At 67.4% G+C, this 115,343-nt stretch carries 100 protein-coding genes, 2 tRNA genes and 4 pseudogenes (2 of these 106 cut by a window edge); 79 read left to right on the top strand and 27 right to left on the bottom strand.

Features of this window, described 5'->3' with window-relative positions:
• From nrdI to nrdF, 5 genes are all read left to right on the top strand, one after another.
• A protein-coding gene (gene nrdI / locus MSM1_RS01035; RefSeq protein WP_213439800.1) for a class Ib ribonucleoside-diphosphate reductase assembly flavoprotein NrdI crosses the window boundary here: on the top strand, positions 1-159 show its final stretch. Its footprint begins 321 nt before the window's first position; only the last 159 of its 480 coding nucleotides appear in the window; the start codon falls outside the window, past its left edge; the stop codon is at positions 157-159.
• Positions 126-2,297, top strand: a complete 2,172-nt coding sequence (gene nrdE, locus MSM1_RS01030; protein WP_213439799.1) for a class 1b ribonucleoside-diphosphate reductase subunit alpha — start codon at positions 126-128, stop codon at positions 2,295-2,297. Before nrdI ends, nrdE begins: the two co-directional genes overlap by 34 nt.
• A gap of 216 nt (positions 2,298-2,513) precedes the next feature.
• Positions 2,514-3,278, top strand: coding sequence for a TetR/AcrR family transcriptional regulator (locus tag MSM1_RS01025; RefSeq protein ID WP_374101647.1), 765 nt, complete (start codon positions 2,514-2,516; stop codon positions 3,276-3,278).
• Between the two features lie 346 nt (positions 3,279-3,624).
• On the top strand, positions 3,625-5,175 hold the full coding sequence (locus tag MSM1_RS01020) for an NAD(P)/FAD-dependent oxidoreductase (RefSeq protein WP_213439797.1): 1,551 nt from the start codon (positions 3,625-3,627) through the stop codon (positions 5,173-5,175).
• A gap of 320 nt (positions 5,176-5,495) precedes the next feature.
• Positions 5,496-6,470, top strand: coding sequence for a class 1b ribonucleoside-diphosphate reductase subunit beta (nrdF, locus tag MSM1_RS01015; protein ID WP_213439796.1), 975 nt, complete (start codon positions 5,496-5,498; stop codon positions 6,468-6,470).
• Positions 6,471-6,783: 313 nt separating this feature from the next.
• On the opposite strand, the gene MSM1_RS01010 is transcribed toward nrdF, so the two are convergent.
• Complete coding sequence (locus MSM1_RS01010) at positions 6,784-8,073, bottom strand: hypothetical protein (RefSeq protein ID WP_213439795.1); 1,290 nt, start codon at positions 8,071-8,073, stop codon at positions 6,784-6,786.
• Positions 8,074-8,307: 234 nt separating this feature from the next.
• On the opposite strand from MSM1_RS01010, the gene MSM1_RS01005 reads away from it, so the two are divergent.
• Positions 8,308-8,703 carry a DUF3349 domain-containing protein gene (locus MSM1_RS01005; protein WP_307857248.1) on the top strand — a complete coding sequence of 132 codons (396 nt, stop codon included), beginning with the start codon at positions 8,308-8,310 and terminating at the stop codon, positions 8,701-8,703.
• Here the strand turns inward: MSM1_RS01005 and MSM1_RS01000 are convergent.
• Both MSM1_RS01000 and MSM1_RS00995 read right to left on the bottom strand, forming a co-directional pair.
• A complete protein-coding gene (locus MSM1_RS01000; protein ID WP_213439794.1) occupies positions 8,683-9,732 on the bottom strand; it encodes an NAD(P)-dependent alcohol dehydrogenase in 1,050 nt (349 codons plus the stop codon). The genes MSM1_RS01005 and MSM1_RS01000 overlap by 21 nt on opposite strands.
• A gap of 128 nt (positions 9,733-9,860) precedes the next feature.
• On the bottom strand, positions 9,861-10,925 hold the full coding sequence (locus MSM1_RS00995) for an iron-siderophore ABC transporter substrate-binding protein (protein WP_213441238.1): 1,065 nt from the start codon (positions 10,923-10,925) through the stop codon (positions 9,861-9,863).
• A gap of 266 nt (positions 10,926-11,191) precedes the next feature.
• Here MSM1_RS00995 and ctaD point away from each other — a divergent pair, with 266 nt between their 5' ends.
• From ctaD to MSM1_RS00955, 8 genes are all read left to right on the top strand, one after another.
• A complete protein-coding gene (ctaD, locus tag MSM1_RS00990) occupies positions 11,192-12,916 on the top strand; it encodes a cytochrome c oxidase subunit I (RefSeq protein ID WP_213439793.1) in 1,725 nt (574 codons plus the stop codon).
• 58 nt (positions 12,917-12,974) lie between these two features.
• Complete coding sequence (serB, locus tag MSM1_RS00985) at positions 12,975-14,210, top strand: phosphoserine phosphatase SerB (RefSeq protein WP_213439792.1); 1,236 nt, start codon at positions 12,975-12,977, stop codon at positions 14,208-14,210.
• 32 nt (positions 14,211-14,242) lie between these two features.
• Positions 14,243-15,103, top strand: coding sequence for an ABC transporter ATP-binding protein (locus MSM1_RS00980; protein ID WP_213439791.1), 861 nt, complete (start codon positions 14,243-14,245; stop codon positions 15,101-15,103).
• Positions 15,100-15,921: an NUDIX domain-containing protein gene (locus MSM1_RS00975; RefSeq protein ID WP_213439790.1), complete on the top strand. Its 822-nt coding sequence runs from the start codon at positions 15,100-15,102 to the stop codon at positions 15,919-15,921. The genes MSM1_RS00980 and MSM1_RS00975 overlap by 4 nt, the downstream gene beginning before the upstream one ends.
• The gene (locus MSM1_RS00970; protein WP_213439789.1) at positions 15,918-16,697 is read left to right on the top strand and encodes an enoyl-CoA hydratase; all 780 of its coding nucleotides are present in this window, start codon (positions 15,918-15,920) and stop codon (positions 16,695-16,697) included. The genes MSM1_RS00975 and MSM1_RS00970 overlap by 4 nt, the downstream gene beginning before the upstream one ends.
• Before the next feature lie 12 nt (positions 16,698-16,709).
• Positions 16,710-17,711, top strand: coding sequence for a class I SAM-dependent methyltransferase (locus MSM1_RS00965; protein ID WP_213439788.1), 1,002 nt, complete (start codon positions 16,710-16,712; stop codon positions 17,709-17,711).
• Positions 17,669-18,895, top strand: coding sequence for a class I SAM-dependent methyltransferase (locus MSM1_RS00960; protein ID WP_374101677.1), 1,227 nt, complete (start codon positions 17,669-17,671; stop codon positions 18,893-18,895). The genes MSM1_RS00965 and MSM1_RS00960 overlap by 43 nt, the downstream gene beginning before the upstream one ends.
• Positions 18,896-18,967: 72 nt before the next feature.
• Positions 18,968-19,651, top strand: a complete 684-nt coding sequence (locus MSM1_RS00955) for an esterase (protein ID WP_213439786.1) — start codon at positions 18,968-18,970, stop codon at positions 19,649-19,651.
• 122 nt (positions 19,652-19,773) lie between these two features.
• Here the strand turns inward: MSM1_RS00955 and MSM1_RS00950 are convergent, their stop codons facing one another.
• Positions 19,774-21,054, bottom strand: coding sequence for a PQQ-binding-like beta-propeller repeat protein (locus tag MSM1_RS00950; protein WP_213439785.1), 1,281 nt, complete (start codon positions 21,052-21,054; stop codon positions 19,774-19,776).
• A 269-nt stretch (positions 21,055-21,323) separates the two neighbouring features.
• Between MSM1_RS00950 and MSM1_RS00945 the strand changes: the two genes are divergently transcribed.
• Positions 21,324-22,061 carry an acyltransferase gene (locus MSM1_RS00945; RefSeq protein ID WP_213439784.1) on the top strand — a complete coding sequence of 246 codons (738 nt, stop codon included), beginning with the start codon at positions 21,324-21,326 and terminating at the stop codon, positions 22,059-22,061.
• A gap of 53 nt (positions 22,062-22,114) precedes the next feature.
• Here the strand turns inward: MSM1_RS00945 and MSM1_RS00940 are convergent, their stop codons facing one another.
• The 3 genes from MSM1_RS00940 to MSM1_RS00930 are packed head-to-tail and all read right to left on the bottom strand — an operon-like array spanning position 22,115 to position 25,780.
• Entirely contained in the window at positions 22,115-23,359 is a 1,245-nt protein-coding gene (locus MSM1_RS00940) for a glycosyltransferase family 4 protein (RefSeq protein ID WP_213439783.1), read from the bottom strand.
• A gap of 37 nt (positions 23,360-23,396) precedes the next feature.
• Positions 23,397-24,968 (bottom strand): glycoside hydrolase family 57 protein, encoded by a 1,572-nt coding sequence (locus MSM1_RS00935; RefSeq protein ID WP_307857246.1) that lies wholly within the window; start codon positions 24,966-24,968, stop codon positions 23,397-23,399.
• Positions 24,965-25,780: a bifunctional 2-polyprenyl-6-hydroxyphenol methylase/3-demethylubiquinol 3-O-methyltransferase UbiG gene (locus MSM1_RS00930; protein ID WP_213439782.1), complete on the bottom strand. Its 816-nt coding sequence runs from the start codon at positions 25,778-25,780 to the stop codon at positions 24,965-24,967. Before MSM1_RS00930 ends, MSM1_RS00935 begins: the two co-directional genes overlap by 4 nt.
• A gap of 221 nt (positions 25,781-26,001) precedes the next feature.
• Here MSM1_RS00930 and MSM1_RS00925 point away from each other — a divergent pair, with 221 nt between their 5' ends.
• From MSM1_RS00925 to mnmA, 4 genes are all read left to right on the top strand, one after another.
• Positions 26,002-26,802 carry an electron transfer flavoprotein subunit beta/FixA family protein gene (locus MSM1_RS00925; RefSeq protein ID WP_213439781.1) on the top strand — a complete coding sequence of 267 codons (801 nt, stop codon included), beginning with the start codon at positions 26,002-26,004 and terminating at the stop codon, positions 26,800-26,802.
• 63 nt (positions 26,803-26,865) lie between these two features.
• On the top strand, positions 26,866-27,822 hold the full coding sequence (locus tag MSM1_RS00920) for an electron transfer flavoprotein subunit alpha/FixB family protein (RefSeq protein ID WP_213439780.1): 957 nt from the start codon (positions 26,866-26,868) through the stop codon (positions 27,820-27,822).
• A gap of 100 nt (positions 27,823-27,922) precedes the next feature.
• Positions 27,923-29,104, top strand: coding sequence for a cysteine desulfurase family protein (locus tag MSM1_RS00915; protein WP_213439779.1), 1,182 nt, complete (start codon positions 27,923-27,925; stop codon positions 29,102-29,104).
• On the top strand, positions 29,101-30,186 hold the full coding sequence (mnmA, locus tag MSM1_RS00910; RefSeq protein ID WP_213439778.1) for a tRNA 2-thiouridine(34) synthase MnmA: 1,086 nt from the start codon (positions 29,101-29,103) through the stop codon (positions 30,184-30,186). The genes MSM1_RS00915 and mnmA overlap by 4 nt, the downstream gene beginning before the upstream one ends.
• Here mnmA and MSM1_RS00905 read toward each other — a convergent pair.
• Positions 30,183-30,752, bottom strand: coding sequence for a sensor domain-containing protein (locus tag MSM1_RS00905; RefSeq protein ID WP_213441234.1), 570 nt, complete (start codon positions 30,750-30,752; stop codon positions 30,183-30,185). The two genes, mnmA and MSM1_RS00905, sit on opposite strands and share 4 nt — an antisense overlap.
• A gap of 82 nt (positions 30,753-30,834) precedes the next feature.
• Between MSM1_RS00905 and MSM1_RS00900 the strand changes: the two genes are divergently transcribed.
• The 3 genes and pseudogenes from MSM1_RS00900 (at position 30,835) to MSM1_RS00890 (ending at position 33,973) form a co-directional block, all read left to right on the top strand.
• Positions 30,835-31,419: an IS607 family transposase gene (locus tag MSM1_RS00900; protein WP_213439777.1), complete on the top strand. Its 585-nt coding sequence runs from the start codon at positions 30,835-30,837 to the stop codon at positions 31,417-31,419.
• A gap of 1 nt (position 31,420) precedes the next feature.
• Positions 31,421-32,795 (top strand): annotated as a pseudogene (gene tnpB / locus MSM1_RS00895) (IS607 family element RNA-guided endonuclease TnpB).
• A 170-nt stretch (positions 32,796-32,965) separates the two neighbouring features.
• Entirely contained in the window at positions 32,966-33,973 is a 1,008-nt protein-coding gene (locus tag MSM1_RS00890) for a methionine synthase (RefSeq protein WP_213439776.1), read from the top strand.
• 192 nt (positions 33,974-34,165) lie between these two features.
• Here the strand turns inward: MSM1_RS00890 and MSM1_RS00885 are convergent, their stop codons facing one another.
• Positions 34,166-34,888, bottom strand: coding sequence for a type 1 glutamine amidotransferase domain-containing protein (locus tag MSM1_RS00885; protein ID WP_213439775.1), 723 nt, complete (start codon positions 34,886-34,888; stop codon positions 34,166-34,168).
• Positions 34,889-35,072: 184 nt separating this feature from the next.
• Between MSM1_RS00885 and MSM1_RS00880 the strand changes: the two genes are divergently transcribed.
• The 4 genes from MSM1_RS00880 to MSM1_RS00865 all read left to right on the top strand — a co-directional run bounded on the left by MSM1_RS00880 (position 35,073) and on the right by MSM1_RS00865 (position 40,454).
• The gene (locus MSM1_RS00880; protein ID WP_307857245.1) at positions 35,073-35,441 is read left to right on the top strand and encodes a putative quinol monooxygenase; all 369 of its coding nucleotides are present in this window, start codon (positions 35,073-35,075) and stop codon (positions 35,439-35,441) included.
• Between the two features lie 216 nt (positions 35,442-35,657).
• Positions 35,658-36,623 (top strand): AraC family transcriptional regulator, encoded by a 966-nt coding sequence (locus tag MSM1_RS00875; RefSeq protein ID WP_213439774.1) that lies wholly within the window; start codon positions 35,658-35,660, stop codon positions 36,621-36,623.
• Positions 36,624-36,763: 140 nt separating this feature from the next.
• Positions 36,764-38,848, top strand: a complete 2,085-nt coding sequence (gene ligA, locus MSM1_RS00870) for an NAD-dependent DNA ligase LigA (RefSeq protein WP_213439773.1) — start codon at positions 36,764-36,766, stop codon at positions 38,846-38,848.
• A 295-nt stretch (positions 38,849-39,143) separates the two neighbouring features.
• Positions 39,144-40,454, top strand: a complete 1,311-nt coding sequence (locus MSM1_RS00865; protein WP_213439772.1) for a sodium:proton exchanger — start codon at positions 39,144-39,146, stop codon at positions 40,452-40,454.
• A gap of 37 nt (positions 40,455-40,491) precedes the next feature.
• On the opposite strand, the gene MSM1_RS00860 is transcribed toward MSM1_RS00865, so the two are convergent.
• Entirely contained in the window at positions 40,492-41,151 is a 660-nt protein-coding gene (locus MSM1_RS00860) for an amino acid-binding protein (protein WP_213439771.1), read from the bottom strand.
• A gap of 147 nt (positions 41,152-41,298) precedes the next feature.
• Between MSM1_RS00860 and gatC the strand changes: the two genes are divergently transcribed.
• Positions 41,299-41,598, top strand: coding sequence for an Asp-tRNA(Asn)/Glu-tRNA(Gln) amidotransferase subunit GatC (gene gatC / locus MSM1_RS00855; RefSeq protein ID WP_213439770.1), 300 nt, complete (start codon positions 41,299-41,301; stop codon positions 41,596-41,598).
• Positions 41,595-43,076: an Asp-tRNA(Asn)/Glu-tRNA(Gln) amidotransferase subunit GatA gene (gatA, locus tag MSM1_RS00850; protein WP_213439769.1), complete on the top strand. Its 1,482-nt coding sequence runs from the start codon at positions 41,595-41,597 to the stop codon at positions 43,074-43,076. The genes gatC and gatA overlap by 4 nt, the downstream gene beginning before the upstream one ends.
• Positions 43,077-43,080: 4 nt before the next feature.
• Here gatA and MSM1_RS00845 read toward each other — a convergent pair whose 3' ends face one another.
• Both MSM1_RS00845 and MSM1_RS00840 read right to left on the bottom strand, forming a co-directional pair.
• Positions 43,081-44,994: a YhgE/Pip domain-containing protein gene (locus tag MSM1_RS00845; RefSeq protein WP_213439768.1), complete on the bottom strand. Its 1,914-nt coding sequence runs from the start codon at positions 44,992-44,994 to the stop codon at positions 43,081-43,083.
• 2 nt (positions 44,995-44,996) lie between these two features.
• On the bottom strand, positions 44,997-45,644 hold the full coding sequence (locus MSM1_RS00840; RefSeq protein ID WP_213441230.1) for an ATP-binding cassette domain-containing protein: 648 nt from the start codon (positions 45,642-45,644) through the stop codon (positions 44,997-44,999).
• A gap of 386 nt (positions 45,645-46,030) precedes the next feature.
• Here MSM1_RS00840 and MSM1_RS00835 point away from each other — a divergent pair, with 386 nt between their 5' ends.
• On the top strand, positions 46,031-47,062 hold the full coding sequence (locus tag MSM1_RS00835; protein ID WP_213439767.1) for an ATP-dependent 6-phosphofructokinase: 1,032 nt from the start codon (positions 46,031-46,033) through the stop codon (positions 47,060-47,062).
• Positions 47,063-47,184: 122 nt separating this feature from the next.
• The gene (gatB, locus tag MSM1_RS00830) at positions 47,185-48,696 is read left to right on the top strand and encodes an Asp-tRNA(Asn)/Glu-tRNA(Gln) amidotransferase subunit GatB (protein ID WP_213439766.1); all 1,512 of its coding nucleotides are present in this window, start codon (positions 47,185-47,187) and stop codon (positions 48,694-48,696) included.
• Positions 48,697-48,733: 37 nt separating this feature from the next.
• On the opposite strand, the gene MSM1_RS00825 is transcribed toward gatB, so the two are convergent.
• The gene (locus tag MSM1_RS00825) at positions 48,734-49,036 is read right to left on the bottom strand and encodes a DUF4193 domain-containing protein (protein ID WP_213441228.1); all 303 of its coding nucleotides are present in this window, start codon (positions 49,034-49,036) and stop codon (positions 48,734-48,736) included.
• Between the two features lie 343 nt (positions 49,037-49,379).
• On the opposite strand from MSM1_RS00825, the gene MSM1_RS00820 reads away from it, so the two are divergent.
• The 11 genes from MSM1_RS00820 to MSM1_RS00770 all read left to right on the top strand — a co-directional run bounded on the left by MSM1_RS00820 (position 49,380) and on the right by MSM1_RS00770 (position 59,611).
• A complete protein-coding gene (locus MSM1_RS00820) occupies positions 49,380-49,817 on the top strand; it encodes an HSP20 family small heat-shock protein (RefSeq protein ID WP_307857244.1) in 438 nt (145 codons plus the stop codon).
• Positions 49,818-49,847: 30 nt separating this feature from the next.
• Positions 49,848-49,988: a hypothetical protein gene (locus MSM1_RS00815; protein WP_213439764.1), complete on the top strand. Its 141-nt coding sequence runs from the start codon at positions 49,848-49,850 to the stop codon at positions 49,986-49,988.
• 88 nt (positions 49,989-50,076) lie between these two features.
• The gene (gene thiI / locus MSM1_RS00810; protein ID WP_213441226.1) at positions 50,077-51,330 is read left to right on the top strand and encodes a tRNA uracil 4-sulfurtransferase ThiI; all 1,254 of its coding nucleotides are present in this window, start codon (positions 50,077-50,079) and stop codon (positions 51,328-51,330) included.
• 5 nt (positions 51,331-51,335) lie between these two features.
• Complete coding sequence (locus MSM1_RS00805; RefSeq protein WP_213439763.1) at positions 51,336-52,004, top strand: hypothetical protein; 669 nt, start codon at positions 51,336-51,338, stop codon at positions 52,002-52,004.
• Positions 52,005-52,211: 207 nt separating this feature from the next.
• The gene (gene hypF / locus MSM1_RS00800) at positions 52,212-54,578 is read left to right on the top strand and encodes a carbamoyltransferase HypF (RefSeq protein ID WP_213439762.1); all 2,367 of its coding nucleotides are present in this window, start codon (positions 52,212-52,214) and stop codon (positions 54,576-54,578) included.
• Positions 54,579-54,679: 101 nt separating this feature from the next.
• Positions 54,680-55,426 (top strand): hydrogenase assembly protein HupF, encoded by a 747-nt coding sequence (locus MSM1_RS00795; RefSeq protein ID WP_213439761.1) that lies wholly within the window; start codon positions 54,680-54,682, stop codon positions 55,424-55,426.
• Between the two features lie 191 nt (positions 55,427-55,617).
• Positions 55,618-56,295, top strand: coding sequence for an SIS domain-containing protein (locus MSM1_RS00790; RefSeq protein WP_213439760.1), 678 nt, complete (start codon positions 55,618-55,620; stop codon positions 56,293-56,295).
• Entirely contained in the window at positions 56,295-57,407 is a 1,113-nt protein-coding gene (gene hypE, locus MSM1_RS00785; protein ID WP_213439759.1) for a hydrogenase expression/formation protein HypE, read from the top strand. The genes MSM1_RS00790 and hypE overlap by 1 nt, the downstream gene beginning before the upstream one ends.
• Positions 57,408-57,424: 17 nt before the next feature.
• Complete coding sequence (locus MSM1_RS00780; RefSeq protein WP_213441224.1) at positions 57,425-57,697, top strand: HypC/HybG/HupF family hydrogenase formation chaperone; 273 nt, start codon at positions 57,425-57,427, stop codon at positions 57,695-57,697.
• Positions 57,698-57,713: 16 nt separating this feature from the next.
• Positions 57,714-58,853 carry a hydrogenase formation protein HypD gene (gene hypD / locus MSM1_RS00775; protein ID WP_213439758.1) on the top strand — a complete coding sequence of 380 codons (1,140 nt, stop codon included), beginning with the start codon at positions 57,714-57,716 and terminating at the stop codon, positions 58,851-58,853.
• Entirely contained in the window at positions 58,850-59,611 is a 762-nt protein-coding gene (locus MSM1_RS00770) for a DUF6390 family protein (RefSeq protein ID WP_307857243.1), read from the top strand. Before hypD ends, MSM1_RS00770 begins: the two co-directional genes overlap by 4 nt.
• Positions 59,612-59,616: 5 nt before the next feature.
• On the opposite strand, the gene poxB is transcribed toward MSM1_RS00770, so the two are convergent.
• The 3 genes from poxB to MSM1_RS00755 all read right to left on the bottom strand — a co-directional run bounded on the left by poxB (position 59,617) and on the right by MSM1_RS00755 (position 64,246).
• The gene (poxB, locus tag MSM1_RS00765; RefSeq protein WP_213439757.1) at positions 59,617-61,353 is read right to left on the bottom strand and encodes a ubiquinone-dependent pyruvate dehydrogenase; all 1,737 of its coding nucleotides are present in this window, start codon (positions 61,351-61,353) and stop codon (positions 59,617-59,619) included.
• 19 nt (positions 61,354-61,372) lie between these two features.
• Positions 61,373-63,019, bottom strand: coding sequence for an NAD-dependent malic enzyme (locus MSM1_RS00760; protein ID WP_213439756.1), 1,647 nt, complete (start codon positions 63,017-63,019; stop codon positions 61,373-61,375).
• A gap of 105 nt (positions 63,020-63,124) precedes the next feature.
• On the bottom strand, positions 63,125-64,246 hold the full coding sequence (locus tag MSM1_RS00755) for a sorbosone dehydrogenase family protein (RefSeq protein ID WP_213439755.1): 1,122 nt from the start codon (positions 64,244-64,246) through the stop codon (positions 63,125-63,127).
• A 232-nt stretch (positions 64,247-64,478) separates the two neighbouring features.
• Between MSM1_RS00755 and MSM1_RS00750 the strand changes: the two genes are divergently transcribed.
• Entirely contained in the window at positions 64,479-65,330 is an 852-nt protein-coding gene (locus tag MSM1_RS00750; RefSeq protein ID WP_213439754.1) for a DoxX family protein, read from the top strand.
• A gap of 107 nt (positions 65,331-65,437) precedes the next feature.
• Here the strand turns inward: MSM1_RS00750 and MSM1_RS00745 are convergent, their stop codons facing one another.
• Positions 65,438-65,839, bottom strand: coding sequence for a PH domain-containing protein (locus tag MSM1_RS00745; protein WP_213439753.1), 402 nt, complete (start codon positions 65,837-65,839; stop codon positions 65,438-65,440).
• A gap of 426 nt (positions 65,840-66,265) precedes the next feature.
• On the opposite strand from MSM1_RS00745, the gene MSM1_RS00740 reads away from it, so the two are divergent.
• The 5 genes from MSM1_RS00740 to MSM1_RS00720 all read left to right on the top strand — a co-directional run bounded on the left by MSM1_RS00740 (position 66,266) and on the right by MSM1_RS00720 (position 72,690).
• Positions 66,266-68,149, top strand: a complete 1,884-nt coding sequence (locus MSM1_RS00740; protein WP_307857242.1) for an acetolactate synthase large subunit — start codon at positions 66,266-66,268, stop codon at positions 68,147-68,149.
• On the top strand, positions 68,149-68,652 hold the full coding sequence (gene ilvN / locus MSM1_RS00735; protein ID WP_213439752.1) for an acetolactate synthase small subunit: 504 nt from the start codon (positions 68,149-68,151) through the stop codon (positions 68,650-68,652). Before MSM1_RS00740 ends, ilvN begins: the two co-directional genes overlap by 1 nt.
• Positions 68,653-68,681: 29 nt before the next feature.
• Entirely contained in the window at positions 68,682-69,683 is a 1,002-nt protein-coding gene (ilvC, locus tag MSM1_RS00730) for a ketol-acid reductoisomerase (protein WP_213441221.1), read from the top strand.
• A gap of 245 nt (positions 69,684-69,928) precedes the next feature.
• Complete coding sequence (serA, locus tag MSM1_RS00725) at positions 69,929-71,515, top strand: phosphoglycerate dehydrogenase (protein ID WP_213439751.1); 1,587 nt, start codon at positions 69,929-69,931, stop codon at positions 71,513-71,515.
• A gap of 155 nt (positions 71,516-71,670) precedes the next feature.
• Entirely contained in the window at positions 71,671-72,690 is a 1,020-nt protein-coding gene (locus tag MSM1_RS00720; RefSeq protein WP_213439750.1) for a 3-isopropylmalate dehydrogenase, read from the top strand.
• Here the strand turns inward: MSM1_RS00720 and MSM1_RS00715 are convergent.
• Positions 72,649-73,878: an MFS transporter gene (locus MSM1_RS00715; protein WP_213439749.1), complete on the bottom strand. Its 1,230-nt coding sequence runs from the start codon at positions 73,876-73,878 to the stop codon at positions 72,649-72,651. The two genes, MSM1_RS00720 and MSM1_RS00715, sit on opposite strands and share 42 nt — an antisense overlap.
• Before the next feature lie 92 nt (positions 73,879-73,970).
• On the opposite strand from MSM1_RS00715, the gene MSM1_RS00710 reads away from it, so the two are divergent.
• From MSM1_RS00710 to MSM1_RS00695, 4 genes are all read left to right on the top strand, one after another.
• Positions 73,971-74,759: a fumarylacetoacetate hydrolase family protein gene (locus tag MSM1_RS00710; protein WP_213439748.1), complete on the top strand. Its 789-nt coding sequence runs from the start codon at positions 73,971-73,973 to the stop codon at positions 74,757-74,759.
• Positions 74,756-76,264 (top strand): glutamate--tRNA ligase, encoded by a 1,509-nt coding sequence (gene gltX / locus MSM1_RS00705; protein ID WP_213439747.1) that lies wholly within the window; start codon positions 74,756-74,758, stop codon positions 76,262-76,264. The genes MSM1_RS00710 and gltX overlap by 4 nt, the downstream gene beginning before the upstream one ends.
• Before the next feature lie 93 nt (positions 76,265-76,357).
• Positions 76,358-76,429 (top strand) — tRNA-Gln (locus MSM1_RS00700).
• A gap of 82 nt (positions 76,430-76,511) precedes the next feature.
• Positions 76,512-76,584, top strand: a tRNA-Glu gene (locus tag MSM1_RS00695).
• Positions 76,585-76,642: 58 nt separating this feature from the next.
• On the opposite strand, the gene MSM1_RS00690 is transcribed toward MSM1_RS00695, so the two are convergent.
• Together MSM1_RS00690 and MSM1_RS00685 are read right to left on the bottom strand one after the other, a co-directional pair.
• Positions 76,643-77,149 carry a PPOX class F420-dependent oxidoreductase gene (locus MSM1_RS00690; protein WP_213439746.1) on the bottom strand — a complete coding sequence of 169 codons (507 nt, stop codon included), beginning with the start codon at positions 77,147-77,149 and terminating at the stop codon, positions 76,643-76,645.
• A gap of 153 nt (positions 77,150-77,302) precedes the next feature.
• Positions 77,303-78,004: an IclR family transcriptional regulator gene (locus MSM1_RS00685; RefSeq protein WP_213439745.1), complete on the bottom strand. Its 702-nt coding sequence runs from the start codon at positions 78,002-78,004 to the stop codon at positions 77,303-77,305.
• A 73-nt stretch (positions 78,005-78,077) separates the two neighbouring features.
• Here MSM1_RS00685 and leuC point away from each other — a divergent pair, with 73 nt between their 5' ends.
• The 3 genes from leuC (at position 78,078) to MSM1_RS00670 (ending at position 80,951) form a co-directional block, all read left to right on the top strand.
• Positions 78,078-79,499 carry a 3-isopropylmalate dehydratase large subunit gene (gene leuC, locus MSM1_RS00680; protein ID WP_213439744.1) on the top strand — a complete coding sequence of 474 codons (1,422 nt, stop codon included), beginning with the start codon at positions 78,078-78,080 and terminating at the stop codon, positions 79,497-79,499.
• A 46-nt stretch (positions 79,500-79,545) separates the two neighbouring features.
• Positions 79,546-80,142 (top strand): 3-isopropylmalate dehydratase small subunit, encoded by a 597-nt coding sequence (gene leuD / locus MSM1_RS00675; protein WP_213439743.1) that lies wholly within the window; start codon positions 79,546-79,548, stop codon positions 80,140-80,142.
• Between the two features lie 209 nt (positions 80,143-80,351).
• Complete coding sequence (locus tag MSM1_RS00670) at positions 80,352-80,951, top strand: HU family DNA-binding protein (RefSeq protein ID WP_213439742.1); 600 nt, start codon at positions 80,352-80,354, stop codon at positions 80,949-80,951.
• A gap of 63 nt (positions 80,952-81,014) precedes the next feature.
• Here the strand turns inward: MSM1_RS00670 and MSM1_RS00665 are convergent, their stop codons facing one another.
• The 3 genes and pseudogenes from MSM1_RS00665 to cofC form a co-directional block, all read right to left on the bottom strand.
• Positions 81,015-81,983, bottom strand: coding sequence for an NUDIX hydrolase (locus MSM1_RS00665; protein WP_213439741.1), 969 nt, complete (start codon positions 81,981-81,983; stop codon positions 81,015-81,017).
• Between the two features lie 74 nt (positions 81,984-82,057).
• Positions 82,058-84,245, bottom strand: a pseudogene (locus MSM1_RS00660) (RNA degradosome polyphosphate kinase).
• A gap of 71 nt (positions 84,246-84,316) precedes the next feature.
• The gene (gene cofC, locus MSM1_RS00655) at positions 84,317-84,961 is read right to left on the bottom strand and encodes a 2-phospho-L-lactate guanylyltransferase (RefSeq protein WP_213439739.1); all 645 of its coding nucleotides are present in this window, start codon (positions 84,959-84,961) and stop codon (positions 84,317-84,319) included.
• A 69-nt stretch (positions 84,962-85,030) separates the two neighbouring features.
• Here cofC and MSM1_RS00650 point away from each other — a divergent pair, with 69 nt between their 5' ends.
• Entirely contained in the window at positions 85,031-86,041 is a 1,011-nt protein-coding gene (locus MSM1_RS00650) for an NAD(P)H-dependent glycerol-3-phosphate dehydrogenase (RefSeq protein ID WP_213439738.1), read from the top strand.
• Positions 86,042-86,100: 59 nt separating this feature from the next.
• Positions 86,101-87,228 (top strand): D-alanine--D-alanine ligase family protein, encoded by a 1,128-nt coding sequence (locus MSM1_RS00645; protein WP_213439737.1) that lies wholly within the window; start codon positions 86,101-86,103, stop codon positions 87,226-87,228.
• A 30-nt stretch (positions 87,229-87,258) separates the two neighbouring features.
• On the opposite strand, the gene MSM1_RS00640 is transcribed toward MSM1_RS00645, so the two are convergent.
• Entirely contained in the window at positions 87,259-87,801 is a 543-nt protein-coding gene (locus MSM1_RS00640; RefSeq protein ID WP_213439736.1) for a DUF3515 domain-containing protein, read from the bottom strand.
• Positions 87,802-87,935: 134 nt separating this feature from the next.
• Between MSM1_RS00640 and MSM1_RS00635 the strand changes: the two genes are divergently transcribed.
• Both MSM1_RS00635 and MSM1_RS00630 read left to right on the top strand, forming a co-directional pair.
• Positions 87,936-88,904, top strand: coding sequence for a thiamine-phosphate kinase (locus MSM1_RS00635; RefSeq protein ID WP_307857241.1), 969 nt, complete (start codon positions 87,936-87,938; stop codon positions 88,902-88,904).
• 50 nt (positions 88,905-88,954) lie between these two features.
• Positions 88,955-89,638: a uracil-DNA glycosylase gene (locus MSM1_RS00630; RefSeq protein WP_213439735.1), complete on the top strand. Its 684-nt coding sequence runs from the start codon at positions 88,955-88,957 to the stop codon at positions 89,636-89,638.
• 145 nt (positions 89,639-89,783) lie between these two features.
• On the opposite strand, the gene rpmB is transcribed toward MSM1_RS00630, so the two are convergent.
• Complete coding sequence (rpmB, locus tag MSM1_RS00625; RefSeq protein WP_213439734.1) at positions 89,784-89,978, bottom strand: 50S ribosomal protein L28; 195 nt, start codon at positions 89,976-89,978, stop codon at positions 89,784-89,786.
• A 252-nt stretch (positions 89,979-90,230) separates the two neighbouring features.
• On the opposite strand from rpmB, the gene MSM1_RS00620 reads away from it, so the two are divergent.
• Genes MSM1_RS00620 through MSM1_RS00610 form a run of 3 tightly spaced genes read left to right on the top strand, consistent with a single transcriptional unit; the run spans position 90,231 to position 94,997 of the window.
• Positions 90,231-91,970 (top strand): DAK2 domain-containing protein, encoded by a 1,740-nt coding sequence (locus MSM1_RS00620; protein ID WP_307857240.1) that lies wholly within the window; start codon positions 90,231-90,233, stop codon positions 91,968-91,970.
• Between the two features lie 2 nt (positions 91,971-91,972).
• Entirely contained in the window at positions 91,973-94,225 is a 2,253-nt protein-coding gene (gene recG / locus MSM1_RS00615; RefSeq protein WP_213439733.1) for an ATP-dependent DNA helicase RecG, read from the top strand.
• Between the two features lie 58 nt (positions 94,226-94,283).
• Positions 94,284-94,997 (top strand): HNH endonuclease family protein, encoded by a 714-nt coding sequence (locus tag MSM1_RS00610; RefSeq protein ID WP_213439732.1) that lies wholly within the window; start codon positions 94,284-94,286, stop codon positions 94,995-94,997.
• Here MSM1_RS00610 and MSM1_RS00605 read toward each other — a convergent pair.
• Complete coding sequence (locus MSM1_RS00605) at positions 94,994-95,839, bottom strand: aldo/keto reductase (RefSeq protein ID WP_213441218.1); 846 nt, start codon at positions 95,837-95,839, stop codon at positions 94,994-94,996. The genes MSM1_RS00610 and MSM1_RS00605 overlap by 4 nt on opposite strands.
• 5 nt (positions 95,840-95,844) lie before the next feature.
• Positions 95,845-96,024: pseudogene (locus MSM1_RS00600) on the bottom strand (oxidoreductase); the annotation flags it as partial.
• Between the two features lie 150 nt (positions 96,025-96,174).
• Here MSM1_RS00600 and MSM1_RS00595 point away from each other — a divergent pair.
• The 18 genes and pseudogenes from MSM1_RS00595 to MSM1_RS00510 form a co-directional block, all read left to right on the top strand.
• A complete protein-coding gene (locus tag MSM1_RS00595) occupies positions 96,175-97,248 on the top strand; it encodes an alpha/beta hydrolase (RefSeq protein ID WP_282100835.1) in 1,074 nt (357 codons plus the stop codon).
• Between the two features lie 69 nt (positions 97,249-97,317).
• Positions 97,318-98,076 carry a DsbA family protein gene (locus MSM1_RS00590; RefSeq protein ID WP_213439731.1) on the top strand — a complete coding sequence of 253 codons (759 nt, stop codon included), beginning with the start codon at positions 97,318-97,320 and terminating at the stop codon, positions 98,074-98,076.
• Positions 98,077-98,102: 26 nt separating this feature from the next.
• The gene (locus tag MSM1_RS00585) at positions 98,103-98,723 is read left to right on the top strand and encodes a vitamin K epoxide reductase family protein (protein WP_213439730.1); all 621 of its coding nucleotides are present in this window, start codon (positions 98,103-98,105) and stop codon (positions 98,721-98,723) included.
• Positions 98,724-98,742: 19 nt separating this feature from the next.
• Positions 98,743-102,126, top strand: coding sequence for a pyruvate carboxylase (locus MSM1_RS00580; protein ID WP_213439729.1), 3,384 nt, complete (start codon positions 98,743-98,745; stop codon positions 102,124-102,126).
• Positions 102,123-102,677 carry a 16S rRNA (guanine(966)-N(2))-methyltransferase RsmD gene (gene rsmD / locus MSM1_RS00575; RefSeq protein ID WP_213441216.1) on the top strand — a complete coding sequence of 185 codons (555 nt, stop codon included), beginning with the start codon at positions 102,123-102,125 and terminating at the stop codon, positions 102,675-102,677. The genes MSM1_RS00580 and rsmD overlap by 4 nt, the downstream gene beginning before the upstream one ends.
• A 118-nt stretch (positions 102,678-102,795) precedes the next feature.
• Positions 102,796-103,278 carry a pantetheine-phosphate adenylyltransferase gene (gene coaD, locus MSM1_RS00570; RefSeq protein WP_213439728.1) on the top strand — a complete coding sequence of 161 codons (483 nt, stop codon included), beginning with the start codon at positions 102,796-102,798 and terminating at the stop codon, positions 103,276-103,278.
• A 100-nt stretch (positions 103,279-103,378) separates the two neighbouring features.
• Positions 103,379-103,633, top strand: a pseudogene (locus tag MSM1_RS00565) (copper oxidase); the annotation flags it as partial.
• A gap of 145 nt (positions 103,634-103,778) precedes the next feature.
• A complete protein-coding gene (locus MSM1_RS00560; RefSeq protein WP_213439727.1) occupies positions 103,779-104,681 on the top strand; it encodes an alpha/beta fold hydrolase in 903 nt (300 codons plus the stop codon).
• A gap of 294 nt (positions 104,682-104,975) precedes the next feature.
• On the top strand, positions 104,976-105,713 hold the full coding sequence (gene sepIVA, locus MSM1_RS00555) for a cell division protein SepIVA (protein ID WP_213439726.1): 738 nt from the start codon (positions 104,976-104,978) through the stop codon (positions 105,711-105,713).
• 52 nt (positions 105,714-105,765) lie between these two features.
• The gene (locus tag MSM1_RS00550; protein ID WP_213439725.1) at positions 105,766-106,350 is read left to right on the top strand and encodes a DUF177 domain-containing protein; all 585 of its coding nucleotides are present in this window, start codon (positions 105,766-105,768) and stop codon (positions 106,348-106,350) included.
• Positions 106,347-107,027 (top strand): ribonuclease III, encoded by a 681-nt coding sequence (gene rnc / locus MSM1_RS00545; RefSeq protein WP_213439724.1) that lies wholly within the window; start codon positions 106,347-106,349, stop codon positions 107,025-107,027. Before MSM1_RS00550 ends, rnc begins: the two co-directional genes overlap by 4 nt.
• 5 nt (positions 107,028-107,032) lie before the next feature.
• Positions 107,033-107,914 carry a DNA-formamidopyrimidine glycosylase gene (gene mutM, locus MSM1_RS00540; protein WP_213439723.1) on the top strand — a complete coding sequence of 294 codons (882 nt, stop codon included), beginning with the start codon at positions 107,033-107,035 and terminating at the stop codon, positions 107,912-107,914.
• The gene (locus MSM1_RS22380) at positions 107,860-108,414 is read left to right on the top strand and encodes a TM2 domain-containing protein (protein WP_307857239.1); all 555 of its coding nucleotides are present in this window, start codon (positions 107,860-107,862) and stop codon (positions 108,412-108,414) included. Before mutM ends, MSM1_RS22380 begins: the two co-directional genes overlap by 55 nt.
• Before the next feature lie 600 nt (positions 108,415-109,014).
• Positions 109,015-109,428 (top strand): OsmC family protein, encoded by a 414-nt coding sequence (locus MSM1_RS00530; RefSeq protein WP_213439722.1) that lies wholly within the window; start codon positions 109,015-109,017, stop codon positions 109,426-109,428.
• On the top strand, positions 109,415-109,696 hold the full coding sequence (locus MSM1_RS00525; RefSeq protein WP_213439721.1) for an acylphosphatase: 282 nt from the start codon (positions 109,415-109,417) through the stop codon (positions 109,694-109,696). The genes MSM1_RS00530 and MSM1_RS00525 overlap by 14 nt, the downstream gene beginning before the upstream one ends.
• Positions 109,697-109,707: 11 nt before the next feature.
• A complete protein-coding gene (smc, locus tag MSM1_RS00520) occupies positions 109,708-113,319 on the top strand; it encodes a chromosome segregation protein SMC (protein ID WP_213439720.1) in 3,612 nt (1,203 codons plus the stop codon).
• A gap of 47 nt (positions 113,320-113,366) precedes the next feature.
• A complete protein-coding gene (ftsY, locus tag MSM1_RS00515) occupies positions 113,367-114,665 on the top strand; it encodes a signal recognition particle-docking protein FtsY (RefSeq protein WP_213439719.1) in 1,299 nt (432 codons plus the stop codon).
• Positions 114,666-114,841: 176 nt separating this feature from the next.
• A protein-coding gene (locus tag MSM1_RS00510) for an APC family permease (protein ID WP_213439718.1) crosses the window boundary here: on the top strand, positions 114,842-115,343 show its start. 977 nt of this gene lie beyond the right edge of the window; only the first 502 of its 1,479 coding nucleotides appear in the window; the start codon lies at positions 114,842-114,844; its stop codon lies beyond the right edge, outside the window.

The raw sequence follows: 115,343 nt of genomic DNA, 5'->3' as shown, positions 1-115,343 counted from the left end.
TATGCCGGCGAGGTGATCTCCCGCAAGTGCGGAGTTCCGTACCTCTACCGCTTCGAACTCATGGGGACCGACGAGGACGTGAAAATCGTTCGCGCGGGCCTAGCCGACTTCTGGAAGGACAAGACGTGTCACCAACAGCCATCGCTGCAGAGCCGGTAACGACCAGCGCGCGCCCTTTGGCGCCGGAGGAAACCGATTACCACGCCCTGAACGCCATGCTTAATTTGTATGGCCCGGACGGCAAAATCCAGTTCGACAAGGATATTCAGGCAGCGCACCAGTACTTCCGACAGCACGTCAACCAGAACACGGTGTTCTTCCACGATCTGGACGAAAAGCTCGATTACCTCATCCAGCAGGGTTACTACGAACCCGAGGTGCTCGAGAAGTACTCCCGGGCGTTCGTCAAGTCGCTGTTCGACCGCGCTTATGCCAAGAAGTTTCGCTTTCCGACCTTCCTCGGCGCGTTCAAGTACTACACCTCATACACGTTGAAAACCTTCGACGGGAAGCGCTATCTGGAGCGTTTCGAGGATCGGGTGTGCATGGTAGCGCTTACCCTGGCCGCCGGCGACACCGCACTGGCCGAGAAACTCGTCGACGAGATCATCGACGGCCGGTTTCAGCCGGCCACCCCGACGTTTTTGAACGCCGGCAAGAAGCAGCGCGGCGAGCCGGTGAGCTGCTTTCTGTTGCGCATCGAGGACAACATGGAGTCGATCGGCCGCGCTATCAACTCGGCGCTGCAGCTGTCCAAGCGTGGTGGGGGAGTTGCCTTGCTGCTAAGCAACATTCGTGAGCACGGTGCGCCGATCAAGAACATCGAGAACCAATCCTCGGGTGTCATCCCGATCATGAAGCTTTTGGAGGACGCGTTCTCCTATGCGAACCAGCTAGGTGCCCGCCAGGGGGCCGGTGCGGTGTATCTGCACGCGCATCACCCCGATATCTACCGCTTCCTGGACACCAAGCGCGAGAACGCCGACGAGAAAATCCGGATCAAGACGCTGTCGCTGGGCGTGGTGATTCCCGACATCACCTTCGAGCTGGCCAAGCGCAACGACGACATGTACCTGTTCTCGCCGTATGACGTGGAACGGGTCTACGGGGTTCCGTTCGCCGACATCTCGGTCACCGAAAAGTATTACGAGATGCTCGATGACCCGCGAATCCGCAAGAGCAAAATCAAGGCCCGGGAGTTCTTCCAGACGCTGGCCGAGCTGCAGTTCGAGTCGGGTTATCCGTACCTCATGTTCGAAGACACGGTGAACCGGGCCAATCCGATTGCAGGCAAGATCACCCACTCCAATCTGTGCTCGGAGATCCTGCAGGTGTCCACGCCGTCGGAGTTCAATGACGATTTATCGTATGCCAAAGTAGGCAAAGATATTTCGTGCAACCTGGGCTCGCTGAACATAGCCAAGGCGATGGATTCGCCGGACTTCGCGCAGACCATCGAGGTCGCGATCCGGGCTTTGACCGCGGTGAGCGATCAGACGCATATCTGGTCGGTGCCCTCGATCGAGCGGGGCAACAGTGAGGCGCACGCGATTGGGCTAGGGCAGATGAACCTGCACGGGTATCTGGCGCGTGAGCGCATCTTTTACGGCTCCGAGGAAGCGATCGACTTTACCAACATCTACTTCTACACGGTGTGCTACCACGCTTTGCGGGCGTCGAACAAGATCGCGATCGAGCGGGGCACGCATTTCACGGGCTTCGAGCGTTCCAAGTATGCGTCGGGGGAATTCTTCGACAAGTACACCAACCAAGTCTGGGAGCCCAAGACCGACAAGGTGCGCCGGCTCTTCGCCGGTGCGGGCATCCACATCCCGACGCAGGACGATTGGCGGCGGTTGAAGGCGTCGGTCCAGGCCCACGGGATCTACAACCAGAACCTGCAGGCGGTGCCGCCGACCGGGTCGATCTCCTACATCAACCATTCGACGAGCTCGATCCACCCGATCGTGTCGAAGATCGAGATTCGCAAGGAGGGCAAAATCGGGCGGGTCTACTACCCGGCGCCCTACATGACCAACGACAACCTGGAGTACTACCAGGACGCCTACGAGATCGGCTACGAGAAGATCATCGACACCTACGCGGCGGCTACCCAGCATGTGGATCAGGGGCTGAGCCTGACACTGTTTTTCAAGGACACCGCCACCACCCGCGACGTCAACAAGGCGCAGATCTACGCCTGGCGCAAGGGGATCAAGACGCTGTACTACATCCGGCTGCGTCAGATGGCGCTGGAGGGAACCGAGGTTGAGGGTTGCGTGTCCTGCATGCTGTGATGCTCCGCCGGCTTCAGCAAACGCCGACGGCACCGCGCGATGGCACATCGCCCATGGGTGCGCGGGGGCGGTGCACCAGCAGTCGATAGGCGGCGAGTCCGGGTGTTGGTTAACACCCGTCACACCGGGTAGCCCGGTCGCAAGCGGCGCCCGCCATGACGGCACAGTGCTTCCGCGTTGCCGGTCTGCCCAGCTCACAGCCTTCAACGGGGTAAGGTGCAGGATGTGCGCAGAGTTGCCCGACCCCGGTCCGTTCGACTCCGGCCCGGTGCGAGCCCCGAGCGAAAGGTCGACGCCCGCAGTGAACGCTGGCGCGAACACCGCGAGAAGGTGCGCGGCGAAATCGTCGAGGCTGCCTTTCGCGCCATCGATCGGTTAGGCCCGGACCTGAGCGTGCGTGAGATCGCCGAGGAGGCGGGTACCGCCAAGCCGAAGATCTACCGGCATTTCAACGACAAGTCGGATCTTTTCCAGGCGATCGGGGAACGCCTGCGTGACATGTTGTGGGCGGCAATCTTCCCCTCGGTGGACTTCGCCACTAACTCGGCGCGCGACATCATTCGGCGCAGCGTCGAAGAATACGTCAACCTCGTCGACCAGCATCCCAACGTGCTGCGGTTTTTCATCCAGGGCCGCTTCCCGGAGCAGTCCGAAGTGACGGTGCGGACCCTGAACGAAGGCCGGGAGATCACGCTGGCGATGGCTGAAATGTTCAACAACGAGCTGCGTGAGATGGAGCTGGACCGCGCCGCTATTGAACTTGCCGCATTCGCCGCTTTCGGATCCGCGGCGTCGGCGACGGATTGGTGGCTCGGCCCCACACCCGACAGTCCACGACGGATGCCACGCGACCAGTTCGTCGCGCACCTGACGACGATCATGATGGGCGTCATCAACGGCACCGCCGAAGTGCTGGGCATTCAGCTCGACCCCGAGCTGCCGCTGCACAACGCGGTGCCGCGCAAACCCGCCGCAAGCTGACCGGCGGCCGAGGACTGGCTGCGGTTACCCGATCCCCGCGGCGCACCAACAGCACGAGGAGTGCGCGGACGGCCACGTCCGCCGCCGCGACGATTACCATCGCGGTGTCCAACCCTGCGGAGCACGCCCAAACTCTGGTCGGCCGGCCACCGGCCGCAGTTCAGCGCCTTGATCAGCCCGAACCCGGCCAGGAACAGCCCGCCGCGCAGCGCGGTGGCGCCCCGCACCACCCGGGCCAGTCACTCGTGCCGCGCCGGTCTGATAGTGGCGTTGACAGTCCCGGCGGCGGCGGCCAGACTGAAGATGAGAATTACCCGGTACCGGCGTTCCCAGGAAGGATTGCGGCATGACTGTAACCGAGCAAGCCGCCAACAGCGGAGCGCAGCGAACGCCGGTGCATACCCGCGCGCTGATCATCGGCACCGGGTTTTCCGGCCTGGGCATGGCAATTGCGTTGCAGCGCCAGGGCGTGGACTTCCTGATCCTGGAGAAGGCCGACGAGGTCGGCGGCACCTGGCGGGACAACACCTACCCTGGCTGCGCGTGCGATATCCCGTCGCACCTGTACTCGTTCTCTTTCGAACCCAAGCCGGACTGGACGCACTTGTTCTCCTATTGGGACGAAATCTTGGACTATCTCAAGGGGGTCACCGACAAGTACGGCCTGCGCCGCTACATCGTGTTCAACTCTCTCGTTGACCGCGGACACTGGGACGACGAGGAGTACCGCTGGCACGTGTTCACCGCGGACGGGCGGGAATATGTTGCCCAGTTCCTGATCTCGGGGGCCGGCGCACTGCACATCCCGTGCCTACCGGACATCGATGGCCGTGACGAATTCCGTGGTGCAGCTTTCCATTCCGCGCAGTGGGATCACAGCGTCGATCTGACCGGCAAGCGGGTTGCGGTGATCGGGACCGGTGCCAGCGCCATCCAGATCGTGCCCGAGATCATCGAGAAGGTCGCCGAACTGCACCTCTATCAGCGCACCCCGCCGTGGGTGGTGCCGCGTACCAACGAGGAACTGCCGGTCTGGTTGCGGCGCGCCTTGACGAACGTCCCCGCTCTGGCGTGGGCGCTGCGAACCACCATCTATTGGGGCCAGGAGGCGCTGGCCTACGGCATGACCAAGCGGCCGAACACGCTGAAGGTCATCGAGGCTCTGGCCAAATGGAACATTCGCCGCTCGGTGAAAGACCGTGAGCTGCGCCGCAAACTGACCCCGCAGTACCGGATCGGCTGTAAACGGATCCTCAACTCGTCCACCTACTATCCGGCCGTCGCAAATCCTAAGACCACGCTGATCACCGACCGCATCACCCGGATCACGCCGGCGGGTATCGTGACGGCCGACGGCACCGAGCGCCCGGTCGACGTCATCGTGTTCGCCACCGGCTTTCATGTCACCGACTCCTACACCTACGTGCAGATCAAGGGACTGCACGGCGAAGACCTGGTCGACCGCTGGAATCGTGAGGGTCTAGCTGCGCACCGGGGGATCACCGTCGCCGACGTGCCCAACCTGTTTTTCTTGCTGGGACCCAACACCGGGCTGGGGCACAACTCGGTGGTGTTCATGATCGAGTCACAGATCCGCTATGTTGCCCAGGCGATTGCGACTTGTGACCGCCTCGGCGCGCAGGCGCTGGCTCCAACTCGCGAGGCGCAGAACCGCTTCAACGATGAACTGCAGCGCAAGCTGGCCGGCTCGGTGTGGAACACCGGGGGATGCCGCAGCTGGTACCTCGACGAGCACGGCAACAACCGGGTGTTGTGGGGTGGCTACACCTGGCAGTACTGGGCCGGGACGCGCAAGCTGAATCCCGCGGAGTACCGGTTCCTTGGGGTGGGCACCGGCTCGCCGGCCGCCCGTCCAGAGCTGGCCGTCGCCGATTAATGCTGGCGGCCGGGAAGGTTTCGGCCCGAAATTCGATGCCGCGGGGTTGTCGGCGTGGCTTCTCCTCGGCCGCTGCGCGGGCCGCATCGTCGCCACGGGGGTTGTCGGCGTGGCTTCTCCGCGGCCGCTGCGCGGGCCGCATCGTCGCCACGGGGTTGTCGGCGTGGCTTCTCCGCGGCCGCTGCGCGGGCCGCATCGTCGCCACGCGGCGGGGACACGCCGCAACACTAGGTGTTGTGTTGCGCCAGCTTGTCAGCCACCAGGGGTAGTGTTTGACATGTGATTGGGCACACGGCACGTCCTGATGAAGTGGGGTTCTGGTGAGTGAGAAACTGAAGCTGATCGATCGGGTTTCGGCGATCAACTGGAACAGGCTGCAAGACGACAAGGACGCCGAGGTCTGGGATCGGCTGACCGGGAATTTCTGGTTGCCCGAAAAGGTACCGGTATCCAACGACATCCCCTCATGGAGCACGTTGACGGCCGGCGAAAAGCAGCTGACGATGCGGGTGTTCACCGGGCTGACGCTGCTGGACACGATCCAGGGCACGGTCGGGGCGGTCAGTCTGATTCCTGATGCGCTCACGCCGCACGAGGAAGCCGTTTTGACCAACATCGCGTTCATGGAGTCGGTGCATGCGCGCAGCTATAGCAGCATCTTTTCCACGCTGTGCTCTACCGCCGAGATTGATGACGCTTTCCGCTGGTCGGAGGAGAACCCCAACCTGCAGCGCAAGGCCCAGATCGTGATGGAGTACTACCGCGGTGACGAGCCGCTCAAGCGCAAGGTGGCCTCCACGCTGTTGGAGAGTTTTCTGTTTTACTCCGGGTTCTACCTGCCGATGTACTGGTCGAGCCGGGCCAAGCTAACCAACACCGCCGACATGATCCGGCTCATCATCCGTGACGAGGCTGTTCACGGTTACTACATCGGCTACAAATATCAGCGCGGTTTGGCGCTGGTGGACGAGGCCAAGCGCCAAGAGCTCAAGGACTACACCTACGAGCTGCTCTACGAGCTCTACGACAACGAGGTGGAATACACCCAGGATCTCTACGACGAAGTCGGGCTGACCGAAGACGTCAAGAAGTTTCTGCGCTACAACGCCAACAAGGCGTTAATGAACCTGGGCTATGAGGCGCTGTTCCCCCGGGATGACACCAACGTGAACCCGGCGATCCTCTCGGCGTTATCGCCCAACGCCGATGAGAACCACGACTTCTTCTCCGGATCAGGTTCCAGCTATGTGATCGGCAAGGCCGTCATCACCGAGGATGAGGACTGGGACTTCTAGGACCGCAGGTCGTGTGGCAATGGATGGTCAGGGTTGTGGGACCCGGATAGATGGCTTGTTCTTCGCGGGTCAATCACACTAGCCGTCGCGGTCTTTTCCGCCGAGGCGGTTGGCCGTATAGGGCAGCAGGAACTCAGGAAGCGGCGGCATGTGGACAGTTGACAGCCCCCCGGTAGCACTTCTCAATGCAAATTACGTTGAGAAACAAGTGATTTGATGAACAATGGCCGTGCTGATGCTCGCCAAACGACCGTCAGCACGACGTGTGGTGCGTTTGCTGCACTGGTGACGTTTGGCTGGCCGCGGCGGGCAGTCAGGTGTGTGCTGCATATCCGCGACTGATCATCCAGGCGACAACGCCTGCCGCGATCGCCAACACTCCGTAGCCTAGCGCCATGGGCCACCAGGGTCGGGCGGGCTGGGTGGGCTCCTGATGAGCGGCCAGAGCCACTAAGAAAGTGCCATTATCGGTTGGCCCGACGCCCGGCAGCGGCTGGGTTTTGGTGACCCTGATCTGGGCGCCGCTGCCGGGATCATCGATCTGCCCCCATGCCAGGGTGGAGTCGTCGAGCAGGAACGTGTCCTGGCCGCCTGCGGGTTGGCTGTCGTCATGGCCCACCACCTCCACTTGGCCGACTTCCACCACCTGGTTGGCGGCGGGGATGTAGGCCAAGACGTCCCGGTGCACTTCGGGGGGCGCCTGCGGGGTGTAGGTCGGCGGCGGTGAACCGTTCCAACCGTCCGGCGGTATCCAGGCTCCGCCGTAGAAGCTGCCGGAGGCCAGGTAGCTGCCGCCGACCGCGGTGAACGGGAACAGGCCAACGGTGGCGACATCGAGCACAATCCGGCCTCCGGCAGGCACGTACACCTCCCGGTAGGCACCGGCGTAGAAGTAACGAAAGGTCATCGCCTGACCCAGGGGGTTGTACAGAGTCGGGCGACGGTAGTCGTCATAGTCGAGGTAGTCCCAATGCCGGGGATACACCAGCGTCCGGTTGTCGGCCTTGACCAGATCAACATTGCCGCCGGGGGCGTTGATCGCATTTTGCACCTGGTGGTTGAAATCCATGTGCGTCGGCGGCGCCGGTGGGGCGGCGGGGTTAATCCTGGTCTCCGGCGCCGCCTTGGCGGCAGCGACCGCCTGAGGCGGCGCATCCAGCTCCTTTGGCGGTGTCACCAGCGGGGCGTTTCTCGGCGCCCCGGAAGCCGGCGGATTGATCGTCGGGGCCCGCCCCGGGCTCGTGCTCGGGGGCGGAGGAGTCGGCGAGACAACCTGGGGGATCTGCGAAGGGGTCGTGATCGGCGGCACGGGCTCCGGTAGAGCGGACTCCAGCGGAACCTCCGGAGTCGGTGCCGGCATTCGGCTCGGCGGAGCCTGCGCCGGGTGGGGCGGCATCGCTTTCTCGCACACGTTCGAGGTGTGATACACCTGCACGAAAAGCAGACAGTTCTGACAGGACACGGGGTTTGCAAAAGCGCCGGCACATGGAGCCGCCAGTGCCGGTCCGGCTGCGGTGGCGACCACCGCCAGCGGCGCGAAGGCCATGGCGGTTGCCGCCGCAATCCCGAGTGCTCTCACCTCATGACCTTTCGGGAACCGCATCGGCCGGGATGGCTGCGGCCACCGGAATGCGGAGGGGTAGCGGCGGCTTTGCCGTTACTGAGACAGTGTCGCACTTTTGGGGTATCGATCAAATAGGCCGGACCCGACGGCTGGTCAACCGCAGCTGGTGGTCTCACCGGGCGGGCGGCAGATGATCTGTGAATGTCTTATGAGTTATCGGGAACGGGCACTGTCACCGTAGCGCCGGTGACCCGCTAACAGGACACTGATGGGGTGGCTGCCAACTCGTTTCTCGGTTCGGTGCTGCGCTGGCTCCAGGTCGGCTACCCCGACGGAGTGCCGGGGCCCGACCGGGTGCCGCTGCTGATGCTGCTGCGCGGCACCCCGTTGACCGAGGATCAGATCAAAGAGGTGGTCCATAAAATCACCGCGACCCAAGCCGCGACGGGGGCCGATGGTCAGGCGGGCCGGGATGAGATCGCCGAGTTCGTCTCCGACATGACTCACTACGATGCCGGTCCGGAGAACATCAGGAGAGTAGCCGCCACGCTTGCCGCTGCGGGCTGGCCGCTGACCGGCGTCGATCATCGCCTCACCGCGTCAGATCAGGATGCGGACTGTGGAGCGCCTCACGAAGACGTCGGGCGCTCAGGCGGTTCGCAAGGTTGAGGTGTCGATGACGAAGCGGTAGCGCACGTCGCTCGCCAGCACCCGCTCGTAGGCCTCGTTGATGTAATCCGGCTCGATGAGCTCGATTTCGGGTGTCACAGCATGCTCGGCGCAGAAGTTCAGCATCTCCTGGGTCTCGGCGATCCCGCCGATGTTCGAGCCGGCCACGCTGCGCCGCATCAGGACCAGCGGAAACGCCGGCACCGGCATGGGGTGCTCGGGGATGCCGAGTTCGACCAGCGTGCCGTCGACGTCGAGCAGCTCCAGATACCGGCCGAGGTCTAGGTTGGCCGAAACCGTGTTGAGAATGAGATCGAAGCCGTTGCGAAGCGTTTTGAACGTGTCAGGGTCGCTGGTGGCATAGTAGCGGCTCGCGCCCAGGCGCAGGGCGTCTTCCATCTTTTTCAGCGATTGCGACAACACCGTCACCTCGGCGCCCATCGCCTTGCCCAGCTTGACGCCCATATGCCCGAGCCCGCCCAGGCCGATCACCGCGATTCGCTTGTCGGGGCCGGCATTCCAGTGCCGCAGCGGTGAATACAGCGTGATACCCGCGCACAGCAGCGGTGCGGCCGCGTCGAGCGGCAGCGCGTCGGGTATGCGCACTACGTAGTTCTCGTCGACAACAATTGCGCCGCTATAGCCCCCGTAGGTGGGCTGACCATCCCTGCCGATGCCGTTGTAGGTCGTCGTCATGCCGAGCTTGCAGTACTGCTCCATACCGGCAAGGCAGTTGCTGCACTCGCGGCAAGAGTCGACGAAACAGCCCACCCCGACACGGTCGCCCACCCGGTGTTTGGTGACTTGTGAACCCACCGCCGTCACCACGCCGGCAATCTCATGGCCGGGAACCACCGGGTAGTTTGGTTGCCCCCATTCGGCTTTGACGGTGTGGATGTCCGAATGGCAAATACCAGCGAACTTGATCTCGATCTCGACATCGTGTGGACCGGGATCGCGGCGAGTGATCGTTGTCCTGGTCAGCGGTTCAGTTGCCGACGTGGCGGCGTACGCGGAAACGGTGCTCATGGCGGCCCTCTTCAGTGCGTTTGTCTCAGCGTCGGGTTTTACCGGAACGCTGCAAGGGTAGCACCCTGTGCGTGCCCAAAATCACAGCGCAAGCACCATACCCGGCGCGCAAGCCTCAATTGCACACCTCAATTGATGGGGGCGTTGATCCAGCGCAAGTCGTCAATGATGCCGCGGGCGGCGACCAATCCTTGCCCGGTCTGCCACACCTCGTTGTTGACAATGAAAACCCGGTTGTCGCGGTTGGCCGAGAGCTTGCGCCACGGGTCGCTGTCCAGCACGGCCGGGGCGCGCTCCTTGGCGGCCGGGGATGCGAACGACAGATAGATGATGTCGGCATCGGCCGCGGAGAAATCCGCCGCGCCCGACCGATTGGCGCCCGTGATGGCGATATCGATATACGGCTTGTCGGTGAACCGTTGTGATGCCGGCCGATCAACGCCGACGGCGGCCAGCACACTGGCGGGGAAGTTGTTGGCCCCGTAGACCCGAAGGGTGCCGGTGGTGAGTTGCACGATCGACACCTGGTAGTGGGCAGCGTCATGCGTGCTGCCGAGTTGGGCGGCTTGCCGGGAAAAGTCGTGCAGCAGCGCGTCCACGGTAGAGTTACGCGCCGTCGCGGCACCGACGGCGCGCAGGTTGTCCTCCCAGGCCGCACCGGGCGCCGCGGTGAACACGGTAGGGGCGATCGCCGCCAGCGCCGGGTAGAGCCCCGGCGTCAGCGCTACCGACCCCAAGATGAGGTCGGGGTGCGCCGCCGCGATACCCGCCAGATCGGGAGAGCGACGGGTGCCGACCGCCGGTAGCCGGTGTACGGCGGTGCCCAGGTAGGCGGGTTGACCCGGAGAGCCGTCGGGTAATGCGGCGGCGATGATCCGGTTCTGCAGGCCCAGCGCGCACAGGGCGTCGAGTTGATCGCCGGAAAGCACCACAATGCGCTGGGCATTCGCCGGTACCGCCACCAGCTCAGGTGCCAGCCCGGCCGCGTTGCGGGCCAGTCGCGTCGGCGGCCCCGGGTCGGCTTCCGCGGGCTGCGCCGGGCACGACTCGTCGGGCCGGCGCTGGTTGCCCAATACCCCCGCCCCGGCGATCTGGGTGGTGCTGGTGATCATCGGTCGGGTCGCCGACGGCAGCGCGACACCGCCGGGTGGCGCGGGCCGGCAAGCGGCGGCCCCGAACGTCGCGATCAACATGGTGGCTGCGGCCGCCACCACGTCTGGTCGCAGAGCCCCGAGCGGCACAGGTCCGACGCTAGCATCGCTGAGCCGGGCTATGCGTGACGCCGCGGGGGGACGTTTCACGCGCTGGTTGCGACAAGTTGCGGCACGTCGACTACGACGATTTGTAGGACTGGGGCGACCGCCGGTCCGAGGGGGGGTTAGGATTCCCCTGAGGATCTCGGTCCCGCGATCTCATCGGGTGCCCAGCCCGTATTTGCCCGTATTTGTTGGAGGAGCCCGTGACCACCGAAGCGCCCGCGCTGGGAGAACTCGAAGCCCGCCGCCCGTTCCCGGCCAGGCTGGGCCCCAAAGGCAACCTCGTCTACAAACTGGTGACCACCACCGATCACAAGATGATCGGCATCATGTACTGCGTCGCCTGCTTCATCTTCTTCTTCATCGGCGGGCTGATGGCGCTTTTCATGCGTGGCGAGCTGGCGGCGCCCGGGCTGCAGTTTTTGTCCAACGAGCAGTACAACCAGCTGTTCACCATGCACGGGACGGCGATGCTGCTGTTTTATGCCACCCCGATCGTGTTCGGGTTCGCCAACCTGGTGCTGCCGCTGCAGATCGGCGCCCCCGACGTGGCGTTCCCGCGGCTCAACGCGCTGTCGTTTTGGCTGTTCGTGTTCGGCGCGCTGATCGCGCTCTCCGGGTTCATCACCCCGGGCGGGGCCGCCGACTTCGGCTGGACCGCCTACACCCCGCTGTCCAACGCCGTGCATAACCCGGGTGTAGGTGGCGACCTGTGGATCCTCGGGCTGGCCGTCGGTGGCTTGGGCACCATCCTGGGGGCGGTCAACATGATCACCACGGTGGTGTGCCTGCGCGCGCCCGGGATGACGATGTTCCGGATGCCGATCTTCACCTGGAATGTCCTGATCACGTCGATCCTGGTGCTGATGGTGTTCCCGCTGCTGACCGCGGCATTGTTCGGGCTGGCCGCCGACCGCCGCCTAGGCGCCCACATCTATGACCCGTCCAACGGCGGCGTGATCCTCTGGCAGCACCTGTTCTGGTTCTTCGGCCACCCGGAGGTCTACATCATCGCGCTACCGTTCTTCGGCATCGTCAGCGAGATCTTCCCGGTGTTTTCCCGTAAACCCATCTTCGGCTACACCACGCTGGTGTACGCGACGCTGTCCATCGCCGCGTTATCGGTTGCGGTGTGGGCGCACCACATGTTCGCCACCGGCGCGGTGCTGCTGCCGTTCTTTTCGTTCATGACCTACCTGATCGCGGTGCCCACCGGGATCAAGTTCTTCAACTGGGTCGGCACCATGTGGAAGGGCCAGCTGACCTTCGAGACACCGATGCTGTTTTCGGTCGGCTTCGCGGTGACCTTCCTGCTGGGCGGTCTGACCGGGGTGCTGCTGGCCAGCCCGCCGCTGGACTTTCACGTCAGCGACACCTATTTCGTGGTCGCGCACTTTCACTACACGCTGTTCGGCACCATCGTGTTCGCCACCTTCGCCGGCATCTATTTCTGGTTTCCGAAGATGACCGGGCGGCTGCTGGACGAGCGGCTGGGCAAGCTGCATTTCTGGTTGACGCTGATCGGGTTTCACACCACGTTTTTGGTGCAGCACTGGCTCGGTGACATGGGCATGCCACGCCGCTACGCCGACTATCTGCCCAGTGACGGGTTTCAGCCGCTGAATATTGTTTCTACCATCGGGTCTTTCATTCTGGGCGCGTCGATGATCGTGTTCACCTGGAACGTGTTCAAAAGCTGGCGCTACGGCGAGCCGGTGACCGTCGATGACCCGTGGGGTTACGGCAATTCGCTGGAGTGGGCGACCAGCTGCCCGCCGCCGCGGCACAACTTCACCGAGTTGCCCCGCATTCGCTCGGAGCGTCCGGCGTTCGAGTTGCACTACCCGCACATGGTGCCCCGAATGCGCGCCGAGGCGCATCTAGGTCGCCGGGGACAGGAGCTCGCCGAGGAATCCTACGCGAGTTGACGGGGCGGCAGGCCATGGGCTGCCGACAGGGAGTTCCTGGGTCGGGTGATCTCCCCCGGTGAGCGCGCCTCGCAAGGCGTCGGTGTTGATCACCGTCACCGGCCGCGACCGTCCAGGTGTGACGTCGGCGCTTTTCGAGGTGCTCTCCGGGCGCAAGGTCGAGCTGCTCAACGTTGAGCAGGTGGTGATTCGGGGCCGGCTCACGCTGGGGGTGCTGGTGTCGGTGGTGCTGGACGAGGACGAGGGCAAAGCCCTGCGGGACGAGGTCGAAGCGACCATCCACCGGCTGGGTTTAGAGGTCGCCATCGAGCGCAGCGAGGACCTGCCGATCATCCGGGAGCCGTCGACGCACACCATCGTGGTGCTCGGCCGGCCGGTCACTGCCGATGCGTTCGGCGCGGTGGCCCGGGAGGTGGCCGCGCTCGGTGTCAACATCGATGTGATCCGCGGTGTGTCCGACTACCCGGTGACCGGTCTGGAGCTGCGTGTCTCGGTGCCGCCGGGCGCCGGCGGGCGGCTGCAGGCCGCCTTGACCCGGGTGGCGGCCGAGCAGAGCGTTGACATCGCCGTCGAGGACTACAGCCTGGAGCGACGCGCCAAAAGGCTGATCGTGTTCGACGTCGACTCGACCCTGATCCAGGGCGAAGTCATCGAGATGCTGGCCGCTCGGGCCGGCGCCCAAGATGCGGTCGCCGCGATCACCGAAAAGGCGATGCATGGCGAGCTGGATTTCGCGGAGTCGCTGCGGCAGCGGGTGGCGACGCTGGCGGGCTTGCCCGCCGAGGTGCTCGACGAGGTCGCCGGGCAGCTGCAGCTGACGCCGGGCGCCCGCACCACGCTACGGACACTGCGGAGGCTGGGTTTTTACTGCGGCGTGGTTTCCGGTGGCTTCCGGCAGATCGTCGAACCGTTGGCGCGGGAGCTGGCGCTGGACTTCGTCGCCGCCAACGAGCTCGAAATTGCCGATGGCAAACTGACCGGTCAGGTGGTGGGCCCGATCATCGATCGAGCGGGCAAGGCCCGAGCGCTGCGGGACTTCGCGCGCCGGGTCGGGGTGCCCTTGGAACAGACGGTCGCGGTCGGCGACGGCGCCAACGACATCGACATGCTGGCCGCCGCCGGCCTGGGCGTGGCGTTCAACGCCAAGCCCGCCCTGCGGGAGGTCGCCGACGCATCGTTGAGCTATCCGTACCTGGACACCGTGCTCTTTCTGCTGGGGGTGACGCGCGGCGAGATCGAGGCCGCCGACGCGGTCGACGGCGTGTCGCGGCGGGTCGAGATTCCGCCCGAGTAGGTGGTTGACCCCGCCGGGGCCGCGGCGCTTTGGTGCGGCACGATGGTCGAGTGCCTGAAACCGGAAGTGACGCAGTCGACCCCGACCTGCTGATCGACTTCAGAAACGTTTCGTTGCGTCGCGACGGGCGGGTCCTGGTCGGGCCGGTGGACTGGTCGGTGGAACTCGACGAGCGGTGGGTGATCGTCGGGCCCAACGGGGCCGGCAAGACGTCGCTACTGCGCATCGCCGCAGCGATGGAACACCCGTCGTCGGGGGTAGCCTATGTGCTGGGTGAACGGCTGGGCCGGGTCGACATGACGGAACTGCGTGCCCGCGTCGGGCTGAGCTCCTCGGTGCTGGCGCAACGGGTACCCGGTCACGAAGTGGTGCGTGACCTGGTCGTCTCGGCCGGCTACGCGGTGCTGGGCCGGTGGCGGGAGCGTTACGACGACATCGACTACACCCGCGCGATCGACCTGCTGGAAAGCCTGGGTGCCGAACACCTGGCCGACCGGGCCTATGCGACCCTGTCGGAAGGCGAACGCAAGCGGGTGTTGATCGCGCGCGCGTTGATGACCGACCCGGAGCTGCTACTGCTCGATGAGCCGGCCGCCGGCCTGGACCTGGGCGGGCGCGAGGAGCTGGTCATGCGCTTGACCGATCTGGCCGCCGACCCCGACGCGCCGGCGCTTGTGCTGGTCACCCACCATGTCGAAGAGATTCCGCTGGGCTTTACCCACTGCATGCTGCTCTCGGAGGGCCGGGTCGTCGCCGCGGGTTTGCTGCCCGACGTGCTCACCGCGGAAAACCTGTCGGCGGCGTTCGGGCAGTCTATAGCGGTGGACGTTATCGACGGGCGCTACTTCGCCCGGCGCACCCGAACCCGCGCTGCTCACCGCAGGCGATCATGAGTACGCCGACCGGAGACGCACCGCTGAGGCCGCGGCCCGCCGCGACCGTGATGCTGGTCCGTGACACGGCCGAGGGCATCGAGGTCTTTCTCATGCGGAGGCATTCCGCGATGGAATTCGCCGCCGGGGTGATGGTCTTTCCCGGCGGCGGTGTCGACGAGCGCGACTACCACCCCGGGATCGTCTGGATAGGACCGCCGCCGGGGTGGTGGGCGCAGCGATTCGGCACCGGAACCGACCTGGCCGAAGCCCTGGTCTGCGCCGCCGCCCGGGAGACCTTCGAGGAAACCGGGGTGTTGTTCGCCGGGCCGGAGCGCGACCCGCACGGGATCGTTCGCGACGCCTCGGTGTATCGCGACTCCCGCCTTGCCCTGGCCGAGCGCACGCTGTCCTTCGGGGACTTCCTGCGCCGGGAAAACCTGGTGCTGCGCGCGGATCTGCTGCGGCCGTGGGCAAACTGGGTGACCCCCCGGGCCGAACGCACCCGCCGCTACGACACCTATTTTTTTGTCGCGGCATTGCCGCAAGGGCAGCGCGCCGACGGTGAGAACACCGAATCCGATCACGCAGGATGGACGACGCCGCAGGCCGCTATCGACGATTTCACGGCCGGCCGGAGCTTCCTGCTGCCGCCGACGTGGACCCAGCTGGACTCCCTCGTCGGCCACACCGTTGCCGACGTTTTGGCGATGGAGCACCGCATCGTCGCCGTGCAACCGGAATTGCCGGCCAGCGGTGATCACCGGGAGATCGAATTTTCCGGCTCCGACCGCTACCGGCAGGCGCTTCGCCGGCGGCGGTCACGGGGGAAGTCATGAGGGAATTCGTCAGCGTGCACTCGGCGGCCGAGCACCCCGGGGTCGCCACCCTGGTGTTGTCGCGGCCGCCCACCAACGCGATGACCCGCCAGCTCTACCGGGAGATCGCGGCAGCGGCCTGCGAGCTGAGCAGCCGCGATGACGTCGCCGCGGTGATCCTCTTCGGGGGCCACGAGATCTTCTCCGCCGGCGACGACACCCGCCAATTGCGGACCTTGAGCCCGGCAGAAGCCCAAATCACCGCCCGGGTCCGCTGCGATGCCGTTGAAGCCGTCGCGGCTATCCCGAAGCCGACGGTCGCCGCCATCACGGGCTATGCCCTGGGCGCTGGCCTTACCTTGGCGCTGGCCGCCGACTGGCGGGTCAGCGGCGACAACGCGAAGTTCGGGATGACCGAGATCCTTGCCGGCCTGATTCCTGGGGGCGGCGGGATGGCGCGGCTGACCCGCGCGATCGGGGCCGCCAAGGCCAAGGAGCTGGTGTTCAGCGGGCGTTTTTTCGATGCTAAGGAGGCGTTGGCGCTGGGCCTGATCGACGAAATGGTGGGCCCCGACGACGTGTACGACGCCGCCATGGCGTGGGCATGCCGCTTCGTCGACAGTCCGCCGGAGGCGCTCGCTGCCGCCAAGGCCAGCATCGACGCCGTCTTCGAGCTGACGTCTGCCGCGTGGCTCACCGCCGAACAGCGCCGCTACGCCGAGGTGTTCGCCGCAGGATCCGATGCCCGGCTCTTGCTCAGGCCGCCGCACGACGGCGCTCCCGCGGATGGTCGTTAGGCTGGCACTGCCATGACGTCACAGACTTCCGCGAACCGGACACCCGGGAGCGACGCCGACCCCGCTCCGAGACCACATGCCACAGCCGAAGAGGTGGCGGCTGCCCGCTATGACACCAAACTGGCGCAAGTGCTCTACCACGACTGGGAAGCGGAAAACTACGACGAGAAGTGGTCGATCTCCTACGACAAGCGCTGCGTCGATTATGCGCGCGGGCGGTTGGACGCCATCCTCGCAGACGACGCGCTCCGCGACCTGCCCTATGATCGTGCACTCGAGTTAGGTTGCGGCACAGGATTTTTCCTGCTCAATCTGATCCAGGCGGGAGTGGCGCGGCGCGGGTCGGTCACTGACTTGTCGCCCGGTATGGTCCAAGTGGCCACCCGCAACGGACGGTCGCTGGGCCTAGACATCGATGGCCGGGTCGCCGACGCCGAGGGTATCCCCTACGACGACAGCACCTTCGATCTGGTGGTTGGGCACGCGGTGCTGCACCACATTCCCGATGTCGAGCTCTCGCTGCGGGAGGTGATCCGGGTGCTGCGGCCGGGCGGGCGGTTCGTATTCGCCGGCGAGCCGACTGCCGTTGGCGACCGCTACGCCCGCGCACTTTCGGCGCTGGCGTGGCGGGTTATCACCAACGCCACCAGGTTGCCCGGTTTGGCCGGGTGGCGGCGACCCCAGGCCGAACTCGACGAGTCCTCGCGCGCTGCCGCCCTGGAAGCGCTCGTTGACCTGCACACCTTCCGGCCCGCGGACCTGGAGCGGATGGCCGCGCGCGCTGGCGCGGTCCGGGTGGCGACCGTCACCGAGGAGTTCACCGCGGCGATGCTGGGCTGGCCGCTGCGCACCTTTGAGGCGGCGGTGCCGCCCGGTCGCCTCGGCTGGGGATGGGCGCGGTTCGCGTACGCCGGCTGGAAGACCCTGAGCTGGGCGGATGCCAACCTGTGGCGTCACCTGGTGCCGAAGGACTGGTTCTACAACATCGTGCTCACCGGGATAAAGCCGCTCTGAGCACCGGTCTGCGCTTCAGCAGGGACGATGTCGGCTACCTGCGGTCGGAGTCGGGCAGCGAGGCCCTGCGTGGGGTCGCCGGGTTCGCGCTGACCCGCGCCACCCACCTGGCCGACATCGCCGAGATACGCGCGCGGTATGGGGAGCGGGCACCGGTGCTGGTTGAGACGACGCTGCTGCGGCGGCGCGCCGGCGCCAAACTGGCTGAGCTGGGCGATGTGTCGCATTGGCTGTTCACCGACGAGGCGCTGCAACAGGCAAGCGTGGCGCCGGTGGCGCTGCATCGGGCGCAGCGGCTGGCCGGCTTGATGGTGCATGACGCCACCTGCTCCATCGGCACCGAGCTGGCGGCACTGCGCGGTTCAGCCGCCCGGGTGCTGGGCAGCGATACCGATCCGGTGCGGCTGGCGATGGCGCGCCACAACCTGGGTGCCACCGTTGACCTCTGCCGCGCCGACGCGTTGCATCCGGTGACGCGCACCATGACCGTCGTCGTCGATCCGGCCCGACGCCGCGGGGGCCGGCGACGTTTCAGCCCGCGCGACTACCAACCCGCTCTGGACGATCTTCTGGATGTCTATCGTGGCCGAAACCTGGTTGTAAAGTGCGCTCCGGGAATCGATTTCGGACAGGTCCGCAGTATGGGTTTCGACGGCGAAATCGAGGTGACGTCGTATCGCGGCTCGGTCCGAGAGACGTGTCTATGGTCGGCGGGGTTGACCGAGCACGGTGTGCGCCGTCGGGCGAGCATTCTTGATCGCGGCGAGCAGATCACCGACGCGGAGCCCGACGACTGTCCGGTGCGGCCCGTGGGGCGATGGATCATCGACCCGGATGGCGCGGTGGTGCGGGCCGGGCTGGTCCGCCACTACGGCGCGCGGCACGGGCTGTGGCAGCTCGACCCCGACATCGCGTACCTGTCCGGTGACCGGCTGCCGCCGGGGGTGCGGGGGTTCGAGGTTCTCGAGTGGTTCGGTTTTACCGAGCGGCGGCTCCGGCGGGCGTTGTCGGCGCTTGGCTGTGGGCCTCTGGAGATCCTGGTGCGCGGCCTGCGGGTCGATCCTGACGTCCTGCGGCGCCGGATGCGGGCGCGTGGCAGCCGGCCGGTGTCTGTGATCATCGCCCGCATCGGCGCCGGCGCCGCCGGCACCGCGACGGCGTTCGTTTGCCAGCCCTCTCGTTAGGGCCCCGGTAGGCTAGCGGCGGTTCCTGCTGTGGGCGTTCGCGCCCTCGTCCCCGGTGAGGGCGATTCGACGATGCGTAGGCTGATGGCGACCGCAGCGGCTGCGGTGTTGGTGGTTTGCCGGGGCGAGCCGGCGCTGGCCGCGCCAGCCGGCTGCGCCAGCCTGGGCGGCAGCGTCGAGAGCACCACGTGTCGGGTCCATGCCTCGACCCCCACCTACATACTGAACATGTCGTTTCCCATCGACTACCCCGACGAGCAGGCGCTGAGCGATTATCTGGCCCAGAATCGCGACGGCTTCATCAACGTCGCGCAAACATCAGGCCCGCGCGACATGCCCTACCAGTTGGACGTCACGTCCGAGCAGTACCGCTCCGGCCAGCCGCCCCGTGGCACGCGCAGCGTGGTGCTCAAGATTTTCGAGGATCTCGGCGGGCCGCGTCCGTCGACCTTCTACAAGGCGTTCAACTACAACCTGGACCCGCCACACCCCATCGGCTTCGACACCCTGTTCGCGCCCGGCAGCAAACCGCTGGAGGCCATTTACCCCATCGTTCAGCGCGAGCTGGGACGGGAGACCGGGCTGGGCGTCGCGATATTGCCCAGTGCCGGCCTGGATCCCGCCCACTACCAAAACTTCGCCATCACCGACGACGAGCTGATCTTCTTTTTCGCACCGGGTGAGCTGCTGCCACCGGTCGCCGGCGCCGCCCAGGCGCACGTACCCCGCAGCGCCATCCCGCCGCTCACGGTGTAGGCCGCCGGCCGGTCGGCGACGATCCAGACCGGAACGGGTTGGGCCCGCGGCATTCCGCTGCGGCGAGCGAAGGGCGCGGGCGAGAGCCCGGCAATCGCGGCCACCGGGCCTGCCGGAGGAGTCTACTGGGGCGCGAAGCTGTAGACCTGACCGTCGCTGGTGGCGGTGACGACCCGGCGATCATGGCCTATCGACACCCCGATCGGGTATCCGGTGGCTTCCGGAAGCGGATAGCTGTTGATGGTGCGCCCGGTCGCCGGATCAAAGACCAACAACGACAGTCCGGGCGCGTCACCCCGGGGCGGACCACTGACCACGGTGTAGCCAACGCCGGCGCCGGCCAGGCTCGAGGTTGACAGGGGGCTAAGGTCATCGCGGCGCCAGAGCTGTTCGCAGTGATCACCGGCGTCCTTGAAGGTGACCAGGCGGGCGTTGGGCCCGCCGCCTGCGATGATCACTCCGTTCGGGGTTACCGCGGGCGGTGTTTGCGACAAGAAGCGCAACGGCACAGACCATTTCGGTTTCCCGTCCGCGGCTCCCAGCGCCCACAGCCGCTCATCCCGGCCACCGACATACACCGTCGAGCCGTCGGCGGAGAGGACCGGGCTGCCCAGCACACCGGCGGCGACCGCGTCGCTGGACCATTCGCGGGTCAGCAACGGCGTCTGCCCCGGGTGATATTTGAGCCCCACCAGCACGGCCGCCTTAGCGCCCGGCTGCCACAGGCTTAGCACCACCGTCGCGCTCGCTGGGGCAAACGCCGGCGCGGCGGGCACCGGGCAACCCGGCATGGCCTGCCCGCAATCGGACAGCCCGCGCGTGGAGTCGGTGGGGTCTATGCCGTCCACCAGATCCAGCGGGTTGCCGACCACGGTTCCGCGGTGCGCGTCGAAAATCAGCACCTGACCCAGATGCGTGACCACGAGTAACTGCCCTCTATCGATAACCCTTGGGGTGGAGGGCATCCCGATCACCGGCGCACGCCAGCGGGTCCACTGGGTCGGCGGAAAGGAGAGCATCGCCCCCGGCTCGCCGACGTACAGGTTGTCAAAGCCGTCGAACAACGGCCCGGCGAACCCGCCGCCTTGAACCAGCCGGACGCACCAGCGCTGCCGGCCGTTGTCGTCGTTTTCCCACTCCATCAGCGAGCAGCCGTCCGCCGTCTGCGCGTTGAGCGCCAGCCAGCCGCGCGAGCCCAGCGCCGGCCCGGCTCCCAAGGCTCCTTTGACCGAGCGAGTCCACTGCAGCCTCAACGCGGTGGCCCCGGGCAAGGGCGTGTAGCTGCTGTTGGACGCGTCGCCGTATTGCGCCGGCCAGCCTTGCGCGGGCGCCGCCTTGACCCACGAGTCGGTGTTGCCGCAGCCGCCAGTCGGGATCACCGCGATGACCGCCGCCGTCGACATCCAACGCCACAGCGCACGAGGGGGATGTCGCCAGAACACGGTGCCGTCCCCCATCCTTTCCGGAGCGCGTCGGTGGTGTTGCAGCAGCGTCGGTCGAGCCGAAGTGAGGGTAACGTGTGCGTCCCGCATCGTCGTCAAGCTGGGTTGTTGGGCTTGACTCCTTCTCGGGACGCTGTGCGTCCCGCATCGTCGTCAAGCTGGGTTGTTGGGCTTGACTCCTTCTCGGGACGCTGTGCGTCCCGCATCGTCGTCAAGCTAGGCTTCGGGCCATGACGACCATGTGGGGCGCGCCGTTGCATCGCCGCTGGCGAGGCTCGAAGCTACGGGACCCACGCCAGGCCAAGTTCCTGACCCTGGCTTCGCTGAAATGGGTGCTGGCTCACCGCGCCTACACCCCGTGGTACCTGGTTCGCTACTGGCGCCTTTTGAAGTTCAAACTGGCCAACCCGCACATCATCACGCGGGGCATGGTGTTTCTCGGCAAAGATGTGGAAATCCACTGCACCCCGGAGCTGGCCCAGCTGGAGATCGGCCGCTGGGTGCACATCGGCGACAAGAACACCATCCGTGCCCACGAGGGCTCGCTGCGGTTGGGCGACAAGGTAGTGCTGGGCCGCGACAACGTCATCAACACCTACCTCGACATCGAGATCGGTGATTCGGTATTGATGGCCGACTGGTGCTACATCTGCGATTTCGACCACCGTATGGACGACATCACCGTCCCCATCAAAGACCAGGGCATCGTGAAAAGCCCGGTCCGGATCGGGCCGGACACCTGGATCGCGGCGAAGGTGACCGTGCTGCGCGGGACCGTCATCGGGCGGGGCTGCGTCGTGGGGGCGCACGCCGTGGTCAAGGGGGACATTCCCGACTACTCGATTGCGGTCGGCGCGCCGGCCAGGGTGGTTAAGAACCGGCGATTGGCGTGGGAGACGTCGGCGGCGCAGCGTGCCGAGCTCGCCGCGGCGCTGGCCGACATCGAACGCAAGAAGGCGGCCCGCTGACACGGGGACCTCGGGACCGGTGTCTTACCGGAAGCGCCAACCGCGCGTCCGGGCTAGCGGTTAGGCAGCGCGTGCTCGACGATGGGCAACCGCGGCAGCGGCTGACGTTCGCGCCGCTTGGCCGCCAGGTACACCTGCGCGGTTTCCCCCGCCACGGTGTGCCAGTCGAACTCGGAGCTCAGACGCCGGCGAGCGGCGTGGGCGCGGCGCTGCGCGGCGTCGGGGTCGTCGAGCACGGCGCGCACGGCGGCGGCCAGTCGCGCAACGTCACGGGGCGGACAGGACACCCCGGTCTGCCCGTCGATCACCGCCTCGCCCAGGCCGCCGATGTTCGAGGTCACCAGCGGGGCGCCGGCCGCGGCGGCTTCCAGTGCGACCAGGCCGAACGGCTCATAGTGGCTGGGCAGCACGGCGGCGTCGGCGCGATGCAACAACCGCAACAGGTCGGCGTGGTCTACCCGCCCGAGGAACGTCGTTGCCTTGAGCACCCGGTGCTTGCGCGCCTGTTCGACCAGCCAGTCTTGCTGGGTGCCCTCGCCGGCGATGGTCAATCTGGTGCCGGGATGGGCTCGTCGGATCCGGGGCAGTGCGGCGATGATGTCGTGCACGCCCTTCTCGTACTCCAACCGCCCCACGAAGAGCAATTCGGGTGGCTGGGTCCGGGGACGGCGTGGGGCGAACGGCCAACGGGCGGCGTCGATCCCGTTGCGGATAACGGTTATCTCTGCCAGACCCGGGCCGAAAAGCTCGGTGATCTCGTCACGCATCGACGCCGAACAGGTGATCAGCGAATCGGATTCACGTACCAGCCAGGATTCGATCGCGTGCACCTGACGGCTGAGGGCACCTGAGACCCAGCCGGAGTGGCGGCCGGCTTCGGTCGCATGAATGGTGGAAACGAGGGGTACATCATAGAATTCGGCGAGCGCGATGGCCGGATGAGCCACCAGCCAGTCGTGCGCATGCACCACGTCAGGACGCCAAAGGCCGGACGAGTCGGTGGTTTTCAGCGACAGGCCGGCACGGATCATGGCATGGCCCATCGCCAAGGTCCATGCCATCATGTCGTGGGTGAAGGTGAACTCGTGCGGATCCTGCGCGGCCGCGACAACTCTCACATCCTCGCGGATCTCGTCCGACGACGGATGCGTGCTCGGATCGGTGTCCGCGGGACGGCGGGACAGCACCACGACGTCATGACCGGCCGCAGCCAGGGCGGTTGACAGCTGGTGGACGTGGCGTCCCAGCCCGCCGATCACCACCGGCGGGTACTCCCAGGACACCATCATGATTTTCACGCCCGCCTCCGGCCCACGCGCTCGCCCCGGCACAGCCTCATCGCGGCAGCCTGCGGGCGTCCAGGGCGCCGAACAGCCCGTCGGCGCGGTTCCACCCGTCGGCCAGTCGCTGCGCGGTCTGCCGGTGCCCCGACGCCAGCGCATCGGCGATCTCCCGGGTGGCGTGGGCGTGCAGATGGGCACGGTAGCGGGCGTAATCGGCGGCGGACTCCTTGCTCACCATGAACGGCCAGTCACTGGAGACCGTGAGCAGCGTCTCGCGCAGGATCTGATCGGCGATCCGATCGCGCGGTGCTGGGCCGGCCGGCGCGGCCGGGTGCGCCAGCGCCTTGTCGACGGCGGTCAGCGCGGTATCAACCACTTCGGCGTTGAGCTGCACCAGATCGGCCACCTTGTCCCCGGTCCACACCCGCCAGTCCTTGCCGGAACCCCAGGAACTCGGTGGTAATTCGACTGGGGCTCCGATGAATCCGCCGGCGATCGCATCGGTCAGCGTACCGACGCGCACACCTGCGGCGGGCAGCGCCCGCAGCACCTGTTCCAGCCACATCGGACCTTCGTACCACCAGTGGCCGAACAGCTCGGTGTCGAAAGCGGCGACCACGTGCGCCGGACGCCCGATGCGCTGCGACTCGGCCGACAGCCGGTTGCGGACCACGTCGACGAAATCCGCGACATGCGCGCCAACCGCACGGGCGGCACGCTCGGGATCGTAGGGCGCCTTGGCGTGCGGTGGTATGTTGCGGCCGGTGACGCGGGCCGGCTTGAGACCCGTGCGGTGGTCATAGGTGTGGAAATCCCGGTAGGCGCCGTGGCCCGGGTAACCGGATTTCGGCGACCACACCCGGTAGCTCACCTGCAGGTCGCGCCCGAACGCGATCACCCCGGTGTCACCCACCGGCCGGCCCAGGGCCGTGTCGCCATGCAGCGCGGGGCCGTCGACGATGAAGTGCGAGACCCCGCCGGCCGCGTAGTCGTGTTCCATCCCCGGGGCGTACGCGCATTCGGGTGCCCAAATGCCGGCAGGGGCGCGGCCCAGCCGTAGCTGGGCGTCGGCCAGCCCTTCGCGCAACGCGAACTCCCGCAGCCGCGGCGCGAGCAGCGGCTGAAACGGGTGTGCCAGCGGTCCGCCGAGCAGTTCCACCGTGCCGGCGTCGACGAGGCCGCGCAGCAGCGGGCTGGCGCCGTGCCGCCACCACACGGCAAAGTCATCGATCGCCCGATCGGCCTCGATGCATTCACGAATCCCGAAGAGCCGCAGGGCTTCCGGTGAGCAAGCGCTGGGTGGATCCGAGGGGTAGCCGGAGCGCAACCCGGCAGCCTCGGTCGCACGCAGCCGCCAGTTTCCCAGCCAGTGATGCATGCCCTCGAGGCAGTACGGGTCGTCGAGCTGCGCGGTCACCACCGGGGTCATCCCGAGCGTAATCACCCCGCGCCTGCCCTCCCCGGCCAGGCGGCGCAGCAGCCGCAGCAGCGGAAGGTAGGCCGCCGACCAGGATTGGTAGAGCCATTCCTCACCGACGGGCCAGCGGCCGTGGTGGGCCAGCCAGGGGAGGTGGGTGTGCAGCACCAGGGTGAACAAACCCGGCACCCGGTCCCCGGCGCTCACGGGCGCACCGCCATCGCGAGCAGATCCAGGCTGGAGTCGATGTCGCGGCCATCATGTGCATCCTCGGCGTCGACGATGTCGAAGTCGGCGGTGGTGACCGCGGCGACGTCGGCCAGCAACTGCGGGGGCCAAGGTGCGCCGGCCAGCGCCCGCGCAATCTGCGCGTCGACGATCGAGCCGCCGTGGCGGGAGTCCATCTCCCGCAGGCGCGGCCCGTGGAATATCCCGCTCATCGATACCGGCGAAAACCCCACGCCGGCAAGCAGCGCCGTGAGTTCGTCGGCGTTGAGCTCGCGAGTGTGAAACGGGTTGATCGGGGTGTCACGGCCCGGGGAGAAGGTGATCCGGTTGGGGGTGGACACCATCAGCAACCCCGACGGGCGCAGCACGCGGAAGCACTCGCGGAGAAACCGGGCCTGGTCCCACAGGTGCTCGATGACTTGCAGGCTGACCACGGCATCCACCGAGCCGTCCGGGAGTGGCATCTCGGCGAGGTTGGCGTGGATGACGTCCACCTGCGGATAGTGGGCGCGGACATGGGCCACCGTGGCCTCGTCGTAGTCCAGCCCGATCACCCGGCGGGCGACGCCGGCGATCAAACGTGCGCCATAGCCTTCGCCGCACCCGGCGTCGAGCACCTCGCGACCCGCACATAACGGCGCGAGCCGCTGATACGCCACCCGGTGCCGGTGAAACCAGTAGTTCTCTACGGCCAGGCCGGGGACGGTGCGCTCGCCCGTCAGCGCCAATGCCGCGCCGGCCGCCGACGGCATGTCGATGTTGCGGGGAGCCCCGGGAACAAATGCGCTCATCGCTATGGCAGGCTATCCGAAGCGGCAGGTTGGCGAACGGCCCGCCGCAGTTGTCCACGGCATCGGCGGACACCGGCGGCCGAACTCGCCGGACCCGCTATGGTGTGAAGGCGAACGCACAAAGTTACCCGAGAGTAACACGAGTGTGCGGTTGCGAAGACCGTGACCGACGTCTTGCAGCCGGGGGCTGCGGGACTCCGTCGAGGAGGACGAACCCACTCATGACGAACATCGTCGTCTTGATCAAGCAGGTCCCGGACACCTGGTCGGAGCGCAAGCTCACCGAGGGTGATTTCACCTTGGACCGCGGGGCCGCCGACGCCGTGCTGGACGAAATCAACGAGCGGGCCGTCGAAGAGGCACTGCAGATCCGGGAGAAAGAGGCCGCTGACGGCATCGAGGGATCGGTGACGGTGCTCACGGCGGGCCCCGAGCGGGCCGCCGAGGCGATTCGCAAGGCCCTGTCCATGGGGGCCGACAAGGCGGTCCATCTCAAAGACGACGGGATGCACGGCTCCGATGTCATACAGACCGCGTGGGCGCTGGCGCGGGCGCTGGGCACCATCGAGGGCACTGAGCTGGTGATCGCCGGTAACGAGTCCACCGACGGTGTGGCCGGTGCCGTGCCGGCTATCATCGCCGAATATCTGGGCCTGCCGCAGCTCACCCACCTGCGCAAACTCTCGGTCGAGGGCGGCAAGGTCACCGGCGAGCGGGAGACCGATGAAGGTGTGTTCATCCTCGAGGCGCCGCTGCCCGCGGTCGTGAGCGTGAACGAAAAGATCAACGAGCCACGCTTCCCGTCCTTCAAGGGCATCATGGCCGCCAAGAAAAAGGAAGTCACCACCGTGACGCTGGCCGATATCGGGGTCGAGCCCGACGAGGTTGGGCTGGCCAACGCCGGTTCGACGGTGCTGTCGGCGACACCGAAGCCGCCCCGAAGCGCCGGAGTGAAGATTCGCGACGAGGGCGACGGGGGCATCAAGATCGCCGAGTACCTGATCGCGCAGAAGCTGATCTAGCGGGCTGTTCCCCCGCCGCACCCCACCCAAAAAGGCACAAGGCTCGTCTATGGAGGCTCATCTATGGCTGAAGTACTGGTGCTCGTCGAGCACACCGAAGGCGCGCTGAAAAAGGTCACCGCCGAATTGCTGACCGCCGCGCGCCGACTGGGCGAGCCGGCCGCCGTCGTGGTCGGGCGCCCGGGGGCGGCCGCGCCGCTGATCGACGGGCTCACGGCGGCAGGCGCCGAAAAGATCTACGTCGCCGAGTCCGAAACCGTCGAGAATTACCTGATCACCCCCTATGTCGATGTGCTGGCTGCGCTGGCCGAATCATCTGCTCCGGCGGCAGTGTTGCTGGCCGCCACCGCCACCGGCAAGGAAATCGCGGGCCGGGTGGCCGCCCGGATCGGCGCGGGGCTGTTGGTCGACGCGGTCGATGTGAAAGAGGGCGCCAAGGTGGTGCACTCCATCTTCGGCGGCGCATTCACCGTTGAGGCGCAGGCCAACGGCGACACCCCGGTGATCACCGTGCGGGCGGGCTCCATCGAGGCGCAGCCGGCCGACGGTAAGGGCGAGCAGGTCATGGTCGAGGTTCCCGCCCCCGCGGACAACGCCACCAAGATCATCTCGCGCCAGCCCGCGGTGGCCGGCGACCGGCCGGATCTGACCGAGGCGGCCATCGTGGTCTCCGGTGGGCGCGGTGTGGGCAGCGCGGAGAACTTCCGGGTGGTCGAGGAATTGGCCGACGCGCTGGGTGCCGCGGTCGGCGCGTCGCGCGCGGCCGTTGACTCCGGCTACTATCCGGGCCAGTTTCAGGTGGGCCAGACCGGCAAGACGGTCTCCCCACAGCTTTACATCGCGCTGGGCATCTCCGGCGCCATCCAGCACCGCGCGGGCATGCAGACCTCCAAGACCATTGTCGCGGTCAACAAGGATGAGGAGGCGCCGATCTTCGAGATCACCGACTTCGGCGTGGTCGGTGACTTGTTCAAGGTCGCTCCGCAGCTGACCGAGGCCGTCAAGGCGCGCAAGGGCTGAGCCGAGCGCCTGGACCCGCCGGCTCGGCCTGCCGGGTGTGCCGCCGCCCGGCCGGCATCACCGCCGGGTGGGGGCAATTGCCCGGTATCCTGAGCCCGTCATGGTGTACCTGGATCATGCCGCCACCACCCCGATGTATCCCGCGGCCATCGAGGCCATGGCGGCTGTGCTCGGCACGGTCGGCAATGCCTCGTCGCTGCACACCTCTGGGCGCGCGGCACGACGCCGGATGGAAGAATCCCGCGAACTGATCGCGGACAAGTTGGGCGCGCGCCCGTCAGAGGTGATTTTCACCGCAGGTGGCACCGAAAGCGACAACCTCGCCGTGAAAGGCATTTACTGGGCGCGCCGCAAGGCGCAGCCGCAGCACCGGCGCATCGTCACCACCGAAGTGGAACACCATGCCGTGCTCGACACGGTGAACTGGCTCACCGAACATGACGGCGCCGAAGTGACGTGGCTGCCTACCGCCCCCGACGGGTCGGTGTCGCCGGCCGCGCTGCGCGAGCTGCTGCAGCGCCATGACGACATTGCGCTGGTGTCGGTGATGTGGGCGAACAATGAGGTCGGCACCATCATGCCGATCGCCGAACTCGCCTCGATCGCTGCCGAATTCGAGGTTCCCATGCACAGCGATGCCATCCAGGCGGTCGGCCAGCTGCCGGTTGGCTTTGCCGCCAGCGGCTTGTCCGCGATGAGCGTGGCCGCGCACAAGTTCGGCGGCCCACCCGGTGCCGGGGCATTGCTGCTGCGGCGGGACGTCGCCTGTGTGCCGTTATCGCATGGTGGCGGCCAGGAACGCGACATCCGTTCCGGAACACCGGATGTCGCCGCAGCTGTCGGGATGGCGACGGCGCTGCAGATCGCCGTGGACGGCCTGGAGGCCAACGGCACACGGCTTCGTTCCTTGCGTGACCGGCTGATCGACGCGGTTTTGGCCCAGGTCCCGGGCACCCGTCTCAACGGCGCCGTCGGTGCCCGGCGTCTACCGGGAAACGCGCACTTCACTTTCGACGGCTGCGAAGGCGATGCGTTGTTGATGTTGTTGGACGCCAACGGTATTGAATGCTCAACCGGATCGGCATGCACCGCCGGAGTGGCCGAGCCCTCGCATGTCCTGGTCGCGATGGGCGCTGATGCGGCCAGTGCCCGCGGTTCGCTGCGACTGTCGCTGGGGCACACCAGTGTCGACGCTGACATCGATGCGGTGTTGGCGGTGCTTCCCGGCGCGGTGGCCCGCGCCCGCCGGGCTGCTGTGGCAGCCGCGGGGCCGGCTCGATGAAAGTGCTGGTGGCGATGAGCGGCGGTGTCGACTCGTCGGTGGCCGCCGCCCGGATGGTCGACGCCGGGCACGACGTGGTCGGCGTGCACCTCGCGCTGTCCGCTGCTCCGGCGACGCTGCGCACCGGGTCGCGGGGATGCTGCTCGAAAGAAGACGCCAGGGACGCCCGCCGCGTCGCCGATCTCCTCGGGATCCCCTTTTACGTTTGGGATTTTGCTGACAAGTTCACAGAGGATGTGATCGACGACTTCGTGTTGTCCTACGCACGCGGGGAGACACCGAACCCGTGCATCCGGTGTAACCAGCGGATCAAGTTCTCCGCGTTGTCGGCGCGTGCCCTGGCGCTGGGTTTTGATGCCGTGGCCACCGGTCATTACGCACGGCTCTCCGACGGGCGACTGCGCCGGGCTGTCGATCGGGACAAGGATCAGTCCTACGTGCTGGCCGTGCTCACCGCCGATCAGCTGCGCCACGCGGCGTTCCCGGTTGGCGACACACCGAAGCCGCAGATCCGCGCGGAGGCGGCGCGCCGGGGGCTGGCGGTCGCCGAGAAGCCGGACAGCCATGACATTTGCTTCATTCCCTCCGGAGACACCCGCGCTTTTCTCGGTGAGCGGCTTGGGGTGCGGCCCGGCCGGGTGGTCGATGCCCGCGGCACGGTGCTGGCCGAACACGGCGGGGTGCACAACTTCACCATCGGCCAGCGCAAGGGGCTGGGCATCGCCGGGCCCGGACCAGATGGCCGTCCGCGCTATGTGACCGCGATCGACGCCGACACCGGTACCGTGCGCGTTGGCGCTGCCTCTGAACTGGCGGTGTGGGCGCTGACCGGGCGCGCACCGGTGTTCACCTCGGGAACAGCGCCGTCGGGACCCGTCGAGTGCCAGGTTCAGGTGCGTGCGCACGGCGAAACCGTCGGTGCCATAGCGGAGTTGGTCGATGGTGAGCTTGTCGTTCGGTTGCGGTCTGCGCTGCGCGGGGTGGCGCGCGGGCAGACCCTGGTGCTCTACCGGCCCGACCCCGACGGCGACGAGGTGATCGGCAGCGCGACGATCGCGGGCACGTCGGCGCCCTCCCGTTAACCGGGTACGCGGGCGGCGAGGTTCGTCATCACGATCTCGGACACCGACTCCGGAAACCCGCAGGACGTGACTTCCAGCAAAACCACGGATTTAAGACGGTAGTCACGCCCGCAGCCGCCGGGCCGGGTATGCAGGGATTCGGCATCGGCGCTCCACGCGCCGACGAGAAGCTCCCCCGTGGGGCTGCCCGCGCAGCGCTGCACGACCGCCGCCAGGGAGTCGAAGGCGCGCCGCGCGGTGCCGGCATCGTGATAAGCCGCGGCGCCCTCGGAGATCAGCGCGCTGGCCGGCGGATCCTGGAAGGTTCTTTTGTGGAACCCGGCGATGTCCGACCCGAAAGTTGCCGTCTCCGAATAAACGAACTGGCATTGCGGTGGCGCCGTCTCGGCGAGGATGTTGAGATCCATCGGGTGCCTGGTGTCCATCGACGGGATGACGCTCAGGCTTTCGCCGGCTCTGGTAATCGCGCGCATCCGCGACTGATCCAGCAGGATCGTGTCGACGTCTACGGGTGACGTCGGGTAGGGCAAGCCGTTGAACACCGGGGTGCCGCCCACGACCCGCATACAGGCCGCGGCCAGCAGGGCTGCCAACTGTTGGGGGTTGAGTGGTCGGTAGTTGTCAGCGGTGTGCTGTAGGAACAGAAGTGTGAATCTGGCGGCGTGGGCTGAGCGCAACGGTGTTGCGCGGGTGACTGCGTATCGCTGGTTTAGCGCCGGGTTGCTGCCGGTGCCCGCCCGGCGAGTGGGTCGGCTGATTGTGGTGGATGAGCCGACCGGCGAGGCTGGCTCACGAGGGCGCACCGCCGTCTACGCGCGGGTGTCCTCGGCCGATCAGAAGGCTGATTTGGATCGGCAGGTGGCTCGGGTGACGGCGTGGGCCACCGCCCAACAGATCCCGGTCGACAAGGTGGTTGTCGGGGTTGGCTCTGCGTTGAATGGGCGCCGTCGCAAGTTCCTTGCGCTGCTGCGTGACCCGACGGTGAGTCGGATCGTGGTGGAGCATCGGGATCGGTTCTGCCGGTTCGGCTCTGAATACGTCGAAGCCGCTCTTGGCGCCCAAGGCCGTGAGCTGGTGGTGGTCGATTCCGCTGAGGTCGATGACGACCTGGTGGGCGATATGAGCGAGATCCTCACCAGTATGTGCGCTCGGTTGTATGGCAAACGCGCTGCGCAGAACGGGGCCAAGCGCGCGCTGGCGGCCGCGGCGTCCGACGAGGTGGAGGTGGCCTGAGATGCCGCGTTTCGAGGTGCCCGACGGCTGGTGTGTGCAGGCGTTCTGTTTCACCCTGGACCCGACCGCGGATCAAGCCAGGTCGCTGGCGCGGCATTTCGGGGCCCGCCGCAAGGCCTACAACTGGGCCGCCGCCACGCTGAAAGGCGATATCCGGGCGTGGCGCGCCGCCGGTGTTAAGACAGCGAGGCCCTCGCTGCCGGTGCTGCGGAAACGCTGGAATCAGGTCAAAGACGAGGTGTGTGTCAACGCCGAGACGGGCCAGCCGTGGTGGGGTGAGTGCTCTAAAGAGGCCTACGCGGGCGGGATCGCCGCCGCGGTGGACGCCTACTGGGACGCCACCCTCCCGATCGGGCAAACGTGAGGGCAAGCCGATGGGCTTCCCCCGGTTGAAGAAGAAGGGACGCGACGCCGACCGCGTGACGTTCACCACCGGGGCGATGCGCGTCGAACCGGATCGCCGGCATGTCGCCTTGCCGGTGATCGGCACCGCCCGCACCCACGAGAGCACCCGCCGCATCGAGCGACTCATCCGTGCTGGGCGGGCGCGGGTGCTGGCGATCAGCTTGCGCCGCAACGGCACTCGCCTGGATGTGAGTGCTCGGGTGCTGGTGCAGCGCCCGCTGCAACCCGGGGTCGCGCAACCAGGTTCGCGGGTGGGTGTCGACGTGGGTGTGCGTCGTTTGGCGACGGTCGCCAGCGCTGAGGGTCTGGTGATCGAACAGGTGGCTAATCCGCGACCGCTCGACGCGGCGCTGCGCGAGCTACGCCACGTGTGCCGGGCACGGTCGCGCTGCAGGAAAGGCTCACGGCGCTACCGTGAGCGCACCACCGAGATGTCTCGGCTGTATCGCCGGCTCAACGATGTCCGCACCCATCACCTGCACGTCCTGACAACACGATTGGCCAAAACCCACGGCCGCATCGTGGTGGAAGGTTTGGACGCCGCCGGGATGCTGCGGCAAAAAGGGCTGCCGGGGGCTCGTGCCCGGCGGCGCGGGCACTCCGATGCCGCCCTGGGCACACCACGCCGGCATCTGTCCTACAAAACGGGCTGGTACGGGTCGCAGTTGGTGGCCAACCGCTGGTTCCCGTCGAGCAAAACCTGCCACCTTTGTGGGCATGTGCAGGACATCGGATGGGACGAAAAGTGGCAATGTGCCACGTGTTTGGCGGTCCATCAGCGCGATGACAACGCCGCGATCAACCTCGCGCGCTACCAGGAAACCATTAGCGTCGTCGGCCCAGTTGGGGCCGCCGTCAAGCGTGGAGCCGACCGTAAGACCCGGCCTGGCCGGGCAGGTGGCCGTGAAGCGCGGAAGGGACGCGGCCGCAAGGCCGCCGAACAACCCCGAGACGGGGTGCAAGTCGCGTGACCACTAAAGATCACCCACTTGCAACGGCTCAGCACACCACCAGCGGCCGCAGCGCTACCGCTTTCGGCATCGTCGATGCAGCCTTTCCTCTTCCGAGGGTAGCCGGGGCTGGCCAAGCGGCAGCACACCCGGCGCCCGGCTCCCGGTGAGGCGTCGAATACGGTTGCCCGGTGAGTGTCTTCGCGACCGGCAGCGGCACCGGGTCGTGGCCCGGCACTTCGCCGCGGGAAGCCGCCGAGATCGTGGTCGGTGAGCTGGCCGGGGCGCTCGCCCACATCGTCGAATTGCCCGCCAGGGGAGTGGGCGCCGATGTGATCGGGCGCGCCGGCGCGCTGCTGGTGGACGTGGCCATCGACACGGTGCCGCGCGGCTACCGGATCGCGGCCCGGCCCGGCAAGGTGACGCGCCGAGCCGTCAGCTTGCTCGAGGAGGATGTCGACGCCCTCGAGGAGGCCTGGGAGCTGGCGGGCCTGCGCGGTGGCGGTCACGCGATCAAGGTGCAGGCGCCCGGGCCGATCACCCTGGCCGCGGAGCTGGAACTGGCCAACGGGCACCGGGCGATCACGGATCCGGGCGCGGTGCGAGACCTGGCGGCGTCGCTGGCCGAAGGCATCGCCGCGCACCGCGCGGCGGTAGCGCGGCGGCTGGACACCCCGGTGGCGGTGCAGTTCGACGAGCCGTCGCTGGCGGCGGCGGTGGGTGGGCGGCTGACCGGGGTGACCGCGCTCACCCCGGTGGAGCCGATCGAGGAGACCGACGCGCTGGCCATGCTCGACACCTGTGCCGCCGGAGGCGAGGTGCTGCTTAACGCCTGCGGGTCGGCTATTCCATGGGATCTGTTGCAGCGCAGTACTATTGGCGCGGTTTCGGTTCAGGCCGCCACGCTGCAGAACGCGGATTTGGACGGTATCGCGGAGTTTGTCGAATCCGGGCGCACCATCGTGCTGGGTGTGGTCGCCGCGACCGATCCGCCGCGGCGCCCTTCGGTGGAGCAGATCGCCGGCGCCGTGGCCGCGGTGATCGACCGGCTCGGCTTTGCCCGCTCAGCGCTGGCCGACCGCGTCGGCGTGACCCCGGCGGGCGGTCTGGCCGCGGCCACACCGCAATGGGCGCGCAACGCGATCCGGCTCGCCCGCGAGGCCGCCGAGGTGTTCGCGCAAGACCCCGACGCGATTTGAGCAGCGGCGGGCCAGCGCTGAAACGAGCCTCGGCGCCCGCATCCGGCGACCGTCACTTCGGCGGTAGCCAGGTGCCCCGCTGTCCCGGCGTGCGGTGCCCGCCCCGGCTGTGGCCGAGCCCCCTCGAACCCACTCGGGACGACCCCCCACCACCGCGCCCGGTATGGCGCGTTGTGCCGCCGCGCAGTGGGCTCAGCCGGTGCCCGTGGCCGCAGCGAACTTGGCCACCAGGGCCTTCGCCAACGGCTCCGAGGACGCCGGATTCTGGCCGGTGTAGAGGTTGCCGTCGACGGTGACGTGCGGTGACCACGGCGCGTCGCTCTGCTCATAAGAGCCGCCCTGGGTGGTGAGGCGGTCTTGGAGCAACCAGCACGCCTTGTCGGCGAACCCGACCTGTGCCTCCTCGGTGTTGGCAAAGCCGGTCACCTTACGCCCGGCGAACAACCACGCCCCGTCGGCGCCACGGGCGGGCAGCAGCGCGGCGGGGCCGTGGCACACCGCGGCGATTGGCTTGCCCTGCGCGGTGAAGTCAGCCAGTAAGGCGCCGAAGCGCTCCGACTCCGCGAGGTCCTCCATTGGTCCGTGCCCGCCGGGGATGAACACCAGGTCGTAATCGTCGGCTTTCACCGTGTCGAGGTCGGCCGGCGCGGCGAGCTGGTCCCCGATACTTTCCAGATAAGCGCGAAACCGCTCACCCGGTTCGCTTGCGCCACCGTTCATCTCGGGTGTGAACCCGGCCTCGTCGGCAACCGGGCGAACCCCTCCCGGGGTGGCGATGGTGATGTCGAAGCCCGCCTGCGTGAATACCTCGTGCGGGACCGCGAGTTCTTCCGGCCAGTAGCCGCAGGGGTGCTTAGTCCCATCGGCGAGGGTCCAGTGATCCGAACCCGAGACTGCAAACAGTACACGTGTCACGCGCATTCTCCGTTTCGTCGCTGCCGTCTATCTGGTATATCTGCGCAATTCAGGTTAGGTTCGCCGCCGAGCACCCGCCAGGCATCGAGCGACTTTGCGACACAAGTTTGTTGAAACGCGATATCGGCCGCTGGCCGAATCGGAATGGGCGCAGCATGGGCAGGAACGCGCTACCGTGACGGCCGTGCGGTGCGGTTTGCTAGGGGTAATACCCGAAGGTGGGTCGTCGCCGCGCAACGAGAGGGGTATCGCCACGGGATTCGTCGTCATTGCCACCTGGGTCGCCAACCCCGGGGAGGCCGAGCACATTCGCGCGCTCCTCGAGAAGATGACTCCCTTAAGCCGCGCCGAGCCCAAGGTGATCTGCTATCAAGCCCACGTCAGCGCCGATGATCCGAACACCTTTGTGCTCTACGAGCACTACACCGACCCGAGCGGGTATGAAGAGCATCGGGCCACCGAGGCGTTCCGAAGCTTGGTCCTCAACGAGGCGATTCCCCGCTTGGCGAGCCGCACGGTGCAGACGTTCACGACCATCGGCCCGGACACCTGACCGCCGCGTGGGGCCGCCGCGCGCTGTCGTCTGCGCCCCGGCCGGCACCCCGCCACGCGGTCCGGGTCCCTGACGCGCCTCGCCGCATGGGGCGCCGGGGCCATGCCAGGCGCACCTTGTCACCGCCGGAACGGCGAGCGGTCCAAGATGTGTTCAAGATGTGTTCCAAGATGTGTTAATGAAACGACCACACTGCGCGGGCTGGAGGTGTCGGCGGTGAGCCAGATCGAACATTCCGTGACAACGCGGGACTTGATTGCCGAGCTTGCTGCGCGCGCACCCCGCGCCGGCGCGAATTCAGGACTGTGGCCGGGGTTGACAATCTACCGGTTCACCAAGCCGCAGGCGCCGCAGTGGGAGGAAATCCAGTCATTGTCGCTCGGAATTGTGGCGCAAGGGCGCAAGGCGGTGACCGTTGGCGGTCAGCGGTACGTGTACGACCGGTCCAACTACCTGGTGTTAGGCAGCAACCTGCTTTTCCAGGCGGAGATCCTGGAGGCCTCGCCGCGAAAGCCGTTCCTGTCCCTGGTGCTGCAGATCGATCCGTCGCTGGTGCGCAAGGTGTCCGCGGACATGCTGGAGCGGCGGGTGGTGGCACTCCCGTCCGGGCGGCCGGGCACAAACACCGGTGATCCCGACACCACCTGCATGGTTTCGACTCTCGACCAGGAATTGATGAGCAGCGTGCTGCGGTTCCTGCGCTCGCTGGCGGTGGGCGCGGACCGAAGGGTCCTGGCGCCGCTATACGTCCAGGAAGTGGTGTATCGGGTATTGCAGCGTGAGCAGTTCGCCCGGATGCTGCGCATTGCCGCGCAACAGACGTTGGCTAATCCGATCGCCGCGGCGCTGAGCTACATCGACGAGCATCTGTCGGAACCGCTGACGGTAAGCCATCTGGCCGAGCAGGTGAGCTGGAGCCCGTCGGCGTTTTCGCACCTGTTCCGGGAGGTGACCGGTCGCTCACCGTATCGGTTCGTGAAGGAGACACGCCTGGACCGAGCCCGCGAATTACTGGTAGCGGGGCAGCTGGGCGTCACCGACGTCGCCCGGGCGGTCGGATATGCCAGCACGTCGCACTTCATCAAGGAGTTTCGGAGCCGTTTCGGCACCACGCCCAAAGACTATGCCAACGCCCAGTCTTTGGGTCAGGGGCTGCGCGCAATACGTTCAGATGCGAGCTGACGCCGGCGGTGACCAGCCCCGGCCGGGGGCAGGTTCCGGGTGGGCCCGAGCGGGACGCAATCGGTGAATCGCCGGCGCTCACAGCGTCGATCTGACGGCGGCATCGCCCCCGGCATCGCATCCTCGGATAACCTGCGGGAGTGAGCCCAGCAGAGGTTGAGTCCGTCGCGCCCGAGGTGCGGCGCCGGTGGCAGCAGCTGGCCGAAGAAGTCCGCAAGCACCAGTTCCTCTACTACGTCAAGGACGCGCCGGTCATCTCCGACGCGGAATTCGACCAGCTTTTCAACGAGCTGAACGCGCTCGAGGACGCCTACCCCGAACTGCGCACCCCGGATTCGCCGACGCAGTTGGTCGGTGGCGCGGGGTTCGCCACCGACTTCGCTCCCGTCGACCACCTTGAACCCATGCTCAGCCTCGACGACGTGTTCACCCCCGAGGAGCTGGACGCGTGGGCGGCACGTATCCAGCCGGTGGTGGGCGACAACGCCGCCTATCTCTGTGAGCTCAAGATCGACGGGGTGGCGTTGAGCCTGGTCTACCGGGACGGCCGGCTGACGCATGCCGCCACTCGGGGGGACGGCCGCACGGGCGAAGACGTGACGCTGAACGCCCGCACCATCGACGATGTGCCCGAACGTCTGCGCGGCAGTGCCGAGTTCCCGGTGCCCGCCGTGTTGGAGGTGCGCGGTGAGGTGTTTTTCTGGATCGCCGACTTCGAGGCGCTCAACGCCGGCCTGATCGAGGAGGGCAAGGCCCCGTTCGCCAATCCCCGCAACAGCGCGGCCGGGTCGCTGCGGCAAAAGAACCCCGCCGTCACGGCCCGGCGCAAGCTGCGGATGATCTGCCATGGCGTCGGCCACACCGAGGGATTCCGGCCCGCCACTTTGCACGACGCCTACACCGCGCTGAAGGCCTGGGGCCTACCGGTGTCGGAGCACACCACCCGGGTGCGCGGCATCGCCGCGGTGCAGGACCGCATTGCCTACTGGGGTGAGCACCGCTTCGACCTCGAGCACGAAATCGACGGTGTGGTGGTCAAGGTCGATGACATCGCATTGCAGCGCCGGCTGGGCTCGACGTCACGGGCGCCGCGCTGGGCGGTCGCTTATAAGTACCCGCCCCAGGAAGCGAACACCAAGCTGCTCGATATCCGGGTCAACGTCGGCCGCACCGGACGGGTCACCCCGTTTGCGATCATGACACCGGTCAAGGTCGCCGGCTCGACGGTAGGGCTGGCCACGCTGCACAACGCCCAGGAGATCAAGCGCAAGGGCGTGCTGATCGGTGACACCGTGGTGATCCGTAAGGCCGGCGACGTGATCCCGGAGGTGCTGGGGCCCATCGTCGACCTGCGTGACGGGTCCGAACGCGAATTCGTCATGCCCACCACGTGTCCGGAGTGCGGTGCGCCGCTGGCTCCAGCTAAGGAGGGTGACGTCGACATTCGCTGCCCGAACGCGCGGTCGTGTCCGGCGCAACTGCGCGAGCGGGTGTTCTACGCCGCCGGTCGCGGTGCTTTCGACATCGAGGGGCTGGGCTATGAGGCGGCCGTCGCGCTGCTGCAGGCGCACGTCATCACCGACGAGGGTGACCTGTTCAACCTGACCGAGGATGACCTGTTGCGCACCGAGCTGTTCCGGACAAAAGCCGGTACGTTGTCCGCGAACGGCAAACGGCTGCTGGAGAATCTGGAGAAGGCTAAAAAGCGACCACTATGGCGGGTGCTGGTGGCGCTGTCGATCCGTCACGTCGGGCCGACGGCCGCCCGGGCGCTGGCGAGCGAGTTCGGCAGCCTAGACGCGATCATGTCAGCGTCCGTCGAGCAGCTGGCCGCGGTAGCAGGGGTCGGACCGATCATCGCCGAGGCGGTCTCCGAGTGGTTCAGCGTCGATTGGCATCGCGCGATCGTCGAGAAGTGGCGGGCCGCCGGGGTGCGCATGGCCGATGAGCGCGACAGCGGTGTGCCGCGCACCCTGGAGGGCCTGTCGATCGTGGTCACCGGTTCGCTCCGAGGTTTTTCGCGCGATGGCGCCAAGGAGGCCATCGTGGCGCGCGGCGGCAAAGCCGCCAGCTCGGTGTCAAAGAAGACGGCGTACGTCGTGGTCGGCGATTCACCGGGGTCGAAATACGACAAAGCCGTCGAGCTGGGTGTCCCGATTCTCGACGAGGACGGGTTTCGGCGGCTACTTGCCGAGGGACCGCCGGGCGGTTCCAGGGTCGAATGACGGCCGGAACTCTGGGATCGCCGCGCGACCCGCAGGCTATGCACGGTTGGGCGCACTGGGCGTCCGGCGATTACGTGAAGGTTGCTGAAAAAGTCAAGTTAGGCGTGCCGAATAACTGCATTAGTGGCATCTGAGCAGCTATTTTGCTCGTAGTGATCCTAGGTTTTGCTAGCCCTACTATGTTGCTGTTTGGGAGTCGCCCGGTCTAAGCTGCCAGGCGGGCCGCTTTCGGCCCGACGCCCGCGGACCGTGACCACGGGCCGTGGCCGCGGGCCGTGACCAAAGGACGGTGCCCATGGCGATCGGCACACCCGTCAACGATCGGGTAGCCGCGTTAGCGCCGGCGCGCCCAGCGGCTCGCCGGCGACCGGCGACGCGCGTGCTGACGCGCTCAGCGCTGATCATCGCGGGGTGTGTGGCGCCCGCGCTGCTGGTGCGGTTGACCGGTGCTCACCCGAGTCCCGGCGCCGCGCTGGTGCTTGACGGGGCTGCCGTGGTGTCGGCCAGCTTTCTGCTGGCGTGGGCGGCCGAAGCGGCCCAACTCGACGTGTCCGGGGGGCTGGCCATCGCGGTGCTGGCCGTGGTCGCGGTGCTGCCCGAGTATTTCGTGGACCTGTACTATGCGTTTGCCGCCGGCCACGTTCCGGCCTACCTGCAGTTCGCGTCGGCGAACATGACCGGATCCAACCGGCTGCTGATGGGCCTGGGGTGGCCGGCGGTGGTCCTGGTCGCGGCCGTGGTGGCGCGCCGGCCCGGTATCGGCAATGCCACCCTGCCGTTGACGCCGGGTAACCGCGTTCAGATGGGGTTTTTGCTGATCGCCGGTCTCGTCGCGGTCGCGGTGCCCGTCAGCGGCCAGATCCACATCGTGCTTGGCGCCGCGCTGCTGGGATGGTTCGGCTTCTACCTGTACACCATGAGCCGTGACGAGGTCGAAGAGCCGCAACTGATCGGCACCGCCGCGGCGCTGGCCGCCCTTTCCAGGCGGACCCGTCGGGTGACCGTGATGACGTTGTTCGCCGCCGCCGGTACGGTGATCCTGCTGTGTGCCGCGCCATTCGCCAACAACCTGATCGCCGCGGGGACGCGGTTGGGCGCCGACCGCTTCTTGCTGGTGCAGTGGGTGGCGCCGGTGGCGTCGGAAGCGCCGGAGCTCATCGTGGCGGTCCTGCTGGCCGCCCGGGGCCGGGGCGCTAGCGCGATCGCCATGCTGATCTCGGCGAAAGTCAACCAGTGGACCTTGTTGGTCGGCTCGCTGCCGCTGTCCTACCTGATCGGCGGCGGCGGGTTGGCCCTGCGGCTTGACGCCCGCCAGATCGGCGAAGTGCTCCTCACCGCGACGCAAACCCTGATGGGGGTGGCGCTGATCCTGGCCTTGCGGTTCCCCCGCTATGTTGCCTGGGTGCTGCTGGGGTTGTTCGTGGCGCAGTTTCCGCTGAGTTCGATCCCGGACAGGCTGATGCTGTCCGGTCTGTATGCCGCGCTGGCGGCCACCGGGCTCATCGTCAACCGCCGCCACCTGCGGGCGACGGTGGCCGCCCCGTTCACTGGCCATCAACGACGGCCTGCCCGTGGCCACGCGGGGTTGTCCGCCCTGTCACGATGATGGGTGATCGCGCAGCCGTGCGCAGCATGGCCGGTGTTCAGCGGAGCATCGTGGCAACGATCCCGGCCAGATAACCCAGCCGCGCGACCTCCGAGGGCCGGAATGCCGGACCGCCGGGGCGGCCCACGACCACAGCCGTGTGCAGATCGCCCAACGGTGCCGCGGCCAGGGTGGTATCCATCTCACGCCACACCCGCGGGACCCACTCGGCGGTGCCGTCGAGCGCCGCCGCCCGCTCGATCGGCAGCCAGGGGACCGCAACGAGCCGGGTTTCCGGTGCGCCCGGGCTGCCGACCACCCGGTGCAACCCGGCTTCAGAACCGCGCAGCACCGTGCACCAGCCCACCCGCAGCACGCGGGGGGCTTCGTCGACGAGCACCTGCAGCTTTGCCGCCTTATCGGGGGCCACGGCGATGTGATCGAGGAGCTCCAGCTCCCGGTGCGCTTCCAGCAGCCCGGTATGGGGGCGGAGGCTATCCACCCGCACGCCGTTGAGCGCCTCCGCGGCGGTGATCAATGCGTCCGGCATCACCCCGGCGGGCAGGTCGACCACCAGATCGTCGATCGCGTACCCGCAGCAGCGCTCCACCACATCGAGCGACAAGATATCGGCGCCCGTCTTGCCGAGCGCCAGGGCCAGCGAACCCAGGCTGCCCGGCCGATCGGCCAGTTGCACGCGCAGGAGATAGGAGGGCACACGCACACTGTCGCACAGCGAGGCCCGCACGGCATGTCGGTGCGCCGAGCCCACACCGGGCCGGATCTGCTAGCCGCTGCCCGGGGAGGGATGCACATCTGATCCGAGCAAACCCCCGCCCGCCGACACGGTCTAGGCTGTTCGGTCGTGTCCCAGATCTCCCGTGACGAGGTGGCGCATCTGGCCCGGCTGGCTCGGCTGGCGCTGACCGATGCCGAGCTGGATAGCTATTCCGGGCAACTCGACGCCATCTTGACCCACGTCAGTCAAATCCAGGCCGTGGATGTCACCGGTGTCGAGCCCACCGGTAACCCGCTCCGGGATGTCAACGTCACCCGCGCCGACGAGGTCACGCCGAGCCTGAGTCGGCAGCGGGTGCTCGAGCAGGCTCCGGAGGCCGTTGACGGCCGCTTTGCGGTGCCCAAGATCCTCGGAGAGCCCCAGTGACTGACATTCTCCGGTTGGACGCGGCGACGCTGGCCACCAAAATTGCGGCCGGCGAGCTGTTGTCCACCGAGCTCACCCGGGCCTGCCTGGACCAGATAGCGGCGAGCGACGAGCGCTACCACGCCTTCCTTTATGTGGCGGCCGAGCAGGCGCTCGCGAGTGCGGCCGCGATCGACACGGCGCTGGCCGCCGGTGAGTCGCCGCCGTCTGCGCTGGCGGGGGTGCCCCTGGCGTTGAAGGACGTGTTCACCACGGTTGACATGCCGACCACGTGCGGTTCCAAGATCCTGGAAGGCTGGCGATCGCCCTACGACGCCACCCTCACCGCGCGGCTGCGCGCAGCCGGCATCCCGATCCTGGGCAAGACCAACATGGACGAGTTCGCGATGGGCTCCTCGACCGAAAACTCCGCCTACGGGCCCACCCGCAACCCCTGGGATGTCGAGCGGGTGCCGGGCGGCTCGGGCGGCGGCAGCGCGGCGGCGCTGGCCGCCTTCCAGGCGCCGCTGGCCATCGGATCCGACACCGGCGGCTCGATCCGCCAGCCGGCCGCGCTCACCGCGACGGTCGGCGTCAAACCCACCTACGGCACGGTGTCGCGCTACGGCCTGGTGGCCTGCGCGTCGTCGCTGGACCAGGGTGGGCCGTGTGCGCGCACCGTCCTGGACACCGCCCTGCTGCACCGGGTGATCGCCGGGCACGATCCCCGCGATTCCACCTCTCTGGATGTCGAGGTGCCCGACGTCGTCGGGGCGGCGCGGGCCGGCGCGAGGGGCGACCTGCGAGGCATGCGCATCGGGGTGGTCCGCCAGCTGCGCGGGAAGGGTTACCAGCCCGGTGTCCTGGCGTCATTCCAGGCCGCCGTGGAGCAGTTGACCGCACTTGGCGCCCAGGTGAGCGAGGTCGACTGTCCGCATTTGGATTACGCGCTGTCCGCCTACTACCTGATCCTGCCGTCCGAGGTGTCCAGCAATCTGGCCCGCTTCGACGGCATGCGCTACGGGCTGCGCGTCGGTGACGACGGCACCCACAGCGCCGAGGAGGTGATGGCGTTGACCCGGGCCGCCGGATTTGGGCCAGAAGTCAAGCGGCGCATAATGATCGGAACTTACGCACTGTCAGCGGGCTACTACGACGCCTACTACAACCAGGCGCAGAAGGTGCGCACACTGATCGCCCGCGACCTCGACCGGGCCTACCAGTCGGTCGACGTCCTGGTGTCGCCCACGACGCCCACCACCGCGTTCCGGCTGGGGGAGAAGGTCAACGATCCGCTGGCCATGTACCTATTCGACCTGTGCACGTTGCCGCTGAACCTGGCCGGGCACTGCGGGATGTCGGTGCCGTCGGGATTATCACCGGACGACGGGTTGCCGGTGGGCCTGCAGATCATGGCGCCGGCGCTGGCCGACGACCGGCTCTACCGCGTCGGGGCCGCCTACGAGGCCGCCCGCGGCCCGCTGCCGTCACCTCTGTAGCGCCTCAGACTTCGATCGGTGGATACAGCCGTTCCAGCGTGAGCTGGCGATTGCGTCGGGCCGCCCACGCGCTTGCCGCCAGCGAGCCGGCGAGCACTCCCGACAGCACGCCCACCGAGATCCACATCCTGGCGTCGATCCCGCCGACCGTCAGCTGCCGCAGCCCGTTGACGGCGTAGGTCATCGGGTCGTAGGGATGCAGGATCTGAAACGGCTTCGCCGTCGTCTCCACCGGATACACCCCGCCGGAGGAGACCAGCTGAAACATCAGGAACGCCAGCGTGACGACACGGCCCACCGCGACACCGAAAACCGCGTTGAACGCCTGGATCAACGCCAGGAACGCCGCCGCGACCAGGATCAGGAAGGCGACCATGCCAACGGCGTACTTGGCTTGCAGGCCGACGCCGAAATGCACCACCGCATACATCAGCGCTACCTGGGCCACCCCCAGCAGCAGCGCCGGCCAGTAGGAGGCCAGCACCACCCGCAACGCGCCCAGCCCGTGGACAATGGCGCGGGTTTGCAGCGGAGTCAACAGCATCCAGATGATCAATGCGCCGATGAACAAGGCCAGCGGCAAGAAGAACGGCGCGAACCCGGTACCGAACGTGGCCGCGTGGTGGGTGAAGTCCGTGTCGACACCAACCGGGCTCGCCAGGATCTGGGAGAGCTGGATGCGCTGCTGATCGGTCAGCACCGATACCCGCTGGTCAGCCGCCCCCAGCCCGGCGGCCAGCTGCCGGGCGCCGTCGTCAAGCCGGTTGCTCCCGTCGGCCAGCCGCACCAGCCCAGCATTGAGCTGATGCGCACCGGCGTCGAGGTCAGCGGCGCCAGTGCGCAACGCGACCAGATCCGACTTCAACCCGCCGTCCAGCGTGCGGGCGATCAACGTGCGTAGCCGGCTGTTGGGGTCGGCTAGGTCGTTTTCCAGCTGCTGGGTGTTGGTGCGCAGTCGAGCCAGGCCCTCGTCGGTGGCCGGGTCCATCCCCGTGGCGTTGAGCAGGCGGCGCGCGTCGGCCAGCGTGTCACCGAGTGCCCGCACATTCGGATCAGGGTTCGCGCGCAAGCCGTCGACCACCTGGTTGACGATGTCGGCGGCCTGCCGGTAATTGACGTTGAGTGCGGCAATGCGCTCGGTCAGGTTCTTGAGGCTGCCGCTTAGTCGCGTCGCCGCGGCACCGGCTTCATTCGCGTCCAAGCCCAACGCGGCGATGTCGTCCAACGTTTTCAGCAGCGGGTCGGTAGCCCGCTGGATTCCCGTGGACAGCTGCCGGCTGCCGTCGGCGAGTCGTGCCGAGCCGTCACGCGCGATGGCCAGGTTTTCCGCGAGCGTGTGGGACCCGGTCGCCAGCTGGCCGGCGCCGTCGGCTGCCCTCTTGACCTCGCCGGTGACCCGTGTCAGCGCGGTGCCGATCACCTGTTCGCCGACCTTGGCGCTGACGTGGTTGAGCACCTCCCGGGCGACGTTTTGCCCCATGACCGACGCCAGGTAGTTGTTGGCGTCGTTGAACCGGAATTGGATCTCGGCCTTGCGTGGATGTGGCCCCGCAGGCGACACCACGGCCGCGCTGAAATCGGCCGGCAGCGTGATCGAGAAGTAGTAGCTGCCGTCGGAAACCCCTTTGGCCGCTTGGCGTGCCGACATCTGGTGCAGGTCTAGCTGACCGGACTTCGTCAGCGCATCGGCCACGTCGTCACCGGCCCGCAGTTCCCGGCCTGTCACAGTGGTGCCGCGATCGTCGTTGACCAGCGCGACCGGAATCTTGCCGACCGCGGCGAACGGGTTCCAAAACGCCCACAGGTACATCGCCCCGTACAGCAGCGGCAGCACGATGATCGTGACCAGCGCCACCCGTGGCATGGCGCCGCGTGAGTAGCGTTTGAGGTCGGTGCCCAACGACATTCCGGCGAGCATGGTCAGTCGTCACCTTTCTGCTGTGCGGCCGGGGCCGGCTCTGCTACCGGGATCTGCGCCCGAATCCCCAGACGGTCGGGCACCTCGTTGACCGTCGCGGTAACCACCGTCTGGTGCTCACCCAGCTCGACCAGGCGGCGGATCAAGGTCTCGCGGTCGCGGTCGCTGGCCACCTGGTCGATGCTGCCGACGACGAGCAGTGGCGGCCTGCTGGTGTTGGCCAGCGCGATGCGCAGCAGCAGCCGGTCGAGCTCGTCGAGCTGCTCGACGTAGTCGCCCAGACGCGGCAGGGGCAGATCACCGAATACCGGCCGGCACATGGCTTCCTGCTCGGCTTCACCGGCGCGGCGCACCAGCCGGTACCAGGGCGCATCCCAGCGGGCCTGCTCGGTGATCAGATCCCGTACCGTGACCGATTCGAACACCGAGTCGAGTTGCTCGATACCGGCCAGCGCCGAAGCCCAGAAGATGTCGCGGGCCTTGCTGTGCCCGAACACCGTGATCGTTCCGGTCGCCGGCTTCATCCGGCCGGCCAAGGTCATCAGCAACGCGGTTCGACCTGGCCCGGCCGGCGCCGTCAGCACGGTGACTCCGCCCGTATCGATGTCCAGATCGAGCGGCCCGAAGACCGGACCCCATGGTCCGCTCATCGAAATGCCACGCGCCACGACGGCGGGCGGCGGCGCCTGCTCGGCCGTTTCCTGCTCCGCCACGGTTGTCCTCTCCGCCTGGCCCGATATATCCGATATAGCTGAACACCGCCCCGGACCCATCAAAGCAGACCGCCCCTGACCGGCCGGCACGTTCGGGGCGGCGCCTCCGGCTTCGCCGCGTCCCGTCGCCGGCAAGGAAAACGCCTCGGCGCATGGCTCGACCCGAAAAGCGGTCACGCGAAAGGCATTTCCGGTTGTGCGACCGGCGTCGCCCGGCAGACGGGCTCGTCGCCGAGCAGACGCAAAGACACCCGAAAACGGCACGATTCAGGTGTTTTTGCGGCTGCGTGCCACTAAGGCGGCCAACCCGGCAAGATAGAGCCATGCGGATCGGAATTCTCACCGGAGGCGGCGACTGTCCGGGGCTCAATGCCGTCATCCGGGCGGTGGTGCGCACCTGCGACGCCCGCTACGGCTCATCGGTGGTCGGGTTCCAAAACGGCTTTCGCGGACTGCTGGAGAACCGGCGCATCCAGTTGTACAACGATGACCGCAACGACCGGTTGCTGGCTAAGGGTGGCACGGTCCTGGGCACCGCCCGGGTGCATCCCGACAGGCTGCGGGACGGGTTGCCGCAGATCATGCAGACACTCGACGATAACGGCATCGACGTGTTGATCCCGATCGGCGGTGAGGGCACGCTGACCGCCGCGCACTGGCTCTCCGAGAAAAACGTTCCCGTGGTTGGCGTGCCCAAGACGATCGACAACGACATCGACTGCACCGACGTGACTTTCGGCCACGACACCGCGCTGACGGTGGCCACGGAGGCAATCGATCGCCTGCACAGCACCGCCGAATCACATCAGCGGGTGATGCTGGTGGAGGTGATGGGCCGGCACGCCGGCTGGATCGCGTTGAACGCCGGGCTGGCGTCCGGTGCGCACCTGACGCTGATCCCCGAGCAGCCCTTCGACGTGGACGAGGTGTGCCGGCTGGTCAAACGTCGGTTTCAGCGCGGCGAACAGCACTTCATCTGCGTGGTCGCGGAGGGCGCCAAACCGGCTGCGGGGTCGATGACGCTGCGGGAGGGCGGCCTTGACGAGTTCGGGCACGAGAGATTCACCGGCGTAGCCTCCCAGCTGGCGGTTGAACTGGAGAAGCGCATCAGCAAGGAGGTCCGGGTGACCGTCCTCGGACACGTCCAACGGGGCGGCACCCCGACCGCTTTCGACCGGGTGCTAGCCACCCGCTTCGGGGTGAACGCCGCCGACGCCGCGCACGCAGGCGAATACGGGATGATGGTGTCTTTGCAAGGGCAGAACATCGGCCGGGTGCCGCTGGCCGACGCGGTGCGCCAGCTCAAGCTGGTACCGCAGAGCCGTTACGATGACGCGGCGGCGTTCTTCGGCTGAGCGTGCTCATCCCGGCCGAAAGCACGTGCCCCGCCGCTGAGTCATCGGCGGCCGACCACCCGGGCCCTGTCTTATGCGGACGGGCGCCCGGCCGCGGTGTGGTGACCCGTAAAATCGGCGGCATGACGGTTGCCCCTGCGGCCGAACTGCTCGGCTATGACGAGGTCCAGGCGCGCTACGAGCCGGTGCTCGGGCTGGAGGTGCACGTCGAGTTGTCCACCAGGACCAAGATGTTCTGCGGCTGCGCCACCACCTTCGGCGCCGAACCCAACACCCAGGTGTGCCCGGTGTGCCTCGGCCTTCCCGGTGCGCTGCCGGTGCTCAATCAGGCCGCGGTGGAGTCGACGATCCGCATCGGGCTGGCGCTGAACTGCGAGATTGTGCCGTGGTGCCGCTTTGCCCGGAAGAACTACTTCTACCCGGATATGCCTAAGAACTACCAGATTTCGCAGTATGACGAGCCGATCGCCATCAACGGCTACCTCGATGTGCCGTTGGCGGACGGCGGCAGCTTCCGGGTCGGGATCGAACGGGTGCACATGGAGGAAGACACCGGCAAGCTGATGCACCTGGGCAGTGAAACCGGCCGGATCGAGGGCGCCACCGGATCGCTGATCGACTACAACCGCGCCGGCGTTCCCCTGGTCGAGATCGTCACCAAACCAATCGAAGGAGCCGGGGCCCGGGCACCCCACATCGCGCGGGCCTACGTGACGGCGTTGCGGGATCTTGTGCGAGCCCTGGATGTTTCCGACGTGCGCATGGATCAGGGTTCGATGCGCTGTGACGTCAACGTGTCGCTGAAGCCGATCGGGGCCGCCGAATTCGGTACCCGCTCTGAGACCAAAAACCTCAACTCGCTGAAAAGCGTCGAGGTCGCGGTTCGCTATGAGATGCAGCGCCAAGGCGCCATTCTGGCCTCCGGCGGCCGGGTCATCCAAGAGACCAGGCACTTCCACGAGAACGGGTACACCAGCCCGGGCCGCACCAAGGAGACCGCCGAGGACTACCGATACTTCCCAGAGCCCGACCTGGAGCCGGTCGCGCCCGCCGCCGAGCTGGTGGAGCGATTGCGCGCGACCATCCCCGAACTGCCGTGGTTGCGGCGCAAGCGTATTCAGCAGGAGTGGGGCCTATCCGAGGAAGTGATGCGAGACCTGGTCAATGCGGGCGCAGTCGAACTGGTCGCCGCGACCGTCGAGCACGGCGCGTCCAGCGAGGCGGCGCGCGCCTGGTGGGGCAATTTCCTGGTCCAGAAGGCCAACGAGGCGGGCATCGACCTCGATCAGCTCCCGATCACCCCCGCCCAGGTCGCCGCCGTAGTGGAGCTGGTCGACAAGGGTGAGCTGTCCAACAAGCTGGCCCGCCAGGTCATCGAGGGCGTACTCGCGGGCGAGGGCGAGCCCGAGCAGGTGATGCGTGCGCGTGGGCTGGCGCTGGTCCGCGACGACTCGCTGATCCGGGCTGCCGTTGAGGATGCCTTGGCAGCCAATCCTGAAGTGGCGGAGAAGATCCGCGCCGGCAAGGTGGCAGCGGCGGGGGCGATCGTCGGCGCGGTGATGAAGGCGACAAAAGGCCAGGCCGACGCCGCGCGGGTGCGCGAACTCGTCCTGGCCGTATGCGGGCAGAGCTAACCGGCGCCTAATGCGCGACACCGCTAGTCGACACGCTTTAAGAGGCGCAGTCGGCGCAGATCGTCACGCCGTTCGTTTCGCGGGCCAAGCGGCTGCGGTGATACACCAGGAAGCAGTTTGAGCAGGTGAACTCGTCGGGTCGTTTCGGAATGACCCGGACCGCCAACTCCTCGCCGGACAAATCGGCGCCCGGCGGTTCGAACGGTTCCACGGATTCCACTTCGTCGATGTCGCCCACGTCCGGCCCGGTTTCGCCGTGGTGCGCCTTTAGCACCTCAATGGAGTACTCATAGGTATCGTCAATCTCGGTGTGCCGTAGAGAGTCGTAGTCCGTAGCCATCATCGGGCCCCCTCACCTGACAACGACAGTGCAAGTTTGCTCTTCTCGCAGCTTCGAACGCGCTGGCCACAGAGTTCAGTGCCCAGATTCCTCGCCCTTCGGTCGTGATCTGCATCACATTTCGGCGTAGCCGTCGCCGCGGTGGTGCCTCGGCGGCGACCGCGATGCCCCTGCGGGTGCTGGAGGGCCGGGGTCCGCACGACGGCCGGTTGCGGGCTGGGCACCAGCCGCCTTCGACTCGACCGAGAACGCTCGGATGTTGCGCTGGGACACAGGGAATATACCGTGTTACGGATAAGTTATCTGTGTTGAAAAAATCAGATCGGTCTGAGTTGTCGAGGAGGTGATAGTCATGCTGAGCTTCGATCCGTTCTTGCGTGACTTTGACCGGCTCACCCAACAGCTACTGGGCGCTACACTCGGTACCGTGGCCCGCCCGGCGGTGATGCCGATGGACGCCCGGCGTGACGGTGACACGTTCGTGGTGGAGTTCGACCTGCCGGGGATCAAGGCCGAATCGCTGGACGTGAAGGTCGAGAATGAGACCCTGACGGTGCGTGCGGAGCGACCGTACGCCGGCGATGACCAAGGATGGCTCGTCTCGGAACGTCCGCATGGGGTATTCAGCCGGCAGCTATACCTGGGCAACAACCTGGATACAGACAAGATCACCGCAGATTACACCGACGGGGTGTTGCGTCTGACGATTCCGGTGGCCGAGGCGGCCAAGCCGCGCAAGATCCCCATCGGGACCGGAGCGCGGCAGGCCATCGACGCCTGACCGGGCGAGGGGTAGTCGGCCCATGTCGAGGTGGAGGCCGTCCGCGCGATCAACCGGGCGGACGGCCTCACCGTCACTAGCACCGATCTGCTGCGCGAGGCTGGGGCGGTGATCGTGTCGCAGCAGTACCCCGTGACGACCCGACCCGACGTGGCCGACAAGCTAACCTGAGTAGCACACCTCAGTAAGGTGCAAGGGGATGACGCAGGCGGCCTTTTCCGATCCGGGCGTGCGGGTACCGGCTGCGGAGGTGGCCGGGATGCGAATCGAGCCATGTGTTTTGCTCAAATATGGCGAGATGGCGCTCAAGGGCCGTAATCGGGGTCGATTCGAGCGACACCTGCTCCGCAATCTCGAGCACGCGCTGGCTTACGGGCTGGAGCAACCTCCGCGGGCGCGGTTGCGCCGGCGCGCCGGCGTGTTAGTGGTGTCTGCGCCAGCGTTACCGCGGGATGACCTCGTCACGCGGGCCGGCGACGTGATCGGCGTCAGTGTCGTGCAACCAGTCTGGCGAGTCACCAAATCGGTGACCGCGGCCGAGTGCGCGGCGGTGCGGTTACTCCGGGAGCGACAACCCGGGCCGACACGACCCACCTTTGCGGTTCGATGCCGCCGCCGTGACAAGCAATTCGAACTGACCTCCGAGCAATTGGCGGCACGGGTCGGGGCGCGAGTGTGCGCCGATTTGGGGTGGCGGGTGGACCTGAAGCGGCCGGACGTGGAACTGACCCTTGAGGTCGACCGGAGCGAGATTTTTCTCGGAGTCGCCCGACACCCCGGCCGCGGCGGCTTGCCGGTGGGGTCGAGTGGCCGCGCCCTGGTGCTGCTGTCCGGTGGATTCGACTCGCCGGTTGCCGCCTACCGTGCGCTGCGCCGCGGCCTGCAATGCGATTTCCTGCACTGTCATGGCGCCCCGTACACGAAGCCGTCATCGGTGTATAAGGCGTATGCGCTGGCCCGCCACCTTGCCCGCTTCCAGCCGGGCTCGCGCCTGTTCGTAGCTGCCGTCGGGCGCGCCTCGCGCACGATGGCCGCCAGCGGTGCCGGCGAGGCGCAGATCGTCGCGCAGCGCCGAATTTATTTGCGCCTGGCGGATAGACTCGCACGCCGGATCGGCGCCCAGGCATTGGTCACCGGCGACAGCTTAGGGCAGGTCGCAAGCCAAACCCTGTCCAACATGATCGCCACGGACCAGGCCACCAGCCTGCCGGTGCTGCGGCCGCTGCTGGGCTTCGACAAACTGGAGATAATGGATGAAGCCCGACGGCTCGGCATCGCCGAGATCGCTGCCCTACCGGATCAGGACTGCTGCCAATTGTTCTTACCGCCACGGGTAGCCACCCGTACCTGCGCCAAGCGGCTTGCTCGCATCGAGGCTCGCGGCGGGCTCGACACCCTGGTCGACGAGGCCCTGGACCGCCTACAACAATTCGATCTGGATACCTACCTGCACCCGGCGGCCCGGTGCTCACCGGCGAACCCGACGAAAGCGGGCAGTGATGTCGTGGGGTGACCGTGATGGATAGCAAGCGGCGGGCCCGTGACCGGATCATCGCCATGGTCGCCGCTCATGGCGCCCTGACCGCATCGGTGGTGCGGGCATCGCAGCTGATGGCAGCCGAGGGGTGCGTTGAGTTCGCGCGCCATCTTGATCGTCATCGCGGCGAATTGAACGTCGCGATTGGCGAACTAGCGTTGTGGGCAGAAAGTTTCGGGCAATGGGCGCGCGTTGACGTGGCTCACGCGCTCTATGAGTCCGCGGTGGACCGGCCGTCGATACCATTGGCCGCGGAGCAATTCGGCATCGACTTGCGCCGCGCGCGCGACACCTTGAAAGCGCGGCGCACCGCTATCCTCGCGGAATTCGCTAACGCCCGACAGTTCTTGCGCGCCGCTGGGCTACCAGTCGAAGAGCTGACGGCGTACCGGCGGATGGTCCGCCTATGGGCGGGTGAGGCCGTCGACGTGGTCACCGCTGCCCATCGGCTGACATTGGCCGAGTGGTATATCCGCTCCTTTGAGCAGCTGCGTGCCGATTCAGGCGGCGCGGTGCGCCGCCAGGGTGCCGCCCTGGTGCGGCAATGGATGGGCGAGCTGGAAGAGCCCGACCGCGAGGACGAGTTGGCCCTGGCCGAGTCCTGCGGGTACGGCGATTTCGTCGAGTGCTACCGCTCTGAGGCGCTGTGACGGCGCTCCGCCGAAGACGACGCCGCCCGAGCTGCCCCAGGAAACGCCGTCGACCATGCTGCGGGTAGCTAGGATGGGCGGGGTTAGCGGTTGCGGTCGGCGAGCGGGAAACGGTGTGATCCGGTGTGGTGAGGATGTCCCGACTCGAGCGGCGAGGACTTTGAGCCGCCCGGTTGCCCAGCGGCTACGGCCGGTTAGTGGGCCGCCATGACCGAGATGGTGCTGCGGTCCGGCGTCATTCGTCAGCGGTTCACCGTGACCGGCGTCGTCCAGGGTGTTGGCTTTCGTCCGTTCGTGCACCGACTCGCCACCGAGCTCGGGCTGGCGGGGTTTGTCGGCAACGATTCGGGCGCGGTCTTCCTCGAGGTGCAAGGACCGGGCACCCGCGTGGACGAATTCGGGCGCCGGTTGCGGGCCGAAGCGCCACCGCTGGCACAGATCGCCAGCGTTACGGCAGTCGAGATCGATGTCGACACCGCGTGCGGGACGGACTTTCGCATCGTGGAAAGCCAGACGGTGCCCGGGGCCACCACACCGATTCCGCCCGATATTGCGGTGTGCGACGACTGCGTTGCCGAGCTGTTCGACCCGCGTGACCGCCGTTACCGGCATCCGTTCGTGACGTGCACCAACTGCGGCCCGCGGTTCACCATCATCCGCGCGTTGCCGTATGACCGCCCAGCCACCACAATGTCAGCGTTCGACATGTGCGAGCGCTGCGCCGCCGAATACCACGACCCGTCAGACCGTAGGTTTCATGCGCAGCCGATCGCCTGCCCGGACTGCGGTCCGTCGCTGTGGTTTTATTCGAAAGCCGAGGGGGCCGAGAGAATAGCCGGATCGGACGCCGCGCTGGCCGCCGCCCAGCGGGCGCTGGCCGCCGGCGCCGTGGTCGCGATCAAAGGCATTGGCGGCTACCACCTGGCCTGCGTGGTCGACGACGAAAAGGCGGTCGGCACGCTGCGCGCCCGCAAGGCACGGGGCGCCAAGCCTTTCGCCATGCTGGTGCGCGACCTCGATGTCGCTCGCCGCTATGCGTACCTCGATGACACCGAGGCCGCGATTTTGTCCGGCCCGGCGCGGCCCATCGTGCTGCTGCGCCGGCGCCCCGACGCACCGGTCGCCGAGGCCGTCGCGCCCGGCAATCCGCTGCTGGGGCTGATGCTGCCGTACTCACCTATCCATCACTTGCTGCTGGCGCCGATCCCGAATGCTGACACTCCGGTGCCCGACACTCTGGTGCTCACCAGCGCCAACCGTTCCGATGAGCCGATCTGCTTCACCGAAGATGATGTGGCACACAGACTTTGGGGAACTCCCGCTCCCTTGTGCGATGCGGTGCTCGACCACGACCGGCCGATTCACGTGCCGTGCGACGACTCGGTGGTGCGTGTCATCGACGGCCGGGAACTGCCGATCCGCCGATCCCGCGGATACGCGCCGCTGCCGGTCGACCTCGGACGCGACGGGCCGGCCGTGCTGGCCGTGGGGGGCGAACTGAAAAACACCTTCTGCCTCACCGACGGGCCGCGGGCGTTCATGTCCGGGCACATCGGCGACATGGCCACCCTGGATACGCTGCGGGCATTCGAGCGCGCCGTCGGTCAGCTCAGCGGAATCCGGCACCAGCCGACACGGTTGGCCGCCGATCTGCACCCCGGCTATCAGACGCGTAGCTGGGCCGAACGTCACGCCGGCGAACGCCCATTGGATCTGGTGCAGCACCACCACGCGCACGTGGTGTCGCTGCTGGCCGACCGGGGCCGCCTCGGTGAACCCATCATCGGGGTCTCCTTCGACGGCACCGGCTACGGCTGCGACGGGTCGATCTGGGGTGGGGAAATCCTCGCCCTCGGGCGCGACAGCCAGCGCTTTGCCCGCGTCGGCCATCTGTTGGCAGTGCCGCTGCCGGGCGGGGACGCCGCGGTGCGCAACCCGTGGCGGATGGCGCTGTCGCAGTTGTGGGTCGCCGGCGTCGACTGGAGTCCGGATTTGCCTCCCGTCCGCGCGGCCACCCCCGTCGAGCTGCGGGTGACTCGTTGGCAGTTGGCCGGCGGGGTGGGCTGTGTGCCGTGCTCAAGCATGGGCCGGCTGTTCGACGCCGTCGCATCGCTGCTGGGCGTGCGGCACCGCATTGACTATGAGGCTCAGGCCGCCATCGAACTGGAGGTGCTGGCCGAGTCGGCTGGCGGGTCGGCCACCGAGTTGCGCCTGGAGGTACGTGACGACGGGGTGATCGATCCACGCGGCATGATTCGCGCGATGGTATCGGCCCTGCGCGCCGGGACCGATCCCGCCGTGCTGGCGGCCGGATTCCACCACGCGGTCGCGGCCGCCGTAGCGGACGTGGTCGAGCGGGTGGCCGGCGCCGTGCGGCTGGTGGGCCTCACCGGGGGAGTGTTTCAGAACGTGCTGCTGCTGCGCTCCTGCCGGCAACGGCTGCAACGGGCGGGATTTGAGGTGCTGATCCATCGCACCGTGCCACCCAACGACGGGGGGCTGGCGCTTGGTCAGGCGGCGATCTCCCTGCTGACCGCGCTGGATTCGCAGCCCGATCACCTGGAAGGGGGATGACTTGTGGGCCCAAAGGTGCCATGGTGGGTAAAGGGCCTGAAGCGGGCCTGAAGCGGGCCCGAAGCGGGAAAAGTGTTCGGCCCCGGAAAGGCGGTGCCGCGATGACTGCCACCGACATTGACCGCAAGCTGGGTGCCGATCTGGCCGCCGATCTGGCCGCTACCGCACTCACCCTGGCTAAACGGTTCGCGGCGGGCGCCACCATGTGGTCCATCGCGCCGGGCTGGGAGCCGCACGCCCTGCACATCGCGGTGGAATTCATCCATCCGGTGATCGTGGGCAAGCGGGCGTTGCCCGCGGTGGCGCTGACCGGGCCCGACCTGGTGGATCAGGTGCGGGTTTCAGCGCGTGCGGGTGACATCGTGATCGGCGTCGGCGGTGCCGGCAACGTCGAGCTACGTTCGGTGATGCGCCGGTGCCCGGCCTGGGGGACCACCAGCGTCTGGATCGGCAGCGGCGAGCGACCTCGGCCGGGAAGCGCCGACCACGTGCTATGGCTTGACGACCCTGACCCCAGGGTTCCCGCCACCGGGGGTTTCGTGCTGTTCTATCACCTGCTGTGGGAGCTGACCCACGTTTGCTTCGAGCATCCCGGTCTGGTGAAGCCCGCTGCCGCAGCACCCGTGTGTGTCACCTGCAGCGACGAAGGTCGCCTCGGCGAGGTGCTGGCAGCATCGGCCGACGGCACGGCCCAGGTGCGCACCGCCCAGGGTGTCGAGACCGTCGCGACCACCCTGATCGACCCGGTGCTCGCCGGCGATCTGGTGCTCGTGCACGCCGGGACCGCGATTTGCCGCGTCGGCGACGATGGGCCCGGCGTGGCCGGGCTGGAGGAGCGGCGCCAATGAGCCGCGTCGGCGACGATGGGCCCGGCGTGGCCGGGCTGGAGGAGCGGCGCCAATGAACCGCGTCGGCGACGATGGGCCCGGCGTGGCCGGGCTGGAGGAGCGGCGCCAATGAGCCGCGTCGGCGACGATGGGCCCGGCGTGGCCGGGCTGGAGGAGCGGCGCCAACTAACCGCGCTCGAGGAGGAAAGCCGATGAGCCCGCAGGCATCGGAGCAGGAGCCGACCAACTTCTTGTACCCGTTCATCGACGCGCAGGAAGACGACGTCGACTCGCTGCTAGCCGACCTCGCCGCATCCGCGCAGGCAAAGGCGGCCGAAAGCCTGGCGCTGCGCCGCTGCACGCTGGAGGCCAACACCGAACTGTTGGGGCGGGCCGCCGCCGAGATGGCGCGTCGTTTCGCGGCGGGCGGGCGGCTGTTCACCTTCGGTAACGGCGGCAGTTGCACGGATTCGACGACACTGGCGAAGCTGTTCGCCCGGCCCCCGATCGGCAAGCCGCTGCCGGCCTGGTCGTTGACGGCCGATCAGGCGATCTTGACCGCGCTAGGCAACGACGTGGGCTACGAGCTGGTGTTTGCCCGGCAGTTGATTGCTCGTGCGAAGGCAGGCGACATTGCGATCGCCATGTCCACCAGCGGCAATTCGCCGAATCTGATCACCGCGCTGCGCGAGGCCCGTCAACGCGGGATGTACACCATCGGCTTCGCCGGATACGACGGGGGCGCGTTCGCCAATAACCCCGACGTCGACGCCTGCTTCATCGTTCGGTCACAAAGCGTGCACCGGATCCAGGAATCGCAAGCGCTGCTGGGCTATAAGCTGTGGCTGGCGGTGCACGAACAGGCCGAGTTGCAGGGGGCGGTGGCGTGATGGGTAAGTCAGCAAGCGAATACCTCTCGTCGGGCCCGGGATTCGATGAGAGTCAGGTGATCGAGCGGATCGAGTCGTTTCGCCGGCGCCGTCCGCGCCTGCTTGATGAGCATGTGACCTTGGCGCACGGTGCTGGTGGCAAGGCTTCGGCGGCTTTGGTGGATGCGGTGTTTGTGGAGGCGTTTCGTAATCCGCTGCTGGAGTCGCTGGGTGATAGCGCGGTCCTGGGGTTGCCGAGTGGTGAGCGCGTGGCGATCTCCACTGATTCATTTGTGGTGCAGCCCAGGTGGTTTCCGGGCGGTTCGATCGGCGAGTTGGCCGTGCACGGCACGGCCAACGACCTCGCGGTGGCCGGGGCGGTGCCGCAGTGGATCTCGGCGGCGTTTGTGCTCGAGGAGGGTTTTGCGATCGCGGAGCTGAAAGACATTGTGGCCGACATGGCGGCGGCGGCCGCGCAAACCGGTGTGCAGGTCGTCACCGGGGACACCAAGGTGGTGCCTAGGGGCGCGGCCGATGGGGTGTTTATCACCACCACGGGCGCCGGTGTTATTCCTGAGGGTCGGCGGTTGTCCGCGGGGTCGGTGCGCGCGGGTGATAAGGTGCTGCTCTCCGGGTCGATGGGTGATCACGGGATGGCGGTGATGCTGGCCCGCGGGGATTTGGCTTTGGAGGCCGATATCCGCTCTGATACCGCCTCGGTGAGCCCGCTGGTGGAGTTGCTGCTGGCGGCGGCGCCGTCGACGCGCTGGCTGCGTGACCCCACCCGCGGGGGGGTGGGCACGGTGTGCAATGAGCTGGCGCGGGCGTGCGGCTTGGGGGTGGTGCTCGAGGAGGAGCGCTTGCCGGTGCGCCCGATGGTCGCCGGCGCGTGTGAGCTGCTGGGTATCGACCCGCTGTATGTCGCCAACGAGGGCAAGGTCCTGGCGGTGGTGGCGCCGGGGGAGGCCGAAGCCGCGCTGGGGGCGTTGCGCTCGCATCCGCTGGGCGCGGATGCGGCCGAGATCGGGGAGATCGTCGCAGAGCCCGCGGACACCGTGGTGGTGCGCACCGGGTTTGGGGGTACCCGCATCGTGGACATGCTCGTTGGTGACCCGCTGCCGCGGATCTGCTAAGAGAGGACGTGACGCGCATGTGTTTGGGGATTCCGGGGCGGATCGTGCAGATCAGCGATCCGGAAAACTATTTGGCGACGGTGGATGTCAGTGGTGTGCGGCGCACGATTAGCGTGCGGCTGCTAGAAGGCGACATGCCCCAACCCGACGACTGGGTGCTGGTGCATGTCGGCTTCGCGATGGCCAAGATCGACGAGACCGAGGCGTTGCTCACGCTGGCGGCGGTCCAAAAGCTCGGGGATGCCTATAGCTCCGAGGTGGCGGCCTTTGACTCCTCGGCGATCGTGTAGCCGGGAAGGGGCAGATATGAAATTCGTTGACGAGTTCCGGGATCCGGCGGCGGCGCGCAAACTGCTGGTGGCCATCGAGCATTTGGCCGGCGATGGGGGTGAGCGTTTCAAGTTCATGGAGGTGTGCGGCGGGCACACCCACACCATCTACCGGCACGGCATCGAGCATCTGCTGCCCGAGAACGTGGAGCTGGTGCACGGCCCGGGTTGCCCGGTGTGCGTGATCCCGATGGGCCGCATCGATGACGCCATGTGGCTGGCCGGGCAGCCCGGCATGGTCTTCACCTGCTTTGGCGACATGATGCGGGTACCCGGCTCCACCGGGAACCTGCTGGACGCCAAGGCCCGCGGCGCCGATGTGCGGTTTGTCTACTCGCCGCTGGACGCGCTGAAGATCGCGGTGGATAACCCGGGCAAGCAGGTGGTGTTTTTCGCGGTCGGTTTCGAGACCACCGCGCCGTCGACCGCGGTGACGCTGGTGCGGGCCCGTGAGCTGGGTGTGACCAATTTCAGCGTGTTTTGCAACCACGTCACGATCATTCCGCCGATCAAGGCCATCCTGGATTCACCGGATTTGCGGCTGTCGGGGTTTATCGGGCCCGGGCATGTCTCCACGGTGGTCGGTGTGCGACCGTATCGGTTCGTGCCCGAGGTCTACGGAAAGCCGCTGGTGGTGTCCGGCTTTGAGCCGCTGGACATCCTGGCGTCGGTGGCGATGCTGCTGCGCCAGATCCGCGAGGGCCGCTGCCAGGTGGAAAACCAGTACCAGCGGGTGGTGCCCGAAAACGGCAACCCGGCGGCGCTGGCGCTGATGGGCACGGTGTTTGCGCTGCGCCCGCACTTCGAATGGCGGGGATTGGGGTTTATTTCGCAAAGCGCGCTGCGCCTGCGTGACGACTTCGCCGGCTTTGACGCCGAGCTGCGTTACCAGATGCCCGGTGTGCGGGTCGCCGACCCGAAGGCCTGCCAGTGCGGTGAGGTGCTCAAGGGTGTCCTCAAGCCTTGGGAATGCAAGGTTTTCGGAACCGCATGCACCCCGGAGACCCCGATCGGCACGTGCATGGTCTCACCGGAGGGCGCTTGCGCGGCCTACTACAACTTCGGCCGGATGCACCGCGACGCCGCCAAGCTGGTGGGATCACCAAGGCGGGCGTGACGGTGGCGGCGCCGACCGTGGACCGGTGGGCTAGCCGGGGGGCGGAGATGTTCGCCCGCTACGCCTATGCCCCCAACGCGCTGGGCTATTGCGGCCCGCCGCTGGGGGCGACGTTGCGCGACGGGTCGGTCCAAGACGTGCGAAGCGCGGCGGCGAGGTTTTCCGGCGCCTGGCCCTACCTGCAGGTGCTTTCCCGCATGACCGGTATCGCCGACCCGCTGGACTACCGGCTCGTCGAGTCCTACTGGCTCGGCGGGGGCGTCGGGGCGAGCCTCGACCGGCGCGCGTTTACCGCCGAGTTGCTCGCCATCATCGGCCCCCAGGCCGGCCACTACTGGGCGCATCTGACCCCCGAGCTGGCATCCGAGGCGGCCGCCAACCACTGCTTTCACGTCTTCGGGGTCTATCCCTGGACCAGGCTGCTGGGCCGCGGCATCGACGAGCACCCACTCAACGTGCTCGACAACTGCCGAATCACCTGGGGCACAGTGCTTTCCCGCGACAGCGACGACGTCGTGGTGTCGTGCCGGCGACTGGTCTGGGACGGTCACCGGCTGGGACTGTCCGAACCTGAGGCCCGCCAGCTGGAGGTGTGGGCCGACGGCTACAGCGCGGTGCCCGACGTGGCCGTGGGCGACCAAGTAGCCGTCCACTGGGGCCGGCTTTGCGGCCGGCTACAACCCCAGCAGATCCAGGCACTCACCGACAGCACCACCCGCCAACTACGGGTAACCAACCAGCGCCTGGCACAGGCATAGACCCATCAGTCCAAGATTCTGCGGGCGACGTTGGTGCTGACCAGATCGAGCAGCTCGTCGCCGCGACCGGCGAGGATGGTGCGGATCGCATACAGCGAGAACCCTTTTGCCTGCTCGGCGGTGATGACCGGTGGGATGCTCAGTTCCTGGCGTGCGGTGACGACATCGACAACGGCCGGTCCCGCGTAGCTGAAGGCATCGCTCAATGCGGATGGCAGATCGGCGGGTTTTTCGACGCGCCGGCCAAATATTCCCATCGCGTGGGCCACCGCCGCGAAGTCAATGGTGTTGAGCTCGGTGCCGAAGTTGACAAACCCGGCGGCTTTCATCTCCAGCTCCACGAAGCTCAGCGACGAATTGTTGAACACGATCACCTTCACCGGCAGGTTGTTCTGCACGAGGGTGGCCAATTCGCCGAACAGCATTGTCAGGCCGCCGTCACCGGCCAGCGCCACCACCTGGCGGCCGCGATCGACGGTTTGGGCACCGATCGCGTGCGGCAACGCGCACGCCATGGTGCCGTGGGTAGCTGATCCGATCAGCCGCCGCCGGCCGTTCATGGTCAAATAACGCGCTGCCCAAATGGTGGGGGTGCCGACATCGTAGGTGAACACCGCGTCATCGTCAGCCAACCGATCCGCAAGCCGGGCAACGTATTCCGGTCGGATCGGTGTGCGGTCGCGGTCATTGACCGCCAAGTCGTCCAGCGACTTGCGGGTCTTGCGGTAATGCCGCAGCGCGCGCTCCAAGTGGTCGCGAGTGCTCTTCGGTGTCAGCAGCGGCCGCAAGCCGACTATGGTGTCCTTTACCGTGCCCACCAGGCCGAGGTCAACCGGGACGCGCCGGCCGATATGGCTGCCACGGATGTCAACTTGGATAATGCGGGCATCGTCGGGATAGAACTGCCGATAGGGGAAATCGGTGCCGAGCATCAGCAGCACCTCGGCTTCCCGGATGGCTTTGTATCCCGAGGCGAATCCCAGCAGACCGGTCATGCCGACGTCATATGGGTTGTCGTATTCGATGAACTCCTTGCCGCGCAGCGCATGCACGATCGGCGCCTGCAACGTCGCGGCCAGGCTGACCAATTCGTCGTGGGCGCCCGCGCACCCGGCGCCACCGAGGATCGTGATACGTGTGTGCGCGTTGAGGATGTCGGCGGCCTGATGCAGCGCCTCGTCGTCGGGACGCATGAGCGACCGAGTGGCTAACACCGGCCTGATCTTCCAGTCCGGGTCGCGCAGACGGCTTGTGAAGACCTCACCGGGGATCACTACCACGGCCACGCCGCACTCCGCCACCGCCGTGCGCATCGCGATCTGCACGATGCGAGGCGCCATCTCGGGATTGCTGACCAGCTCGCAGTACACGCTGCACTCACGGAACAGCTCTTGCGGATGCGTTTCCTGGAAATACCCCGAGCCGACCTCGGCCAGCGGTATATGTGCCGCGATTGCCAGCACCGGCACCCGGGTTCGCTGGGCGTCGAACAAGCCGTTGATCAGATGCAGATTTCCCGGGCCGCAACTGCCTACGCATACCGCCAGCCGACCGGTCAACGTGGCGTCAGCGGCTGCGGCGAACGCCGCAGCCTCTTCGTGACGCACGTGCTCCCAGCTGATGCCGCCGGCGCGACGGATGGCGTCGGTGAAACCGTTCAGGCTGTCCCCAGGGAGGCCGTAAACTCGCTGCACCCCACTGGCTTTCAAGGCAGCGATGAGGTGCTGCGCTACGGTTGCCATACCCGCTCCCAAGGGGTCGCTAGTCGTATTTGGGTACCCACATGGCGTCGGTGATGGTTTGCCCAACGTTATCGTGGGTTTTGGTGGCCACTCCGTCACCGACGGCGGCACCGTAGACCGCCTCGGCGACGATAGCCGACACGGCACGCAGATTCTGCACGTCAGGTAGCAGCGCGCCACCCCTGATCGTTGGGTTCGATTGCCGGGCAATGGCTTTAGCTGCCGCATCGAGCATGCGTTTGGTCACTCGCCGCGCGCCAGCCACGATGACACCCAGCCCCAGTCCGGGGAACACCAACGCATTATTGGCCTGCCCGATAACGTAGGTCGTGCCGCGGTATTGCACGAGCGGAACCGGGCTGCCGGTCGCGACCAGCGCCTTGCCGTCCGACCAGGTCAGCACATCGGCGGGCATCGCTTCCATGTGCGACGTCGGGTTCGACAGCGGGAGGATAAGCGGCCGCTCGGTCGAGGCCGCCATCGCCTGGATCACCTCACGGGTGAACGCTCTGTACACCGTCGAGCAGCCGACCAGGATGGTCGGTGCCGCGAGTTTGATGGTGTCGAGCAGCCCGACGCCGGCAACTGCGTCAAGCCCCAGCATCGCCCGGCTCTTGGCGTAGGGACGCTGGAAATCACACAGGCCGTCCATGTCGTCGAACAACAGCCCCTGCTTGTCCACGGGCCAGATTTGTGAGTTGGCCTGTTCCACGGTGGCGCCGTCGGTCACCATCGCGTCGCGGATCTGATCGGCGACCCCAATGCCGGCGGTGCCGGCACCAAAGATGACGACTTTTTGGTCGCGCAATGGGATCCGGGTAACCCGGATTGCGCTGTATATCGCCGCCATCACGACTGCGCCGGTGCCCTGCACGTCGTCGTTGAACACACAGTGATCCGATGAGTAGCGGCCCAGGATGGCGCGGGCATTGTGGGGTGCGAAGTCTTCGAAATGCAGCATCGCACGCGGAAATAGCCGGTGAGCCGTCTCGATGTAGCGGCGGATGAACTCCTCGTAGTCGGCGCCGCGATGACGGGCATGGCGGTTGCCCAGGTAAAACGGGTCCTGCAGCAGTTGCTCGTTATCGGTGCCGACGTCGAGCACGACCGGGATGGTGCGGCACGGATCGATACCGCCTCCGGCGGTGAACAGCGCCAACTTGGCGACGGAGATCTGGATGCCGCCGACTCCCCAGTCACCGATGCCCAGGATCGCCTCGGCATCGGTGCACACAATCAGGTCGACATCGTCGGGGCCGAGTCCGAATGTCTCGAAAGACTCCGCGATTTCGTCGGGGTGGTCGATCGATAAGAACAACCCCCGCTGCCCGCGATACTCATCGGAGAAACGCTGGATCGCCTCGCCGACGGTGGGCGTGTACACGATCGGCATCAACTCGGCCAAATGGTCTGTGAGCACCTTGAAGTACAGCACTTGGTTGCGGTAGTGCAGCTGATCCAGAAGAAGATTACGACCCAGATCGGTTGCCATGCTTTGCAACTGATGCCACACGCGTTCCGCTTGCTGCTCCAGGGTGAGCACCGCAGGAGGGAGCCGTCCGGTCAGCCCCAGTTTACGGCGCTGTTCGTGGGTGAACCCGACCCCCCGATTTAGGCTCGGGGTTGCCATCGCAACCGGAATCCGTGGCACGACTGCCCCTGGCATTGTCTTCCTTCCGACGGTTGCCATCTTGCCGCTATCCGGCCACCATTGAGGTCGGCGTGCGGCCTACCGCTGAGCTCAACAGCACCGAATCGCCAGCGCCACCGGTCAGGTCTTGTCCTCATTGTTGCGGGGGAAGCCCCCACCCTGTGGGAACAGCGGAAACACCACGTCATCGAACTTGGTGGCGTCACCGTCGGTTCTGTTAACCGTTGCACCCCAGACGTTTCCGTCCGGAGCCATCCGCAACGCCCAGGCGTGGCCGTGAGTCTTCTGGCGGACCACGTCGGGTTCACCGGTAACCGCCCCCGATGCCGGGGCGAGGTGCACCGCCACCGTCTGCATGGGGTTGATCAGGTTGATCAGCACGGTGCCGTCCAGGGCCGCGCAGCCGGCCACGCCGGGCTTGTCCGGCCAGGTCCACACCGTGGACACCTGCGATTCTCGGGTGATGCGTTGCAGCCGGTCGGCGCTGGGGGCACGGTCGAGCACATACAGTGAGCCGTCGACCGGGTCTTTGCACAACCCGCCGCCGGAGCCGATACCGGTGAGCGCCGTCGTTGGTGGCGCCTGGTTGATGGTGGTGGGTTGTTCGATCCGGATAACCTTGCCCGCTAACGATCCTGGATCGGCGGCCATCGCCGGGTTGCCCGCATCGCCGGTCAGCACCACCAGCGTGGTGCGGCTGGTGAAAAGAAGCGCACCGGTGTTCCCGGTCGCGCCCTTGGGGATGCCGGTCAGGATGTCCTTCGGGATATCGCCGTCGGTGACGCGGACCACTCGGTTGTCGCTGGGCGTGCTGATATAGGCGTACATCAGGCGGTCTTGCGAATACGTGGGTGACAACACGATGTCCATCAATCCGCCGTCACCGGCCGGGTCGACCGGGATGACCGTCTTGACCTTCGGCTCGGCGTAAAGGGAGACTTCCTTGACCGCACCGGTGACGCGCTCGGCGACCAACGCGGATTTGCTATCGGGCAGCATGATCAGGCCGCTGGTGCTCTCCAGGCAACCCTGCATCACGCCTGGGGCCGGACATATCTTCGGGAACGGCTTGGCGGGCAACGGCGGCGGGGGCGGAGGCGTCGACGTGGGCGGTGCCATCAGCTTCGGTTCGGTGGTGAAGGGTTGTGACTGGGCGTTGTTGAACCGTGCGCAGCCGCTCGCCGCGAGCAGCGCGGTACACAGCACAGCGCTCCAGCATCGAACCGATGGCCGTATCCGCATAGCTGCCAGGTTACGGACATGACGGGCGGCACCGCTATACCGCACCGCTATTACGGATCGCCGGCTCGCCCTCGCCGATGGGCCCCCGGCCACAACGGGCGGTGTCGTGGCCCGAGGTGAGACTTCTTCAACGCCGAATGGGGGTGGGGAACCGCCGGAAAATCCGGACAACTCGGCAAAAGCATCGCTTAAATCCGCAATTTGCCCGGCAAATGCCCTTACGCTGGCACGCGTGACCAGTCAATCGAATGACTCAGATTGGCGCCGGCCGGACGATTCCGGGGCGCAAACTCAGCTGCGATCGGCTTCGGCAAACCTGGTCGACCCGGACGACGACTTGCCGTCAGCTAACTATTCAGGCGATTTTGAGACCACCGCGATCCCGCACTACAGCTCCGGCAGCCCAGTTGTCGCCGGATCTGGTTACGGTTGGATCGGCCAGCATGACGGCTTGTCCTACGGGCGGCAGCGGGCGGGGGGGCGACACTCCGCAACCCCGCCAGAGCATACCCCAGACCATATCGAGGTGGGCGAAGACGATGAGCGGGTGCGCGCAGCGGGCCGGCGCGGCACTCAGGATCTCGGCCTGCTGATATTACGAGCCGGTCTGGGGGCGGTACTGGTCGCTCATGGGCTGCAAACGCTCTTCGGCTGGTGGGGTGGGCAGGGCCGGACGGGATTCACCCACTCGTTGACTGCGGCGGGTTACCGGCATGCCGAAATCCTCACCTATGTGGGTCCCGGCGGGGAGGTCGTCGCGGGGGTCTTGCTGGTGCTGGGATTGGTCACCCCGCTGGCCGCCGCGGGAGCGCTGGCCTATCTGATCAACGACCTGCTCGCCGGCGTGTCAACCCAGCCGCACTCGCGATTGTCGTTCTTCCTTCCGCACGGGCATGAATACGAGCTCACCCTTATCGTCGTCGCCATTGCGGTCATCTTGATCGGTCCGGGCCGCTATGGTTTCGACGCCGGTCGCGGCTGGGCTCGCCGGCCGTTCATCGGATCGTTGGCGGCATTGCTCGGCGGGATCGGCGCCGGCATCGCGGTATGGGTGCTGCTGAACGGCGCGAACCCGCTGGGCTAACGGCCCGGCCTTCTCCTCGCGCCGCTGCGCGGCGCGCATCGTCGGCCGGTGGGGTTGGATGGCCGGCCTTCTCCTCGCGCCGCTGTGCGGCGCGCATCGTCGGCCGGCTAGCGATACGGGTTGGGTACCCGTCCCGCACTCGCCTCGGCCAGCAGCGGCAGCGTCGCGAAGCTGACCGCAGGCAATCGCAACTCCCCGCCGCTCTTGAGCTGTGCCCGCGCCCACGAACCCTTGCGGAACCGCAGCCCGTGGATCTCCTCCCAGCGCACGGTCTGGCTACCGAGCAGTGTCCGCACGGTTACGCCCTGGTCGTCGGCGACCGTGCGTAACCGGATGACCAGCGCCGACAACACCACCGGAATGACGAGCAGCGGAGCGGTTACCGGCCAGGTCAGTACGGGCACAAGTAGCCCAAGGGTGGTGAATCCGACCGCGAAATGCGCCATCGGCGATATCCTGATCACCACCGGCTGTCCGGGTGATGTTCGGGCCGACGAATCCGAAGCCATCTTTGCATCTTTTCATCGGGTTTTGCTCGGGTGTCATTGGCGGCTCTGTTTTCATTGCCCGCTATTGGGCCCGCTATTTGGGTAGGTGCTCGCCGTCGCCGATCGGCACCCTGAAGATCACGACGATCACCGGTGAGCACCCGGATTCGATCACCTGGTTTACCGGAGGGGCAACCCCGGACCGCGCGCCGTGTCACCGAGCGGGATTTGACGCCCGAGCTGTGCGGAGGCTACCGTCAAATTATGCAGACTCGCGGTGTGCCGGTAGTACCTGGTCGGCGCGTTGGTGCTTGGCGCGGGTAACGTTCCGGCAGCAACGCGCAACCCTCGTGCAGCAAGCTGAGCTGGCGGGGGTTTTTTGTTGCTTACCATTGCGCATTCGCCCGCGAGACCAGCAGAGTTGGGACCAAGAGCTAAGAGGACACAGTGAGCGCACCTACCACGCGGCCCCCGTTGGCTTCGAAGGACAAGCCGCACGCCGCCAACGGCGCTTCGGGCACCGGCAAATCCCCGGCGGGGCTATCCGATAGACAATCAAAACGGATTGCGCCGCAGCAGCTTACCGGAGCGCAGTCGGTTGTGCGGTCGTTAGAGGAGCTGGACGTCGAGGTGATCTTCGGAATCCCGGGGGGCGCGGTGCTGCCGGTATACGACCCGCTGTTCGACTCGAAGAAGTTGCGGCACGTGCTGGTTCGCCATGAGCAAGGCGCCGGTCACGCCGCCAGCGGCTACGCCCATGCCACCGGCAGGGTCGGCGTCTGCATGGCTACCTCCGGTCCCGGCGCAACCAACCTGGTCACCCCGCTAGCCGACGCTCAGATGGACTCCATTCCGGTCGTCGCGATCACCGGGCAGGTCGGGCGTTCGCTGATCGGGACCGACGCCTTCCAGGAGGCCGACATCTCCGGCATCACCATGCCGATCACCAAGCACAACTTCCTGGTCCGCAGCGGTGATGAGATTCCGCGGGTGCTGGCCGAGGCGTTCCACATCGCGTCCACCGGACGCCCCGGTGCGGTCCTCGTCGATATCCCCAAGGACGTCTTGCAGGGCCAGTGCACGTTTTCCTGGCCGCCGCGACTGGATCTGCCCGGCTACAAGCCCACCGTCAAACCCCACAACCGTCAGGTCCGTGAGGCCGCCAGGCTAATCGCGGCCGCCCGCAAGCCGGTGCTCTACATCGGCGGGGGTGTCATCCGCGGCAACGCCACCGAGCAGTTGCGGGATCTGGCCGAACTTACCGGCATCCCCGTAGTCACCACACTGATGGCCCGCGGCGCGTTCCCGGACAGCCATCGCCAGCATCTGGGCATGCCCGGCATGCACGGCACGGTGGCGGCGGTGGCTGCGTTGCAGCGCAGCGATTTGCTTATCGCGTTGGGTACCCGCTTCGACGACAGGGTCACCGGAAAACTCGACTCGTTCGCCCCCGAGGCCAAGGTCATCCACGCTGACATCGACCCCGCCGAGATCGGCAAGAATCGGCATGCCGACGTGCCGATCGTCGGTGACGTCAAAGCCGTCATCGCCGATCTCATCGTGGCGCTGCGGCATCACGGGGTGTGCGCCGGCGCCCTCGATCTCGACGCCTGGTGGCAGTATCTGCGCAGCGTGCAGGCGACGTATCCGCTGAGCTACGGGCCGCAGAGTGACGGCAGTTTGAGCCCGGAATACGTGATCTCCACGCTGGGCAGGATCGCGGGGCCGGACGCCGTGTACGTCGCCGGTGTCGGTCAGCACCAGATGTGGGCCGCGCAGTTCATCTCGTTTGAGAAGCCGCGCACCTGGATCAACTCTGGAGGCCTGGGCACCATGGGTTTTGCCATCCCGGCGGCCATGGGCGCCAAAATCGGCCGGCCGGACGCCGAGGTGTGGGCGGTCGACGGCGATGGCTGCTTTCAGATGACCAACCAGGAGCTGGCCACCTGTGCCGTCGAGGGTGTGCCGATCAAGGTGGCCTTGATCAACAACGGCAGCCTGGGCATGGTGCGGCAATGGCAGTCGCTGTTTTACGCCGAGCGCTACTCGCAGACCGATCTGGCCACCCACTCGCACCGCATCCCGGACTTCGTGAAGCTGGCCGAGGCGCTGGGCTGTGTGGGGTTGCGGTGCGAGCGTGAAGAAGACGTCATCGGCGTGATCAACCATGCCCGGCGCATCAACGACCGCCCGGTGGTAATCGACTTCATCGTCGGCGCCGACGCTCAGGTGTGGCCGATGGTGGCCGCCGGAACCAGCAACGACGAGATCCAGGCCGCCCGCGGGATTCGCCCGTTGTTCGATGACGACGACAACGAAGGGCATGCCTGATGTCGCCGACACACACGTTGTCGGTGCTGGTCGAAGACAAACCCGGGGTGCTCGCGCGGGTAGCGGCACTGTTCTCGCGGCGTGGCTTCAACATCGAGTCGCTTGCCGTCGGCGCCACCGAGCAGAAGCATATGTCGCGCATGACCATCGTGGTCTCCGCCGAGGACACTCCGCTCGAGCAGATCACGAAGCAGCTGAACAAGCTGATCAACGTCATCAAGATCGTCGAGCACCATCCGGACAGCTCGGTGGCGCGGGAGCTGGCGCTGATCAAAGTGCGCGCCGACGCCGGCACCCGCAGCCAGGTGATCGAAGCGGTAAACCTCTTTCGCGCCAGCGTGATTGACGTCTCGCCGGAGTCGCTGACGGTCGAAGCCACCGGCACACCGGCCAAGATCGAGGCCCTCTTGCGGGTACTCGAGCCGTTCGGCGTCCGCGAGATCGCTCAGTCCGGTGTGGTGTCATTGTCCCGTGGCCCCCGCGGAATCGGCACCGCCAAATGACAACCAAGGAGAAACACGTGGCAGTGGAGATGTTCTACGACGACGACGCAGACCTTTCGATCATCCAGGGACGAAAAGTCGGCGTGATCGGATACGGGAGCCAGGGGCATGCGCACTCGCTGAGCCTGCGCGACTCCGGGGTGGACGTGCGCGTCGGACTGAAGGAAGGCTCGAAGTCGCGCCCGAAGGTCGCCGAGCAAGGCTTGCCGGTCGGCACCCCTGCCGAAGTGTCCCGCTGGGCCGACGTGGTCATGCTGCTGGCTCCCGACACCGCGCAGGCGGACATCTTCACCAACGACATCGAGCCTAACCTGGCTCCGGGCAACGCGTTGCTCTTCGGTCACGGGCTTAACATCCACTTCGGCTTGATCAAGCCCGCCCCCGAGATCACGGTGGCCATGGTCGCCCCGAAGGGGCCCGGGCATCTGGTGCGCCGTCAGTTCGTCGACGGCAAGGGTGTCCCGTGCCTGGTTGCGGTGGCGCAAGATCCATCGGGTGATGGCCTGGCGCTGGCGCTGTCCTACGCCAAAGCCATCGGTGGCACCCGAGCCGGCGTCATCAAGACCACTTTCAAAGACGAGACCGAAACTGACTTGTTCGGCGAGCAGACGGTGCTATGCGGCGGCGTAGAGGAATTGGTCAAGGCGAGCTTCGACATTATGGTCGAGGCCGGCTATCCCGCGGAGCTGGCCTACTTCGAGGTGCTGCACGAGCTCAAGCTGATCGTCGACCTGATGTATGAGGGTGGCATCGGCCGGATGTATTACTCGGTGTCTGACACCGCGGAGTTCGGCGGCTATCTTTCCGGCCCACGGGTGATCGACGCCGAAACCAGGGAGCGGATGCGTGACATTCTGCGCGAAATCCAGGACGGCAGCTTCGTCGAGAAGCTGGTCGCCGATGTCCAAAGCGGCGGCAAGCAGCTGCAGGAGTTGCGCAAACGCAACGCCGAACATCCCATCGAGGCCACCGGTAAGAAGTTGCGCGACTTGATGAGCTGGGTAGACCGCCCGATTACCGAAACCGCCTGAACTACCCAGACATCCGGCGCGACTATGCCCGATGGTGAGTGCCCGCGGCACAGGCTGACACTCGGGTCCAGCGGGGTTTGTCGAAATCAACTATGGCGCTGCGTGTTTCGGCCTGTCGACACGATAGCGTCAGCGAGCGGACGTGTCGCGTCATGACGACGATGCCGATCGGTGGGCAGCGCGTCGGGTAGCTGTGGGGGTACGCGCGACGCCAGGCCGTTGATTAGCCACGCTAGGGTAGCGCTATGAGTCTGCCCGTTGTTTTGATCGCCGACAAGCTGTCCGAGTCCACCGTCGCCGCTCTTGGGGACGAGGTTGATGTCCGCTGGGTCGATGGCCCCGACCGGGAGAAGCTCCTGGCCGCGGTGCCCGACGCCGACGCGCTGCTGGTGCGGTCGGCGACCACCGTGGACGCCGAGGTGCTGGCCGCGGCGCCTAAGCTGAAGATCGTCGCCCGGGCCGGTGTCGGACTCGACAACGTCGACGTCGACGCCGCCACCGAACGCGGCGTGCTGGTAGTCAACGCCCCAACGTCGAACATCCACAGCGCCGCCGAACACGCGATCGCGCTGTTGCTGGCCGCGGCCCGCCAGATCCCGGCCGCCGATGCCTCGTTACGTTCCCACACCTGGAAGCGCTCGTCCTTCTCGGGGGTCGAGGTCTACGAAAAGACCGTCGGCATTGTCGGATTGGGCCGCATCGGGCAATTGGTGGCCCAGCGGTTGGCCGCTTTCGGCGCCCATCTCGTCGCCTACGATCCGTATGTGTCGCGGGCCCGGGCGGCGCAACTGGGCATCGAGCTGGTGTCCCTCGACGAGCTGTTGGCGCGCTCTGACTTCATCTCGGTGCATTTGCCGAAGACCCCGGAAACGGCAGGCCTGATCGACCGGGACGCGCTGGCCAAGACCAAGCCGGGGGTCATTGTCGTCAACGCCGCACGCGGCGGCCTGGTGGACGAGCAGGCGCTGGCCGAGGCGGTGACCAGTGGACATGTCCGCGCCGCGGGCTTAGACGTGTTCAGCAAAGAGCCCTGCACCGATAGCCCGCTGTTCGACTTGCCGCAAGTGGTCGTCACGCCTCACCTGGGTGCCTCGACCGCGGAGGCGCAGGAGCGTGCCGGCACCGACGTGGCCGAAAGCGTGAAGCTGGCACTGGCCGGGGAGTTCGTCCCCAACGCCGTCAACGTGGGTGCCGGGGTAGTCAGCGACGAGGTGTTGCCCTGGCTGGACCTGGTGCGCAAACTCGGGTTGCTGGTGGGGGTGCTTTCGGATCAACTGCCCACCTCGCTGGTGATCCAGGCACGCGGCGAGCTGGCCGCCGAAGATGTCGGCGTGTTGCGGCTCTCGGCCCTGCGGGGTTTGTTCTCGGCGGTTATCGAGGAGCCGGTGACGTTCGTCAATGCGCCGGCGATCGCCGAGGAACGTGGGGTTTCCGCCGAGATCAGCACCGTGACCGAGAGCCCTAACCACCGCAGCGTCGTCGACGTGCGGGCGGTGGCCGCTGACGGCTCGGCCGTCAACGTCGCTGGGGCGTTGTCCGGGCCGCAACAGGTGCAGAAGATCGTGCAGATCAACGGCCGCAACTTCGACCTGCGCGCCGAGGGAATCAACTTGGTCGTCCACTACATCGACCGGCCGGGAGCGCTGGGCAAGATCGGCACGCTGCTGGGTGCCGCCGGGGTGAACATCCACGCCGCTCAGCTCTCCGAGGACGCCGAGGGTCCCGGCGCGACGATTATGCTGCGGCTGGACCGCGATGTGCCCGAGGACGTGCGGTCGGCGATCGGCGCGGCGGTTGATGCCTTCAAGCTCGAGGTGGTCGACCTGTCGTGAGCCGCGCCGGCGACGATGCAGAGCGTAGCGATGCGCAGGAGCGGCGCCGATGGGCCGCGCCGGCGACGATGCAGAGCGTAGCGATGAGGAGGAGCGGCGCCGATGGGCCGCGCCGGCGACGATGCAGAGCGTAGCGATGAGGAGGAGCGGCGCCGATGAAGTTGGCGATCATCGCCGGCGACGGGATTGGCCCCGAGGTGGTGGCCGAGGCCGTCAAGGTCCTCGACGCGGTGCTGCCCGGCGTGGAGAAGAATCACTACGACCTCGGCGCACGACGCTTTCACGCCACGGGCGAGGTGTTGCCGGACTCGGTTTTAGCCGAGTTGCGCGCCCACGACGCGATCCTGCTCGGCGCGATCGGGGATCCGTCGGTGCCGGCCGGTGTGCTGGAGCGGGGGCTGCTGCTGCGGCTGCGCTTCGAGCTGGACCACTACATCAACCTGCGGCCCGCCCGGCTGTATCCGGGGGTGACCAGCCCGTTGACGCTGGATCCCGCGAACTGCGACATCGACCTCGTGGTGGTGCGCGAGGGCACCGAGGGCCCCTACACCGGCAGCGGCGGGGCGATCCGCGTCGGAACACCTCACGAGGTCGCCACCGAGGTCAGCGTCAACACCGCGTTTGGCGTGCGCCGGGTGGTCGGTGACGCATTCGAGCGCGCCCGGCACCGACGCAAACGGCTGACCTTGGTGCACAAAACCAATGTGCTGACCTTCGCGGGGGCCTTATGGTGGCGCGCCGTGCAGCAAATCGCCGAACACTACCCGGAGGTCGAGGTCAGCTACCAGCACGTCGACGCCGCGACCATCCACCTGGTCACCGACCCCGGTCGCTTCGATGTGGTTGTCACCGACAACCTGTTCGGCGACATCATCACCGATCTGGCCGCCGCGGTGTGCGGCGGCATTGGCCTGGCCGCCAGCGGCAATATCGACGCCACCCGGGCCAATCCGTCGATGTTCGAGCCGGTGCACGGCAGCGCGCCCGACATCGCTGGGCAGGGAGTCGCCGATCCGACCGCGGCGGTCATGTCGGTGGCGCTGCTGCTCGCCCATGTCGGCGAGGAAGCCGCCGCCGCACGCGTGGAGCGGGCCGTGGCGGCTCATCTGGCCACTCGGGGCAACGCCCGGCTGTCAACCCGTGAAATCGGTGATCGGATTCTCGCCGCGCTCTAGCGGCCGATCACGCGCTTCCGCGTTTACCGGCACCAACGGCACCGCCAACAGCGGGAATAACCCGCACACCGTGAATGCCAACGGGTAGCCGAGCGCGGTGATCAGCGCGCCGAACACGGGTGGTGTCACGCTCGCCGTCACCCGTTGGCCGGTGTTTTGGGCGCCCAGCGCGCGCCCGCTCCAAAACGGCCCGGCGTACTCGGGGATCGCCGTGGCGGCCAATCCATTGTCGGTCACCGCGATCACCGCCGCGACGACCATCGCCGCCTCGGCCAGCGGCGTGTCCAGGTAATCGTTGACCGCCAGCAGGAACATGGCCAGCCCGGCCAGGACGGCGAGGGTGCGGATCGGCCGCATCCGCGAGCCGGCACGGTCCGACCACCGGCCGACCGCGATCCGGGCCAGCGCGCCCAGCACCTGCGCGACGGTCACCAGCGCGCCGGCGGTGGCGACCGACCAGCGCTCGTCCTCGATCAGCCAGACCAGCATGAATGTGGCCGTCACCGCCTGCGGCACCATCAGCAGAGCCGACACCGCATGGATTCGCCACAACACCGCCGAGCCCCGGTACGGGCTGGCAAGCTCTTCGCCGGAGGCCCCTGCCCGGCCTTTCCGCGGCGGGTCGACCACACCCACCGCGCAGGCCACCGCCGACGCCGCGCACACGGCCGCGGGAAACATCAGTGCCGTCGCGATTCCACGTTCGGCCAGCTCGGGCATGATGGTCGCACCCACCGCGATGCCCAGCGGCTGTGCGGTCTGGCGAACACCCATCGCCAGACCCCGCTGGTGCGGTGGAAACCAGCCGGTGACCAGCCGCCCGCTGGCGGTGTTGCAGCTGGCGGCGGCCATGCCGCCGAGAAGCAGGAATGCCCCCACCGCGACGAGCGGCCGCACCGAGGCCGCGGCGTAGGCAGCCACCGCGGTGAGCCCCGAACCCACGGTGAGCACGATCCGCTCGCCCACACGGTCCACCAGATACCCCCAGCCGATCAGGGTGAAAACCATGCCGAAGCTGGGCATCGAGGACAACAGGCTGGCATCTGTGAGGGTGACATCCCGCTCGGCCTGCAGAGCCGGGATCACAAAGGCGACGCCGTTGATGAAGACGAAGGAGCACAGGGTCGCCGCCAGCGAAATCGCCACCATCGACCAGCGCGCGCCCATGCTGATCGAGTCGGTCGGCATAGGTCCATGGTTTCACATGGCTCGCGCCGACAGCGGTGACGAACGGCGAGCCGGCGCGCCGGAACGCACAGCGCCCCGTTTAGATTGGTCGGGTGCGCCTTGGTCGAATCGCCAGCCCCGACGGCGTCGCTTTCGTCAGCGTCGAAGGTGAGCTGCACGACCCCGCCACGATGATCGCCCGGGAGATCGCCGAGCACCCGTTCGGCACGCCGACCTTTACCGGGCGCTCGTGGCCGCTGACAGATGTGCGGCTGCTGGCGCCGACGCTGGCCAGCAAGGTCATCGGTGTCGGCAAAAACTACCCCGCCCACATCGCCGAAATGGGAGGAGGCGCGCCGACCGATCCGGTGATCTTCCTCAAGCCCAATACCGCGATCGTCGGGCCGAATGTGCCGATTCGATTGCCCGCCAAGGCATCACCCGTGCATTTCGAGGGCGAGTTGGCGGTGGTGATCAGCCGGCCGTGCAAGGACGTCGGTGCGGCCCGGGCCACCGAGCACATCCTGGGCTACACCATCGCCAACGACGTGACAGCACGCGACCAGCAACAAGCCGACGGCCAATGGATCCGGGCCAAAGGGCATGACACCTTTTGCCCGGTCGGGCCGTGGATTGTCACCGATGTCGACCCGGTCGACCTCGAGCTACGCACCGAGGTCAACGGCGACGTCAAACAGCGCAGCCGAACCTCGCTGATGATTCACGGCATCGGTGCGATCGTGGAATGGGTCTCGGCGGTGATGACGTTGCTGCCGGGGGACCTCATTTTGACCGGGACACCCGACGGCGTCGGCCCCATCGAGCACGGCGACACCGTCAGCGTTACCGTCGAGGGTATCGGGACACTGTCCAATCCTGTTGTTCGCAAAGGAATGTCGTGACGTCAACGGTAAGCGTTCGGGTCCGGTTCTGCCCGTCGCCCACCGGGATCCCACACGTCGGGCTGATCCGCACCGCGTTGTTCAACTGGGCCTACGCCCGGCACACCGGCGGCGTCTTCGTCTTCCGGGTGGAAGACACCGACCCCGGGCGTGACAGCGAGGAAAGCTATTTGGCGCTGCTGGACGCGTTGCGCTGGCTGGGCCTGAACTGGGACGAAGGCCCCGAGGTGGGCGGGCCGTACGGGCCGTACCGCCAGTCGCAGCGAAAAGGCATCTACCGTGACGTGGTGGCGCGACTGCTCGCCGCGGGGGAGGCCTACCAGGCCTTCTCGACTCCGCAGGAGGTCGAGGCCCGCCACCTCGCGGCCGGCCGCAACCCCAAGCTGGGTTACGACAACTTCGACCGTGATCTGACGGACGCGCAGCGCGCGGCCTACCTGGCGGCGGGCCGCACACCGGTGATACGGCTGCGGATGCCCGACGACGACCTCAGTTGGAACGACCTGGTGCGCGGACCAATGACCTTCGCGGCGGGCAGCATCCCCGATTTCGCGCTGACCCGCGCCAGCGGCGATCCGCTGTACACGTTGGTGAACCCGGTCGATGACGCGCTGATGAAGATCACCCATGTGCTGCGCGGCGAGGACCTGCTGCCGTCGACACCGCGTCAGATCGCGCTATATCGGGCGTTGATGCGGATCGGGGTGGCGGACCGGATCCCGGAATTCGCTCATCTGCCAACGGTGTTAGGAGAAGGTACCAAGAAGCTGTCGAAGCGTGATCCGCAGTCGAACCTGTTCGCCCACCGCGAGCGGGGATTCATTCCCGAAGGACTGCTGAATTATCTTGCGCTGCTAGGGTGGTCGATAGCAGCTGACCGTGACGTGTTCAGCCTCGACGAGATGGTGGCAGCGTTCGACGTCGTAGACGTCAACCCCAACCCGGCCCGGTTCGACCAGAAAAAGGCGGATGCCATCAACGCCGAACACATCCGCCTGCTTGACGCCGACGACTTCACCGCCAGGCTGCGCGAGTATTTCGATGCGCATGGCTATCACACCGGGCTGGACGACGCCGGGTTCGCGGCTGCGGCCCGGCTGGTGCAAACGCGCATCGTCGTGCTGGGCGATGCATGGCCGTTGCTGAAGTTCTTCAACGACGAGCACTACGCGATCGACCCCGAGGCCGCCGCCAAGGAGCTGGGATCAGACGCGATCCCGGTGCTCGACGCCGCCGTCGCGGCGCTGGAGGGCGTGGCCGATTGGACCGCGGCAGGAGTCGAGGCCGCCCTCAAGGCCGCACTGCTCGAGCGCCTCGGGCTGAAGCCGCGCAGGGCTTTCGGCCCGATCCGGGTGGCCGTCACGGGAGCGTCCGTCAGCCCGCCGCTGTTTGAGTCGCTGGAGCTGCTGGGACGCGCTCGCAGCCTGCGGCGGTTGCGCGCAGCCCGGCGCCTCAGCACGCGCCAGTCGGGCCGCGGTGGGGAATGCGATGAGAATCTTTGGTAGTCTGCACCTCGGCCGACGATCGCTGGCAGCAGCAGCCGAACTACCCGTGAAAGCTCGCTAAGTGCGCTCTGACCAGCGGGTTTCGCCAGCCAGTGGGGTATGGTGTAATTGGCAACACAGCTGATTCTGGTTCAGCCGTTCTAGGTTCGAGTCCTGGTACCCCAGCCCAGCGTGTGCACCGTGAAGGTCGGGCGGTGGCTAGGTGGGCGCCACCGGGTGGGCTATGCTGACAGCTCGGATCGGTCATGGCCCCGTCGTCTAGCGGCCTAGGACGCCGCCCTCTCACGGCGGTAGCGTGGGTTCGAATCCCATCGGGGCTACCTGCGACTCTGCCCCGGCGGGGCAGAGTCGGGCTTCCCCGGCGGCACTGGCCGGCCGCTAGCGCGTCGGCACGCTCGGCGCGGTGGAGCCGGCAATCGGCATCTGCGGCAGGCCGAGCTTGCGGTGATCCCACGAGCGCACGCGACGGACAATGAGGTGCACCCCGATCCGCTTGCGCATCATCTGGTCGATCGCCGACTTCTTGTCCGCGGTATAGGGACCGGTGTAGCGCTCCCATACGCTGACGCCGACCCGGAAGAGGGTGGCGGGATCCTCGACGATCTCGGCGACGCCTTCAAAGGAAACCCCGCGCAACGTGTCATAGGTGTCGCCATCCTCGATCAGAAAGCTCACCCGCGGGTCACGTCTGAGGTTGACGGCCTTTTGTGACTTGGCCTTGGTCTCCAGCCAGATGTCGCCGTCGATGACTCCGTACCACATCGCGGTCAAGTGGGGCTGCCCGTCGGGGCCGATGGTGGCCAGTGTGCCGGTGCGGCTGTTGGCGACGAAGTCGGCGATCTCGGCCTGCGACATGACGATCTGTGCGCGCTGGTTGACTCCCATGGCGTCAGTGTGGCAGCCCACGGTTTCGCGCTCGCTGGACGCCCGGCGTCGAGCGACCACGAGGGCTGCGAGTGTGCGCTGCGGGCGCGCTTTCCTCGCATCCCCTGGCTGCCCGGCCGAAGCCGCGACGCCCGCTCGTGGCTATCGGGCGCATCACAGGAGGCGGGTCAGTGCTTCGGCCGCCGCCACCAGGTCGGGGGCCCAACGCGCCCCGGGGCGCCGGCCCATCCGGTCGATCGGGCCGGACACGGAGATGGCCGCGATCACCGCGCCACTGGCATCGCGTACCGGTGCCGAGACACTGGCCACACCGGGCTCTCGCTCGGCAACGCTTTGCGCCCAGCCCCGTCGGCGCACCTCGGCCAACGCGCGCTCGGTGAATTTCGCTGTCGGCAATACGGCCTTCCGGGCGGCGGAGTCAGCGTATGCCAGCAGCACTTTGGCGCCGGAACCCGCCGTCATCGGCAAGCGCGTCCCGACCGGGACGGTATCTCGAAGGCCCGCAGGCGGTTCGAGTGCGGCCACGCAGACCCGCGTGGCGCCCTCGCGGCGGTAGACCTGCACGCTTTCACCGGTGGTGTCGCGCAGCCTGGGCAGCACCATCGCGGCGGCGGCCAGCAGCGGGTCGGCGGCGTGCGCCGCCAGCTCGCCGAGGGCGGGACCCAGCCGCCAGCGGCCATCGGCGTCGCGGGCCAGCAGGCGATGGACTTCCAGGCCGGCCGCCAGCCGGTGCGCGGTGGCCCGGGGCAAGCCGGTGCGGTCACACAATTCGGCCAGCCCGCAGGGCGATTCCGCGATCGCCTGCAGCACGCCCACGGCTTTGTCGAGAACGCCAATGCCGCTATGCTGTCTCATATACAGATATTAGCGTCCCACATTCTGAGAACGGAAAGTTAGTGGGCCGCAAACCGGCGAAAGCGAGACCACCATGGCAGCTGATCATCGCGGCCCGCGGACATTGGCGGAGAAGGTCTGGGAGGACCACGTTGTGGCCTCCGGCGGTGACGGTGAGCCCGCGCTGATCTACATCGACTTGCATTTGGTGCACGAGGTCACCAGCCCGCAGGCCTTCGACGGTCTGCGTCTTGCGGGGCGCCGGGTGCGGCGGCCCGACCTGACCCTCGCCACCGAGGATCACAACGTGCCCACCCTCGACATCGATAAGCCGATCGCGGACCCGGTGTCACGCACTCAGGTCGAGACGCTGCGTCGCAACTGCGCCGAATTCGGCATCCGGCTGCATCCGATGGGCGATATCGAGCAAGGCATTGTGCACGTCGTCGGGCCGCAGTTGGGCCTCACCCAGCCGGGCATGACGATCGTGTGCGGCGACAGCCACACCTCCACCCATGGCGCATTCGGCGCGCTGGCGATGGGCATTGGCACCTCGGAAGTCGAGCATGTGCTGGCCACTCAGACCCTGCCGCTACAGCCGTTCAAGACGATGGCGGTCAATGTCAACGGCCCGCTGCCCGCGGGTGTGACAGCCAAAGACCTCATCCTCGCGTTGATCGCCAAGATTGGCACCGGCGGCGGGCAGGGTTACGTCATCGAATACCGGGGCAGCACCATCGAATCGTTGTCCATGGAGGGCCGCATGACGATCTGCAACATGAGCATCGAAGCCGGCGCCCGCGCCGGGATGGTGGCGCCGGATGCGGTTACCTACGATTTTCTGCGCGGTCGCGCGCACGCGCCGAGTGCGAAGCACTGGGATGCCGCGGTGGCGTATTGGGACGGGTTGCGCACCGACCCCGGAGCGGTCTTCGACACCGAGATCTGCCTCGACGCGACCTCGTTGAGTCCGTTCGTCACCTGGGGCACCAACCCCGCCCAGGGGGTGCCGTTGGCCGGGGCCGTTCCCGATCCCGCCATGATGACCGATGACGCCCAGCGACAGGCCGCCGAGAAGGCGTTGGCATACATGGATCTTCGACCAGGAACCCCGATGCGCGATATCGCGGTCGATGTGGTCTTCGTCGGGTCGTGCACCAACGGCCGTATCGAGGATCTGCGGGCGGCGGCCGACGTGTTGCGCGGCCGCAAGGTGGCTCCGGGCGTGCGGATGCTCGTCGTGCCCGGGTCGATGCGGGTACGGGCGCAGGCTGAGGCCGAAGGGCTGGACGAGATTTTCACCTCAGCGGGCGCCGAGTGGCGCCAGGCGGGGTGCTCGATGTGTCTCGGGATGAACCCCGACCAGCTAGGGCCGGGAGAGCGGTGCGCCTCGACGTCCAATCGTAACTTCGAAGGGCGCCAGGGCAAGGGTGGCCGCACGCATCTGGTGTCCCCGGCGGTCGCGGCCGCCACCGCGGTACGCGGCAGGTTGTCCGCTCCGCAGGACTTGACCTGACCAATCCGGAGAACACGATGCATGCGAAGAAAGCAAGGAGATCAGCGTGGAAGCTTTTCGCACCCATACCGGTATCGGGGTCCCGCTGCGGCGGTCCAATGTTGACACCGACCAGATCATTCCGGCGGTCTATTTGAAACGGGTCAGCCGAACAGGCTTCGCGGACGGCTTGTTCGCGTCCTGGCGGGCAGACCCCTCATTCGTGCTCAACATTAGCCCGTTCGATCGGGGCACGGTCCTAGTCGCCGGCCCCGATTTCGGCATCGGGTCCTCGCGCGAGCATGCGGTGTGGGCGCTGATGGACTACGGATTCCGGGTGGTGATCTCGTCGCGGTTCGCCGACATTTTTCGGGGCAACGCGGGTAAGGCGGGGCTCTTGGCGGCCGAAGTTGCCCAAGACGGTGTGGAACTGCTCTGGGAGCTCATGGAACAGCACCCCGGTGTGGAAATCACTGCCAATCTTCAAGATCGGAATATCACAGCGGGAAGGCTACTGTTGCCATTCGCGATTGACGACTACACCGCCTGGCGGCTCCTTGAAGGACTCGACGATATAGCCCTTACGCTGCGCAAACTCGACCGGATCGAGTCTTTCGAAGCGACCCGCCCGATCTGGAAACCTCGGACCGTGCCGGCAGCCTAAGGGGCCGGCGACGACCGAATTTCGCACTTACCCCGGAACTGCGACTGGGTCATTTCAGGGCCCGGCTACCGGCAAAGGGCGGCAAGTGGATTCCTAGAAAATTCGCTAGATGCCCCTGAAATTAGGCGTGGCTCTTGGAAATCTGCCGGGTTAGGGTTTACCGTGTCCTCTAGTCGGTCCAAAGAGGACCACTGACTGCGGAGGTTTGGATGAACAAAGCAGAGCTCATCGACGTACTCACACAGAAAATGGGCTCGGATCGTCGATCGGCAACCGCTGCCGTCGAGAACATCGTCGACACCATCGTGCGCGCGGTGCATAGGGGTGAGAACGTCACGATCACCGGGTTCGGCGTGTTCGAGCAGCGGCACCGCGCGGCGCGCGTTGCGCGCAATCCCCGTACCGGCGAGACGGTTAGGGTAAAGCCGACAAACGTCCCGGCGTTCCGTCCGGGTGCGCAATTCAAAGCGATCGTGTCGGGCGCGCAGCGTCTCCCGGCAGAGGGGCCCGCCGTCAAGCGCGGTGTCATGGCGGGCGGGGCCAAGAGAGCGGCGAAGAAGGCGCCCGCGAAGAGGGCCGCAGCCAAGAAGACCGCGGCCAAAAAGGCAGCGGCGAAAACGGCGCCCGTCACCAAGAGGGCGGCTAAGAAAGCCGTTGGCACGGTTAAGGCGCCCGCTAAGAGGGCGACCAAAGCCGTGAAGAAGGCCACCAAGGCCACTGCCCGTAAGGCGACCAAGGCCCCGGCTAAAAAGTCAACCGCCAAGAAGGCCCCCGCCAGGCAGGCGACGGCCAGAAGAGGACGCAAGTAAGGAGATAACCGGTTCGCTCACGCGGATGCCCTTCGGGAGTGCTCCCCGAAGGGCATCCGCGTCTCAGGCCGATGTCTTGGGGGGAAGTGCGCTGGCAAGATGGTCGGCCGCCACCAGGCGGCCGCCGTGCAGCGACAGTACCCAGGTGCTGCCCTTGCGGTTGCGGGACTTGTCCGGGCGCACCCCGTCGCGGTCACACCACCAGGCGATCAGGTCTGGAATCACTTCCCCCTGTGTGCATATCACCGGTGTGCTTCCCACCGGCCGGGGAACTTCTGAGGCCGCGTCATCCAGGCCGGCGATCTGCATAACCCGGCGCCGGGCGCGTCCGGGATTCTCGGCGTAGGCCTCGGCGGTCAGCGCGGGCTCGTTGATGATGGTGACGCCCAGCTCTTCGGCCAGTGGTTCCACCGTCTGATGGCACCGCACCTTATCGGCGGCATGCACCTCGGTGGCCCCGAAGGCCATCAGCTGCCCGACGAGCGCCTCCGCCTGGGCGCGGCCCTTTTTGTCCAGCGGACGCGCGGCGTCGTTGCCGGAGAACGGTTTTTTGCTGCCCGCGGTGCCGTGGCGGACGATCAGCAGCGTGTGGGTATCGGCCGGAATTGTGGCAAAGCGGCGCAGCACCTTTCGGTCGTGCTCGTAGGAGAGCTTCGCGGCGGCGTCAGGGACCGCCAGCCACAGCAGGTCATCAACCTCGCGGCCGGGCGTGAACTCCCCGCCGAGGCTGCGCGCCGCCCAATAGCGCACCCTTTTGATGCCCTGCTCGACCGGGTAGCTCACGCGGTGGAGCCGACGTCCAAGATGCACGTGGTGGCCGGTTTCTTCCAGCACTTCCCGCACCACGGTCACCGGCTCGGTTTCGCCGGGATCGACCTTGCCTTTGGGCAGCGACCAGTCGTCGTAGCGGGGGCGGTGGATCACCGCAACCTCGACCGCGGTGTCGGAGCCCGGCCGCCAGACCACCGCGCCGGCGGCACCGATAATGGTGCCGGCGCGACGTTGGCCGCCCGGCAATGTCTCTGTCGGCACCTTAACTCCTGCAGGTCAATTCGTCCCTGGACATTACGTTACGGACGCGGTGCCGGGATGACGGCACGCCGGTGTCACGGGTTGCGGTGCTTTTCCATCAGCGAGACCTGGTGGTCGCGCACGGTGTGACCGGGCTGTGGTGAGGCCGTCCACTGTCCGTTGGGCCCGAGCACCCAGCACCGGGTGGCCGGGTGCAGCGCCGACTCGAAAATGTCGTCGAGTTGGGCGGTCAGCCTGGGGTCTTTGACTTGAGCCATCGCCTCGACCCGCCGGTCCAGGTTGCGATGCATCATGTCGGCGCTGCCGATCCAGAACTCGTTGATGGCGCGGAAGTGGATGATCCGCGAGTGCTCCAGGAACCGGCCGAGGATCGAGCGCACCGAGATGTTGTCGGAATAGCCCTGGGCGCCTGGGCGCAGCGCGCAAATCCCACGCACCACCACCTCGACCGGCACACCCGCCTGCGATGCGCGGTAGAGCGCATCGATGACCTGTTCGTCCACGAGAGCGTTGAGTTTAAACCGGATCCGCCCGTTACCGGTCTGGAGGTGGGCGGCAACCTCGCGCTCGATGCGGTCGATGATGCCGCTGCGAATACCGTGCGGGGCCACCAGCAGATTGCGGTAGGAGACCTTGCGCGAGTAGCCGGTGAGCGAGTTGAACAGGTCGGTCAAGTCGGCGCCGATATCGGGAGCCGCCGTGAACAGCCCGAGATCCTCGTAGAGCCGTGCCGTCTTGCTGTTGTAGTTGCCGGTTCCGATGTGGCAGTAGCGCCTAATGGCCGAGCCCTCACGGCGCACCACCAGGCACGTCTTGCAGTGCGTCTTGAGCCCCACCAGCCCGTACGCCACATGAACCCCCGCCTGCTCGAGCGCGCGCGCCCACTGGATATTGGCTTGCTCGTCGAAGCGGGCCTTGATCTCAACCAATGCCACCACTTGTTTTCCGGCCTCCGCGGCATCGATCAGCGCCCGCACGATCGGCGAGTCACCGGACGTGCGGTACAGCGTCTGCTTGATCGCCAGCACATCGGGGTCCGCGGCGGCCTGTTCGATAAACCGTTGCACGCTGGTGGAAAACGAGTCGTACGGGTGGTGCACCAGCACATCGCCTTCGCGCAGCGTCGCGAAGATGCTTTTGGGTGTCTCGCGCTCGGCGAACGCCGGCGGAGTCGCCGGCACGAAGGGCGGATCCTTGAGCGCGGGGCGGTCCAGCTCGTAGATCTGCCACAACGACGACAGGTCCAGCGGCCCCGGCACTTCGATGACGTCGCCCGGGTGCACGTCGAGTTCCCGCAGCAGCAGCTCCAGCATGTGCTCGGTCATGTCGTCGGACACCTCCAGACGCACCGGCGAGCCGAATCGCCGCCGGGCCAGTTCCCGCTCCAGTGCCTGCAGCAGATCCTCGTCGCGGTCCTCTTCCACCTCGAAGTCGGCGTTGCGGGTAATGCGAAACACGTGGTGCTCGACGATCTCCAGCCCAGGAAACAGCACCGGGAGGAACGCCGCGATCAGCTCCTCCATCGGCAGGAACCGCACCACCGGCTTTCCGTCGGCTGCTACGCCGCCGGAAAGCTCGACAAAACGATCCACGTTGTTGGGCACCTTGACCCGGGCGAAGTGCTGGCCGCCGTCATCGGGGCGCCGCACCGTGACCGCCAGATTCAGGCTCAGCCCGCTGACGAATGGAAAGGGGTGAGCCGGATCGACGGCCAGCGGTGTCAGGACGGGGAAAACCTGCTCCTGGAAGTAGACCGAGAGTTGATCACGCTCGGCCTGGTCCAAATCGGCCCACGTGATGATGTGGATCCCTTCCTCGGCGAGCGCGGGCCGCACCGAATCGAGAAACACGTGGGCGTGCCGGCTGGCGATCTGCTGGGTCAGCTCGCCGATGCGCCGCAACTGCTCACGGGGTGTCAGACCGTCCGCGGAGCGAACCGAAAGACCCATCTCGTCGCGGCGCTTGAGGCCGGCGACGCGAACCATGTAGAACTCATCGAGGTTGGACGCGAAGATCGCCAGGAACTTGGCGCGCTCCAGTAACGGCAGCGAGGTGTCGGCGGCCAGCGCCAGCACCCGCGCGTTGAAGTCCAGCCAACTCAGTTCCCGGTTCAGATAGCGATCCTCGGGAAGCCGCTCGTCGATCGCGACGGTGGTCGCAGCCGGAGGCGCTCCCGGGGCGGAACCGTCCGGATGCCACGCGCTCTCGTCGGGTCGTACCTCGGCTTTGATTTCGGTCATGCTTTCGATCATCGCGTATCAGCGGGTGGTGTTGCCACCGCCGCGCAGATCCGGATGCCGCTGGCGGCGACCTTCGGGCGGCCTGGCGGGCTTTCAGCGGCGGGCAAGGGCACGCGCGGTCGCGGCCCCGACGCCGAGTCGGCGGGCTACCGCCAAGTCTGCCGGGGTATCGATGTCACACCGCAGACCCGGCCAGGCGCCGATGAGCTCGACCGCGCCCGAACGCCGGTGGCGGGCCGCGGAGTCCGGGCCGAACCGGGGCTCCAGTGCGGTCTCGAACGCGCACAGCGCGGTGGTGCCGGTGCCTTGGCGGTCGGTGATGAAGCTACGCCGATGACGGCGTGCCGCGGCGATCGCTTCGGCGAGCTCGTGCGGTTGTAAAGCCGGTAGATCACCTTGTAACACAACGATATTGGGCGCTGATTTGGTAACCACTCGCTCGGCGAGGGCGATCGCGTGGTTCAGCGGATCGTGGTGGCTCTCCGGAGTGGGGTCGGCTAGGACCTGCGCTCCGAGTTCGGCCGCCGCGGCGGCGGCCGCTGCGTCGGGTGTGACGACGGTGATGCAGCGCAGCGAACCCACGGCGGTCGCCGCGGAAAGGGTGTCGACCAGCATGGCCAGGACCACCGCCTCGCGGTGTTCGGGCGAAAAAATCGCCGCCAGCCTGGTCTTGGCGGAGGCCAGCCGCTTGACGGCGATGATCAAGCCGACGTCGGCGCCGGCCTGCGTGCCGCTCATGCGCTCATCCTGCCAAAGGGCGCACCCCGACTAGGGTGGGCGCCGAAAGCACTCGCACGACGATGGAGGATGGCGCCGATGACGGGCCCGATAGCGGTGATGGGCGCAGGCGCCTGGGGCACCGCGCTGGCCAAGGTGCTGGCCGACGCCGGCGCCGAGGTCATGTTGTGGGCGCGGCGGCCCGAGGTTGCCGAGGAGATCAATGCCACGAGACGCAACAGCGGGTATTTGCCGGGTGTTGCGCTGCCCGGGGGCATTCGTGGCACCGCCCGCGCCGAAGAAGCGCTGAGCGGGGCGTCGACGGTGCTGCTGGGTGTGCCGGCGCAGACGATGCGGGCCAACCTGGAAAAGTGGGCCGGCCTGTTGCCCGCGGGCGCGACCCTGGTCAGTCTGGCCAAAGGCATCGAACTGGGCACCCTGATGCGGATGAGCCAGGTCGTCGTCGCGGTGACCGGTGCCGACCCCGATCAGGTGGCGGTGATCTCCGGGCCGAACTTGGCCGCGGAGATCGCCGACGAGCAGCCCGCCGCCACCGTCGTGGCGTGCAGCGACTCCGGGCGCGCGGTTGCCCTGCAGCGCGCGCTGAAGACCAGGTATTTCCGCCCGTACACCAACGCCGACGTCATCGGCACCGAACTCGGTGGGGCCTGCAAGAACGTCATCGCGCTGGCGTGCGGCATGGCGGCCGGCGTGGGCTTCGGCGAAAACACCGCAGCGGCGATCATCACCAGGGGATTAGCGGAGATTATGCGGCTCGGCAGGGCGCTGGGGGCCAAAGGCGCAACACTGGCCGGTCTGGCGGGCGTGGGGGACCTGGTCGCCACCTGCACCTCGCCGCATTCGCGTAACCGATCCTTCGGGACGCTGCTGGGCAGGGGGGAGACAATGCAGTCGGCGCTGCGGGCGTGGGACGGCCACGTTGTCGAGGGGGTGACATCGTGCGAGTCGGTGCTTGCGCTGGCCGCCAGCTACGACGTGGAGATGCCCCTCACCGACGCCGTGCACCGGGTTTGCCATCGGGGGCTCTCGGTCGACGAGGCGATGCTCTTGCTGCTGGGCCGCAGCACCAAGCCGGAATGACCCGGTTGGCACCCGACAACCCGGCACGGCGGGCGCCGGCCCGGTAGCCTCTCTAGGTTGTGAGCGCTGGCAGAGCGTCCGGCTCCGCCGGGCGGGTCCGCGTCGCCGTCGTGTTCGGCGGACGCAGCGACGAGCACGCCATCTCTTGCGTGTCGGCGGGCAGCATCCTGGGTAATCTCGACCCGCGGCAGTTCGAGGTGATCCCGGTCGGCATCACCCCGGAGGGCCGCTGGGTGCTTACCGACGTCCGCCCCGAGGCGCTGACCATCGCCGACCGCCGGCTTCCGGGGGTGAGCCCGGAGTCCGGTGCCGAGATCGCCCTGCCCGCCGACCCGCGCCGAGCCGGCCAGCTGCTCGCCCTCGGCGCCGGCGCGGGAGAGGTTCTGGCGTCGGTTGACGTGGTGTTCCCGGTGCTGCACGGTCCCTACGGAGAGGACGGCACCATCCAGGGGCTGCTGGAACTGGCCGGCATCCCCTACGTGGGGAGCGGGGTATTGGCCAGCGCCGCAGGCATGGACAAGGAGTTCACCAAGAAGTTGCTGGCCGCCGAAGGGCTTCCCGTCGGCGCGCATGCGGTGCTGCGGCCGTCGCAGCCGACACTGCCGCCCGAGGAGCGCCAGCGGCTGGGGTTGCCGGTGTACGTGAAGCCCGCACGCGGCGGCTCGTCGATCGGGATCAGCCGGGTGACCACCTGGGATCAGTTGCCCACGGCCATCGCCCACGCGCGTCGTCACGACCCGAAAGTGCTCGTGGAGGCCGCGGTGACCGGTCGCGAATTGGAATGCGGTGTCCTCGAGTTCCCCGACGGCACAGTGCAAGCCAGCACCGTCGGTGAAATCCGGGTGGCCGGGGTGCGCGGACGCGAAGACGCGTTTTATGACTTTGCGACCAAATACCTTGACGACGCCGCCGAATTGGACGTGCCCGCCAAGATCGACGACGACATCAGCACGGCGGTGCGGGAGTTGGCGATCGCCGCCTTCCGGGCGATCGACTGCCAAGGCCTGGCCCGGGTGGACTTCTTCCTCACCGAGGAGGGGCCGCTGATCAATGAGGTCAACACCATGCCGGGTTTCACGCCCATTTCGATGTATCCGCGGATGTGGGCGGCCAGCGGCGTCGACTATCCCGCCCTGTTGGCGACGATGGTGCGCACGGCGCTGGCGCGGGGCGTGGGGCTGCGTTAGCCGGGGCACCGTCGGCCCGTCATCGGCCCGTCATCGGCCCGGCGGCCCCGGCCTGAGCGGTGCGGCGGGAATCGTGCCGTCGATCAGATCGGAGAGTTGCTGGATGGGGGTGGGCCCGGAGCCGGGCGGCAACGTCAGCGCCACGTAGACCCTGCGGTCGACCGTGTACCAGGTGCTGCGGCCGGCATCGTGGCCGGAACGGGAATCCGTCACCCGAAACCACTGCACCCGGTCGACGACCTGGATCGGTGAACCCACCACGAAATCCGCCGGGGGTTCCAGGCCGCACCGCAGTACCACGAGCTCACCATCGCGCCGCCAGGCCGCGGTGCCGGGCGGCACGGGTTGAGCGGCGGGGGCGCGCTGGTAGTCACCGAGCCGCCGCGGCAGCGCCGCCAGCAGCGCCCGGCACGATGGGTCGTCGGCCTGCGGAGCCGGCACGGCCGGAAGGGCCACCGGTTGCCGGGAGGGCTGCCGGGTGGCCGCGATCGCCAGCACGACACCGACCGCCGCAACGCCCAGCACCAGGGCGGCGATCAGCGCCGCGCGCGGCGGCCCGTCGGAGTTGGGCACCGTGTCACCTCCAGCTCTGCGCGCCGGCCCGTGCCGGGCGCCTGCCCGGCCGCCTTACACTGCCCGAGTCGGCGCCGGGAAACCCACCCTGATATCTCGACATCTCGCCGGCCGCCGGCGGGCAAGGAGGCGGTGTGAGCAGCGGTGAGCGCGGTCTCACCCTCGGTGAGCTTGGTGAGTTCGGCATGATCGAGCGGCTGTTGGCGGGGCGTCGCCAGCCCGCCGCGGTGGCGATCGGGCCGGGGGACGACGCGGCCATGGTATACGCCGACGGCGGTCGCACGCTGGTGTCGACGGATATGCTCGTGCAGGACCGCCATTTCCGGCTGGACTGGTCGACGCCGCATAGCGTGGGCCGTAAATCCATCGCACAAAACGCTGCCGACATCGAGGCGATGGGCGCGCGGGCCACCGCCTTTGTTGTCGCCTTCGGTGCGCCCCCCGACACCCCCGCGGGGCTGGTGAGCGCGCTGGCGGATGGGATGTGGGAGGAAGCGGAGCGGATCGGGGCCGGCATTGTGGGTGGCGATCTGGTCAGCTGCCCGCAGTGGGTGGTGGCGGTGACCGCGCTGGGTGATCTGCCCGGACGCCCGCCGGTGCTGCGGTCCGGTGCGCGGCCCGGCTCGGTGATCGCGCTCGCCGGCGAGCTCGGTCGCTCTGCCGCTGGATATGCATTGTGGAGCAAGGGAATTGAAGGATTTGACGACCTGCGCCGCCGCCACCTGGTGCCGCGGCCGCCTTATGGGCAGGGTCGGGTCGCCGCCGAGGCCGGAGCGCAGGCGATGATCGATGTCTCCGACGGCCTGGTGGCCGATCTGCGCCACCTCGCGGCGGCCTCCGCCGTGGGCGTGGACCTGAGCACCGAGGGACTGGCGCCGGAGTGCCAGCCGTTGCTGGCGGCCGCCGAGGCGGTGGGCACCGATCCGTGGGCGTGGGTGCTGACCGGGGGAGAGGACCACGCGCTGGCTGCGGCGTTCGCCGACCGGGTACCGGCCGGCTGGCGCGTCATCGGGCGGGTTCTTGACGGCCCGCCCCGGGTGCTCGTCGACGGCAAGGAGTGGCACGGGTATGCGGGTTGGCAGTCCTTCGGATCGCTAGCCTGAAGCAGGTGACCCGATATGCCCAGAGCGCCGCGCGGACGGGAGGGAGCCCCATGACCGCACGTCCGCTCAGTGAGCTCGTCGATGCGGGCTGGGCGCGTGCGCTCGAGCCGGTCGGCACCCAGGTCGCCCGGATGGGTCAGTTCTTGCGCGGCGAGATCGCAGCCGGCCGGGGCTACCTTCCTTCCGGGAAGAATGTGTTGCGCGCCTTTACCTTTCCATTCGATCAGGTGCGGGTGCTGATCGTCGGCCAAGACCCCTATCCGACACCGGGGCACGCGGTGGGGTTGAGCTTCTCGGTGGCTCCGCAGGTGCGGCCGCTGCCGCGCAGTTTGGAGAACATTTTCGCCGAGTATGCCAGTGATCTCGGCTATCCGTTGCCGTCGTCGGGAGATCTGACGCCCTGGGCGCAGCGGGGGGTGATGTTGCTCAACCGGGTGCTGACGGTGCAGCCCGGCAGCCCGGCGTCGCATCGCGGCAAGGGCTGGGAGCCGGTTACCGAGTGCGCCATTCGCGCGCTGGTGGACCGTCGGCAGCCGATGGTGGCCATCTTGTGGGGCCGTGACGCCTCGACGCTGAAACCGATGCTGGCCAGGGGTGAGTGTGTGACGATCGAATCAGCGCATCCCTCGCCGTTATCGGCGTCCCGCGGTTTTTTCGGTTCGCGGCCGTTTAGTCGCGCCAACGAGTTGCTGGCCGGGCTGGGTGCCGAGCCGATCGATTGGCGTTTGCCGTAGCGCGGTGCTGATTGTGTTGCACAACAACGGTTCTCGTGCGACGCTTGTCATGCGACGGGCCCGTGGCCGTGCCGGCACGGTGAGCGAACATCCACCGGCGTGCCGCCCGCGGAGTGCCGACGCGGGTGCCCGCCGGTGCGCATCGCTACCCGCGGGTGACTTTTCCGGCCTTGAGGCAGGAGGTGCAGACGTTGATCCGCCGCTTGTTGCCGCCCGGGCGGGTCACGGCGTGCACGGTTTGGATATTGGGGTTCCAGCGGCGGCTGGTCCGGCGGTGGGAGTGTGATACCGACTTGCCGAATCCCGGACGCTTCCCGCAGATATCGCACACGGCTGCCATGTCTAACTCCTCGGATCGCCTGCTCGGGGCCGTGTCGTTGGCCTGCTCGCCATCGTGCCGGATCGGCCCGCGCCGTCGCGGGCCCGTTGCTGGAGCCCCTGCTCCGGGCGCCACGGCAACCCCACCAGCATAGCCGTCGGTGGGGGCGAGCGCCAAAATGGCGCGCACCGAAGGCACCCGCTGTGAGCTGTCGAGGTCGGCTTCGGTGGCTAGGCTGGCCCCACCGGCGGCAGTGTGAGGAGGTGAGTGCGAGTGGGGGCTCGGGGCGGTACCGGTGCGGTGTCACCGGATCGTCTGTTAGACGCTGCCGCGCTGCGGGACTGGGCGTACACGGCCGTCAAAGAGCTGATCACCCACATTGACGAGATCAACCGGCTCAACGTCTTTCCGGTCGCTGACTGCGACACCGGAACAAACATGCTGTTCACGATGCGCGCCGCGGTGGTCGAGGCCGGTGCGGAGGCCTGCTCGGCAGACGTCGCGCGGGTGGCGGCCGCCCTGGCGACCGGTGCCCTCAACGGCGCCCGCGGCAACTCCGGCGTCATCTTGTCGCAGATCCTGCGGGGTATCGCAGACGTCACCGCGAGCGCCGCCGCCGACGCCGGCGGTGAGCTGGCCCATGTTGACGCGGGTGTCCTCGGGGCGGCGCTGCGGCACGGTGTCGATCTGGCGATCGCGTCGATGGGCGGGCGGGAAATCCCGGGGACAATCGTCTCGGTGATCCGGGCGGCGGCCGACGCCGTCGAGCGGTGCGCAGCAGACGGCGAGGGGCTGGCCCGCGCGGTCACGGCCGCCGGTGATGCCGCGCTCATCGCGCTGGAGAAAACCCCCGAGCAGCTCGACGTCCTCGCCGAGGCGGGAGTGGTCGACGCCGGAGGGCGGGGCCTGCTGGTCCTGCTGGACGCGCTGTGCGCGACGATCACCGCCCGGCCGGCGGCCCGCCCGGTGTATCAGCCCGCGCCCCGCCGCTCCGCGCCCGATGCCGCCGGCCAACCCACTCCCCAATTCGAGGTGATGTACCTGCTGGACGGTTGCGACGCGGCCGGGGCGGATGCGCTACGGGAACGGCTCGGGCTGCTCGGCGATTCGGTCGCCATCGCGACATCCACCTCCCAGGCCTCTGGCGGCGAGGACGGCTACTCGGTGCACGTGCATACCGACGACGCCGGCGCCGCCGTGGAGGCCGGCTTGGCGTTCGGCAGCCCCCGCCAGATCCAGATCTCGGCGCTGACCGGCGCTGTCCGCCGGCCACCACCGGGCGGTCGGACCCGCGAACGAGCCCACGAACGAGCCCACGAACGAGCCCACGAACGAGCCATAGTCGCGGTCGTCGACGGCGATGGTGCCGCCGAGCTGTTCGCCGGGGAGGGCGCCGTCGTGCTGCGCCCGGATCCCGAGGCCGCGGACCCGGCCGCCGTGGTGGACGCCGCGCAGCTCTTACGTGTTGTGGTGGACACCGGCGCCGCGCAGGTGATGGTGTTGCCCAACGGCTACGTGCCCGCTGACGAACTGGCGGCCGGGTGCGCGGCCGCCATCGGTCGGGGCATCGACGTGGTGCCGTTGCCAACGGGGTCGATGGTGCAGGGGTTGGCGGCGCTGGCGGTGCACGAGCCGCACCGGCGGGCGGTCGACGACGGTTACGCCATGGCCCGTGCCGCCAGCGCCACCCGGCATGGTTCGGTGCGGGTCGCGACGGAGAAGGCGCTGACCTGGGCCGGGCCGTGCGGACCCGGCGACGCCCTGGGCATCGCGGGCGACGAGGTGGTGATTGTGCGGCCGGATGTCACCGCGGCGGCCACCGGCCTGATCGATCTGTTGCTGGCGGCGGGCGGCGAGCTGCTGACCGTGCTGATTGGCGCCGGCGCCGGAGCGCAAGCCGCCGTCATCGAATCCGTTGTCGCGAACCACCTGCATGATCGTCATCCGGGCACCGAGCTGGTGACCTACCGCACCGGCCACCGTGGTGACGCTCTTGTGATCGGGGTGGAGTAGCCGTGGTGGCGCTGAGCGATCGGCTGGACTTCGTCATCGGCGCCAAGGCCGCCGAGTCTCTCGACGAGGTGTTCGGTATCCGCACCGTCGACGACCTGCTGCGGCACTACCCGCGCAGCTATGTGGAGGGCGCGGCGGTGCGCGGCGCCGGCGATGAGCTCCCCCAAGCCGGCGAGCACATCACCCTTGTCGACGTGATCACCAGCGCCGAAGTGCGGCCCATCACGAGGAAACGGCGATACCGCAGCAACCCCGGCAAAAAGACGCCGCAGGACGACGAATACCTGGTTATCAGCGTTGGGTCCGGGCGACGGAAGGTGACCGCCACATTCTTTCATCCGAAATGGATCAAGCGCCAGCTCACCCGCGGGACCAAGGTGATGTTATCCGGGCAGGTGGGTTTCTTTCGGGGCGCCATGCAGCTGACACACCCTGCCTACCTTGTCCTGGATTCGCCGGACGGGAAGAACCGCGGCAGCGCGTCGCTGCGCAGCATCGCCGAAGCATCGCAAGCCGTCAGCGGTGCGGTGCTGCTGGAGGCGTTCCAGCGCCGCTGTTACCCGATTTATCCGGCCAGCACGAAACTGCAGAGCTGGGATATCTTCGCCTGCGTGCGCCAGGTGCTCGAGGTGCTCGACCCGGTGCCCGACCCCCTGCCGGAAGCGGTGCGTTCGGAGCGCGGCCTGATCTCCGAAGATGAGGCGTTGCGCGCCATCCACCTCGGTGAGAGCGAAACAGAACGCCAACGTGCCCGCGAGCGGCTGACTTTCGACGAGGCCGTGGGCCTGCAGTGGGCGCTGGTCGCGCGCCGGCACGGCGAATTATCGCAATCCGGCCCATCGGCACGGCCACGGTCGAACGGGGTTGCTCAAAAGTTGTTGCGGAGCCTGCCGTTCGAGCTGACATCGGGTCAGCGCGACGTACTTGAAGTGCTCGCAGCCGAACTCGCGGCCACCCGGCCGATGAACCGCCTGCTTCAGGGCGAGGTGGGGTCGGGAAAGACGATCGTGGCCGTGCTGGCAATGCTGCAGATGGTCGACGCAGGCTATCAATGCGCGCTGCTGGCTCCAACGGAAGTGCTTGCTGGCCAACACATCCGATCAATCACCGAGATACTCGGCCCACTGGGCGCGGGTGACGGGCGTGGCGAAGCCGACGGTGCGATCCGGGTGGCGCTGCTCACCGGTTCGATGACGCCGGGCGAGAAAAAACGTGTCCGCGCCGAGATCAGCAGCGGCCAGGTTGGAATCGTGGTTGGCACTCACGCGCTGCTGCACGACGCGGTCGAGTTCCACCGACTGGGCATGGTTGTCGTCGACGAGCAACACCGGTTCGGTGTCGAGCAACGAGATAGATTGCGCGCTAAGGCGGAAGGAATCACACCGCACCTGCTGGTGATGACCGCGACGCCGATACCGCGCACGGTCGCGCTTACCGTGTACGGTGACCTGGAAACCTCGACGTTGCGTGAACTTCCCGGGGGACGCCAACCGATCACCACCAGAGCGATCTTCGTCAGGGACAAGCCGGCGTGGCTCGACCGTGCTTGGCAGCGCATCAAAGAGGAGGTCGCCGAGGGGCGTCAGGCCTATGTGGTGGCGCCCCGCATCGATGAGAGCGACGACGCCGGCCCGATAGCACAAGGCGGCAGGCCCTCGGTGACCGCCGAAGAGTTGTTCGCGCGGCTGCGCAGTCGTGAGCTGGCGGGCCTGCGGCTGGGGCTCATGCATGGGAGGCTGCCCGCCGAGGAGAAGGATGCCGTCATGGCCGCGTTCCGCGCCGGGGAGATCGACGTGCTGGTGTGCACCACGGTCATCGAGGTCGGCGTCGACGTCCCCAACGCCACCGTCATGCTGGTGATGGACGCCGACCGGTTCGGCGTCAGTCAGTTGCATCAGTTGCGGGGTCGCATCGGTCGGGGCGTACACCCGGGCCTGTGTTTGCTGGCTACCTGGGCGGCACCGGAATCCGCCGCCGGTCGGCGGGTGCGCGCCGTCGCCGAGACGCTGGATGGGTTCGCGCTTGCCGAGTTAGACCTCAAAGAACGCCGCGAAGGAGACGTGTTGGGCCACAGGCAGTCCGGTCGCGCATTCACGCTGCGACTGTTGTCCCTGGCCGATCACCGGGAGGTCATTGAGGCGGCGCGGGAGTTTTGCACCCGAACCTATGCCGACGAGCCGGCGCACCCCGGATTGGCGCTGCTGGCGGCGCGATTCACCGACGCGGACCGTATCGAGTACTTGGACAAGCTATGACGCTGATGAGGCCTGCCGGCGACGATGCGAAGCGAAGCGATGCGCAGGAGCGGCGCCGATGACCCGTAAGACGCTGCTGTGGCTGTCGGCGCTCGCGGTGCTCGCGCTGGTAGTCGCCTATCAGGTGGTGACCTCCTCGGCGGGTGAGCGCGCCAAGGAGTTTGCCGCGCGGGCCGATGTCCCGACGGTTCAACCCGGCGCTGACGTGCTCGCCGGGATTGTCGTGGTGCCGTCGCGGATCCGCCGTTACGACTACCGCAGGGCCGCATTCGGTGAGGCATGGACCGATGACAATGACGCGCCCGGCGGGCACAACGACTGCGACACCCGCGATGACATTCTCAACCGCGATCTCGTCGACAAGACGTATGTGTCGGTCAAACGCTGTCCGGATGCCGTGGCCAGCGGCACGCTGCACGATCCATACACCAATGCCACGATCGCCTTTCAGCGCGGCGCCGGGACCGGTGCGTCGGTGCAGATCGACCACATCGTGCCGCTGGCGTACGCCTGGGACATGGGAGCCTACGACTGGCCGTATCCGCGGCGGGTGCGCTTCGCCAACGATCCGGCCAATTTGTTGGCCGTCGCCGGCCAGGCCAACCAGGACAAAGGAGATTCGCAGCCCGCGCTGTGGATGCCCCCCAACAGCGCCTTTTGGTGCCAGTACGGCATGCAGTACATCGCCGTCCTGCGCGGCTATGCGCTGCCGGTCGACCAGCCGTCCGCGGAGGTGTTACGCCGCGCCGCGTCCACCTGCCCGACGGGTTAGGCGCCGGTGAAGGTCAGCGGGTCCTCTCGCACCCGGGTGCCGTTGTTCAGGCCATTGAGCGCCTGCATGTGTTCGGCGGCCAACTCGAAATCGAACACATCAGCGTTGCTGGCGATGCGCTCCGGTTGGGCCGAGCGGAAGACAACCGCGTCACCCAGCTGCAGGTTCCACCGGATGAGGACCTGAGCCGGTGTGCGCCCGTACTCGGCGGCGATGGATGTCACCGTCGGGTTGTCCAGCAGCCTGCCCAGCGCGAGCGGGCTGTAGGCCTGGGTGACGACATTGTGCTGGGCGTTAGACTGACGCAGCTCGGCCTGGCTGAGCAGCGGATGCAGTTCGATCTGGTTGACCGCCGGCGTGACGAAGGTCAGGTCGATGACGGTCGACAGCTGCTCCGCGGTGAAGTTCGCCACCCCGATCGAGCGGGCCAACCCGTTCCCGCGGCATTGAATCAGCCCGCCGAAGCTGTCCACATACTTGCCTAGCTGCGGGGCCGGCCAGTGAATCAGATACAGGTCGACATAATCCAGGCCCAACCGTTCCAGGCTCGCCTTGCAGGCTTCCTGGGAGGTGACGAAGCCCTGGTCGGCGGTGGCCAGCTTGGTGGTGACGAAAAGTTCGGCGCGCGGAATCCCAGAGGCCGCGATCGCGCGGCCCACCGCGGCTTCGTTGCCATAAACCGCCGCGGTGTCGATGAGCCGACAGCCGCTTTGCAGGGCCGCCGACACCGCGCGTTCGGTTTCGGTGTCCGACAACTCGGCGACGCCGAGACCGAGCACGGGCATCGTGTTCTCGTCGTTGAGTGCAATGGAGGGGACGGTAGCGCCCGACTCGCCCGTCAACGTCATCACCTGCCTGTGAAAGGGACCGTCCATGGGTTGGGACCAAGCCGGGTTCCGCCGCCGGGCGAGGAGATCGACGCCGTCTCGTTGGGGCTCAGCTCGAAATCGAACGCCTCATCGAACGCCTCGAAGTTGCTCGCGATCCGCGATGGGTTCACCGACCTGGGGATCACGATATTACCGAGATTACCGAGCCGACGATGCCCCCGGCCTGCTCGGGTGGACTCTTGAAAACACCGTACCCAACGCTGGGGATCGAGTTACCGTCGTTCAGCGTGACTAAGGGAACGGCCATGATACGAAGTCTGCGAGGCATGCCGGAACGGCAGCTCAGGATGCCGCGCGCACCGATCCGCCTGCCAGATCGCGTGCAGCGCACCGCAATCAGCGTTGGCGTCCGGGCGCTTCCGCGGATCCCGGAGCGTGCTAGACGGCTGCTGCTCGGGGCCCGCTCGATCACCATCGACGGCAACACGCTGGATCCCACGCTGCAGGTGATGCTGTCGGGGTTGCGGATGTTCGGCATCGACGGCTTGGTGCGCGACGAGGATCCCGCCCTGGCCCGGGCCGCGCTGCGGGAGCTGTCGGCGGTGCTTCCCGGCCCGCAGATCCACGTCGCGGTGAACGAGGTGTCGCTGCCCGGCCCGGCAGGTGCGATCCGGGCCCGGCACTACTGCCCACCCGGCACCGCGCCGACGCCGTTGCTGGTCTTCTACCACGGCGGTGGCTGGGCCCTGGGTGACCTGGACACCCATGACGCGCTGTGCCGGCTGACCTGTCGCGACGCCGGCGTACAGGTGTTGTCGATCGATTACCGGCTGGGCCCCGAGCACCCGGCGCCGGCGGCGGTCGAGGACGCCTACGCGGCCTTTCGATGGGCAAGCGAGCACGCGGCCGAACTTGGCGCGGATTCCCGGGTGGCAGTGGGCGGCGACAGCGCGGGCGGCAACCTGGCGGCCGTGGTGGCGCAGCGCGCCCGCGATGACGCCGCTCCGGGCCCGGCGCTGCAGTGGCTGCTTTACCCGCGAACCGACTTTACCGCGCGCACCCGCTCGCTGTGCTTGTTCTCCGACGGGTTTCTGCTGACCAAACACGACATCGACTGGTTTCACGCCCAATACCTGGCCGGGTCGGGGATCGACCCGGCTGACCCGCGGGTGTCCCCGCTGCGGGCCGACACCCTCGCCGGGCTGGCGCCGGCGTTGATCGCGATCGCGGGCTTTGATCCGCTGCGCGACGAAGGGGCGCAATACGCGACGGCGCTGCGCACCGCGGGAACCGCGGTCGATCTGCGCGTGATGGGATCGATGACCCATGGTTTTGCCAGCTTGTTCCAGCTCGGGGGTGGCAGCGCGGCCGCCACCCGTGAGCTGGTCTCGGCACTGCGCGCGCACCTCAGCCGGGTCTGAGGGGGACCATGCCGGTACGCTAGAGGCGCTATCGCCATCGCCCGCCGACGACCGAGGATCAGCAAACCTGTGGCCGAGAAACCCAAACGCCCCGCGCGCTATGACCTGAAGGCTGCCAACCGCAGACGGGATCTGGCCATCAGGATCGGGCTCACCGCGATCGTGGTGATCTTCGGGGTCGGCCTGGTGCTCTACATCATGGTCTCGCACGACAAGAAAAGTCCTGGCGTCGGTCAGGCGGTGCGGGTGACGTCGAGCAAGCTGATCACCAAGCCCGGCACCCGCGAACCCAAGGCCGCGGTGTCGTTTTACGAGGATTTCCTGTGCCCGGCGTGCGGTAACTTCGAGCGGACCTTCGGACCGACGGTGTCGCGGCTGATCGACAGCGGGGCGATCGCGGCCGACTACTACCTGCTGGGCTTTCTCAGCCGCCCACAAAACGACGAGTATTCGTCGCGCGCCGCCGCGGCGGCGTACTGCGTCGCCGATGAGTCCATCGACGCGTTCCGGCGGTTTCACGCGGCGTTGTTCACCAAGCAGATTCAGCCCCCGGAATTAGGCCCGACCTTCCCCGACAACGCCCGACTGATCGAGCTCGCCCGCGAGGCAGGGGCCGCCGGGAAGGTCCCGGAGTGCATTAACAGCGGGAAATACCTGCCAATGGTCAACGGCTTGGCTGCGGCTCACCACATCCATGCCACTCCGACGATCCGCATCAACGGCCAAGACTACGACCCGACGACGCCGGAGGCGCTGGTGGCCAAGATCAAGGAGATCGTCGGCGATGTGCCGGGCCTGGACTCGGCCGTCACACCCGCGGCCTCGTGACCACCGCAGTGTCAGCAGTGTCAGCAGTGTCAGCGAAACCCGCCGCCCGATCCGGCGAATCGCCTCGGGGGGTGCGGGTACCGGCACCCAGCGCGTGGTGGGTGCTGATCGCCGGGGCGATCGGCCTGCTGGCCTCGATGACGCTGACGGCGGAAAAGATTCACATCTTGCTCAACCCGTCATACGTGCCGTCGTGCAACCTCAACCCGGTCCTGTCATGCGGGTCGGTGATGCTCACCCCGCAGGCTTCGCTGCTGGGCTTCCCCAACGCCCTGATCGGCATCTCAGGCTTCACCGTGATCGTCGTCTCCGGTGTGCTGGCAGTGACGAAAGTACCTCTGCCCCAATGGTATTGGAGCGGCCTTGCGATGGCGACCGCGCTTGGCGCCGGGTTTGTGCACTGGCTGATATTCCAGAGCCTGTACCGCATCGGGGAGCTCTGCCCGTACTGCATGGCGGTCTGGGCGGTGACCATACCGCTGTTGGTGGTGGTGGCATCGATCGCGCTGCGCCCAGCGTGCGCAGGGGGCGGCACAGTGGCCCAAACGCTTTACCGGTGGCGGTGGTCGATCACCGCGCTGTGGTTCACCACGGTAGTCCTGCTGATCTTGGCGCGGTTCTGGGACTACTGGTCGACACTGCTGTAGTTGTGGCAAGAGGGCCCGAGTGATCTCCAAAGTACTGGTCGCCAATCGCGGAGAGATCGCGATCCGGGCGTTTCGCGCCGCCTACGAGCTGGGCATCGGCACCGTCGCCGTCTACGCATACGAGGACCGCAACTCGCTGCACCGGCTCAAGGCCGACGAGTCCTACCAGATCGGCGAACCCGGGCACCCGGTGCGCGCCTACCTGTCGGTCGACGAGATCGTGGAAACCGCCCGCCGGGCGGGCGCCGACGCGGTGTACCCCGGATACGGGTTTTTATCGGAAAATCCCCACCTGGCCACCGCATGTGCCGTCGCGGGACTCACGTTCGTCGGCCCCGATGCCGGCGTGCTGAAGTTGACCGGCAACAAGTCCCGCGCGATCGCCGCCGCACGCCAAGCCGGCCTGCCGGTGCCCGCCTCCTCCGCGCCGTCGGCCGAGGTCGACGAGCTGGTGTCGGCGGCGGCGGGCCTGCGCTTTCCGTTGTTCGTCAAGGCGGTTGCCGGCGGCGGGGGCCGCGGGATGCGCCGGGTCACCGACGTCGCCGAGCTGCCCGACGCCATCGAATCCGCCAGCCGTGAAGCCGCGTCGGCGTTCGGAGACCCCTCGGTTTATCTCGAGCAGGCGGTGCTTAACCCGCGCCACATCGAGGTGCAGATCCTCGCCGACAGCCACGGCAACGTGATCCACCTCTTCGAGCGGGACTGCAGTGTGCAGCGGCGTCACCAGAAGGTCATCGAACTGGCTCCGGCGCCGAATCTGGCTGCCGCGGTGCGCGACAAGATGTGTGCCGACGCCGTCGCCTTCGCCCGCCACATCGGCTACAGCTGTGCGGGCACCGTGGAGTTCCTGCTGGACGAACGCGGCCATTACGTCTTCATCGAGATGAATCCGCGAATCCAGGTGGAGCACACCGTAACCGAAGAGATCACCGATGTCGACCTGGTCTCGGCTCAGCTGCGCATCGCGGGCGGTGAGTCGCTGGCGGAGCTGGGCTTGCGCCAAGAGGAGATCCGGCCACACGGTGCCGCGCTGCAATGCCGGATCACCACCGAGGATCCGGCCAACGGATTTCGTCCCGACACCGGCCGCATCAGTGCCTACCGCACGCCCGGCGGCGCGGGTATCCGCCTGGATGGCAGCACCAATCTCGGCGCGGAGATCGGCGCGCACTTCGATTCCCTGCTGGTGAAGATGACCTGCCGGGGACCCGATTTTCACACCGCGGTGGCCCGGGCCCGGCGCGGCGTCGCCGAGTTCCGGATCCGCGGGGTGGCGACGAACATCCCGTTCCTGCAGGCCGTTTTGGAGGATCCTGATTTCCGGGCCGGCCGCGTCACCACGTCGTTTATCGACGAGCGCCCGCAACTGCTGACCGCGCGATCCTCGGCCGACCGCGGCACGAAGATCCTCACCTACCTGGCCGACGTGACGGTCAACCAGCCGCACGGACCGCGCCCGGCGAGGGTCTACCCGCGCGACAAGCTGCCCGACATCGACCTTGCGGCCGCGCCGCCGCCCGGCTCCAAACAGCGACTGGACGCGCTGGGCCCGGTGGCTTTCGCTCGCTGGCTGCGCGACTCGTCGGCGGTGCGGGTCACCGAAACCACTTTCCGCGACGCGCATCAATCGCTGCTGGCGACTCGGCTGCGGACCGACGATCTGGTGACGGTGGCGCCGTATATCGCACGGCTCACACCTGAGCTGCTGTCCGTGGAGTGCTGGGGCGGCGCCACCTACGATGTGGCGCTGCGCTTCCTCAAGGAGGACCCCTGGGAGCGACTGGCCGCGATCCGCGAGGCGCTGCCCAATATCTGCCTGCAGATGCTGTTGCGTGGCCGCAACACCGTGGGCTACACGCCCTATCCCGATGTGGTGACCTCGGCCTTCGTCGAGGAGGCCACCCGCACCGGCATCGACATCTTCCGCATCTTCGATGCGCTCAACAATGTCGAGTCGATGCGTCCGGCGATCGAGGCGGTACGTGAAACCGGTTCGGGGGTCGCCGAAGTCGCGATGTGCTACAGCGGTGACCTATCCGATCCCGGCGAGCACATCTACACCCTCGACTACTATCTGAAGCTCGCCGAGCAGATCGTGGACGCCGGCGCGCATGTGCTGGGCATCAAGGATATGGCCGGGCTGTTGCGGGCGGACGCCGCGCAGCGGCTGGTCGGCGCGCTGCGCAGCCGCTTCGACCTGCCGGTGCACGTGCACACCCACGACACCCCCGGCGGCCAGCTGGCCAGCTATGTGGCGGCCTGGCACGCCGGAGCCGACGCGGTCGACGGGGCCGCGGCCCCGCTGGCCGGCACCACCAGCCAGCCGGCGTTGAGTTCGATCGTGGCCGCCGCCGCGCACACCGAATACGACACCGGGTTGTCGCTGCCGGCGGTGTGCGCGTTGGAGCCCTACTGGGAAGCGGTGCGAAACGTCTATGCCCCCTTCGAATCCGGGCTGCCCGCGCCGACGGGCCGGGTGTACCGCCACGAGATCCCCGGTGGCCAGCTGTCGAATCTGCGCCAGCAGGCGATCGCCTTGGGCCTCGGTGACCGTTTCGAGGAGATCGAGGAGGCCTACGCGGGGGCCGACCGGATCCTGGGCCGGCCGATCAAGGTCACGCCGACGTCGAAGGCGGTCGGCGATCTGGCGTTGGCGCTGGTCGGCGCTGGGATCAGTGCCGATGAATTCGCCTCCGATCCCGCGCGACTCGACATTCCGGAATCGGTGCTGGGGTTTTTGCGCGGAGAGCTGGGTGACCCGCCCGGCGGCTGGCCCGAACCGCTGCGCAGCACGGCGCTGTCCGGCCGCTCGACGGCCAAGCCCACTCAAGGGCTGTCCGCGGACGATGAAGCGGCGCTGAGGCTGGTCGGACCGAAGCGGCAGGCTACCTTGAACCGCCTGCTGTTCCCCGGCCCAACAAAGGAATTCGAAGAGCACCGGCAAGCCTACGGGGACACGTCGCAGCTGTCGGCCAACCAATTCTTTTACGGCCTGCGCCGCGGGGAGGAGCACCGGGTGCGCCTGGAGCGGGGAGTGGAATTGCTCATCGGGCTGGAAGCCATTTCCGAGCCGGACGAGCGTGGTATGCGGACGGTGATGTGCATTATCAACGGGCAGCTGCGCCCGGTCGAGGTGCGTGACCGCAGCATCGCCAGCACCGTTGTGGCCGCGGAGAAGGCCGACCGGAGCCGGCCCGACCACATCGCCGCACCGTTCGCCGGCGTCGTGACCGTGGCCGTGTCGCCCGGTGATCGGGTGAGCAGCGGGCAGACCATCGCCACCATCGAGGCGATGAAGATGGAGGCGCCGATTACCGCGCCCCGCGATGCCACCGTGGAGCGGGTCGCGGTCTCGGCCACCGCCCGGGTAGAGGGCGGGGATCTGCTGGTGGTGTTGAGCTGACGCGGATCATCGCCGGCGTGGTCGGCGGGCGGCGCATCATGGTGCCGCGGCGGGGAACCCGGCCGACCACCGATCGGGTGCGTGAGGCGTTGTTCAATGTCTTGGCGGCGCGCCTTCAGATGAGCGGATTGTCGGTGCTCGACCTCTACGCCGGTTCGGGCGCGCTCGGGCTGGAGGCGCTGTCGCGCGGTGCGGCGTCGGCGATCTTCGTCGAGTCCGATCGACGGAGCGCGGCGGTGCTTGAACGCAACATCGCGAATCTGGGCTTGGCCGGCGCGACGCTGCGCCGCGGCACGGTGGCCGCGGTCCTGGCGGGCGGTACCGACTCCCCGGTGGACCTCGTGTTGGCCGATCCGCCTTATGATCTCGGTTGCGCTGAGATCGAGGCGATGCTCGCGGCGCTGATCACCAACGGATGGGTGCGGACGGGAACCGTCGCGGCGATCGAACGTCCCGCCGGCCGGTCACTGCTGCGCTGGCCCGCCGGTTGGCGCCCCTGGCAGTCGCGGGTCTACGGAGACACCCGCCTCGAGCTGGCCGAACGATCCTAAGCGTCCTGCTAGCGTCATCCGTCATGACCGTTGGCGATGATGCAAAGCGGCCCGATGGGCCCGGGGCATTCCACAACCGGCGGGGCGCGCCCATCCGCTGCGCGGAAGGGCGGTGCTCATGAGCGGGGCGGTGTGTCCGGGATCATTCGACCCCGTGACGTTGGGTCATATCGACGTCTTTGAGCGCGCTTGCGCCCAGTTCGATGAAGTGGTGGTCGCAATCCTTACCAACCCCGCTAAAGCGAGCATGTTCGGCCTTGAGGAGCGGATAGCGATGATCACCGAGTCGACGACGCACCTGCCCAATTTGCGGGTCGAGGCCGGCGAGGGCCTGGTGGTCGACTTCGTCAGATCGCGAGGTCTTTCCGCCATCGTGAAAGGGCTGCGCACCGGCACCGACTTCGAATACGAGTTGCAGATGGCGCAGATGAACAAGCACATCGCCGGTGTCGACACGTTTTTCATTGCGACCACACCACGCTATTCGTTCGTGTCGTCATCACTGGCCAAAGAGGTCGCGCTGCTCGGCGGTGATGTGTCTGACTTGCTGCCCGAGCCAGTGAACCGCCAGCTGCGCGAAAAGCTTTCCCGGGGACGATAACTCAGGCGGGCCATTCCGCTGCCTCCCGCCAGCGATGGCGCAGACCGGCGCTAGGGTGGGTCGTCTTCGTCGTCGCAGCAGTTTTTCGGGGTGGTGGTAGGTGTTGACTCTGGCGGCCGGGCCGAACCGGGGCACGTCCTTCCACATCGTCGGGGGGCAGTTCGACACCGTGCGGTCCGAAGGCGACTACCAACTGCGCGGGGGAGCAGGCGGCGCTCAGACACTCGGCCTGTTCGCGGCCCAAGGGGGATTCGTCGAACTGACCTTCAGCCAGCCGGGCCACTACCCCTTCGTGTCACACGCGATGGTCGACGCCGAGCGGGGCGCGCACGGCATGATCGAGGTACTCGGGTGATAACGCGCGGCCAGCAGCGGCCCATCCCGGCCCCGACATCCGACGTGACGCGAACGCTGTTGGGGGGCAAGCTGCTACGGCACCAGCCTACGATCCAGAGCAATGTGCACAATAGCCAGCCACCGTTTGGCCCACCATGCCGGAGTTGACCGCCCAGCACGATGACATCCGCCTGTGCTGTGAGCGCACCGGCGGCGCCGGAGATCCGCTGCTGTTGATCACGGGTCTGGCTGCCGACAAACACTACTGGCACGACGATTTCTGCGCGGCATTGACGCAAAACGGATTTCAAGTCGCACGGTTTGACAACCGGGATTCAGGGCAATCCACCCATCTGGACCGGATCCGCGCTCCGTCCCGCCGGGCCGCGCGGCGCGACCCGGCGGCTGTCCCTTACAGCCTCGCGGACATGGCCGAGGACACGATCGCGGTTCTCGACACATTGGGTTGGGAGGCGGCGCACCTTGTGGGACACTCGATGGGCGCCATGATCGCCCAAAGGCTGGCCATCGACTACCCCACGCGCGTGCGATCGCTCACCGGTATCAGTATGACACCGTGTCCCGCCATCGGCCGCCTGAGCGTGTTGACCATGTTGCGACTGTCGTGGGCGGTACCCGGCGCGCTGACCCGGAAGCCGCCACGCGGACCCGACGAGGCGGGAGAATGGCTGGTGCGCCAGCACCGTGTCATCGGCTCGCCGGGCTACCCTCATGACGAATGCCGGCTACGCCAACTTGGCGAACTGATGTATGCCCGAGGTGGATTCGATCCGGCGGCACGGGCCCGACAAACCGCGGCAATGATGGCCAGCGGCGACTGCCGACCCGGGCTTATGCATCTGCGGATCCCCACCGTGATCGTGCACGGCCTGCTCGACCCCGTCATCCGCCCGGACGGCGGACGCGCAACAGCCGCTGCTATCCCCGACGCGAAACTGGCGCTGCTGCCGGGGATGGGTCATGACCTTCCAAAACCGCTGTGGCCTACCATAATCAACCAGATCAGGGCCGTCGCGGATCGAGCCTCGTCAGCCGGAAGGTCCTGACAGGCCGCGTGCACCGGTGGGTTTTCGTGCCACACCCGGGTGTTTGCGGGTTGCCGCGACCACGGCGGATCAGCAGGGCGAATCTGGCCGGACCGCCATGGTTACCCATGGTTGCCACGGCCGTGCATGCGGGCAGCGCCGCGGCGGAATCTCGCGGTCACAGGCGCGCACACGCCACGATCTGCGATGCCGGCGCCCGACACACCGGGCGTTTCAGCGCAGTCACAGGCATAACATCAGGCACACTGGTAACAATCACGTAGCCGGGTAAGTGATGCCGGGAAGGGTGCTGCCGTGTACCGAGTCTTTGAAGCGCTCGACGAATTGAGCGCCATTGTCGAAGAAGCCCGTGGGGTGCCGATGACAGCGGGTTGCGTGGTGCCGCGCGGGGATGTTCTCGAGTTGATCGACGACATCAAGGATGCGATACCCGGCGAGCTGGACGACGCCCAGGATGTCCTGGATGCCCGCGATTCGTTGCTCACCGAGGCGAAGGCGCACGCCGACTCCATGGTGTCCTCGGCGACCACCGAGTCGGAGTCGATGCTGAACCATGCCCGCTCGGAGGCCGACCGCATCTTGGCCGACGCGAAGGCGCAGGCCGACCGGATGGTGGCCGAGGCCCGCCAGCACAGCGAACGGATGGTCGGTGAGGCTCGCGAGGAAGCGGTTCGCATCGCTGCGGCGGCCAAACGGGAGTACGACGCCACCACCAGCCGCGCCAAGGCGGAGTGCGATCGGCTGGTCGAAAGCGGCAACATTTCCTACGAGAAAGCCGTGCAAGAAGGCATCAAGGAACAGCAGCGCCTGGTCTCGCAAACCGAGGTGGTGCAGGCGGCCAACGCCGAGGCCACCCGGTTGATCGACGCCGCGCACGCCGAGGCCGACCGGCTGCGCGGCGAATGCGACATCTACGTCGACGCCAAGCTCGCCGAGTTCGAGGAATTCCTGAATGCCACGTTGCGCTCGGTCGGGCGGGGGCGCCATCAGCTGCGTACGGCGGCCGGTACCCACGATTACGCTACGCGTTAAACCACCGCGTCGGCGGGCCCGCGTCCCACGTCGCGGGCCGTAGGATGGCGCTATGGCGAGGCAGTACAGTTCGATCGCAAAGCGCCCTTCGACCTCGCCGCTGACGGTCAACATTGCGCGGCTGGCGCGCCGCCCGGGAGCGGCATTTTCGGTGCGGGAAACGGTGCCCAGCCCGTCGCGCATCGGGATCGAGCTGATCGCGATCAAGCGCGGCGCCCCGCTGGACCTGGACCTGCGGGTGGAGTCGGTGTCCGAAGGCGTGCTGGTCACGGGGACGGTGGCCGCGCCGACCACCGGCGAGTGCGCACGTTGCCTGACGACGGTCACCGGGCATGTCAGGGTTGCTCTGACCGAACTGTTCGCGTATCCGGACAGCACCACCGATGAGACTGCCGATGATGAAGTCGGACGGGTTGTCGGCGACATCATCGACCTGGAGCAGGCGGTGATCGACGCCGTCGGCCTGGAACTACCGTTCTCGCCGCTGTGCCGGGCAGATTGTCCTGGATTGTGCCCGGAATGCGGCATCCCGTTGGCTACGGCTGAGCCGGGTCATCGCCACGACCGGATTGATCCGCGCTGGGCGAAGTTGGCCGCGATGCGACCCCGCCCGGATGACGATGCGGGCCGGCCGTGACTAGCCTGCTCGATGCGCTCGGGGTGGACCTGCCGGACGAGTTGCTCACCCAGGCGCTGACGCACCGCAGCTATGCCTACGAGCACGGCGGGTTGCCAACCAACGAGCGCTTGGAGTTTCTCGGTGACGCTGTCCTGGGGTTGATCGTCACCGACGAGTTGTTCCGCCGCCATCCCGAGCGCTCCGAGGGAGATCTGGCCAAGCTGCGGGCCAGTGTCGTCAACACCCAGGCGCTAGCCGACGTCGCGCGTACCCTAACCGATGAGGGTCTTGGTGCTCATCTGCTGTTAGGGCGGGGGGAGGCCAACACCGGCGGAGCCGACAAATCCAGCATTCTCGCCGACGGTATGGAGTCACTGCTGGGGGCGATCTACCTACATCACGGGCTCGAGACAGCGCGGCACGTGATCCTGCGGCTGTTCGGTGCGCTGCTGGACGCCGCGCCGACCCTGGGCGCGGGGCTGGACTGGAAAACCAGCCTGCAGGAGCTGACCGCGGCACGTGGTTTGGGGGTGCCCTCGTATGTGGTTACGTCCACCGGCCCGGACCATGACAAGGAATTCACCGCGGTGGTCGTCGTGATGGACACCGAATACGGGTTGGGCGTGGGCCGATCCAAAAAGGAAGCCGAGCAAAAGGCCGCGGCGGCCGCGTGGAACGCGCTGGAGAGCGCGTGAGCTAGATGCCCGAGCTGCCCGAAGTCGAGGTGGTGCGGCGGGGCTTGCAAGCTCATGTGGTGGGCAAGACCATTGCCGCGGTATGCGTGCACCACCCTCGCGCGGTGCGGCGGCACGAGCCCGGGCCGGCCGATCTGACAGCGCGGCTGCTCGGCGCGCGGATCGGCGGCGCCCAACGGCGTGGCAAGTACCTGTGGCTGACACTGGACGGGGGGAACGCCGCCCTCGTCGTCCACCTGGGCATGAGTGGGCAGATGTTGCTCGGCGCCGCCCCACGCGCCGGCCACATCCGGATCTCGGCACGGCTCGACGACGGCACCACACTGATCTTCGCCGACCAGCGAACATTCGGGGGCTGGCTGCTGGCCGACCTGGTGACCGTGGGCGGCAGCACAGTGCCGGCACCGGTCGCGCATCTGGCACGTGACCCGCTCGACCCGGCATTTGATGCCGACGCGGTAGTTAAAGTGTTGCAGCGCAAGAATTCCGAGATAAAACGCCAGCTTCTCAACCAGACCGTGGTGTCGGGGATCGGAAACATCTATGCCGATGAAGCGCTGTGGCGAGCGAAAGTCCACGGTGCGCGCGTCGCCGCCGCGCTGACCCGTCGGCAGCTGGCTGCGGTGCTGGACGCGGCCGCAAACGTCATGCGCGAAGCGTTGGCGCAGGGCGGCACCTCGTTTGACGCGCTGTATGTCAACGTCGACGGACAGTCCGGCTACTTCGACCGGCTGCTGGACGCGTATGGCCGCGAAGGCGAGCCCTGCCGGCGCTGCGGTGCGGCGATCCGGCGGGAGCGGTTCATGAACCGCTCGTCGTTCTATTGCCCGAAATGCCAGCCGCGCCCGCGGCACCGGAGCCGAGCGGGCCGATCGAACGCAACATAGCCGCCGCCGTCGTCAACTCGCATTCGCCGCCCGACCGGTGGCACCGGCAAGTTGGTTTCAACAAATGTTGCGGATACCAGGAACTGGACACCGATTTAGGCCATCATCATGAGGTGACAATGCCTCAACCGCCCGAGGGATTCGAAAATCCCCCTGGGCCACCTCAAGAATCCTATCCCCCGTCGGCTCCCGGCCCGTATCCCGGTCAACCGGCGCAGTATCCGCCGGCGCCATACGGTCCGCCTGGCGCGCACTACGGTGTGGACGCCAACGGGCGGCCGCTATCGGACAAGAGCAAGCTCGTGGCTGGGCTGCTGGAGATTTTCCTCGGCAGCTTCGGTGTTGGTCGCTTCTATCTCGGCTACACCGGCATTGGCATCGCCCAGATCGCGGCCACCTGGCTGACGTGCGGTCTCGGCGCGATATGGCCGTTGATTGACGGAATCATGATGATCATGGGCAAGGTGCCCGACGCGCAAGGACGAACCTTGCGCGACTGAGGGTTATCCGGCCCAGCCTTATCGTCGCCGTCCTCTCGGCGTGGTCTCCAACTCGACGTAATCCCGGTGTGGCCCGGAGAACAGCAAGCGAGATCATATCGACGGGATCTTCAGTGGGTCAGTTGACATCTTGCTCAGTCCCGCGCGAATTGATCTGGCCCGCCGCAGTTCACCCACGGCGGGACCTGCGATGCCGAAGCGGGCCCGCAGCCCGGGCAGCGTGCGCAGCTATGCCGCAGCCTGTGAAGAATTCCATTCCCGAGACTGGACAACGCGTCGCCACCGGATGCTGCGCCCGGTCCACGCACAGACGCGGCACGATGCCCGGCGCACCCGGGTAACGGTCAGCGTGGAAATGGCTGAGGCACAGTCGGGTTAAGTCACTTGCCGACACGCCGGCCAGCAGCAGTGTCGCTACGCCCGTTGCCGGGATCGACGTAGCGCACAACGTTTGGAACCCATGTCAGCCCGTGTCAGCCCGTGTCAGCCCGTGTCGACACTGTCAGCCCATGTCGGCACATGCCCATACGCTCGAGCAGCGCCGATTTCGCGGCCAGCCCTCCCGCACAGCACCGGCATGGCAGTGGGTAGAAAAAGAGCATGACGCAACTGTGGGTTGAGCGCACCGGAGTCCGCCGATACACCGGGCACAGCTCGCGGGGCGCGCGGGTGCTCGTCGGCTCCGAGGATGTCGACGGGGTGTTTACCCCGGGCGAGCTGCTTAAAATCGCGCTCGCCGCGTGCAGCGGCATGGCCAGCGACCATGCGCTGGCCCGCCGGCTCGGCGATGACTACCCGGCCGTGATCCGGGTGTCCGGGCCACCGGACCGCGACCAGGAACGCTATCCGCTGCTGGAGGAGACCCTCGAGCTCGACCTGTCGGGCTTGACCGAGGAGCAGGCCGCGCAGCTACTGGTGGTCGTCAACCGGGCCGTCGACCAGGTCTGCACCGTCGGGCGCACCCTCAAGTCGGGCACCACAGTCACCTTCGAGGTAGCCGATGTCGGAAGCTGACGTCCGGCTGACCGCCTGGGTGCATGGGCGCGTGCAGGGGGTGGGTTTCCGGTGGTGGACGCGGTCCCGCGCGCTGGAACTGGGCTTGACCGGCTATGCTGCCAACCGGCCCGACGGCCGGGTCCAGGTTGTCGCGCAGGGGCCCCGCGACGCCTGCCAAAGACTCCTTGACCTGCTACAGAGCGGCAAGACACCCGGCCGGGTGGAATGTGTCGTCGCGGATTGGTCCGAGCGCGGCGAACCGATTTGCGGCTTCACGGAGCGGTAGTCTCACACGTCGTGTACCTCAAGCGTCTGACGCTGAAGGGCTTCAAGTCCTTCGCCTCACCGACGACTCTGCGCTTCGAGCCGGGTATCACCGCCGTGGTCGGTCCTAACGGCTCGGGCAAATCCAACGTGGTGGATGCCCTGGCGTGGGTAATGGGGGAGCAGGGCGCCAAATCGTTGCGTGGCGGCAAGATGGAGGACGTCATTTTCGCCGGGACGTCGTCGCGCGCGCCGCTCGGCCGCGCCGAGGTGACCGTCACCATCGACAACTCCGACAATGCGCTGCCGATCGAGTACTCCGAGGTGTCGATCACCCGCAGGATGTTTCGTGACGGTGCTAGCGAGTACGAAATCAACGGCAGCAGTTGCCGGTTGATGGATGTTCAGGAGCTGCTGAGCGATTCCGGCATCGGCCGCGAAATGCACGTCATCGTCGGACAGGGAAGGCTGGAGGAGATCCTGCAGTCACGCCCCGAGGATCGTCGGGCATTTATCGAAGAAGCCGCCGGCGTGCTCAAGCACCGTAAGCGCAAGGAAAAGGCGCTGCGCAAACTCGACGCGCTGGCAGCAAACCTAGCCCGGCTCACCGATCTGACCACCGAACTGCGCCGCCAGCTCAAACCGCTGGGCCGCCAGGCCGAGGTGGCGCGGCGGGCCGCGGCCATCCAGGCCGAATTGCGAGATGCCCGGTTGCGGCTGGCCGCCGACGATCTGGTTGCCCGCCAAGCCGAGCTGAACAGCGCGACTGACGCCATGGCGGCCCTGCGCCGCGAACATGACGAGGCCGCGGCCCGATTGACGATGGCGACAGAACGGCTGGCCGCGGACGAGGCAGCCCTGGCGGCGCTGTCGACAAAGGCCGACTCGGCCCAGCACGCCTGGTTTCGGCTGTCCACGCTGGCCGAACGGGTGCGCGCCACCGTGCGTGTGGCCGGCGAGCGGGCGCAGCATCTGGAGGTCGAGGTGCCGGCGGATAGCCGCACGGACCCGGACGCGCTGGAGGCCGAGGCCGATGCGGCGATGAGCCGGGAGCGGCAACTGGCGGCGGAGCTGGCCGCGGCGCGTGAGCGGCTGGAGACCGCACACACCGCGCTCGCCGCCTGCGAGCGCCGGGCCGCCGAGGCCGAGAAGGCCCATCTGGTGGCGGTCCGTGTGGAGGCCGACCGGCGCGAAGGGCTGGCCAGGCTGGCCGGGCAGGTCGAGACCATGCGGACGCGGGTGGACGCTATCGAGGACAGCATCACCCGGTTGTCCGAGCGCATCGAGCAGGCCGCTGCGCGCGCGCACCAGGCGCAAGCCGAGTTTGACACCGTGCAGGGCCACGTCAGCGAGCTGGATCAAGGCGAGGTCAGGCTCGACGAGCAGCACGAGCGGGCGGTGGCGGCCCTGCGGCTGGCCGACGAGCGTGTTGCCGAACTGCAGTCCGCCGAGCGTGGTGCCGAACGGCAGGTGGCGTCGCTGCGAGCCCGCATCGAAGCCCTCTCGGTTGCGCTGGAGCACAAGGATGGTGCCGCTTGGCTAACGCAAAACCACAGTGGCACAGGATTTTTCGGTTCTATCGCCAAGCTGGTGAGGGTGCGTCCGGGTTACGCGGCGGCGCTGGGGGCGGTGCTGGGGGCCGCCGCCGACGCGCTGGCCGCCGACAGTCTGGGCGCGGCTCGATCCGCGGTCACCGCGCTCAAGGAAGCCGACGGCGGACGCGCGGCAATCGTGTTGGGGGACTGGCCCGCCCCCGATGATCCGGCGCCCGCGGCCTGCGCCCTGCCCGATGGTGCCCGCTGGGCCCTGGACGTGATCGAGGCCCCGCCCCGGTTGCGCGGCGCCATGATCGCCATGCTGTCCGGCGTCGTCGTGGTCAACGAACTGGCCGAGGCGCTGGATCTGGTGGCAACCCATCCACAATTGCGCGCGGTCACGCTCGACGGCGATCTGGTGGGTGCGGGCTGGGTGAGTGGCGGCTCCGACCGCAAACCATCGACGCTGGAGCTCACTACCGAGATCGAGAAGGCGCGCGCCGAGCTGGCCGCGGCGGAGGCGCGGGCCGCGCAACTGACGGCGGCGCTGGCCGGCGCGCGGGCCGAGCAGGCCGTTTGCCAGGCCGCCGCCGAGCAGGCACTGGCCGCACTTAACGAATCCGACGCGACCATCTCGGCGATCTACGAACAGCTGGCCCGGCTCGGGCAGGAGGCCCGCACCGCCGACGCGGACTGGCGTCGGCTGCTGCGGCAGCGCGAGGAGCTGGAAAGCGCCCGCGCTCAGGCGCTCGAGGAGCTCGGTGGGCTGGAAACCCGGTTGGGTAACGCCGAACAAGCCGAACACGTCGCCGTCGAACCCGCCGGGCGGCAGCAGATCACCGCTGCCCGCGCCGAGGTGGAGGCCGCGCGTGTCGCGGAGGTGGAAGCCCGGCTGGCGCTGCGCACCGTCGAAGAACGCGCCACTGCGGTTCGCGGACGAGCCGAGTCGCTGCGCCGCGCGGCCGCCGCCGAACGCGAGGCTCGGTTGCGCGCCCAGCAGGCCCGGGCTGCGCGAACGCATGCCGCCGCGGTGGCCGCCGCGGTGGCCGACTGCGGGCAGCTCTTGGCGCAGCGGCTGGAGCAGGTGGTGATGGCGGCCTCGCGGGAACGTGACGCCCTAACCGCCGAACGCCACCGGCGTTCGGCGGCGATGGCCGCGATCCGCGAGGAGGTCGACACGCTGGGCGCACGGATCGCCGCACTGACCGAATCGCTGCATCGCCACGAAGTGGCCAGAGCGCAGGCGGCGCTGCGGCTCGAGCAGCTCGAGCAGTCGGTGCTCGAGCAGTTCGGTATGTCGCCGGCTGACCTGGCCGCCGAATACGGCCCGCACGTTGCGCCCCCGCCGACGGCGCTCGAGCTGGCGGAATACCGGCAGGCCCGAGAGCGCGGGGAGCAGGTGGTGGTGCCCGCGCCGATCCCGTTCGACCGGGCCACCCAGGAACGCCGGGCCCGGCGAGCCGAGCGGGAGCTGGCCGAACTGGGCCGGGTCAACCCGCTGGCGCTGGAAGAGTTCGCCGCGCTGGAGGAGCGCTACAACTTCCTGTCCACCCAGCTCGAGGACGTCAAGGCCGCCCGCAAGGATCTGCTGAACGTCATCGCCGACGTCGACGCGCGCATTGTGCAAGTGTTCAGCGACGCCTACGCCGACGTGGAACGCGAGTTCCGCGCCGTGTTTGCCACCCTGTTTCCCGGTGGGGAGGGCCGGCTGCGGCTCACCGACCCGCAGGACATGCTCACCACCGGCGTCGAGGTGGAGGCCCGTCCACCCGGCAAGAAGGTCAAGCGGTTGTCGTTGCTGTCCGGCGGCGAGAAGGCGCTGGTGGCGCTGGCGATGTTGGTGGCGATCTTCCGGGCCCGGCCGTCGCCGTTTCACGTCCTCGACGAGGTGGAGGCGGCCCTGGACGACGCGAACCTGCGGCGGCTCCTGGGCCTGCTGGAGCAGCTGCGGACCCAGTCACAGCTCATCATCGTCACCCACCAGAAGCCGACCATGGAAGTGGCCGACGCCCTCTACGGCGTGACCATGGGTGACGACGGCATCACCACGGTCATCTCGCAGCGGATGCGTGGCCAGCGGGCCGCTCCGGTGACGATGCGCGCCGGGTGAGGTAAGGGGGCGCGCTCTCGGGATCGCGGCCCTGAAACAATGGCGACGTGTCGGGAGGTCTGTGGGTCGCGATAATCGCCGCCGCGGTTGTAGTTGTCCTCGTAACGCTCGTCCTGGGCGTGGTGCTATACCGTCGGCGACGGCTACGCGTGTCCGTTCGGCAAACCGGCGCGCGCGATCGCCCTGGTGGGTATACCACCTCTGCGGGCATCACTTTCAGCCAGTCAGCGCCCGCAGTCCACGCGCCGTCCGCAGTTCAGCCGGCGCCCGAGGTCCAGCGGGCGGAGAGAATTGACAGCGGCGGGCCGCCGGCCGCCAAGGACCACGAGGGCGTTTTACCCGAGGCGCTGACGCGCCCGAATGGCGATGCCGGACGGCCCGAGACCGATACCGTCGCACCGCCGGCACCCGATCTCGCGGGCATCTCACCTCCCGAAGGCCGCTTACAACGATTGCGTGGGCGGCTTGCCAGGTCGCAGAACGCGTTCGGGCGCAGCTTGCTGGGATTGCTCGGCGGCGGCGACCTGGACGAGGACTCCTGGCAGGAGGTTGAGGACACCCTGCTGGTCGCCGACGTGGGCCCGGTGGTCACCGTCTCCGTGGTGTCACAGCTGCGAAGCCGGCTGGCCAGCGTCAAGGTGCGCACCGAGGCCGACGCGCGGGCGGTGCTGCGCGAGGTCTTGATCGGGGAGCTGCGACCGGACCTGGACCGCTCCATCCGCGCCCTGCCGCATGCCGATCGCCCCTCGGTGCTGCTGGTCGTGGGGGTCAACGGCACCGGAAAAACCACCACGGTCGGCAAGCTGGCGCGCGTGCTGGTAGCCGACGGCCGGCGCGTCGTGCTGGGCGCGGCGGACACCTTCCGGGCCGCGGCCACCGATCAGCTCCAGGCCTGGGCGGCCCGGGTGGGTGCCGACGTGGTGCGTGGCGCCGAGGGTGCGGACCCCGCGTCGGTGGCGTTCGACGCCGTCGACGAGGGCATCGCCACGGGTGCTGATGTCGTCGTCATCGACACCGCCGGCCGGCTGCACACCAAGGCCGGGCTGATGGACGAGCTCGGCAAGGTCAAACGTGTGGTGACCCGGCGCGCCGCGGTCGACGAGGTATTGCTGGTGCTCGACGCCACGACCGGCCAGAACGGGTTGGCGCAGGCACGGGTATTCGCCGATGTCGTCGACGTCACCGGCGCGGTGCTGACCAAGCTGGACGGAACGGCCAAGGGCGGCATCGTTTTCCGGGTCCAGCAGGAACTCGGGGTCCCGGTCAAGCTGGTCGGGCTCGGGGAAGGGCCCGACGACCTAGCGCCGTTTGATCCCGCCGCCTTCGTCGACGCGCTCCTGGGTTAGCCCGAAGCGGTGGCCCGCTCCGCGTCGGCGGGTGGGTGGGGCGCGCCACCCGGAGTGAAGCCGCCGGCATCGGCAAAGCCGTCGGCGCGGTCAGCGGAAAATACCGCGTGAACAGGCGACCACGACTCGGTGTCTTTGCTTCCGGCGCACGAAACAGCCCGGCTAGCATTCCGCGAATGACTCGCAACATTGTGGAGCCCCGGCTGGGCCCCGCCAACAACTCGGGTGGGGGTCTCCGGCAGCTGTTCGGCCTGGGAGACCTGGTGCCGCTCTCGGTGTCCAGCATCGGGCCTATCTACTCCGTGGCGGCGACGGGTGGGGTGATGGCCGCCCAGGCCGGCTGGTGGACGCTGCCGGCGATCGCGGTGCTCGCCGTGCCGTTCATCGTGTCCAGCTTCGTGTTCCGGCTGCTCAACCGGCACTTCCCACACGCAGGGGCGTCCTACCACTGGTCGGGTCGGGTGATCGGGCGGGCGGCCTCGCGCTACCAGGCGTGGATCCTGATCCTCGCCTACTTCACCTCGATCCCCCCCATCGCGATCCCCGCCGCCGGATACACCATTGCCCTGGTGGCCCCGCGTTACCACGGCCACGAGGCGGTGACGTTTGCGGTGACGCTGTTCTGGATCGCCTTCGCCGCCGTGCCGCTGCTGCTCGGAGCCCGTCCTACTGCGCGGA

The sequence above is a fragment of the Mycobacterium sp. SM1 genome, from assembly GCF_018361265.1.
In the GTDB taxonomy this organism is placed as follows: domain Bacteria; phylum Actinomycetota; class Actinomycetes; order Mycobacteriales; family Mycobacteriaceae; genus Mycobacterium.
This window is presented reverse-complemented; position numbering and strand designations above follow the sequence as displayed.

Excerpts from the sequence above, each read along its gene's own strand:
- MSM1_RS00795 (WP_213439761.1), top strand. The coding sequence starts at position 54,680 with ATGACTGCCACCGACATTGACCGCAAGCTGGGTGCCGATCTGGCCGCC.
- MSM1_RS00925 (WP_213439781.1), top strand. The coding sequence starts at position 26,002 with ATGACGAACATCGTCGTCTTGATCAAGCAGGTCCCGGACACCTGGTCG.
- mnmA (WP_213439778.1), top strand. The coding sequence starts at position 29,101 with ATGAAAGTGCTGGTGGCGATGAGCGGCGGTGTCGACTCGTCGGTGGCC.
- MSM1_RS00930 (WP_213439782.1), bottom strand. The coding sequence starts at position 25,780 with ATGAGCGCATTTGTTCCCGGGGCTCCCCGCAACATCGACATGCCGTCG.
- MSM1_RS00685 (WP_213439745.1), bottom strand. The coding sequence starts at position 78,004 with ATGAGACAGCATAGCGGCATTGGCGTTCTCGACAAAGCCGTGGGCGTG.
- MSM1_RS00825 (WP_213441228.1), bottom strand. The coding sequence starts at position 49,036 with ATGGCTACGGACTACGACTCTCTACGGCACACCGAGATTGACGATACC.
- MSM1_RS00745 (WP_213439753.1), bottom strand. The coding sequence starts at position 65,839 with ATGGCTTCGGATTCGTCGGCCCGAACATCACCCGGACAGCCGGTGGTG.
- MSM1_RS00805 (WP_213439763.1), top strand. The coding sequence starts at position 51,336 with ATGGATAGCAAGCGGCGGGCCCGTGACCGGATCATCGCCATGGTCGCC.
- MSM1_RS00690 (WP_213439746.1), bottom strand. The coding sequence starts at position 77,149 with ATGGGAGTCAACCAGCGCGCACAGATCGTCATGTCGCAGGCCGAGATC.
- MSM1_RS00780 (WP_213441224.1), top strand. The coding sequence starts at position 57,425 with ATGTGTTTGGGGATTCCGGGGCGGATCGTGCAGATCAGCGATCCGGAA.
- MSM1_RS00945 (WP_213439784.1), top strand. The coding sequence starts at position 21,324 with ATGACGACCATGTGGGGCGCGCCGTTGCATCGCCGCTGGCGAGGCTCG.
- hypE (WP_213439759.1), top strand. The coding sequence starts at position 56,295 with ATGGGTAAGTCAGCAAGCGAATACCTCTCGTCGGGCCCGGGATTCGAT.
- MSM1_RS00530 (WP_213439722.1), top strand. The coding sequence starts at position 109,015 with ATGACGCAACTGTGGGTTGAGCGCACCGGAGTCCGCCGATACACCGGG.
- MSM1_RS00670 (WP_213439742.1), top strand. The coding sequence starts at position 80,352 with ATGAACAAAGCAGAGCTCATCGACGTACTCACACAGAAAATGGGCTCG.
- poxB (WP_213439757.1), bottom strand. The coding sequence starts at position 61,353 with ATGGCAACCGTAGCGCAGCACCTCATCGCTGCCTTGAAAGCCAGTGGG.
- MSM1_RS00975 (WP_213439790.1), top strand. The coding sequence starts at position 15,100 with ATGAGTACGCCGACCGGAGACGCACCGCTGAGGCCGCGGCCCGCCGCG.
- MSM1_RS01020 (WP_213439797.1), top strand. The coding sequence starts at position 3,625 with ATGACTGTAACCGAGCAAGCCGCCAACAGCGGAGCGCAGCGAACGCCG.
- MSM1_RS00550 (WP_213439725.1), top strand. The coding sequence starts at position 105,766 with ATGGCGAGGCAGTACAGTTCGATCGCAAAGCGCCCTTCGACCTCGCCG.
- MSM1_RS00905 (WP_213441234.1), bottom strand. The coding sequence starts at position 30,752 with ATGCGGGTCGTGGGCGGCACCCCGGTGTTCAACGGCTTGCCCTACCCG.
- MSM1_RS00790 (WP_213439760.1), top strand. The coding sequence starts at position 55,618 with ATGAGCCCGCAGGCATCGGAGCAGGAGCCGACCAACTTCTTGTACCCG.
- rpmB (WP_213439734.1), bottom strand. The coding sequence starts at position 89,978 with ATGGCAGCCGTGTGCGATATCTGCGGGAAGCGTCCGGGATTCGGCAAG.
- MSM1_RS00650 (WP_213439738.1), top strand. The coding sequence starts at position 85,031 with ATGGCGCCGATGACGGGCCCGATAGCGGTGATGGGCGCAGGCGCCTGG.
- thiI (WP_213441226.1), top strand. The coding sequence starts at position 50,077 with ATGCGAATCGAGCCATGTGTTTTGCTCAAATATGGCGAGATGGCGCTC.
- serA (WP_213439751.1), top strand. The coding sequence starts at position 69,929 with ATGAGTCTGCCCGTTGTTTTGATCGCCGACAAGCTGTCCGAGTCCACC.
- MSM1_RS00995 (WP_213441238.1), bottom strand. The coding sequence starts at position 10,925 with ATGTTGATCGCGACGTTCGGGGCCGCCGCTTGCCGGCCCGCGCCACCC.
- MSM1_RS00970 (WP_213439789.1), top strand. The coding sequence starts at position 15,918 with ATGAGGGAATTCGTCAGCGTGCACTCGGCGGCCGAGCACCCCGGGGTC.
- MSM1_RS00840 (WP_213441230.1), bottom strand. The coding sequence starts at position 45,644 with ATGAGCGGACCATGGGGTCCGGTCTTCGGGCCGCTCGATCTGGACATC.
- MSM1_RS01000 (WP_213439794.1), bottom strand. The coding sequence starts at position 9,732 with ATGAGCACCGTTTCCGCGTACGCCGCCACGTCGGCAACTGAACCGCTG.
- leuC (WP_213439744.1), top strand. The coding sequence starts at position 78,078 with ATGGCAGCTGATCATCGCGGCCCGCGGACATTGGCGGAGAAGGTCTGG.
- MSM1_RS00915 (WP_213439779.1), top strand. The coding sequence starts at position 27,923 with ATGGTGTACCTGGATCATGCCGCCACCACCCCGATGTATCCCGCGGCC.
- MSM1_RS00845 (WP_213439768.1), bottom strand. The coding sequence starts at position 44,994 with ATGCTCGCCGGAATGTCGTTGGGCACCGACCTCAAACGCTACTCACGC.
- MSM1_RS00755 (WP_213439755.1), bottom strand. The coding sequence starts at position 64,246 with ATGCGGATACGGCCATCGGTTCGATGCTGGAGCGCTGTGCTGTGTACC.
- hypD (WP_213439758.1), top strand. The coding sequence starts at position 57,714 with ATGAAATTCGTTGACGAGTTCCGGGATCCGGCGGCGGCGCGCAAACTG.
- cofC (WP_213439739.1), bottom strand. The coding sequence starts at position 84,961 with ATGAGCGGCACGCAGGCCGGCGCCGACGTCGGCTTGATCATCGCCGTC.
- ilvN (WP_213439752.1), top strand. The coding sequence starts at position 68,149 with ATGTCGCCGACACACACGTTGTCGGTGCTGGTCGAAGACAAACCCGGG.
- MSM1_RS00760 (WP_213439756.1), bottom strand. The coding sequence starts at position 63,019 with ATGCCAGGGGCAGTCGTGCCACGGATTCCGGTTGCGATGGCAACCCCG.
- MSM1_RS22380 (WP_307857239.1), top strand. The coding sequence starts at position 107,860 with ATGCCAGCCGCGCCCGCGGCACCGGAGCCGAGCGGGCCGATCGAACGC.
- MSM1_RS00630 (WP_213439735.1), top strand. The coding sequence starts at position 88,955 with ATGACCGCACGTCCGCTCAGTGAGCTCGTCGATGCGGGCTGGGCGCGT.
- MSM1_RS00835 (WP_213439767.1), top strand. The coding sequence starts at position 46,031 with ATGCGGATCGGAATTCTCACCGGAGGCGGCGACTGTCCGGGGCTCAAT.
- MSM1_RS00920 (WP_213439780.1), top strand. The coding sequence starts at position 26,866 with ATGGCTGAAGTACTGGTGCTCGTCGAGCACACCGAAGGCGCGCTGAAA.
- MSM1_RS00955 (WP_213439786.1), top strand. The coding sequence starts at position 18,968 with ATGCGTAGGCTGATGGCGACCGCAGCGGCTGCGGTGTTGGTGGTTTGC.
- MSM1_RS00525 (WP_213439721.1), top strand. The coding sequence starts at position 109,415 with ATGTCGGAAGCTGACGTCCGGCTGACCGCCTGGGTGCATGGGCGCGTG.
- ilvC (WP_213441221.1), top strand. The coding sequence starts at position 68,682 with ATGTTCTACGACGACGACGCAGACCTTTCGATCATCCAGGGACGAAAA.
- MSM1_RS00595 (WP_282100835.1), top strand. The coding sequence starts at position 96,175 with ATGCCGCGCGCACCGATCCGCCTGCCAGATCGCGTGCAGCGCACCGCA.
- gatB (WP_213439766.1), top strand. The coding sequence starts at position 47,185 with ATGACGGTTGCCCCTGCGGCCGAACTGCTCGGCTATGACGAGGTCCAG.
- MSM1_RS00720 (WP_213439750.1), top strand. The coding sequence starts at position 71,671 with ATGAAGTTGGCGATCATCGCCGGCGACGGGATTGGCCCCGAGGTGGTG.
- MSM1_RS00865 (WP_213439772.1), top strand. The coding sequence starts at position 39,144 with ATGGCGATCGGCACACCCGTCAACGATCGGGTAGCCGCGTTAGCGCCG.
- hypF (WP_213439762.1), top strand. The coding sequence starts at position 52,212 with ATGACCGAGATGGTGCTGCGGTCCGGCGTCATTCGTCAGCGGTTCACC.
- MSM1_RS01010 (WP_213439795.1), bottom strand. The coding sequence starts at position 8,073 with ATGCGGTTCCCGAAAGGTCATGAGGTGAGAGCACTCGGGATTGCGGCG.
- MSM1_RS00965 (WP_213439788.1), top strand. The coding sequence starts at position 16,710 with ATGACGTCACAGACTTCCGCGAACCGGACACCCGGGAGCGACGCCGAC.
- MSM1_RS00715 (WP_213439749.1), bottom strand. The coding sequence starts at position 73,878 with ATGCCGACCGACTCGATCAGCATGGGCGCGCGCTGGTCGATGGTGGCG.
- MSM1_RS00950 (WP_213439785.1), bottom strand. The coding sequence starts at position 21,054 with ATGTCGACGGCGGCGGTCATCGCGGTGATCCCGACTGGCGGCTGCGGC.
- coaD (WP_213439728.1), top strand. The coding sequence starts at position 102,796 with ATGAGCGGGGCGGTGTGTCCGGGATCATTCGACCCCGTGACGTTGGGT.
- mutM (WP_213439723.1), top strand. The coding sequence starts at position 107,033 with ATGCCCGAGCTGCCCGAAGTCGAGGTGGTGCGGCGGGGCTTGCAAGCT.
- MSM1_RS00610 (WP_213439732.1), top strand. The coding sequence starts at position 94,284 with ATGACCCGTAAGACGCTGCTGTGGCTGTCGGCGCTCGCGGTGCTCGCG.